The organism is Weizmannia acidilactici (assembly GCF_008974185.1).
Taxonomy (GTDB): Bacteria; Bacillota; Bacilli; order Bacillales; family Bacillaceae_C; genus Weizmannia; species Weizmannia acidilactici.
In genome coordinates, this window is sequence record NZ_BKZP01000005.1 from 1 (window position 1) to 115343 (window position 115343).

Consider the following 115343-nt stretch of genomic DNA (forward strand, 5'->3'; position numbering starts at 1 on the left):
AGTGCCAATCACGAATTCTGACCTTCCTTTTCCAACTCTTCCATTTCTTTGTGTGTGCAGGAAGCCGTTTGCTATCCATTCTGATCTACAAGTGGAATCAAGCTGTGTCAGCCCTTTTTCTTTCGGAACTTTATCCGCATCGACACTTTCAATTTGGTCTATCTTTGTGCTGTTTTTCATGTTTGTATCTTCAAGTGTTTCAGCATCTCTTATTGCATTTTGTTTTAAGTTCATTGCCAGTACTGTTTCCCCGGCAGAAAGCAGGGTTCCTGAAATGAGATTTATCGTCGATTTTTTCATCTTTGATATAGAGAAATAACTGCAATTCCCCTCCTATGTTTCAATATCTCCAAATTTGGACACACTAACATTAAAACTGCCCATACAAGGGAGGATTTATATGCGGAATGCGATTGTTTTGCTGGCAAAGTTTATTACATGTATTGTCGCCTTTGCTGTGGCGCTCGATTTGTTTTTCGACGCGACCATAACGGATATTCTTTCGTTCAGTCTGCTAGTAACGATTGTCTCCTATGTTGTCGGCGAGTTGATGCTTTTGCCGCGCATAGGCAATTGGAAAGCCGTTGCCGTAGATTTTTTGCTTGTTTATGCAAGCGTCTGGATTTTTGGCAATGTTGTGCTGGACAATTATATGCAGATTGCCTGGGGAAGCATCATTGCCGCCTTCATCATTTTAGTCGCGGAAATTTTTGTGCACCGTTATCTTCTGAACGATGCGGAAAGCAGGGGGAGAAAAGGCGTGCATGCGAATAGGCAAAGCTTTGCATACGGTACGGAAATGGCAGAAGAAGACAATATCCACGATCTCAATCCTAAAAAGAAATAAGCTAAAGCCGGAAACGGAAGCAGAATTTCTTTGCTTTCTGTGACCGGCTTTTTTCGTATTGGAGAATGGGCCCGAAAGATAAGATCGCGCGCAAAGCCTTTGCAAAAAAAAAGGTTCATGCTACACTATTGACGATAATAAAAAAGGCGGAATGGACAATGAAAAACGAAAAAAGCAATGTGGTGCCGTTTCCCCGGCTGAAAGAGCGCCTGCTTGAACGTGGGCTGGAATCCATCAGCCAAAAAGAGTATAAAGAGGCTGCTGCGCTGCTTCGCCAGGCCCGAACCCTTGACCGGGAAGATGCGGATGTCGGAACCGCCTTGATGATCGCCCTTTACCAATCAGGTGATTATGAAGGGGCAAAAGAACAGGGCAGGCAAATGCTGCACGAAGGGATCGGCAATTATTTTGAAGTCATGGATTTATTCCTGATGATTCTTGTGCAGCTCGGCGAACATGAAGAAACTGTACGTACGATCAGCGCCCTCCTTGAAGAAAAAGAGGCGCCTCTTGAGAAGCTGGACCATTATGAAAAGCTGCTGGCGTTTAGCGAAAAGCGGGTGCAGTTGCCCAAACCGGAACTTGATCCGGACCAAAAGGGGCAAAAACTCTTTGAATCGGATGATCTGCAGGAGCAGATTTTGCGGGTGTCCCGGCTTGTACATGAAAACATCCGCCCGTATATTGGGGAAATCCGCGGTTTTATCCGGAATCCGGACGAGCATCCGTTTATCCAGACGCTTCTCATTAACGTGTTAAAAGAACAGGGCATATCCGATACTTTTGAAATTCAAAAACTCAACCGGCACGATACGGTGAATCCCGCAGAACTTCTGCCGATATTTGAAACGCAGCTGTACAATCTTTTAATCACCCGCCTTTCAAGGGATGTCGAACAAAAAAATCCGACGTTGTATGCCCATATTAAGACAATGGTGGACCGGCATTTCTTTTTGCTGTATCCGTTTGAACCCGAGCCGCTTGATACGGGCCTATGGACGGCGGCTTACTACAGTATGGGCCTAAAGATTTACGGGCAGGATGAATGCAACGAAAAAATTGCCATGTATTACTCGGTTAATCCCGAAGAGCTTGCGGATGCCGTCCGCTATCTTGAAAGCCTCGAAGAAATTTCTTTGCCGAATCTGTAGCTCATTATTGAAAGACAAAAAACCTATGTTATAATTAAATGGTTGTATACTGTCTTTTTTCAAACGGAAGTTGGAAAAAAGCAATAGATCAGGAAACCTTTTACATGGCCTGTCTATTTATTATGTTTACATTATTATTTATAGATTGTTGGAGGGAAAGGTATGTCAGTAAAATGGGAAAAAACTGAAAGGAACCAGGGCATCCTTACAGTTGAAGTAGACGCTGCAGCTGTTGATGAAAGCCTGGACAAAGCCTTCAAAAAAATTGTAAAAAGAATCAATGTACCGGGTTTCCGTAAAGGGAAAGTGCCGCGTGCCATTTTTGAAAAACGTTTCGGCGTAGAATCCCTTTATCAGGACGCACTTGATATGCTTGTGCCAGCAGAATATGCAAAAGCTGTCGACGAAACGGGCATTGAACCGGTTGACACACCAAGCATTGACATCGAACAAATGGAAAAAGGAAAATCTCTCATTTTCAAAGCTACCGTTACTGTCAAACCGGAAGTGAAACTCGGCGAATATAAAGGCTTGGAAGTGGAAAAACCGGATACGGAAGTAACAGATGAAGACGTGGAAAACGAACTGAAAAAAATGCAGGAACGCCTTGCTGAACTTGTTGTCAAAGAAGACGGCGAATTGGAAATGGGCGATACGGTTGTCATCGACTTTGAAGGCTTTGTTGATGGCGAAGCATTTGAAGGCGGCTCTGCCGAAAATTATTCGCTTGAGCTCGGTTCCGGCAGCTTTATCCCTGGCTTTGAAGAGCAGTTGGTCGGCGCAAAGACAGGAGATGAAAAAGAAATCAATGTTACATTCCCTGAAGAATACCATGCGGCCGAACTTGCCGGGAAACCTGCAACTTTCAAAGTAAAAGTCCATGAAATTAAGGCAAAACACCTGCCTGAACTGAATGACGAGTTCGCGCAGGATGCCGACGATGAAGTGGAAACTTTGGATGCATTGAAAGAAAAGATCAAAAAAGACCTGAAGGAATCGAAAGAACATGCGGCGAAACATGCGGTGGAAGACGCGGTTGTAGAAAAAGCCGCCGAAAATGCGGAAATGGATATTCCTGAGGCAATGATCGAAACTGAAGTAAACCGTATGCTGCAGGAGTTTGAACAAAACTTGGCTGCACAGGGTTTGAATTTACAGCTTTATTACCAATTCTCCGGTCAGGACGAAGCAGCGCTGCGCGGGCAGATGAAAGAAGATGCCGAAAAACGAGTGCGCTACAATTTAACACTTGAAGCAATCGCCAATGCGGAAAACCTCGAGGCGTCCGACGAAGAAGTGGAAGAAGAATTGAAACGCATGTCCGAAATGTACGGCATGTCCGTTGAAGACATCAAACGCGCCCTTGGTTCTGTGGAAGGCATCAAAGCCGATCTGAAAGCGCGCAAAGCGATCGATTTTCTTGTACAAAACAGCAAAACTGTTGCATAATATAATATAGAAATGCAAGGCACGACGCAGGTTCGTGTCTTGTTTTCTAAACTTTGGGCAGGTCGCAGCCAAAAATCATACATAGAGAAGAATATTCATCAGGTTTTGGGGAAAATCTGGAGTAGGTAGGATTTTTACATAAGTATGAAAATGAGATAAGCAGTTTATTTCCTGCCGTCATGGTTTTGTGTTACAATCCTTATACATATTGATTGTGTGGGGTTAGCGTTATGGTGAGCGGGAGCATGAAGCGGAGCCCGTTATTCCGCGGGTGCTGTCAATTCATTTAGTTAAAACTAAGGGGTGAATGGAATGTTTAAATTCAGCGATGAAAAGCAGCAGTTAAAATGTTCTTTCTGTGGGAAATCGCAGGACCAAGTGCGCAAATTAGTCGCTGGTCCTGGCGTCTATATATGTGATGAGTGCATCGAGCTGTGCACGGAAATTGTCGAAGAGGAATTTGGTACGGAAGAAGAAGTTGAGTTCAAAGACATACCGAAACCGCAAGAAATCCGCGAAATTTTGGCGGAGTATGTCATCGGCCAGGAAGATGCGAAAAAAGCACTTGCCGTTGCCGTTTACAACCATTACAAACGGATCAATTCCAACAGTAAGATTGATGAAGTGGAACTGGCAAAAAGCAATATCTGCCTAATAGGGCCGACCGGAAGCGGAAAAACATTGCTTGCGCAAACGCTGGCACGGATTTTGAATGTCCCGTTTGCGATCGCTGATGCCACATCATTGACGGAAGCCGGCTATGTCGGGGAAGATGTGGAAAATATCTTGTTGAAACTGATCCAAGCAGCCGATTATGATGTGGAAAAAGCTGAGAAGGGCATTATCTACATTGATGAAATCGATAAAATCGCCCGCAAATCGGAAAATCCGTCGATTACGCGTGATGTTTCCGGTGAAGGCGTGCAGCAGGCGCTGCTCAAAATTCTTGAAGGCACTGTGGCAAGCGTGCCGCCTCAAGGAGGGCGCAAACACCCGCACCAGGAATTTATCCAAATTGATACAACCAATATCCTTTTCATTTGCGGCGGTGCGTTTGACGGAATCGACCAAATCATTAAACGCCGCCTTGGGAAAAAAGTAATCGGCTTCGGCACCGACTTGGAGCATGATGACTTGGATGAAAAAACGCTTTTGAAACACGTGCTGCCGGAAGACCTGCTCCAATTCGGGCTGATTCCGGAGTTTATCGGCCGCCTTCCTGTCATTGCAACTTTGGAACAATTGGACGAAGAAGCGTTGATCCGGATTTTGACCGAGCCGAAAAACGCATTGGTCAAGCAGTATAAAAAAATGCTCGAACTCGACCATGTGGAACTCGAGTTTGAACAGGATGCGCTCAAAGAAATCGCAAAAAAGGCAATCGAAAGGAAAACGGGCGCGCGCGGCCTGCGTTCCATTATCGAAGGCATCATGCTCGATGTGATGTTTGACCTGCCGTCCCGCGAAGATATTGTAAAATGCGTTGTCACAAAAGAATCCGTCTTAAATAAAGAGTTCCCGAGACTCATCATGAAAGACGGCACCGTGGTTGAAGGCAGCGACCAAACAAAGTCGGCTTAAATCCGAAAAGCGGAGACGGTGCTTGTTGGCGCACGGACTTTGAGGACCCCGAACGGGATAAAGGAAACACGATGAGCGGATGCCGCTTATCGGGGAAGAGGCCAAAAAGTTCGCTGGCAGATTGGACGCCCAGCTGGACAAGCTGGATAGCGTAGATGCAATGGACATTCGGCCAAATTCGAATTTTAAAAATGGGGGCAGCAATTTGCTTGCCTCTTTTTTTCTTCCTGTAAGTTCCCGATTTTTCAAAGCCACGTTTATTCCCTCCAGAGGCCGGGGATACTACAAGTATGGAAAATGGGCCGAATGACGGCTTTCGGCTGAAACGCTTGGAGGAAACAGGATGAGTTGGACCGGGATTGCTTTGCTGATCCAATTATTTTTTGGGGTGATTATCGGGTTATATTTTTTGAACTTGTTAAAAGGCCAAAAGACACAAAAAATTACAATTGACCGTGAGTCTAAAAAAGAGATGGAACAATTGCGGAAGTTAAGGGGAATTTCCCTGTCGGAGCCGCTGTCTGAACGCGTGCGCCCGACGCAGTTCAGCGATATTGTGGGCCAGGAAGACGGTATAAAAGCGCTTCGGGCTGCGCTTTGCGGGCCGAATCCGCAACATGTCATCATCTACGGGCCGCCCGGCGTCGGAAAAACGGCGGCAGCGCGTCTCGTTTTGGAAGAAGCGAAAAAAAACCCGAAATCCCCTTTTAAAAAAGATTCTGTTTTTGTCGAACTCGACGCGACAACGGCCCGCTTTGACGAAAGGGGAATTGCGGACCCGTTAATCGGTTCCGTCCATGACCCGATTTATCAGGGGGCTGGCGCCATGGGCCAGGCAGGCATCCCGCAGCCGAAACAGGGGGCGGTCACCCATGCGCATGGTGGTGTTTTATTTATTGATGAAATCGGGGAATTGCACCCGATCCAAATGAATAAATTATTGAAAGTATTGGAAGACAGGAAAGTTTATCTGGAAAGCGCGTATTACAGCTCTGAAAACCGTGATATTCCAAACCATATCCATGATATTTTCCAAAACGGGCTTCCTGCTGATTTCCGCCTGATCGGGGCAACGACAAGAACACCGAACGAAATCCCGCCTGCTATCCGTTCGCGCTGCATGGAAGTGTTTTTCCGCGAACTTGGCCGGGATGAAATCGCTCAAGTTGCCAAAAAAGCAGCCGATAAAATGAATATATCCATCAGCGAGTACGGCTTGGACATATTATCTCAATATGCCCGGAACGGAAGAGAAGCCGTCAACATGGTGCAAATTGCCGTCGGGCTTTCCATCCAGGCGGAACGGGACTTTATTCTGGACGAAGATTTGGAATGGGTGATCCGCTCCAGCCAGTTGTCGCCCCGCTATGAAAAAACGGTAGCCGACAAGCCGACAGTCGGGCTCGTAAACGGGCTGGCAGTGTCCGGGCCGAACACCGGCATGCTTTTGGAGATTGAAGTGGCGGCGATTCCGGCAAAGGAAAAAGGGACCATTAACATTACCGGGATTGTGGAAGAAGAAAGCATCGGCGGCGAGGGGAAGTCTGTACGCAGAAAAAGCATGGCAAGAGGTTCGGTTGAAAATGTTATTACCGTATTAAGGATGATGGGCGTTCCGGCCGACCAGTATGATATCCATGTCAATTTTCCGGGCGGCATTCCGGTTGACGGCCCTTCCGCCGGGATCGCGATGGCTTGCGGCATTTATTCCGCTATTTATAAAATTCCTGCCGACCATACAGTTGCCATGACGGGGGAAATCAGTATCCACGGCCATGTCAAACCGGTTGACGGCATTTTTGCGAAAGTGAAAGCGGCAAAACAGGCCGGGGCCAAAACCGTGATCATCCCTGCCGAAAACATGCAGGCATCCTTAAAGGAAATTGGCGGGATTTCCGTTGTTCCCGTTCATCAACTGGAAGAAGTACTGGGTATCGCGCTTATCAAACATTTTAATGACAACGCTCTGATAGGGGGATAAAAGGACCGGCCCCCCTGCAGAAAAAAGATAGGGGTGCTTTTATGAAAACACAATCCGAATACACGGTTCCTTTGCTTCCTTTAAGGGGCATACTGGTGTATCCGTCGATGGTTTTGCATTTGGACGTCGGAAGGGACTACTCTGTCCAGGCTCTCGAAAAAGCCATGATGAACAGCAGTGAAATTTTCATGACGACCCAAAAAGATGTTTCCATCGAAGAACCGAAGCAGGAAGACCTGTATCAAGTCGGAACGCTTACAAAAGTAAACCAAATGATGAAACTGCAGAACGGGACGATCCGTGTGCTTGTCGAAGGCATGCGACGCGCGAAGATTGTAAAGTTCCAAGATACCGGAACCTATTATTCCGTCTTTATTGAGACGTTTGATAAAAATTTTGAGCCTGACGCGGAAACGGAAGCGCTCATGCGGACGATGCTCGATCTTTTCAGCCAATATATTAACCAATCGAAAAAAATTTCGAACGAGACGTTCGCAACTGTTTCGGATATGGAAGATGGGGGCAAGGCCGCCGATATCATCGCTTCCCACCTGCCGCTCCGCCTCCCGCAAAAACAGGAAATTCTTGAAACCATTGATGTAAAACAAAGAATGCGGAAATTGATCGAGCTGATTAAAAATGAGCAGGAAATTCTGAGCCTTGAAAGAGCGATCAGCAAGCAGGTAAAAAAATCAATGGAAAGAACACAAAAAGAATATTACTTGCGCGAACAAATGAAAGCCATCCAAAAAGAACTGGGCGATAAGGAAGGTAAAACGGCGGAAGTGCATGAACTGCGCGAGAAAATATTAAATGCCAATATGCCCGAGCATGTGGCAAATATGGCTTTTAAAGAACTGGATCGTTACGAAAAAATATCGGCAACTTCTTCTGAAAGCGGAGTGATCCGCAATTATCTGGATTGGCTTATTTCCCTGCCATGGTCGAATGCCACGGTCGATGACCTTGATATAGCCAAGGCCGAGAAAATTTTGAATGAAGACCATTACGGCCTCGAAAAAGTGAAGGAACGCGTTTTGGAATATTTGGCGGTGCAGCAGATCACCCAGTCTATGAAAGGGCCGATCCTTTGTCTTGCAGGGCCTCCGGGGGTCGGGAAAACAAGCCTTGCGCGGTCGATTGCGAAGTCTTTAGGCCGGAAATTTGTCCGTGTTTCGCTCGGCGGCGTGAAGGATGAGTCGGAAATCCGCGGCCACCGCAGGACATATGTTGGCGCGATGCCGGGGCGGATGATCCAGGGGATGAAAAAAGCCGGCACCATCAATCCGGTTTTTTTGCTGGATGAAATCGATAAAATGTCCAGCGACTTCCGCGGCGACCCGTCGTCAGCATTGCTGGAGGTGCTCGACCCGGAGCAGAACCATTCATTCAGCGACCATTATATTGAAGAACCATATGATTTATCCAAAGTAATGTTTATCGCCACTGCCAATGATTTATCTACGATCCCGGGGCCGTTGCGCGACCGGATGGAAATCATTTCAATTTCGGGCTATACGGAAATGGAAAAAATCGAAATCGCGAAAAACCATCTGCTGCCGAAACAAATTAAGGAAAACGGCCTGAACCGCAACCAGTTGCGTGTAAATGCGGATGCGCTCCAGCTGATTGTGCGCCGCTATACACGCGAGGCGGGGGTCCGCAGTCTTGAACGGAAACTTGCGGCAATATGCAGGAAAACGGCGAAAATGATCGTGTCCGGCAAAAGAAAACGGGTGACGGTCACGGCCAAAAATTTGGAAGACTTCCTCGGCAAACCGATTTTCCATTATGGGCAGGCGGAAATGGAAGACCAGATCGGTGTGGCAACCGGGCTTGCGTACACAGCGGCTGGCGGGGATACGCTGCAGATCGAAGTTTCGCTTTCCCCGGGGAAAGGAAAGCTTATGCTGACCGGAAAACTCGGGGATGTCATGAAAGAATCGGCCCAGACTGCCTTCAGCTTTGTGCGTTCAAAAGCGGAGGAGCTCGGGCTTCCGGACGATTTCCATGAAAAATACGATATCCATATTCATGTCCCGGAAGGCGCAGTGCCGAAGGACGGGCCATCAGCCGGCATTACGATCGCGACAGCGCTGATTTCTGCGCTCACGAAACATGCCGTCCATAAAGAAGTCGGGATGACCGGGGAAATTACGCTGCGCGGACGGGTTTTGCCGATCGGCGGCCTGAAAGAAAAATCGCTCGGCGCGCACAGGGCGGGGCTGAAAAAAATTATTATCCCGAAAGAAAACGAAAAAGATTTGGATGACATTCCGGAAAGCGTGCGCGGGGAATTGGCGTTTTATCCCGTCACGCATATGGATGAAGTGATCAAAATCGCCATAGTGGGTGAGGAACAATGAAAGTAAACGAGGCAGAACTTGTCATCAGCGCGGTGCGGCAGGAACAGTATCCGGATGGACATTTGCCGGAATTCGCGCTTGCGGGCCGGTCAAATGTGGGAAAATCTTCTTTTATCAATAAAATGATCAACCGTAAAGCATTGGCCCGCACATCTTCAAAGCCGGGGAAGACGCAGACGCTCAATTTTTATAAAATCGAAAACAGCTTATATTTTGTTGATGTTCCGGGTTATGGATTTGCTAAAGTTTCGAAAAAAGAGCGGGAAAAATGGGGAAATATGATCGAAACGTATATCACGACAAGAAAGCAGCTCAAAGCGGTCATTTTAATTGTCGACCTCAGGCATCCCCCGACGAAAGCCGACCGCATGATGTACGATTTTTTAAAATATTACAAGGTGCCTTGCCTTGTTGTTGCGACGAAAGCCGATAAAATCCCGAAAGGAAAATGGGCAAGCCACTTAAAAACGGCCAGGGAAACATTGGAAATGGAAAAAGAGGACGAAATCATTTTATTTTCATCCGAAACAGGGGAAGGCAAAGACAAAGTCTGGGCTTCCTTAATGAAAAGAATGGACCGGCCCGAATAAAAGCCCGGCTCCGGATTTTTCCGGGCCGGGCTTTTTACACCATCCGCTGCATATATTTTTGTATAGGCTAGCGCCTGCCTCTTTTTTTCACAAACAAAAGGTAAATGCCGATCACAACAAGCACGGCGGGCCAAAAATTAACAAGCGAGGAAACATTGTTTTCCACTAGCCCGAACCAGCCCATCACTTTATTGGAAAACAACAGCACGATGGAAAGGGTAAGAAACAGCAGCCCGTAAAAAATGCCGTCGCCGGTTTTTTGGGAGCGCAGCAAAAAGCCGAGGGCGATTACCAAAATAAAGACGCCGATATTGTCCGGCCAGATGGAGATTTTTCCGGCCAGATGGAATTGGAGGCCGAACCCGACCAAAATGACGCCCGGCAAAATCGATTCGCCGTCACGGCCCCAGTACCCTTCGCCCAAAAAGGCAAGCCCGACAATGATCAGCAAAGTCGGCCATGTAAAAAAATCTTTCAATCCGCTAATATCAAAGCGTTGCAAATAAAAATACAAACCAAATCCGATCAAAATAATGGCGGGAAAAATTTTACGGCTCTTCAATGGACCACACTTCTTTCCTTAAATCTAGTTGCTTGATATCAAGGCTTATTTCTGATAATTTTACAAGTGGGCAGACGTTTTTCCTATGTAAAAAGGGAAAAAATCGTGTTTATCTTTTCTAATGATACCATAGACCGAACGTGAATCCTATGCATTTCGCTAGAATGAAATTGGGGGTGCCTAAGGGTAGAAATGAGAATACTTACAGTCGGCTTAAATTATAAATCAGCGCCTGTAGAAATCCGCGAACGCCTCTCTTTCTATGAAGCGGATCTGGCGGAGGCCATGCTCGCGCTGCAGAAGAAGAAAAGCATCTTGGAAAATGTCATCGTTTCAACCTGCAACCGTACGGAAATATACGCAGTAGCAGACCAGGCGCATACCGGCCGTTATTATATAAAAGATTTTCTTTCACAATGGTTCCAAATAGAAAAAGAAGAATTTGCACCTTATTTGTTTGTTTACGAAGACAATGAAGCCATCGAACATTTGTGCAAAGTGATCTGCGGGCTTGATTCGATGGTGCTCGGCGAAACGCAGATCCTCGGGCAGGTAAGGGACAGCTTTCTACTTGCTCAGCAGTCGAAAACAACGGGGACGATCTTTAACCGTTTATTTAAAGATGCGGTAACACTTGCAAAAAAAGCGCACACCGAAACCGAAATTGCTTCCAATGCCGTTTCGGTGAGCTATGCGGCTGTGGAGCTCGCAAAAAAAATTTTTGGCAGCATGTCCGATAAGCAGGTTTTGATCATCGGCGCAGGAAAAATGGGTGAACTTGCCGCTGAAAACATCCTTGGGAGCGGCGCAACCAATATTACGGTTATCAACCGCACGTACGAAAAAGCGGAAAAACTTGCCCAACGTTTCCACGGCAAAGCGTTTGGATTGTCCGCCCTCGATACGGAGCTTGTCTCTGCTGATATAGTCATTACGTCCACTTCGGCAAAAGATTATGTTCTTACCGCAGAAATGCTGAGAAGTGCGGAAATGAAACGGAACGGCCGCCCGCTCCTTTTGGTTGATATTGCCGTGCCGCGCGATATTGACCCGCAGGCAGGCCGGCTTGAATCGGTCTTTCTGTACGACATCGACGATTTGGAAGGCATTGTCGAGGAGAACTTAAAAGAACGGGAAAAAGCCGCCCGGCAGATTATGGGCATGATCTCAGATACTGTTGTAGCCTTTAATGAATGGGTGAATATGCTGGGTGTCGTGCCAATTATAACAGCGCTCCGCGAAAAAGCGCTCACCATCCAGGCGGAAACGATGAAAAGCATTGAACGGAAACTGCCGGATTTATCGGAGCGCGAACGGAAGTTGATCAGCAAACATACGAAGAGCATCATTAACCAAATGCTGAAAGACCCGATCCTGCAGGCGAAAGAAATGGCGGGTGGGCCTGATGCGGCACGGAACCTCGAACTGTTCAAAAAAATCTTTAACCTGGAAGAAAAGGAAACAGCGGATGCTTCGCCCGAAAAACCAATGCAGCAAGCTTTCCGCCCTTCCTTTTCTAATTAACCGGAGCAGCCTGCAATGTATGCCGTTTGGATGGCAAGGCTGCATGAAGGTATGATTCTGCTCTATGCAGCCAGCATTTTATTATATTTTTTGGATTTTCTCCATCAAAACCGGAAGGCCAATCACATCGCCTTCCGCTTCCTTTCGATTGTCTGGGCACTGCAAACCGTCTTTTTATGGTTGTACGTGGCCCACACCGGCCGGTTTCCGGTGTTGACATTGTCGGAAGGGCTTTATTTTTATGCATGGGTGCTGTTATCACTGTCACTGGCCTTGAACCGCCTGCTTCGCATCGATTTTACAGTATTTTTTACGAACGTGATCGGATTTTTTGTCATGACGGTCCATGCCTTTGCTCCTGAACAGGTGGCGTCGGGCACGGGGGAGAGGATGGTGTCGGAGCTTTTGTTGATGCATATTACGATGGCCATTATCTCCTATGTGCTTTTTTCCTTATCTTTTGTTTTTTCCGTGTTGTATTTATTACAATATAAGTGGCTGAAAGAAAAAAAGTGGGGGCACCGTTTATGGCGGCTGCAGGATCTTCCGAAACTGGAGAAACTGGCGAAAATGATGAATGCAATCGCGGTGCCGATGCTTTTGCTCGGGCTAATATTAGGGCTGCAATGGGCTTATTTAAAACTCCCGGGCATCCATTGGTTTGATCCGAAAATTGTCGGTTCATTTGCCGTACTGATCGTTTACAGTATTCTTTTGTACGCCGGGGAAAGCCGCCGCATTTTCGGGAAAAAGCTCGCTTACTGGAATACTGCGGCTTTTTTGGTCGTATTGATTAACTTTTTCCTCATCACGGGATTATCGGATTTTCATTTGTATTTTTAGGAGGCATCGCTGGATGAGAACAATTGTGGTAGGGTCACGCCGGAGTAAGCTTGCCCTGACGCAGACAAAATGGGTGGTGGCGCAGCTTGAGCGGCTCGGGCTCCCTTTCCGCTTCGAAATCAGAGAAATCGTGACAAAAGGCGATAAAGTGCTTGATGTCACGCTATCGAAAGTCGGTGGAAAGGGCCTTTTTGTCAAAGAAATTGAAGAAGCCATGCTGAAAAAAGAAATTGATATGGCTGTACATAGCATGAAAGATGTGCCGGCTGTGCTGCCGGACGGGCTTGTGGTCGGCTGTATACCGGAGCGCGAAGATTACCGGGACGCTTTTGTTTCAAAAAATGGTGTAAAATTTGCTGATCTGCCCAAAGGTGCGAAAGTGGGGACAAGCAGCCTGCGCCGCGGCGCCCAGCTGCTTGCTGCAAGAAACGACATTGAAATCAAATGGATCCGCGGCAACATCGACACAAGGCTTGAAAAATTAAAAAACGGAGATTATGATGCGATTATTCTTGCCGCAGCAGGCTTAAAACGGATGGGCTGGAGCAGTGATGTTGTCACTGAATTCCTTGAGCCGGAAACTTGCCTGCCTGCAATCGGGCAGGGGGCTTTGGCGGTGGAGTGCCGCGCCGATGACAAAGAGCTGCTTGATGCGCTGGCAAAATTGAACAGCGAAGAGACGGAAGAAACGGTTCGGGCCGAGCGTGTATTCCTTGATAAGATGGAAGGCGGATGCCAAGTGCCGATTGCGGGGCTGGCCAAGAAAACGGAAGGCGGCATTTCCCTTACTGCACTTGTTGCGTCCCCTGACGGAAAAACAGTTTACAAAGAGACTGTCACGGCCGGCGACCCGGTTACAGCCGGGGAGCAGGCGGCGGAAATTTTAAGCAGGCGGGGTGCAAAGGCATTAATTGAGCGTGTGAAAACGGAGCTTGAAGAATCATGAACACGAACGGCCCTTTGAGCGGAAAAAGGATTCTCATTACAAGGGGCGGAAAAGAAGGCGAAAGGCTGGCTGCACAAATTGAAGCGCTCGGGGGAAAAGCCTTTGTCGTCCCGATGATCGCTTTCCGCGCTTACGAAGACCCGAATGCGCACGAATATTTAAAGAAGCTGCCGGAATACGACTGGGCGGTGTTTACGAGCAAAAACGGCGTCCAATACTTTTTGGAGCAATGCAGCAAATCCGGCATTTCATGTGACCGCCTGTACATAAACTGGGCGGCTGTCGGGAAAAAGACAGCCGCTTATATGGACAAATGCGGATTGAAAGCATCTTTTACACCTTCAAAGTATACTGCGAAAGACTTTGCTGCCGCGTTTTTAAGCAGCGGGCATTCCTTAAAGCGCGTGCTGCTCCCAAAAGGAAATTTGGCAAGTTCCGAAATTGCAGATTCGCTCAAGAAAAGCGGTATAATAGTAGATGAATGGATCGTTTACGAGACTTATCTGCCGCCGGAAAGCAGGGAGAAGCTTCTTGAGGTGCTGAAGTGGGAAAATATTGATTTTGCGCTTTTTGCAAGCCCGTCCGCTTTCCGCCATTTTAAAGCGGTGATTGATGCTTCAGGCATTGACCACGCTGCCCAAAGGATCAAAATGGCTGCGATCGGGCCCGTGACGAAAAGCGCGGTCGAAGAAGCTGGTTTTACGGTGCAGGTCAGCCCGGATGAATATACGATGCCGGCGATGCTTTCTGCATTATGCCAATATGTTACGAGAGTTTAGGAGGAAAAAACATGTCAGATTTACAATTTGCACGCCACCGGAGGCTTCGCCAAAGTGCAAATATGCGGGCAATGGTGCGCGAAACAAATATTACGGTAAATGATTTGATTTATCCGATTTTTGCGGTGGAAGGCGAAAATATTAAAAATGAAATTTCATCGATGCCGGGCGCGTACCATTGGTCATTGGACCGCCTGCACGAAGTCATGGATGAAGTCGTGTCCCTCGGCATTAAGTCCGTTATTTTGTTCGGTGTTCCGGCTCATAAAGATGCTACCGGTTCGGAAGCTTACCATGACCACGGGATCGTCCAGGAAGCCATCCGTTTGATTAAGAAAAATTATCCGGATATCATTGTCATCGCAGATACATGTCTGTGCGAATACACTGACCACGGCCACTGCGGGGTCGTCGAAGGCGGAAAAATTTTAAACGATCCGAGCCTTGACCTCTTGGCAAAAACGGCGGTCAGCCAGGCAAAAGCCGGAGCCGATATCATCGCGCCGTCCAATATGATGGACGGGTTTGTCGCCGCGATCCGAAAAGGCCTGGATGAAGCAGGATATGAAGATGTGCCGATCATGAGCTATGCAGTCAAATATGCTTCCGCCTTTTACGGGCCGTTCCGTGAAGCTGCAGACAGCGCGCCTGCATTCGGGGACCGGAAAACGTACCAGATGGACCCGGCCAACCGCCTCGAAGCATTGCGCGAAGCCCAGTCCGATGTGGAAGAAGGCGCAGATTTCCTGATCGTGAAGCCGACCCTCTCCTATCTGGACATTGTCCGCGATGTCCGCAATGAATTCCGCCTGCCGGTCGTCGGGTATAATGTCAGCGGGGAATATTCCATGGTGAAAGGCGCCGCGCTGAACGGATGGATTGACGAAAAAGCGGTCGTCCTGGAAATGATCACAAGCATGAAACGTGCCGGCTGCGATCTCATTATTACTTATTTTGCATTGGACATTGCCCGCTGGCTGGCGGAATAAGCCGAATGATTGGAGGTTAAAGCATGCGCTCTTATGAAAAATCAATCGAAGCATATAAAGAAGCGGTCACAATGATGCCGGGCGGGGTCAATAGCCCTGTGCGCGCATTTAAAGCGGTTGGCATGAACCCGATTTTTATGGACTATGGCAAAGGCTCGAAAATTTACGATATTGACGGAAACGAATATATCGATTACGTTTTGTCGTGGGGGCCGCTCATCCTTGGCCATGCAAATGACCGGGTTGTGGATGCATTGAAAAAAACGGCTGAAAAAGGGACGAGTTTCGGTACGCCAACCCTGATGGAAAATAAGCTGGCAGCGCTTGTGAAGGAACGCGTGCCGTCTATTGAAATCGTCCGCATGGTGTCATCCGGTACGGAAGCGACGATGAGTGCGCTGCGTCTGGCAAGGGGATATACGGGGCGCAATAAAATTTTAAAATTCGAGGGCAGTTACCACGGCCACGGCGACTCGCTTTTGATCAAAGCGGGATCGGGTGTTGCGACATTGGGTCTGCCGGACAGCCCGGGCGTCCCGCTCGGCATCGCGCAAAATACGATTGCGGTCGCCTATAACGACCTGGAAGCTGTTCGGGCGGCATTCGAACAATACGGCGAAGACATCGCATGCGTCATTGTCGAGCCGGTTGCCGGCAATATGGGCGTTGTTCCGCCGAAAAAGGGCTTTTTGAAAGGTCTGCGTGAAGTAACAAAGGAATACGGCGCCCTTTTGATTTTTGATGAAGTGATGACCGGCTTCCGTGTGGATTACAACTGCGCGCAAGGGTATTTTGATGTCACGCCAGATTTGACATGCCTTGGAAAAGTCATCGGCGGCGGTCTCCCGGTCGGTGCGTTCGGCGGCAGGGCGGACATTATGGAAAAAATCGCCCCGACAGGTCCTGTTTACCAGGCTGGAACGCTTTCCGGGAACCCGCTTGCGATGACGGCGGGCTATGAAACATTGCGGCAATTGACGCCTGAAACCTATAAGGAATTCATCCGCAAGGCGGACCGGCTTGAAGCGGGTTTCCATGAGGCTGCATTGAAATATGAAATTCCGCATACATTCAATCGTGCAGGTTCCATGATCGGCGTCTTTTTTACAAATGAAGAAGTGTATAACTTTGAAACGGCAAGAACATCCGATCTTGATTTGTTTGCGAAATATTACCGCGGCATGGCAGAAAACGGCGTCTTTTTGCCGCCTTCCCAGTTTGAAGGGATCTTCCTTTCCGCGGCGCATTCGGATGAAGACATCGACCGCACTATTGAAGCGGTGGAAAAAACATTTAAGGCGATCCGCGGGTAGATCTCCGTTTCCAGAAACCGGCAAATCCAAAGTATTGGATTTGCCGGTTTTTTTACAATCATAATTTTCCTTTTTCTTTCATACAGTGTAAATGACATATTGCAAGACGGTTATGGAGGAATCGAAGGGAGGAGCCCAATTTGCCGCAAAATCAATCTTCGATACGATTTTCTTTAGAAGAATTGATTTGGTTTAAAAAAGGACAGGAAGTTGAAGAACTTTTATCGATATCATTGGATCCCCATATTACCATCCAGGAACGCGACCAGTTCGTCGTCATCAAAGGCAATCTGCATTTGTCGGGGGAGTATATCGGCAGCGGGAAAGAAGAGGGGGAAGATGTCCTATTCCGAAAATATGTGCAGACGGTGCAATACCGGGAAGAGGACGGGGTATTCGAATTTTACCAGTCGTTTCCGGTGGACATCACGGTCCCGATTGCAAGAATCGCCAGTTTAGATGTGCTTGATGTGAATATTGAGGGATTTGATTACCAATTTCACGGGACGGATTGTTTGAAAATTAATGCAGATTTGGCAATTGAAGGCATCCTTGAACGAGAAGAGGAAGATGAAGAGGAAACCGCTTCTTATCCTGCCCGTACTGAAGAGGGATTTGCTGATGGATTTGCAGAAAAAGAGGAGGATGTCTTCGCGCAGCCGGAATGGCAGTATTGGCAGGAAGAAGAGGAAAAGGAGAAAGAAAGTGAAATAACTTTTAAGCGTGAACCGGAAAACTTGCAGGAAGAAGAAAGCGCAGAAAGTTATGAAGTAGTCCCCGTAGAAGAGGCATCGGAAAGGGAGGAAGCAGAGGAAGACGGCGCCGCCGAATCGGATCTTTATGAACCTTTTATGATAGAGGCGCATATGGATTCGGAAGAAGAAACCGCCCCCGTTGTCCAGCAAGAGCCCGTTTTAAAGGAACTGAATTTGCTTGATCCGGTAGAGCTGCCGGAGAAAGAAGAAGTGGCAACGGGCCGGGAAGAACAGGAACTTGTACTAAGCCAGGCGGAATCGGCAGGGGAAGAACCGGCCCGGGAAGAATTATCTTCGTCTTCAGCTGAAACGGCAGAGGAAGAACTGATCCGGGGAGAATCATCTTCGTCTTCAACAGAATCGGAATCAGAAGAGGCAGCGCACTCAATGGAACCGGCAGCGGAAGAATCGTCTTCATCCGCCATTGAGCATGCGGAAGCAGAGGAAGAAGAATCGGAAGAAAAGGAGGAAGTGGCCAAAAAGAAAAAGAAGAAGAAATCAAAATACGAATCGATTTCACTCACCGACTTTTTCGCGCGCAAAGCGGAGGAAAAGCCGGCCAAGTTAAAAGTATGCATTGTGCAGAACGGAGAAACGCTGGATCAGCTTGCTCAAAAATATAATATCAATGTACAGCAAATTTTGCGGATGAACCATTTGGATATTAACCAGGATGTGTATGAAGGGCAGGTGTTATACGTTCCCGCCAATGCCCGTCCCGAAAAGAAAAACTAAAGCGGACTCCGGGGTTCTTCCAATTGCGGGGCAGAACGCTTCCGCTGTTTAAGAAGGTGAGATTGTTGGCTGACCTTTCGCAGCAGGATATGAAAAATATCATGCAGCTGTATGGGCTGAAGGCGAATTTCATGGAGCGGTACGGAAAAGCTTATAAAATTTATGCCGACCAGGGCGTTTTTGCCTTGAAAAAGATTCCTCCTCAAACCGGGATGGCGTTCATCCGCCATATCCAGTTCCTGTACCAGCGGGGGTACAACCGGATTATCCCGGTTTATCCGGCTTTGGACGGCCGCTATGGCGTGCTGTACAACGGAACGCTCTTTTATTTGATGCCGTGGCTCCCCAATGAAGAAAAGGAAGAACGCGGCGAAAAGCATAAAAAAATGTTCCGGGAATTGGCGCGCCTGCACGGCTTATCCGTTAAGGAAGTGGAAATTTCAAAAGACACGCGCCGAAAACATTATGAGGAAACGCTTGCTCGCTGGGAACAGCAGCAGGATTTTTTGGAGGAATTTCTGGAACGGTGTGAGGAACAAACCTATATGTCCCCGTTTGCATTGCTGTACTGCACGTTCTATAAAGAAATCAGCCAGGCGCTCAAATTTTCGGTACGGCAGCTGGAAGAATGGTATGACCAAACGAAAGAAGCGGCAAAGGCAAGGACGGTTACTGTACACGGGAAAATATCAACGGAGCATTTCCTTTACGACGAACGCGGTTTGGGCTATTTCGCCAACTTTGAACAGGCCGAAACGGCGGCGCCTTTTTATGATTTGCTCCCTTTTTTGTCGCGGACGCTCCATGCTTATCCGAAACGTTTTGACGAATGCGTCGAATGGGTAAAGACGTATTTCAGCTATTTTCCGCTGCGCGAAGACGAGAAATGTTTATTTTTCAGCTACCTTGCCCATCCCGCGCCGATCATCCAAATTGTCGAATCTTATTTTGCGGACGGGGCAAACCGCCATGAAGCAAAAACTGTCGCGAAACTGCAGGAAAAGTACTGGCTTTTGAAAAATACGGAATATGTCGTCATGCAGCTATCACAGGGGGCTGCCCCCGCTTAAAACTGTATCCAAAAGCGGGGCCGGCCATTAAAACCATTCATACTGAAAACCGAGATAAATGAGAATAAAAATGGCGAGGAGAAGGACATCAAACGTGGTCGGGAAAATGATTGTGCGGATGGCCTGGAAGACGGCAAACGGAAGAATCAGCTGTTTGCAGGCGTTTATGGCATTCCGTCCCCACGAGCGGAAAGTATATTTATTAAAATTCTTTTTCATCGGCTCACCACCTATCCTTCGATTATGGATAATGTATGAAAAACCGGCCGGATAGGTGAATACATATGAATCCTTGCCAACATGAATATTTTCCCTGAAATTGGGCAATTATATTGACGATTTCCAAAAAAATCGATACTATTAAATAAAGCCAATTTCTAAAACGGAAATACAAGGAATGGGAAGAGTATAACCGCGTTTCCATTTAGAGAGGGAAATCATTTGCTGAAAGATTTCCTATGTGCAAACCGGTTAGAAGGTCGCCCAAGAGTAGCTTTTGTGAACTTTGAGTAGCAAAAGCCGGCGAAGTGCCGTTATCGACCCCGAGTGCCGGGCGAATTTTTTTGCCCGTGAAAAAAGGTGGTACCGCGAAACTAGCTCCCTTCGTCCTTTTACGGCGAAGGGAGTTTTTGCTTTTCAGGGGGCTTATGCGGCCGCCGCAAAATGTCCGGGCTGCATGATGGGCGTGTGGGATGAATAAAGTCTTCCCTAACCAGACAAGAAAGGAATGATTTGAATGGGACAGCAGGAAATCAGCATGCCGACAAAATATGATCCGAAAGCTGTTGAAAAAGGACGTTATGAATGGTGGGTGAACGGGAAATTTTTTGAAGCGAAAGATGCTCCGGATAAGCAGCCGTACACAATCGTGATCCCGCCACCGAACGTGACCGGGAAACTCCATTTGGGCCACGCCTGGGACACGACTTTACAGGATATATTAACGAGAATGAAACGGATGCAGGGCTATGATGTGCTCTGGCTGCCGGGCATGGACCACGCCGGGATTGCCACGCAGGCGAAAGTTGAAGCGAAACTGCGCAGTGAAGGCAAGTCCCGATACGATCTTGGACGCGAAAAATTCGTGGAAGAAACGTGGAAATGGAAAGAAGAATACGCTGCTTTTATCCGCAAACAGTGGGCAAAGCTCGGCCTAGGCCTTGACTACTCGCGTGAACGATTCACCCTGGATGAAGGCTTATCCAAAGCTGTTAAGGAAGTGTTCGTTTCGCTTTACAAAAAAGGCTTGATTTACCGCGGCGAATACATTATCAACTGGGATCCGGAAACGAAAACGGCGTTATCCGATATTGAAGTGGTTTACAAAGATGTACCGGGCGCTTTTTACCATTTCGCTTACCCGTTAAGCGACGGTTCCGGCACTATTGAGATTGCGACAACACGGCCGGAAACGATGCTCGGCGATACTGCGGTGGCGGTTCACCCGAAAGATGAACGTTACCAGCATTTGATAGGCAAAACGATTACTCTGCCGATTGTCGGGCGCAAAATCCCGATCATTGCCGATGAATATGTCGATATGGAATTCGGGACCGGCGCGGTAAAAATTACGCCTGCCCATGACCCGAACGATTTCGAAGTCGGCAACCGCCATCATCTGCCGCGCATTCTTATCATGAACGAAGACGGCACGATGAACGAAAATGCCGGGAAATACGAAGGCATGGACCGTTTCGAATGCCGTAAACAGATTGTCCGGGATTTAAAAGAACTCGGCGTATTGGTTAAAATCGAAGACCATATGCATTCGGTCGGCCATTCCGAGCGGAGCGGCGCGGTAGTCGAACCGTATTTATCGACGCAATGGTTTGTCAAAATGCAGCCGCTCGCCGAAGCTGCCATTAAACTGCAGCAGTCGGAAGGCAAAGTGCATTTTGTGCCGGAACGATTCGAAAAAACATATTTGCACTGGATGGAAAATATCCGCGACTGGTGTATTTCGCGCCAGCTTTGGTGGGGTCACCGGATTCCGGCCTGGTACCATAAAGAAACCGGCGAAGTTTACGTAGATGTGGAACCACCGAAAGACATCGAAAACTGGGAACAGGATCCGGATGTTTTGGACACATGGTTCAGTTCCGCGCTCTGGCCGTTCTCGACGATGGGCTGGCCGGTTAAAAATGCGAAAGACTATCAGCGCTATTATCCGACGGACGCGCTTGTTACCGGCTATGACATCATTTTCTTCTGGGTATCGAGGATGATTTTCCAAGGGCTAGAATTCACCGGGAAACGCCCGTTCAAAGACGTGCTCATCCACGGACTCGTGCGCGACGAGCAGGGCCGGAAAATGAGCAAGTCGCTTGGCAACGGTGTTGACCCGATGGATGTCATCGACCAATACGGTGCTGACTCTTTGCGATACTTCCTTGCAACAGGCAGCTCCCCGGGGCAGGATTTGCGTTTCAGCTATGAAAAAGTCGAATCGGTTTGGAATTTTGCCAATAAAATTTGGAATGCATCCCGTTTTGCACTCATGAACATGAACGGGCTGAAATTTGAGGAAATTGATCTGTCTGGCGAAAAATCGGTGGCCGACAAATGGATTTTAACAAGGCTGAATGAAACGATCGAAACGGTTACGAAGCTTGCTGATAAATATGAATTTGGCGAAGTCGGAAGGGTGCTTTACAACTTCATTTGGGACGATTTCTGCGACTGGTACATTGAAATGGCGAAACTGCCGCTGTACGGCAATGAGGAAGCGGCGAAAAAAACGACTCGCTCAATCCTCGCTTATGTGCTTGACAATACGATGCGGCTCTTGCATCCGTTCATGCCGTTTATTACCGAGGAAATTTGGCAAAACCTGCCGCATGAAGGGGAATCGATCACAACGGCGGCCTGGCCGACCGTCAACGAAGCGCTAAGTGATCCGGAAGCGAGTGAGGAAATGAAGCTGCTTGTTGAAATCATCCGTTCGGTACGGAACATCCGTGCGGAAGTGAACACGCCGCTAAGCAAAAAAATCAAGCTGCATTTGAAAGCGAAAGATGAAAAAGTGCTGGCGGCGTTGGAACGGAATGAAGCGTACATTACCCGCTTCTGCAACCCGGATGAGCTGAAAATGGGGCTTGACCTTGAAGCGCCGGATAAAGCGATGACTGCGGTAGTTTCGGGGGTAGAACTGTTCCTGCCGCTTGAAGGCCTGATCAACTTTGAGGAAGAAATGGCACGGCTCAAAAAAGAGCTGGAGAAATGGAACAAAGAAGTCGAACGTGTGCAGAAAAAACTCAGCAATGAAGGATTCTTGAAAAAAGCGCCGGAAAAAATCATTGCTGAAGAAAGGGCAAAAGAAAAAGATTATCTCGAAAAACGGAGCGTTGTGGAAGCACGCATCAAAGAACTGCAAAACCAATAATGCCAGCGAATCAGGAAGGGCTGTTTTGAAGGCGAATCTCATCGTGGATTCGTCTTCCTTACATATCAGGAGGTTTGGACATCATGTTTGGAACATATGAAGAAGCGGTCAGCTGGATCGAATCCCGTTTGAAATTCGGAATGAAGCCGGGCCTTGAAAGGATGCAGTGGTTTATGGAACAAATGAATCACCCGGAGCGGAGAGTGAAAACCGTCCATGTCGCTGGCACGAACGGGAAAGGGTCAACGGTTACTTACCTGCGTAATATTTTGCAGCAGGCAGGCTTCAAAGTCGGGACGTTTACTTCCCCCTATATTGAACAGTTCAACGAAAGGATCAGCGTCAACGGCGCTCCGGTAGCGGATGCGGATCTCGTGCGGCTTGTCAACCATATCCGGCCGTTAACGGAGGAGCTGGAGAAAACGGAATTTGGTCCGCCGACAGAGTTTGAAGTGATTACGGCGATGTCGCTTTATTATTTTGCCGACATCCATCCGGTTGATATTGTGATATACGAAGTCGGGCTCGGCGGTAGGTTCGATTCGACAAATGTGATCACGCCGCTTGCCAGCCTGATTACAAATATCGGCCATGACCATATGAATGTACTCGGCAATACGATAGCAGAAATCGCATATGAAAAAGCTGGCATCATCAAGCCGGGGGTTCCGGTTGCCACAACAGCCGTGCTGCCGGAAGCACTGAAGGTGATTGAAGAAAAAGCGGAAAAAGAAGGGGCATCGCTGTTCCGAGCCGGGCAGGATTTCTCTTTTGCTTATACAGGTGGCGATGCGTCCGGCGAACATTTCAATTTTACTTCCCCGTACGGCTCGTACAAACACTTATCGATTTCGATGAAAGGGCGCCATCAAGTTTACAATGCGTCGCTTGCGGTGATGGGGGCCGAACTGTTAAAGCACGCCCATCAGTTCGCAATCGGGCAGTGTGATTTGGAAAAAGGATTAATGGAAAGCAAGTGGATCGGCCGTTTTGAGCAGCTGCTTTCCGATCCAATCGTGATCGTTGACGGCGCGCACAACCCGGAAGGCATTGACAGCTTAATTGAAACGATGGAAACACATTTGCGTGGGAAAAAAATCCGGATTATTTTTTCAGCGCTCGGCGATAAAGATCTGGAGCACATGATCCCGAAGCTTGACCATAAAGCCGACCAAATTTTATTTACAACTTTTGATTTTCCAAGGGCGATTCCGGCAAAAGCATTATATAATATAAGCCATCACCGGAATAAAACGTGTATGGAAGATTGGAAAGAGGCGATCTCGGGCACAATGGCGGAAATATGCGGCACGGATGAAGCTTTGGTCATTACCGGATCCTTGTATTTTATTTCACAGGTACGGAAATATATTCTTGAATATTACGCTTGAGCGTCCAGACAGCGGGAAGCGGGCAGGGCTAAATGGTTCTGTCCTGCTTTTTTGTTCTTTTTAGTGAATACTTTCTTTTGACTTTTTGGTAAAATGAGAATCATAGAGGCAGATTTTAGGACTTTTTACTTATCGGAGGTTGCCATGAAAACATCCCTTTTCCGAAATAAGCTTGGATTTACGCTTGTTGAAGTGCTGGCTTCCATCACGATCCTCGGCATCATTGGCATTACCGTCGGCTCGGTGCTGGCCAATAATGCAGGCATTACAAAAAAAGCCGGCGATTCATTGTCCGCCCTTCAAATTGCAAACGGTATGCTAAGAGCTTACCAGAAAAAAGATTTCACTGAAGTCCAGCAGCTTGAAGGTACTAGGCAGGCCGACATCCAGTCTGTTTTAGGATTGGATACCAGCGACGGGATTTCCCAGTATAACGCGTATGTGACCGTTTCGGAACCAACGGACTCCAGATTATCCGGGCGCCTGCTGCTTGTCAAAGTGAAGGTGGAAACGGACGGGAACCCCCGGCCGGTTGAAGTGGAAGGGTATGTGAAAAAATGAGGTTTCGGAGTGAAAAAGGGTTTACTTTAGTTGAACTATTGGCAGCCGTTACGATTTCCTTTTTGATCATTGGCGTTATTTATGCCGTATTTCAATCGGTCATTGCCCAGTCCAAAAATGATATGGCCCGCAAAAATTTCGTAAAAGAACAAACGGCCATTTTGCAGTCTATGAACAGGGCGATGGAAAATGTGGATTCCTTGGAGCCGGAGGACGAAAACGATGACGGGACATTCACGAGCTTTAATGCAGTTGACATTGAGACGGATGTAGGGGATAACGGGTCTTATCACGAAAATCAAACAAGCACATTGATTGCTGTTTCGGATGGCAATTTGTCGATTGGGGGAACAATTGCCAACAGCGACGGGATCTCCCTTACCGGAACAACTTTTTCAATTGCAAACGGCAGCCTGAAATGCAATTTTGTCATCAAAGATACGCAAAATAATTTGGAGAAAAAAATGTATGTGTCTTATAAACTGGGCGGGGAGGGAAACCAGTGATGAAAGTTTTAAAAGATGAAAAAGGCTACACGCTTGTGACCGTGCTGCTCATTTCGGCAGTTGTCGCCATCATCATCATTTCACTCTTTTCTGCTTCTATCGGCACATACAAAACCGTAAAAGTATCCGAATCCGGCACGCAGGATAGGTTAAAAGCCGAAATGGTTGCAGATGAAGCCACTGCGCTCATTGAAAACGAGGTGGACAGCATCAACAACACGATCGCAAGTGGCAATGTGCTGCCAAGCCAGCTGCTGGGCATGCTGCAAACGAAGCTTGCCGCCATTGCCGAGGAGAAAAAAAACGAGTGCTCGATCGATTATAAAACGTTGAAAGATGGAACTGGCGAAGACGGAATTGTCATGGAAAAGATCACGATTACCGTTCCGGCCGGCGATTCCGGAAAAGTTTTGACAAAAGTCATGACGCTTTCAACTGTATCGGAAGTGTTCCAATATACTGCGGTGACGCCGTCCAATATGTATTTGTACGGGGCATCTTATATCATTGGGGACGTAAATGTCGGCGGGAATATGTATGTTTCCGATTATGGGAATTACATTGAAGGGAACACGAAATATGTTCAAACATATTATCCGGCAATCAACGGGACATTAACCGTTAAAGGAAATTATTACGAAGCGGACCAGAGGCCGTCGAGCCCCCAGACGAGCTCTCCCGTAAATCAGAATTACAATTGGAAGGCATTTGATGTTTCCAACATCAATAAGTATTTTTCTGTTGCGCCAACACTAAAAAACCGTAATTTAACGGTCGATAAAATAGATGTAGCGGGAATCATCACAAGCAAGGCGCTGTCATGGCCAAGCGGTGTGAAAATAAATTCAAACAGCCCCTATTCCTCAGACAGCAGCGGCAATGGTTATGCCTATGATTTAACGGTTGGCCAGAACAGCAACCCAACCGTAAACGGTAATTTATATATACGCGACGACTTAACGGTAGGGCAAAACGGCAGCCTAACCGTAAACGGAAATTTATATGTATATGATGACTTGACGGTAAAAGGAAGTTTAACGGTCAAAGGCAATATATATGTAGGCGGCAGCGCAGATTTAAACGGGACGCTGTCGGTAACTGGAGCAGACAAGTATATTTATGTAGCCGGAAGTGCAACATTGAGTGATGTTTCCGCACTGAATTTAAACGGGGTGATGTACGTTAACGGTTCTGTTGCGAGTTCCGGGGATATCAACACGAACGGCAGCATTTATGTGCGCGGCGATGCCGATGTCAGGAATTTTTCAAACAGCGCAGGCACACTCATATTGCTTTGCGGCGGAAATATTGAACTGGCCAATAATAACCTGTACCAGGATAACCCGAAAGAAATTGATGCTTATCTTTATTCAAACAGCGACTTGTTTATTTACGGTATCGGCTCGAATCTGAAAATCAACGGTGGCATTTACGGGGACACCATCAGCTTGAGCGCTTCTAGAGGAACAACGAAACAAGTGCCGGTATATTTGCTGGGTTTTATCTTTGTCGGTTACGAACTGGATTTTCAAAATCCTCAGCCTACCGATCCGGCAAAGTCAAGATTAACAGTCGTCTTCAAAAAAGACCTGATTTTAAATCCTCCGAAAGGTATTCCGACAGTTGATAAAATGACATTGAAAGAAATCGACACTTCTTATAAATGAACATCGGGAAAAAGGCGCAGTACATTCTTCCCATTCGCGCCGATTTGTACTAAAATTACTTATAGTTTAATCGTTTCATTGTTTAACAATAGCGTTTTTTAGACCAATCGTGAAAGAGGTGGGGCCGGTGGATTTCCTCACTGCTGCTGTTGCCGTTATCTCGTTTTTATGCGTATTTGCCTTTTTTATTGTTTTTTCCTTCGGTTTTTCTAAAAAAGGCATTATCGTCCTGATTTCAACTGCTTTTCTGCTGGCGCTTTTCGGCATTTTGGCAAGCAGTGTTTTCCCTTTATGGGAAAGCTATTTGATCACCTTCCTGCTTGTGCTTTGCGTTTCCTATCTTTTTGAGAAAAGGCTGGCGTTTCTGTTTGTGGAAGGGGGCAATCATGCTGATGCCTTTCCGGGTTGGGGGGAGCAGGAGGCTTTTAACGGGAAACCGGGTGCAGCAGAATTGTCTGTTACATATCCCGAAAACATTGATGCAGCGCAAACTGCGGAAGATGCAGCTGAGCCGGAACGGGAACCTTCTTTAGCGGACCGGCAGGAAAAGGTTGGGTCTGCATGGGAAGAACTTGAAAATCCTGCAGCCGAAACTGTAGAAAGGCCGGCGAAAGTACCGGTCATTGAAACCGGCACAGGTGTTCAGGAAGTTTCCCAAGACGGGGATGATGAAGAAACGGATTTCCTCGAAAACCGCCTGGCAATGCTTGAACAGGGCACGGAGGAAAGCCCTGCCGAAACGGAAGATGCGCTGGAAATGTACCCGGTTGAAGACTGGATTACGGAATTGGAAAACCCGGATACTTCTTCCGGCACACATACTATTGACGAAGAAGCCGACCTGCAAGTCCCATTAATTGCTGATGCTGTTTCCGGTGTGGAAGAGGAAGAAAAAAGCGGTCAGGTTTCGCCGCCGGAAAATGTTCAATATTTTGAACAAGAAGAAATCCCGCTCCTCTCCCCCGATGAAGTTTTCGCAGAAAAGGAAGCTGAAGGAAACATTCCTGGGGCAGGCAGCGGGGAAGAGATCCAGCCGCTTGCTCTTGAAGAAACAGAAGTTCCGCCGCAGCTTGTTCAGGAAAGAAGCGAAGGGTGTGGCGAAAGCCCTGTGAAAGCTGAGCATGATGATCTTGAAGCGGTAACAGCCGGTGCGGAGGAGCACGTTGAAAAAGCTGAAGTAGAAGCCGCGGCGGTAAGCGAACCTTTTAGCCTGGATGAAAAAGAAATAGAACCAGTTGTTGAAACAAACACTGCTTCAGAGAAGGTAAATCTATTGCGGAAACAATTGCTGGATATTTTAATTGAACAGCTTCATCTGGCCCGCCTCACCCGTCCGGCTGAAGAGTATGAGCAGCTTGTCAAGGAACATTTGCAGCCAAGCCTGCCTAAGGAAGATTACTTTGCATTTGCGGGTCTTTTGATTGAACATTACATAGCGGAGCACGATTTTGATAAGCTGGGAGCCCTTCTCGAAGATTTGTCGGAAAAATACGCGCAGTACCCGGTGATCCGGGATGAAATCCTATTTTTAAAACATCAATACTGCCAATAGAAAAATTGAAGAAACAGGTGTGGTGAACAGGATGAAAAAGAGTACGCAAGTTTTGGGGCAGCCGATTATCAGCATTTCTGACGGTGCCGAAATCGGAAAAGTGAAATCGTTTGTGATTAATCCGGATAAAGGATCCGTTGATTTTTTAACAATAGAGCATGAAGACTGGCAAGTAAGCGTAAAAGCGATCCCGTTTAAAAAAGTCATCGGGATCGGGGAATATGCCGTCACGGTTGAAAGCGACAGGGCTGTCATAGATTTAAAAGAAATCCCGGTCGCGGACCAGCTTGTAAACAAAAAAATCAGGATCATTGCGGCGAAGGTGATGACCCGGAAAGGCGAGCTGCTCGGCGAAGTGAAAGAATTTTATGTCGATGAAGATACAGGCTGCATTCCGGGTATTGTTTTGCTGGCGGGCGAAACGGAAGAAATCCTTTCATCTGATTTTATCATGACGTACGGAAAGGATATCATCATCGTTAAAGAAGAAGCACCCGGCCATTTCCTCGACTCGGCCGACAAGCTTCTTCAGAAAATGGAAGCGGAAGAAACCGAAGAAATTTCAGCGGAAGGCGGGATGGATGTGTTGCGGACAAAACAGGTGGAGCTGTTAAAAGGGAAAAAAGCATCCAAAGACATCTACACGGGCAGCGGTGAACGCATCATTGCATCCGGTACGATCCTGTCGGAAGAAGATATCGTGCGCGCCCAGGAAGCCGGGCCGGGCGTTTTTGTTGAATTATCAATGAATGTTGAAGAGTAAGGAAAGGCAGGGTTGAAGTGTGGGAAACAAGCGGTTTTTAAAAGTTTTCATCATCTTGTTTACGAGTACGGCTTTTATTTTAGGTTTCTCACATTTCGGGGCTTTTGCCATAGAAAAAGGATTCGGCCATACCGAAAAATTTTCTGAAGGTACATCTGCCGGAGGTGTCGATCTGTCCGGGTTAACAAAAGACGAAGCACAGCAAAAACTGGAAAATGCCGTGCAAAAATGGAAGGCATCCCATCCTGTTACGCTTTTGTATTTAAACCAATCTATTAAACTTCCGGCTGCCGAGCTGCGATTTGATCTTGCGGAAAGCTTAAACCGGGCGCAGGATGGCAAGCCTGGGAAGCTATACGTAACGGTCAATAACAGCGGACTGGTCAAGATGATTTCGGAATCTTTTCCGGAAATCAGCCTCGAAGACTGGAATATCGGCCAATTAATTACTGCCATTTGCAATGCGGCATCCCGCCTTGAAACCGGTAATCTCACCTTTGATCTGGCTTCTTATGCAATTCAAGCGGACCAATCCGAAAAAACAGTCTCGAAAGCCGTATTAACGGCCATACCTGAAGCGGAGGCGTACGAGCTGGAAACATGGGCCAAGCAGTTTCCAAAACTGGACATCCCCGCGCAAAGTGCATTTTCTTTATTAAAAACAGCGGGGAAAACCGGCTCTGCTTTTTCGAATACTGCGCTGAGTATGATCGCAACAGCCATTTATGAAGCGGTTCTGCCGACGGATTTTGAAATCATTGAACGGTACACGAGCAATGAACTGCCGGGGTATGCCGCGCTCGGAAAAGAAGCAAGGGTTGTAAAAGGTAAGCTCGACTTTTCTTTCGTTAATCCGAACACAACCGCCTATAAGCTGCAGTTTGCTTATCGAAATGGCGCGTTTACTGTTTCCGTTACTGGCCGACCTTTTGCTGAAAAATATAAAATTGCCGAGAAAAATGCGAAAACGATCGAACCGAAAACGGCGGTGCGCTACACTTCTTCTTTAAAAGCCAACCAATCCGTTGTGCAGCAAACCGGAAAGGCAGGCCATTACGTAAAAATATACCGGAATATTTACAGTCAGGAAAATAGCCTGCTGAAATCAACCCTGCTGTCGGAAGATTTCTATCCGCCCGTCACGAAAATTGTTTCGAAAGGATATCCGGAAGAAGCAGAAGGCAGCACAAGCAATACAAGCGGTACCACAACAGGCGGAGGTACCTCTTCCTCGGCTGACCAGAAAAGCGCTGCGGAAACAGCCCAAACTTCTAAAGATGATCTAAACAGTTCGGCTCGTTCAGGCAATTCATCTTCAGATTCGGGGCAGACGGAAAAAAACAGTACTTCGGACAACAATCGCTCAGGCAGCACGAACAGCAAGAGCTAATGTCCCAAACGGAGACTGAAAATTTTCTTTTTGCTGCTTCTTAGGTTGATAGCCCTATGACATGAAAAAAAGCGGGGAATCGTGATGAAACAAGTACGGAAACGCCTTGGAGATTTGTTAATTGAATCAGGTTTAATCACAGAGGAGCAATTGGAACAGGCACTGAAGGAAAAAGGCGAAAACCAGAAACTCGGCGATGCGCTTCTCCAGCGCGGATACATCACTGAACAGCAGCTAATTGAAGTGCTGGAATTCCAACTGGGCATCCCTCATATCAGCCTTTTTCGCTATCCTTTCGACCAGAGCATTATGAATCTCGTACCGAAAGAAATAGCAAAACGGAATTTGCTCATTCCGCTTAAAAAAGACGGGGATAAATTATATGTCGCAATGGCGGACCCGATGGATTTCAATGCGATTGATGACCTGAGGCTGTCGACCGGGTTCCGGATTGAACCGGTTATTGCGTCTAAAGATGATATTTTGCGGGCCATCACCAAGTGTTATGAATTTGATGACGGCGTGGAAGAAATGCTGAGCGGCATAATCGAAAATGAAGAGTCGGCGGAAATCCAGGCCGGCGAAGAAGATTCACCGGTTGTCCAACTCGTGAACCAAATCCTTCAAAATGCCGTCCAGCAGCGGGCAAGCGATATCCATCTGGACCCGCAGGAAACGAAATTTATTGTCCGTTACCGTGTGGACGGAATCTTACGGACGGAAAGGGTTCTGCCAAAAACGATGCAGAACGTCTTGACGGCGCGCATTAAAATCATGGCGAATCTGGATATCACCGAACACCGCGTTCCACAGGACGGACGGATCAAGATCGATTTGGATTTCCATCCGGTTGATATTCGCGTATCCACCTTGCCGACCATATATGGTGAAAAAATCGTGCTGCGGATTTTGGACCTTTCCAGCGCGATCAATGATATCCGCCAACTCGACTTTAATAAGCTGAATTTTCAGCGCTTTTCGCAGCTTATTCAGCGCCCGAACGGTATCATTTTGATTACGGGCCCGACCGGATCAGGAAAATCATCCACGTTATATGCAGCCTTAAACCACCTGAACAATGAACAGGTCAATATCATCACGGTTGAAGACCCGGTGGAATACCAGATCGAAGGTGTGAACCAAATTCAGGTGAACACAGCGGTAGGAATGACATTTGGGAAAGGCTTACGGGCGATTTTGCGGCAGGATCCGAATATCATCATGGTCGGGGAAATCCGCGACAAAGAAACCGCAGAAATCGCCATCCGGGCATCACTTACAGGACACCTGGTCTTAAGCACCCTGCATACGAATGATGCGCTCGGCACGATTACAAGATTAATAGATATGGGAGTTGAGCCTTTTCTCGTCGCTACTTCGTTAAGTGGTGTCGTTTCACAGCGGCTTGTGCGCAGGGTGTGCCGCGACTGCGCGGAGGAACAGGCGCCAACCAAACGCGAAATCGAAATTTTTGCCAAGCGCGGCATTAAAATTGATAAAATCGTGCGCGGCCGCGGCTGCGGAAACTGTAACATGACCGGCTATAAAGGGCGGATGGCGATCCAGGAACTGCTCGTGGTCAATGAAAACATCAGGCGCGGCATTATGAACGGGGAACCGCTGTCCAAACTCAGGGAATATGCGATCCAGAATAAGACGATTTTTCTGCTTGATGACGGATTACTAAAGGTAAAACAGGGTTGGACGACGACGGAAGAAATTTTGCGCGTCGCCCTGCCGGAGTAGGTGAAGAAAATGAAGGAAAAAATTGAGTATTTGCTTCGCTCAGCTTTTGAGTTAAAAGCTTCGGATCTTCATTTGACCGTTGGTGTTCCGCCGATCATGCGCATAAACGGCCAATTAAAACGGTACGGCAAGGAGCCGATGACCCCGCAGCTGACGGAAGGAATGGCGAAAGCGATCATCTCCGATACGATGTGGCCGGTCTTTTTGGAACGCGGTGAGATTGATTTTTCATACGGGATCCCTGGCGTTTCCCGTTTTCGGATTAACGCGTACCGGCAGCGGAACTGTGTCTCTTTGGCGATCCGCGTGGTGCCGACAAAAATACCGACAGTCGAGGAACTGCATCTTCCGCCGGTTTTATATTCGTTCACGGAAAAGCCGAATGGGCTGGTGCTTGTGACCGGCCCGACCGGCAACGGAAAATCGACGACGCTTGCCGCGATGATCGACCATATGAACAAAACGTTGCATAAGCACATCATTACGCTCGAAGATCCAATTGAATATTTACATAAGCATCAAAACTGTATCATCGACCAGCGCGAAATCGGATTTGATACGCAAAATTTTGCGAACGGCCTGCGTGCGGCGCTGCGCCAGGATCCGGATGTCATTCTCGTCGGGGAAATGCGCGATTTGGAAACGATCCACACGGCGATTACGGCGGCTGAAACCGGGCATCTCGTGCTCGGGACGCTCCATACGTCAAGCGCGCCGTCTACGATCGACCGGATTATCGATGTGTTTCCGCCCTCCCAGCAGCCGCAAATCCGCATCCAGCTTGCCAACGTTTTGGTCGGCATCGTGGCGCAGCGGCTTTTCCCGACAGTGGATAACAAAGGGCGGAGGGCGGCGACGGAAATTTTGGTGAACAATGCGGCCATCGCCAATCTGATCCGCAATGAAAAAATCCACCAGATTGTCAATGTCCTGCAGACGAGCCGCGCGCTCGGCATGCACACGCTTGAAACCGATGTGAAGAAATTGCTCCAAAGCGGCGTCATTTCAAAGGAAGCGGCGGAACCTTATTTACAGGAGATCGGTCAAAATGCCACGATTTAAGTACCAGGGAAGAATGAAAACCGGGAAGAAAACCGGTACCATCACCGCAGACTCTAAAAGAGACGCGCTCTTGAAGCTGAGGGAGCAAGGCGTGCGGGTGGTTGAAATCAATGAATTGCCCGAAACGCTGTTGACAATGGAAATCAGCCTTGGCAACCGTGTGAAACTACAGGATTTTGTCATATTCCTCCGCCAGTTTTCCACGCTCCTGAAAGCAGGCGTCACGGTTGTGGATTCGACAAGAATACTGGCGAACCAGACGAGCAGCAAAACGCTGAAAAAGACGCTGTTGGAAGTCGAGGAAGACCTGCGCAGCGGAATTGCGTTGTCGCAGGCGGCCGCAAAACATAAAAAAGTGTTTACTCCGATGTTTATCAATATGGTGTATGCCGGTGAAGCGGGCGGAAGCCTTGACGATACATTGGACAGGCTCGCCACTTATTACGAAAAACAGCACCGTACCCAGCAAAAAGTGCGGTCGGCTCTGACGTACCCGATTTTTGTCGGTGTGATGGCGATTGTGGTCGTAATTTTTATGCTGGTTAAAATCGTCCCGACTTTTGTTTCTATTTTAAATGATTATAATGCGAAACTGCCGGCGGTAACCCGCTTTGTTTTGGCGATGAGTGGCTTTTTGCAGCAATTTTGGTGGCTGATCATACTGCTTGCTGTCGGGTTATATGTATTGTTGGTTTTTATGCGCCAAAATAAAGTGAGCAAATACTATCTCGATTATGCTTTGCTCAAAATTCCGGTATTCGGCAAGCTTGTCCAGAAATCAATCATTGCCCGTATGACAAGGACATTAAGTTCCCTATTCTCCAGCTCGGTGCCGATTTTACAGGCATTAACGATCGTTGAAAAAATCGTGGAAAATGAAGTGATGACAAATGTGATCCGCCAGTCCCGGGATGCTTTGGAAAGAGGGGAGTCGATGACCGATCCGATGCGGCGCCACTGGGTTTTTCCACCGCTTGTGACGCAGATGATCGCAATCGGGGAAGAAACGGGTGCGCTGGACGGGATGCTTGCGAAAGTTGCTGATTTTTACGAAGCTGAAGTCGAAGCTGCGACCGACCAGATGAAGGCGCTGATCGAACCGTTCATGATTGTCCTATTGGCAGGAGTAGTTGGAACGATTGTCGCATCAATTATGATTCCAATGTTTGAAATTTATAACAACGTTCAGTAAAGTGAACAAAAAATATATTCTTATTGTACAAAACTATGTATAATATAGGTAAAATGTTCTATCACCAAAGGAGGAAAAGCCATGTTGAGAAAGAAACGCAGGCTTTTAAAAAGCCAAAAAGGTTTTACTTTAATTGAATTGCTTGCTGTTATTGTTATTTTAGGGATCATTGCGGCAATCGCCATCCCGGCGATCGGAAATGTGATCAAAAACTCGAGGTTTAATGCGATTAAATCTGATGCGATCCAGGTTATTAGTGCAGCAAAACTTTATGCAGCAGATAATGATGTGAAATCAGGTGATACAATACAACAAACAGATTTGTCAAAATATCTCGACGACAAAGATAGTACATTAAAAGAATATTCGGTTACGTTAACAACAGATTCAGATGGAAAAATTGATTACGAAGTTAATGGTTCAGGCATTGATGGTGGTGTTAAAATAACATTTAAAAATGCTACTTTAAATGAAATTAATTCTGCGAAAAGAACCAGCGATAATGTTACAATAGGTCAATAATTCTATTTTGTTCAAGAAAGTTTTTTGTTAAGACTATCTACAAGCGGAGATATTCCGCTGTTTCTTTCTCTCCAAGGTCTGCTTCTTGTGCCAGGCCTTGGTTGCTAGTTTGCTAGGATTATTTGTTGAGGGGTTATCTCTATGGCATTTTCATTTTTTCCGGGTTCCAGGAAAATCGGCAATTTCATCATGAAGGACCATGTGATCCGCTATCTTGAATTGAAGCAGGCCAATCCCCCTATCGTGCAAATTTTCGGCGAGCATTATCTTCCGGAAGGGCTGATCCGCGACGGGAAAATCGTAGATGTTGAGACGCTTTCCATGATTGCCGAAGAATGCCTCGATGATTGGGGACTGAAGCGGGGAAAACACTTGATCCGGTTTACGGTTCCCGAGCATTTAGTTGTCGTGCGCAAAGTGGCTGTCCCGAAAGAAGTCGCCGTGGATGAAATCGAAGGCTATATTTACATCGAACTCGGCTCCACCATCCATCTGCCGTTTGAAGATCCGGTGTTTGATTATACGCTCCTTACCGAGGCCAATGAAGAAAAGCAAATCCTTTTATTTGCTTCGCCCAAAGACATTGTACAGGACTATGTGGACTTTTTTAACGGCATCCGCCTCAGCCCTGTCGCAGCCGATATCTCCCCTTTATGCGCCTACCGGTCTTTTTACCAGTTGAATCAGCTGAATCCGATGGACCACATTCTGCTTCTCCAGTTTGATTTATCCATGGTGAACGCCACCATTTTCCACCAGCACTTCCCTTTTCTCATGAGAGAGCTTGAGGTGGATATTCCGTTTTCAAAATGGGAAGTGGAAACCAATGCTTTCGGGGAAAAAAAGTATCACTGGCCGGAAGGTGATCCATTGCTGCAGTACCAGACCGAAAACATCTATAAAGAACTGGACAGGATCATGAATTATTACCAGTTTTCCATGAGGCAGGGCAAGGCGGCTGTCAATAAAATCCTGCTGAATGGCGATTACCCGTATTTGCAGGATATTACCGGGAAACTCTCGGAACAATTCGGCCTGCCGGTTGAGACGGCCCTTATAGAAAAAGTTTCATCCACTGCCGGCGCCCCGTTCCCCGCCCGTTTCGTTCCGTTGCTGGGGCTTGCGTTGAAAGAGGTGAAATAGATGCCGGTTGAGATTAATCTGCTGCCGAAAAAAGAACCGAAAAATATGGCTTTGCTTTTTTGGGGCGGCTTATTGGCTGCCGCATTCATCATTTTCCTGACCGTCTTCTTTTTCATGCTGCATCATGCAAAACAGGACCTCGGCGCCATAAACGAAAAAATCCACCAGGTGGAAGCGATGCAGGCTAGAGAACAGGCGAAGCAGAAAAACGATACAGACACGCAAGATTTGCGTAAACTAGCGTCCGCCGTAAAATGGGCAAAAGATTATCCCGTCAAAGCGGTGCCGATTTTGGACCAGCTCACAAAACTGCTTCCGAAATACGGCTACATTACGGATTTTTCCTGCACCGAAACGAGCGCGGACGTGACGGTTCAATTTGAATCGGGCGATGAAGTTGCTTATTACCTGAAACGGTTAAATGACAGCAAATATTTTAGCGGTGCCGTTCTGAACAACATCAAAACGGATAAAAAAGATACAGATATAGCAAGTTCCGCTTTAACGGCTGCTTCCACGTCCGGATCCGAGTCAACGTCGGGCAGCGGCAATTCCGGGTCTAACGCTAAAACGGACACGAAAAATACGGACACCTCAAATACGAAGGCGGCTTCTGGCACGAATGCCAATGCAGCGGGGGATACCGGGAGTACAGCTGCGGATACAAGCAGCGATCTACCTGTTTATTTGGCCAGTTATACGGTGCAATTAAACAAAAGTGCATTGAATGCAGCTGCGAAGAAGGAGGAAAAGCAATGAACCTCCGATTAAATAAAAGGCAATTTTCCTTGCTGATTATTCTCCTGGCCGTCTGCATTGCCGGGGCGGCAGCCTTGTACTGGTTTGTGCTGGAACCGGTAAAAGCGGAGATTGCCGTGAAAAAATCAACGTTAAAGTCGGAACAGCAGGTGCTTGACGCTTTGCATTCGAAACAGCAGATAAATCCGGAAGTGCAGCTGGGAACGGTTGTGGACCTTTTGCAGAAAGTGCCGACAAAACCGCTGACAGAACAATTTTTGCTTGATTTCCAAATGGCGGAGTCGCTCTCCGGCAGTCTGATTACTGAAATGGATTACAATCAGCAAAAGGATACAAGCAATTCAGCCTCCGCTGCGCAATCGTCTTCAACTGGTTCGAATGCTGCTTTGCCTTCCGGGATGAAAAAAATTACTTACACTTTAACCGTGGAGTCGCCGGATTATAAAAGCATGAAATCTTTTTTAAAAACAATTGAAAATTTATCGCGCATTACGATGATTGAATCGGTCGATTTTCAACAATCCAATCAAACCGCTGATTCCGCGGATCTGGAATATACGGTGACCGTTTCAACTTTTTATTATCCTGAATTGAGCCGGTATGCCGATTACTTGCCGGATATCGAAGTGCCGTCCCCAAGCCATAAAAGTGACCCGATTGCCGGGACAGCACAATAAGTTTTTAGCATGCATGGTAGTATAAACAAGCTGAATGTTAGAGGGATGGACCATGGATATAATCTGGATTGTTTATTTTGCGGTGATGGGAATGGTTTTCGGCTCATTTTACAATGTCGTCGGTTTGCGGGTGCCAAAACACGAATCCATCGCTTTTCCCGGTTCGCACTGCCCAAAATGCGGGCATCCATTAAAGTGGTATGAAAATATACCAGTGTTTTCCTATCTGGCCTTAAGGGGTAGATGCAAAAGCTGCAAGTCGCCGATTTCCGCCATTTATCCGGTTTTTGAAACGCTGACCGGACTGCTTTTTGCCTATTCATTTTCCCGGTTCGGCTGGAGCATGGAGCTTTTGTTAGCTTGCTTGTTCATTTCTCTACTTGTGATTATCACCGTTTCCGATTTGGTTTATATGCTTATTCCTGATATAGTGCTGCTGCCTTTTGCGGCCGCGATCGCCATCATACGGTTCCTCTCCCCGGCAGCGCCTTGGTGGTCCGCCTGGCTTGGGGCTGTGCTCGGATTCTGCCTTCTTTATTTGATTGCGCTTGTGACAAAGGGGGCCATGGGCGGCGGAGATATCAAACTGTATTTTGTCATCGGGCTTGTATTGGGTGTGGAGAAAATTTTTTTGTCCTTTTTTCTTGCCTGCCTGTTCGGCGCACTTTTTGGTATCGGCTTGATGGCGGCCGGCAGATTTAAAAAAAGGAAGCCGATCCCCTTTGGTCCGTTTATTGCCGCCGGTTCCCTTATTGCCTATTTTTTCGGAAACGATTTGATCGCTTTTTATTTACGAATGTACGGGCTCTCCTAGGCAGATTTTCACAAAAAATGCCGGAAATCGGCGAATTCCTTTTCAGACAAGGCGACAAAAGTCTTGTTCTTTTTTTTGCCGTTTGTGTTAGCATAAAGCAAATCGGGCAAAGAGGTGAAGGAATTGGACGAAGCGAAAAATCATGCGAAAATAACGGTCAAAATGAACGGAAAGGGCGGGCATTCGAAAGAAACAATCGAAGTCCACGACTGGAAAACAGCTGAACACGAGGTTGCCGCTGCTCATGACGGTGCAAATGAAGAGGAATCTTTTGAGTGGGTGCTGCCCGAACTGGATGCGGATAAAATTGAAGAATTCCGGCCGATCCATTATACACCCGTCCCCAAAAAGAAAAGTTTTTTCCAAAATAAACTGCCGAACAAAAAATCAATGCCGGCCATCATTTTTTCCATCGCGTCCGCCGTTGTCATCGGCGCATTATTGGGGCTTGTTGTACTGAAATTTATTGAATACGGGGACAGCCAAACGAAAAAGAGCGCCTCTGCCCCTGCAGCAGGATCCGCAGGCGGAGAAAAGCAGGCCCAGGCACAACAGCTGCCGGCATTAACGGTCGGTATCCTGCAGGCGGGGGTTTTCAGCACGAAAGAAGCCGCTGCCAAAGTTTCGGACGAGCTGGCTGCCAAAAGTGTGCCATCCATGCTGCTTACCATGGACGGCCAACATTATATTTTTGCTGGCGTCGCCGAAAGCCTGCTGGTGGTCAAAAACTTGAAAACCGTTTTTGCGGACAAAGGTGTCGAGTTGTATGCAAAAGAGATCAGTTTTTCAAGCAAAAAAATACAAACTGTGACAAACGATGATCAAATTTTCGCACAAAATACAGTTCCCCTTTTTGAAAAATTGGTGAAAGAAACTTCCAATTCGTTCCAGACCGGGACGGTTTCTGCGGACGGCATGCAGGCGATGAAAAGCAGCGCCGAAACAATCAGCAGGCTCGAAACGATAAAACAGGAAACGCTGCAACAGTTAAAGAAATACGAAACGGCCGCGTATGAATCACTGCTTTCCTATGAAAAAAGCGGAAACAAACAGGATTTGGCCAAAGCCGAGCAAAACCTGCTTGACTATGTGAAGGTGTACAGCGGGCACTGAGGCCGAACCCGCCAAAAGGGGGCTCCCTACATTACCGGGGGCCCTATTGTTTAACGGCGGTTTTTTTGGTACGATACAAGTGTATCTCCCATATTAAACCAGAAAAGAAAGTTTGGTGTATGATGGACCTCATATTGGCTTCAGGCTCCCCACGAAGAAAAGAACTCCTCCAGAAATTGCAAATTCCGTTTATTGTTGAAAAAAGCGATGAGGATGAACTAATCGATTTAACCGGTCCGCCCGAGGCAATTGTCAAGGAGCTGGCATGCAGAAAAGCGGAAAGTGTTGCCGCACATTTTCCTGAAGATGTGGTGGTCGGCGCCGATACAGTCGTGGCGCTTGAGGACCGCATCCTTGGAAAACCGGGCAGCCGCGATGAGGCGCGTAGGATGCTTCATCGTTTATCCGGCAAAACGCATACCGTCTATACCGGGGTTGCGGTTTGCTGCAAAGGGGAAACAGAAGTGTTTTTCGAAAAAACGGATGTCACTTTTTGGCATCTGTCCGAAAAAGAAATCGAACAGTACATGGACAGCGGCGAACCGTTTGACAAAGCCGGCGCATACGGCATCCAGGGATTAGGTGCGCTGTTTGTAAAGGGTGTCAGCGGCGATTACTATAATGTAGTGGGGCTGCCGGTTTCCCGTCTGTACCGTATGCTTTCCGGACCGAAATATGCCGGTCTGTCCGGCCCCTCCGCCTCCTGAACCGGAAAAGGAGGAATACAATTGGAAAAACTACTGATCAAAGACTTATCCGCAGAAGACCGCCCGCGTGAACGGTTAATCCACCACGGGGCGGAGAGCCTTTCCAACCAGGAACTTCTCGCCATTTTGCTTCGTACCGGTACAAAAGAAGAATCGGTCCTCCAGCTTGCCAACCGACTTTTGCACCATTTTGAGGGTCTCCGGCTTTTAAAAGGTGCCTCGCTTGAAGAAATGACGGCCATCAAAGGCATCGGCACGGCCAAAGCCGTCCAGATTTTGGCTGCGATCGAACTGGGGAGAAGAATCAACAATTTACAGCATGATGAACGCTTTGTGATCCGCACCCCGCAGGATGGGGCCAATTATGTCATGAACGACATGCGCTTTTTGGCCCAGGAACATTTCGTCTGCCTGTATTTGAACGTTAAAAACCAGGTGATCCACCGGCAAACCCTTTTTATCGGCAGCTTAAATGCTTCAATTGTCCACCCGCGGGAAGTTTTCAAAGAAGCATTAAGGCGTTCTGCCGCCTCCATTATTTGTTTCCATAACCACCCATCCGGAGACCCTTCCCCTTCAAAAGAAGATATCGAAGTTACCAAACGGCTTGCCGAATGTGGTAAAATAATGGGGATTGAAATTCTCGACCATTTGATTATCGGTGAGAAAAAATTCGTGAGCCTGAAGGAAAAAGGATATTTGTAAGGCTTTGAATTTTTTTATGGTTACGATATAATTAATCGTATGATTTTTACAGCTGGCTTTGTTGACCAAATTTGCCCAAACAACGGATGCGGCCAAAAAATGCATCTGCATATATAAGCAAAAGTATGACACAAATCGCGAAAATTAAAAGTGAAGAAAGGGAGATACATCCATGTTCGGAAGTAAAGATCTGGGGATTGATCTTGGGACAGCCAATACATTGGTTTTCATAAAAGGAAAGGGGATTGTCGTACGGGAGCCTTCCGTAGTGGCAATCCAGACAGATACAAAACAAATTGTGGCGGTTGGGGATGCCGCTAAAAAAATGATCGGAAGGACGCCGGGAAATATTGTGGCGACACGGCCGATGAAAGACGGCGTAATCGCGGATTATGAAACGACCGCTGCGATGATGAAATATTATATTCAGCAGGCCACAAATAAAAAAGGCTTTTTTTCAAAAAATCCGTATGTCATGGTCTGCGTTCCGTCCGGCATCACGGCGGTGGAAGAGCGCGCGGTGATTGATGCAACCCGCCAGGCCGGGGCAAGGGATGCTTTTACGATTGAAGAGCCTTTTGCAGCAGCGATCGGCGCCGGGTTGCCTGTCTGGGAGCCAACGGGAAGCATGGTAGTGGATATCGGCGGCGGGACGACGGAAGTGGCCATTATTTCGCTGGGCGGAATTGTGACAAGCCAGTCGATCCGCGTGGCAGGGGATGAAATGGACGAAGCGATCATCAGTTATATCCGCAAAAATTACAACCTTTTAATTGGGGACCGGACCGCAGAACAAATAAAAATGGAAATCGGTTCAGCAGGAGAGCCGGAGGGGATTGAACCAATGGATATCAGGGGCCGGGATTTGTTAACAGGTTTGCCGAAGACGATCACGATCACGGCGGAAGAAATTGCCGATGCGCTTCATGATACGGTTTATGCGATTGTTGATGCTGTGAAATACACGCTTGAACAGACGCCGCCTGAACTAGCGGCGGATATTATGGACCGCGGCATTGTGCTGACGGGCGGGGGCGCGCTTTTGCGCAATCTCGACCATGTCATCAGCAAGGAAACGGAAATGCCTGTCATCATTGCCGAAAATCCGCTTGACTGCGTCGCAATCGGAACAGGCAGCGCTTTGGAAAACATCGAACTGTTCAAAAACAAAGCAAAAGACAGTAAGTAAACAGAAAAGCGAAGGGCGTTTTCCCATCGGCGTATGAATTTCAATGCTCCCAAACTGGAAACAAGATGAGCCGAAAAGGCGAATCGATGTGGACTTATCGCAGGGTGGGGCATGAAGTTCACCAGCCGATAACGCCTGCAGCTGGACAATACGAAAAGCGGAGGCGCCTTGCTCATCAGCGTACGGATTTTTCTAGGCACTGTCTAAGATAAAGGAAACACGGCGAGGGACGAGCCGTGTGTTGGCTTATGCCAGAGGAAGGGGCTAAGAAGATTACCGGCCGGATAGGCGCTTCTGCGGGCAAAATTCTCCTGCCGGTATCATGCCGGCGGGAGAATGCATTCAAGTCGGCAATTACCGGAACAGAGTTTTTTTATAGGAGTGGATTCCATGCCACAGTTTTTTCTTAATAAACGATTGATTGTACTTCTCATCAGCGTAATCCTGCTCGTCGCCATGATCGGATTTTCCATAAGGGAGCGCGACCGCATTTCAAAACCCGAGCAATTTGTGCGTGATATTGTCGGCTTCGGCCAGACCATCATTGCAAAACCTGCAAATGCTATGGCCGTTTTTTTTGATAATATAAATGATTTGAAAAATACATATACCGAAAATAAAAAATTGAAATCTCATTTGGAACAGCTGACAAGCTTGGAAGCACAAAACCATGAATTGAAAAAAGAAAACGAAGAACTGAAATCCATTATTAAGGAAAAAAATAGTCTTGGAGATTCCGAGTCGATCCAGGCGCAGGTCATCGCACGCAATCCCGACAGCTGGTATGAACAAGTTGTCATCGATAAAGGCGAAGTGAACGGTGTTGAAAAAAATATGGCGGTGGTGACGAGTGGGGGATTTATCGGAAAAGTGACGCAAGTGGATAAATTTTATTCGACTGTTGAACTGCTGAGCTCGCCTGACGAAACAAACCGCATCTCTGCCAAGGTGCAAAGTGCGAAAAAAGATGCTTACGGTTTGATCGAAGGATACGACAAAAAAACAAAAATGCTGCTGTTGAAACAGCTTGATTTCAACATCAAAATCAAAAAAGGCGACCACGTGGTAACATCCGGCTTAAGCGGCATGTTCCCGAGCGGCCTGGTGATCGGGGATGTTGAAAAAATTGTTCCGGATGAAAACGGGCTGACGCAAACAGCTTATGTCAAACCGGAAGCCAATTTTTATGATGTGAGGGAAGTTTTGGTCATCAACCGGAAAGCGCAAAAACTAAACTCGAGTGTGCTGGGAGGGGGGCAGTGATGAAACGTGCGGTGCTCCCTCTCATTTTAAGTGTTTGCTATATCGCCGAGAGCTTATTTGCGCAGTTTTTCTCCGCCCAGAATTTTGGCGGAAAATATATTATCGTCCCCCATTTTTTACTGGTGATGCTGATATTAATGGGGATGTACTACCGGAAAAGGAGTGCCATCATTTACGCTTTTGTGTTTGGTATGCTCTTTGATGCCTTTTACACAGGGGTTTTGGGCATTTACCTGTTTTTTTATCCGTTTGCGGTTTACTTGACGATCAAACTGATGAGGATTCTCCAATCCAATATTTTTACCGGAACGGTTGTTGCAGCTTTTAATATGGCAGTCGTCGAGTTTTTGGTTTATGGCGTCAATTCGTTGATTAATTCGCAGTTAATGGGTTTCAGCGATTTTCTCAATTTAAGGTTATGGCCCACCCTTATTTTTAATGCCGCTTTTTTTATTTTGGCCTGGTATCCGATGCGCAATTTTCTCGTGCGGCGGGCGAGGGAAGAAGAGCAGGAGTAAACGCGGCACCGCAAAACTGTTAAAATGGGAAAAGAGGAATTTCATAACCTTTTGTCGAATATATCCGCATAGTTCAAGGTTTTACGATTCGTTCCCGCGAAAATCCACTTATCCCGCAGGTGTTTTACGATGTCGTTTAAAAACAGCTTCCCAAAAAAGCCCGCCCGGAAAAGAAAGCGCCGGCGGACGGGTGCTGTCCCATTTTTATCAGCCGTTGAGGTGAGCAGTTTGAAATGAAGAAAATGCAAAATGTAACGATTAAAGGTACAAAAGAAGGAATTGTCCTGCATTTAAACGACCAATGCTCCTACCATGCTTTAAAAGCGGAGTTAAAACATAAATTATTGGCGCATTCTTCCCTTGAAGATGAAGAGAGCCCGATTATTGCCGTAAAGATCCAGCTTGGAAACCGTTATTTGACACCCGAACAGGAGGAAGAAATCAAAAGCCTTGTCCGCGCCCAGCGGAATCTGGTTGTAGACGAAATCATCAGCAATGTGATAACGAAAGAAGCGGCAGCAAAGGCAAAACTGGAAAATGAAATTGTATCCGCCACAGTCATTGTCAGATCCGGGCAAGTATTGAAGGTGGAAGGCGACCTATTGCTTGTCGGGGATGTGAATCCGGGCGGTACCGTCATTGCAAACGGCAATATTTTTGTCATGGGGAATTTGCGTGGGATTGCGCATGCGGGCTACAATGGGAGAAGGGATGCGGTCGTCGTGGCTTCCAACATGGTTCCTTCTCAGATCCGGATTGCCGACTGCTTAAATCGGGCGCCGGACCATTATGCGAAACAAGACCGGCACGAAATGGAATGTGCTTACATAGATTCTTCCAACCATATTATCATTGATCGATTGCAAGTTTTAAAACATCTGCGGCCGAATATTACGAGATTACGAGGAGGGTTCTAACATGGGTGAAGCGATTGTCATTACATCCGGAAAAGGCGGAGTCGGCAAAACGACTACTTCGGCAAACCTCGGCACGGCGCTGGCGCTTCAAGGGAAAAAAGTCTGCCTTGTAGATACGGACATCGGGCTTCGAAATCTTGATGTGGTATTGGGGCTTGAAAACCGGATTATCTATGATTTGGTGGATGTCGTAGAAGGTCGCTGCAAAATGCATCAGGCAATCGTAAAAGATAAACGCTTCGACGATAAGCTTTTTTTGCTGCCGGCGGCGCAGACAAGCGACAAATCGGCTGTAACGCCTGAGCAAATGAAACAATTAATCCATGAATTAAAGCAAGATTATGACTATATCCTGATCGATTGCCCGGCCGGTATTGAACAGGGGTATAAAAATGCGGTGGCGGGCGCTGACCAGGCCATTGTCGTGACAACGCCTGAAATTTCCGCGGTGCGGGATGCGGACCGGATCATCGGGCTGCTTGAAAAAGAAGACCATATTGAGTCGCCGAAACTCATCATTAACCGGATCCGCAGCCATATGATGAAAAACGGGGACATGATGGATATTGATGAAGTGACAAGCCATTTATCGATCGACCTGATCGGGATCGTGGCGGATGATGAAGAAGTCATCCGCGCATCAAACCAGGGGGAGCCGATTGCCCTTCACCCGAATAACCGCGCATCGCTTGCATACCGCAATATAGCCCGCAGAATATTAGGCGAAACCGTGCCGCTCATGCCTTTGGAAGACCCGAAAACCGGCATGTTTGCAAGATTTAAAAGATTATTCAGTTCAAAAACATCTTGAGATGGGCCGGCCCGGAAAGCCTTATGGCTTTCGGACCGGATTATTTTGATTCGGGTTCTATCCCTGTTGGACAGGTCATACATTGATAACAAACGAAAGCCTGGACAAGAGGGGGAGTTTGTTTGGGAAACCGCGCAGACGAAATCAGAAAGCAAATGGCAAAGCGGAGAAAAGTGGTGAAACAAGCGCGCAGGCCAGGCAAAGACTTGATTTATTCCAGCCTGATCCGTGATGAAGGCACGCATGTTTATGAACCATCCGTGAGGCCCATCCATCCGCTATTTAAAAAAGAAGCCATCCTGTTTAAAATTTTGGCTTCCGCCTGCCTTGTGCTCGCCGTAGCCATCCTGTTCAAATCAGCAAATCCGGTGTTTGACAAACCAAAAACAGCCGTGGAACGGGTCATGGAAACCGAATTCCAATTTGCGAAAGCGGCCAAATGGTACGAAGACAATTTTGGAAAACCGATCGCGCTGTTTCCGGACAAAGCGTCAAATACAGAGACGGCGGCTTCGGACGGGGAGCAGCAGTATGCCATGCCGGTATCAGGAAAAATCCTGACCAATTTTTCAGCAGACGGAAGAGGGGTTATGATTGAAACAAAACCGGGCGCAAACGTGAAAGCGATGAGCAGCGGCACCGTTATTTTTGCCGGCAAGAAAAAATCGCTTGGTAATACCGTCATTATCCAGCATGTCGATTCAACAGAAACTTGGTATGCCAACCTCGGAAAAGTGAATGTCCGGGAGTACGACCGGATCAAAGCCGGCGAAAAAGTCGGCACTGCAGCCAATAGCGGCGAAAAAGGGGAATTTTACTTTGCGATCAAAAAAGGTGGCGATTTTATTGACCCGATTCAGGTGATAAAATTTGAGTGATCTGTTTCTTGTGCTGAAAAAAATCAAAATCCATCCCCTTTTTTGGATTGTTGCGGCGATCGCCGTTGCCACCGCACGCTTCCAGGAACTTGTTCTGCTGTTTGCCATCATCTTGATCCATGAAATGGGCCACGCGGGTGCGGCGCAATTTTTTTCGTGGCGGATCAAAAAAATTATGATTTTGCCGTTTGGCGGTGTTGCCGAAACGGAAGAGCACGGAAATCGGCCTTTAAAAGAAGAAATGGCCGTCACGCTTGCCGGGCCCGTCCAGCACGTCTGGATCGCCATTTGCGCGTACGCCCTGTTTTACTTTCACATTTTGCCGGAATCATTGTATATACAAGTCCAGGAATGGAACCGGGCCATTCTTTTTTTCAATTTGCTCCCGATCTGGCCGCTTGACGGCGGTAAAATCGCCAATATGGCGTTTTCAAGGTTTTTCCCGTTTTTGCGCGCTTTCCGCATAACGATTTTCAGTTCGCTCGCCGTTCTTCTCATCTTCCATGCAACGGCGCTTTTCAATACACCGGCGAATCTGAATATTTGGGCAGTTGCTGTTTATTTATATGCCTCGCTTTGGAAAGAATGGAAACAGCTGTATTTTGTTTTCATCCGTTTTCTGCTTGAACGGTATTACGGAAACAGGGATCCGCTTCATGATTTGGAAACGCTCCGTGTAGACGCAGGTGCTTATTTATATGAAGTATTGGAATCTTTTAAACGGGGCCGCAAACATCCGCTGATTGTCTTGCAAGGCGGGGTGGAAATCGGGAAACTGGATGAAAATGAACTGCTGCATGCCTTCTTTTCTGAAAAGCAAACGCATGCGAAAGTAAAAGATATCATGTATAGTTATTGATGGAAGCCGCGCTTTTGACTTCACGCGGCATCAGCAGAAAAAATTGTGTGGTGTATGCATGTTGTCCCAGTCGATTGTAATCAATTTTAAAACGAGGGAAAAACGGTATGCGGTCTTGGAAAACGGGGAAGTAGCCGCCATCCGGATCCGGCAGCCCGGTGATGTTACAAAAGTCGGGAATATTTATCTTGGAAAAGTGGCGGCCGTCAAACCCGGTATCAATGCTGCATTTATCGATATCGGCGGGGGCCGGCACGGATATTTGCACATCGGCCGGCTCCCCGCTTTTTTGCACGGAAACGATGAAATAAGAGAGCGCCCGATTTCGTCATTTTTGGCGGCCGGGCAGCCGATCATCGTCCAGGTCAAAAAAGACGGAACCGCATTGAAAGGGCCGCTTTTAACCGGTATCATCGAGCTTGCGGGTGAGCAAATTGTCTATCTCCCGGAGGGAAAATATACGGCCGTATCCAAGAAAGCGGATGAAGCCGAAAGAAAGCTGTGGCGGAGCAGGGTGCGTGCGCATCTCGAACCGCGTGAAGGGATCATCCTCCGAACGGCCGCCTTGACGGGGGACGGAAAATGGCTTGATGAGCTCAAGACAATGAGGAAGAAGTACCGGGCAATGGTTGACAAGGCCTCACGTGAAAAAGCCCCTGCGGTTTTATATGAAAAAAATAACGTCGAAACCGAGATTTACCGTGAACTTGTCCGTATGAAAAGTGGAACGGTCATTTCGGATGATCCGGAGATACTAAAGCGACTGAAAAAATTGCTGGAAAACCATCCGGAGCTGGACTGGTCGCTTGAGTTTTACAGCGGGCAGGTGAATATTTTTACATACTACAAGATTGATGGGGCACTTGAAGATGCATTGAAACGGATTGTCTGGCTGGAAAACGGCGCGTATATTGTGATCGATGAAACAGAGGCGTTGATCAGCATTGATGTCAATACCGGAAAATACACGGGCAGGCAGGACCAGGACGAAACCGTGCTGCAAACGAATATGCTTGCGGCAAAAGAAATCGCAAGGCAGTTGAAACTGCGTGATTACGGCGGGATGATCCTGATTGATTTCATTGACATGCAAGATGAAAAGGAGCGTGAAAAAGTCAGGCTGGCCCTGGAGAAAGAGCTGGCAAACGACGGTAAGCAAACAAGGATCACCGGTTTTACCGAGCTCGGCATTTTGCAAATGACGCGGAAAAAAACGCGCAAATCGCTGCCGGAAACATTGCTTAAAGTATGCCCGGTCTGCAAAGGGAAAGGAAAAATTGAAAGCCCGGAAACCGTTGCTTTCCGCTTGGAACGGGAACTGTTGGAAATGCCTTCCGGACTTCATGAGGCTGTGCTGATCGAATGTACAGAAGATGTAAAAGACTGTTTCTGCGGGGATAATCTTGTGCATCTTGGCAGGCTGGAGCATCTCCTCCACGTCAAACTTTTTTTCCGTATCATTAGGGATGCCCATCCGTATTATGCGATCCGCCAGTTTGGGACGGTGCGGGAACTCGGGGAGAAAAGCAGTTCTTCCCGTTGACAAAGCAGCAGTCCTGTGGTATGATCAATATGTTATGTTTGTAGCGCCTGTGCTACAACCGCTCAGGAACAGGCATGCAAGTTTTTACGTCATGTAAAACGCCTGTCTTTGGCGAGTCTTAGTCTTAAGGAGGTGCAGTGATGTACGCAATTATTGAAACCGGCGGAAAACAAATCAAGGTGGAAGAAGGCCAAGCCATTTACGTTGAAAAACTGAATGCTGCTGAAGGCGAAACCGTTACATTTGACCGCGTTCTTTTTGTCGGCGGCGATTCCGTGAAAGTCGGCAGCCCTGTTGTTGAAGGCGCTACGGTTACGGGAAAAGTTGAAAAACACGGCCGTGCGAAAAAAATCGTTGTGTTCAAATATAAAGCGAAGAAAAACTACCACAAAAAACAAGGCCACCGTCAGCCATATACGAAAGTGGTCATTGAAAAAATCAATGCGTAAGGCGGCCGCGATATGATCGAGGTCTGTATCAAGCGCACGGAAGACGGAAGAATTTCGTCTTTTCAAATGAAGGGCCATGCGAACTTTGCGGAATACGGACAGGACATTGTCTGCGCCGGCGCATCGGCTGTTTCTTTCGGGACAGTGAACGCGATGATGGAAGTGGCTGGGGTTGAACCCGAAATCCGCCAATCCAAAAGCGGCTTGCTGCAATGCAAAATTCCCGCGGGTCTCCCTGAAGAGGCAAGCGAAAAAGCACAGATTCTGCTTGAGGGCATGGTTGTATCCCTGCAGACCATTGAACGGGAATACGGGGAATTTATCCATATTACCTTTCAATAGGAGGTGAAACTCATGTTAAAATTAGATCTTCAGTTTTTCGCATCCAAAAAAGGTGTTGGTTCCACGAAAAACGGCCGTGACTCGATCGCAAAACGCCTTGGCGCAAAACGCGCGGACGGCCAATTCGTAACCGGCGGATCGATCCTCTACCGCCAACGCGGAACGAAAATCTTTCCGGGTGAGAATGTCGGCCGCGGCGGCGACGACACTTTGTTTGCGAAAGTTGACGGCATCGTGCGTTTCGAACGTTTCGGCCGCGACAAGAAAAAAGTGAGCGTATATCCGGTGGCAAAAGAAGCCTAAGCTTAAACGAGCCCCGGCCGTATGAAGCGGCCCGGGGCTTTTTTTACATATTGCCGGTGGAGCTTTTCGTTTAAAGAACGGTGCATATGGCAAAGATTTTTGTTATACTTAAAACTAACATATTTCTGCAAATGGGAGCTATTTAAGATGGAAAATTGGACGACTGTTGAAGTGCTCCGCCATGCAAGGCACGATTGGCTGAACAAACTTCAATTAATTAATGGGTATGCCAGTTTAAATAATATGGAAAAAGTCAAAGACATCGTAGAGGATATCATCCTGGAAGCACAGCAGGAGTCGAAACTGTCTAATTTGCATCTGCCGAAATTTGCCGAGTTATTGCTTACATATAATTGGGAAGGGCACCCTTTCCGGCTGGAGTACGAAATTTTGGACGCCGATAAGCGTTTACTGCCGGAAGACGGACGGCTTTATGGCTGGATGAAAAGCTTTTTGGCGTGCGTGGAGGAAATGGCGGATCCGTACGGCGACAATCTTTTATCATTAACGTTTGGCACTCCCCAATCAGCCGCCCGTTTCTTTTTTGAATTTAGCGGTACAATAAAAACGCCGGGGCTTTTAACAGGTTGGCTCGAAGCGGAATGCCGGGGGCGTCATGTTGTGCACGCACAATCAGAAACCGTTTTCTCAGTCGAAGTTGTATTTCCGGAAGTTCCGGCCGGAGGAAAGCTTTTATCATAAAACTTAAGCAACAAATGTTGTAAAGGTGGTTCTATATTTTATGTTTGTCGACCAAGTAAAAATTTATGTGAAAGGCGGGGACGGCGGCAACGGCATGGTCGCATTCCGCCGTGAAAAATATGTGCCGATGGGCGGGCCTGCCGGCGGCGACGGCGGTCGCGGCGGCGATGTTATCTTTGAAGTGGACGAAGGATTGAGAACGCTGATGGATTTCCGTTACAAGCGGCATTTCAAGGCAAACCGTGGCGAAAACGGCATGAGCAAAGGGAAACACGGCCGCGGGGCGGAAGATTTGGTCGTAAAGGTACCGCCGGGAACGGTTGTCATTGATGATGACACGAAGCAGGTGATTGCCGATTTGACGCGCCATGGCGAACGGGCGGTGATCGCAAAAGGTGGTCGCGGCGGAAGGGGCAATATCCGTTTTGCCACGCCGGCCAATCCGGCGCCGGAAATCGCCGAAAACGGGGAACCGGGCCAGGAACGCTATATTGTCCTTGAATTAAAACTGCTTGCCGATGTCGGCCTTGTCGGGTTTCCGAGCGTAGGGAAATCGACACTGCTTTCCGTAGTTTCTTCGGCGCGCCCGAAAATTGCGGAATATCATTTTACGACGCTCGTGCCAAATTTAGGCATGGTCGAGACGGATGACGGAAGAAGTTTTGTCATGGCCGATCTGCCGGGGCTGATTGAAGGCGCCCACGAAGGCGTCGGACTCGGACACCAGTTTTTGCGTCACATCGAGCGGACAAGGGTCATCGTCCATGTCATTGATATGGCGGCAGTGGAAGGACGTGACCCGTACGGGGATTACTTAACCATTAACGAAGAATTGAAGGCCTATAACCTGCACCTTACCGAACGCCCGCAAATCATTGTTGCGAATAAAATGGATATGCCGGGCGCGGAAGAGAATTTAGCGCACTTCAAAGAACAGATTGGAAGCGGCACGCCGATTTTCCCGATTTCTGCGCTGACGCGGAAAGGCTTAAGAGATTTGCTTTTTGCCATCGCCGATCTGCTTGACAAAACGCCCGCTTTTTCGCTGTATATGGACGAAGAAATGGGTGCTGGGTCAAGCCGGGTCGTGTATAAGCACGAAAAAGAAAAAGCGGATTTTACGATTACAAGGGATCCGGATGGTAGTTTTGTGATACACGGGGAAAAAGTCGAGAAGCTGTTTAAAATGACGAATTTTAACCATGATGAGTCGGTCAGGCGGTTTGCCCGCCAGCTCCGCGGGATGGGCATTGATGATGCGCTCCGTGAACGCGGGGCGAAAAACGGCGACACGGTCCGCCTCTTGGATTATGAATTTGAATTTGTAGACTAGCCGTGTGGGACGGGAGAGAAGGAAAACCGGCCCCGGCACGGATACGGTGAATCTAGTGGAGGAAGGGCACTTTGGAAAAGAAAGCAGAACATAAATTTATATTGGTCCGTGAAGATGTTTTGCCGGAAGCGATGAAAAAGACGCTTCAGGCGAAAGAACTGCTCGAAAGGGGAAGTGCGGTGTCGGTCGGGGATGCGGCGCAAAAAGTCGACCTCAGCCGCAGCGCCTTTTATAAATACCGTGATACCGTATTTCCGTTCCATTCGGTTGTAAAAGAAAAAATCGTGACGTTGTTTTTTTATCTTGAAGACCGGTCCGGGACATTATCCGAAATTTTAAGGATCATCGCCTCATATTCGTGCAATATTTTAACGATCCACCAGACAATCCCGATCCAGGGGCGGGCGAACGTGACCATTTCCTTGAATGTTTCGGATATCCGGGCGAGTTTAAATGATCTGTTGGAAGAACTGAATGCATTTGAGTTTGTCAACAAAGTAGAAATATTGGGGTCCGGAGCGTAATACTCCGGCTGTCGGGAGAGGAAACGAATGAGAGCAGCATTTTTTGGCCCGGAAGCAACCTTTACCGATATTGCGGTTCAGTCGGTTTTTCCCGATGCCCGCCGGATTGCTTACCGGACGATTCCGGAATGCCTGGAAGCCGTCAAGGAAAAACAGGTGGATATGGCGGTTGTCCCTTTGGAAAACGCCCTTGAAGGCTCTGTCAATTTAACTGTCGATTATTTATATCATGAGGATCTTCCGCCGATCCGGGCAGAAATCGTTGTACCGATCGAGCAGCATTTTATGGTCCATCCGGAGAATGTTGCCGAATGGCGGAAAACCGAGAAAATTGTGTCGCATTCGCATGCATTGGCGCAATGCCACAAGTTTTTGCACCGGGAATTTAAACATGCGGCCGTGGAGCAAATGGGTTCCACCGCCGCCGCTGCGAAATACGTGAGCGAGCATCCGGAGCTGAAATGGGCGGCGATCGCCAACGAAATGGCGGCGGAACTGTACGGTTTGGAAATTGTAAAACGGAGTATCCATGACTATCCTTTCAACCATACAAGGTTTATTGTCCTGGCTTATAACAAACTGGAAATCCAAAAAGCGCCGTCGTTCCAAAAATCGACGATCATGATCACGCTGCCTACGGACAAGGCCGGGTCGCTGCATCAGGTGCTTTCCGCTTTTGCATGGCGCGAAATTAACTTGAGCAAACTGGAGTCGCGCCCGTTAAAGACGGGGCTCGGAAACTACTTTTTTATGATTGATTTGAACCATTCCCTAGATGAGAAACTTGTCCGCTTTTCGTTGGAGGAAATCCGCGCCCTCGGCTGCACGGTTAAGGAGCTTGGGAGCTACTGCAGGTATATGGCGGAATAGGATTGGGAAAAGGCTGAACCTAAAGCTTAAGCTGTTGCTTTTGGTTCAGCCTTTTTTAATGCATGAAAGACACTTCAGACATTTTTTCGCCATGAAATGTCTTTCAAAGGAGGGATAAACGACACTTTCGCAATTTTCATCCCCGAATTGCCCTTCAAAAGCGGCATGGGGCACTTTAAGCCATAACGTTCTCAAAAATGTCCTTCATAAACCGGCTGCTCAAACACATTCAGGGCAGCTCTTTTTCATTTTCAGTAAACAGAATCCCTAATGCTTTCAATGCGCGTTCTGCGGCTTTCAACTGCTGGTGGTTTGCGGCTTCAACCGTATGCAGGTGGATGCCGCCCGTCAATTCAGACAAGTAGCTGGCATTCGTTTCTTTAATGCGGCGGATAAACTGCGCCACTTCTTCACGGGTTGACACCATGATGGATGCGGTTAAGTCGCCGTATACAGGATGTTCCACCTTTACGTCCTTTACGGTCACGCCGTTATCGACCAGCACGTTCAGTTCTTCTTCCACCTGACCGGGGGTATGGGAGCATGCGATCGTTTTTTCAACGGTTGTTTCCGGACGGACGGGGTGCATATATAAATAACCTTGGCTTGTGGCAAGGATCGGTTCGTTTTTTGCCTTCAGTAGCGTAATGTCATTCACGATAATCTGGCGGCTCACATTCGCCCTTTTTGCCAGTTCCCCGCCTGTAATCGGGGACCGGCTTGCCTGCAGCCACTTCACGATCAATTTCCGCCTTTCATCCCCGGGAATTTTCTTCTTTACTGCCAACATCGTTTCCTCCATTCGTTTCTGCCTATTTCGGATTTTACCATACGGGGGCGGCCAAATGAAAGAAACGCGCCTGCCGGAAATGGCATAATGCGGAGCTGAAGGTCATAAATTTTTATGTAAATCGTTCGCATTTTGCCCAAAACAACATAGAATGTATGGACTTATGCTTGAGGAGGGAAAATGTGTGAAAATCCATATCGTTCAAAAAGGCGATACGCTCTGGAAAATTGCCAAAAAATACGGCGTCGATTTTGACGAATTGAAAAAAATGAACGCGCAATTATCCAATCCGGAAATGATCATGCCCGGAATGAAAATTAAAATTCCGACAACAGGGGGCACGGTAAAAAAAGAGATGCATACGGGTATGAAGGAAGCACCGATTGCAGTACACCCGTACCAGCAAATACCGCAGCCGAAATTGCCGGTGCAGAAAGAAATGCCGATCCAAAAAGAAGCGCCGAAAGCGGTACCGCACAAAGAAATGCCGGTAAAAGAGAAAGTGGTAGAAAAAAAGGAAACCATCTATAAGCCTATCATGCCGCAGCCTGTTGTACCGGAAATTGATATCCATAATTATTATGTGACGAATATGGCTGAAATTGAAACCCATACGCAGGCGCCGCCACAGCCGCAGCCGGTGTATCACCATCATGAAAGCGAATCTTCGTCTTCAAGCGGACATTATACCATGCCGGTACAAGAGGAGTGTTACGAAATGTATGCACCAATTTATCCTTGCCCGATGCCGATTCAGGATTGCGGTTGCGGGGGGCCGGTGATGCAACATGGGTTTGCCCCTTATCCGTACAGTTATGCCGCGCCTTTCCAGGGGGTTCCGTACCAAATGCCGGTGATGGCCCCGATGCCGGGATACCCAACACAGCAGGCACCGGTTTGGCAGCAGCCGCAAACACTTGCGCCGAGCCATGAATGGGAGGAAGAATCTTCATCGTCATCTTATCCATACGGCCACCATATGCAGGGCAGTACGATGCAAAATCCTTCCGCCCAGCCGTATTGGGGCATGCAGGGTCCTGTATACGTCGCAAATCCTGAAAGCTCGGCATATATGCCGCAGTATGCGCCGCAGCCACAAAACTTCCCGGGATATGCGCAGTATCCGTATCAGCCTTATGCGATGCCGCAGCCGTACAGCTACGGCATGCCGGCGCCGCAGCAGTACGACCGGAATCCGGATGCTTCCGGTGAAGAGGATTAAATGGGCGGGGGCTGGGACAAAGAAGGGGACGGCAACAAGCGTCTCCTTCTTTATGCTGAAAAACGGCTGGGAGAACCGGTTCAAAAGATTACAAAGCTCCGCGGAAAAGTATGGCTCGTAGAAACAAAAACGAAGAAATGGATTTTGAAAGAATATCCCGGCATTGAGCGGCTGAAACGGCAAATGTTGCTGACCACAACGCTTTTGGAATCTGGATTTTCGCATATTTGCCGGTTTTTGCCGGCCGATGATGATGGTGATTGCATATTTGAACAAACATGTTTCGGAATCATGGAATATATTGAACCGCATCCGGATGCTTTTGCCTATCATACCGAACAAGACATTTTATCTGCTTTCCGCCTGTTAAAAGCATACCACCGAGCAACCGGGCGGTTTCCACTTTCTGCTAAAATTGAATTTCCCCGTTTTTTCCAGCTGCGAAAATGGCGGAATCGTTACCGTGAATTTTTGGAAAACAAAGGTGAAATTATGCATTATATGCCCGCGTTTTATTTTAAAACTTACGAGTCCTGGGCTCATGCGTCGTTAAAAAGGCTCGGGGAAAAGGAGCCCATTTTTACCAGGCCCCCATACTGCATTACCCATGGCGATGTCGCCCACCATAATTTTTTGCGTGGAAAAGACGGAAAGCTGTATTTGATCGATTTTGACCTCGCCCGTCTTGCCCCTGCCTGGACGGACGACCTGCAGTTTTGCAACCGCATTTTGCCTTCCATCTCCTGGTCGCTTTCTAAACTGTGCAATTTGGGGATAATGATGGATGCGCCCGACCGCGAAACAATTCTTGAAGCGCTCCTTTACCCGGCGGATGTGCTGCGGGAATGGAACCAATTTATCACGTGCGGAGAAAATGAAAAAGAACAGCTCTGGCCCCATTTGTCTTCCATCACATTCGGGCAATTTGAGGAAAGAGGTCGGTTTGTGTTAGAGGTTGAGAAACAATTAAGGGCATAGTGTGGCGCGGCTGTTCTTTTTGCATCCCCCTTTCTTCCGGATATGGTATAGTAATATAGGACTGTATCAGCGCGAATGAAAGGAGAGATTGATCATGTCTGGCCATTCCAAGTGGAAAAATATCCAAGGCAGAAAAAGCGCGCAAGATGCAAAGCGCGGAAAAATATTTCAAAAACTGGCAAAAGAGATTTATGTTGCGGCAAAGAATGGTCCTGACCCAGATGCAAATTCAGCCCTCCGCCTAGTCATAGAAAAGGCAAAGGCTGCCAATATGCCAAATGATAATATTAAGCGTGCCATCGATAAAGCGAGCGGCAACCAAAATGCCGAACATTACGAAGAAATGATTTATGAAGGGTACGGCCCGGGCGGTGTCGCGGTCATGGTAACGGCGTTAACGGATAACAAAAACCGGACCGCTTCGAACGTCCGCGTTGCTTTTTCGCGGAACGGAGGGAACCTCGGCGAAAATGGCTGCGTTTCATTCCTCTTTGACCGGAAAGGGTATCTTGCCATTGAGCGTGAAGGGCTTGATATTGATGAAGACGAAATGCTGCTTCAGGTCATTGAAGCTGGGGCAGAGGAAATGGAAACAAGTGATGAAGTGTTTGAGATTTATACGGATCCCGAGCAATTTATGGATGTAAAGAAAAACCTGGAGGAGAACGGGTTTACGTTTGCACAGGCTGAGATCACGATGGTGCCGCAAAATACGATTGCTTTGGATGAAGAGCAAAAAGCAAAGATGGAAAGATTGCTGGACAGGCTGGAAGACGATGACGACGTCCAGGAAATCTATCATAATGCTGAATTGTAATCAGTATGAAGCACTTTCCGGACCGGAATTATCCGGTCTGGAAAGTGCTTTTTTTGCGGAAGGACGGGATATGCGTGCAAAAACTGGCTACACTATCAGTAACGTTTTAAATCTGGGCGGGAGGTGATCAATATGTATACCTTGGTGATGCGCGCCGTGCCCATTGCCGCGTTTTTATTGGCGGGTGCGGGATTTCCCGACGTTTTGCAAAGCAAGGATGTGTTGGCTGCTGGAAAGAAAACGGCAGTGATTTTGGAACGCGTTTACCTGGACGGGGAAGTCAGTGAGGAATTCATCCGTACGGACAAAACGCCATGTGAGGTTGTACGGAGCTATCCGGGCTGGCAAATCGCCGATATAGGCGGATCCCGGATTGTTTTGCAGAAACATATTCACGATATCTCCCCGCTTTTAAAAGCAAACGGTTATTTCAGCATCACTTTCCAAAGCGGATCGGGGAAAAAAGGCATTGTCCAGCCCTTTTTCCAGTTGTATTTGAAAAAATTGGAGAGCCGGCGGCAGGAAAAAATGGAAAACGGAAATGCTGCGTCATACGCTGAATCCTTATTCGGGTGGGCAAATTGAATGTGCAAACCGCAGTTCCCAAAATCAGAGCTATCTATGGTACAATGGTTGATAGCAAGTTTTTGAGGAGTGTGTGGGAAGTTTGTACGAATATATAAAAGGGATCATCGACTCCGTCAGTCCGGACTATGTTGTCGTGGACAACGGGGGGATCGGATACCAATTGATCACACCGAACCCGTATATCTTTTCGAAAAGTATCGGGGAAGAGCGGAAAATTTATACTTACCAGCATGTGCGCGAAGATATGATCGCATTGTACGGTTTTGAAGCCGCAGAAGAACGGGAGCTGTTTAAAAAGCTGCTCAATGTGTCGGGCATCGGTCCGAAGGGGGCGCTGGCCATTCTGGCGTACGGGCAGCCGTCTCAGGTGGTCGAAGCGATTGAAAATGAAAACGAATCGTTTCTCGTCAAATTCCCCGGCGTCGGAAAAAAAACGGCAAGGCAGATGATCCTCGATTTAAAAGGAAAACTTTTGGACATCGCGCCGGATATGCCGAATTTATTTAACCAGGAAAAAACGATCCAAAAGTCCGCAGCCAGCCGCAATCTGGAAGAAGCCGTACTGGCATTGCAGGCGCTTGGCTACTCGGAAAAAGAAATCCATAAAGTGGTCCCACAGCTTCCGGAGGAGGACCTGTCCACGGATGAGTATATTAAACTAGCTTTAAAAGCGATGGTAAAATAATGGGAACCAGGAGGGGAGAGCATGGAGGATCGCATTGTTTCCGGCGAGGCGGACGAACAGGAAATTTCCTTTGAAATGAGCCTGCGCCCGCAAACTTTGGCGCAGTATATCGGGCAGGAAAAAGTAAAGCACAATTTAGCTGTTTTTATCCAGGCGGCGAAGCAACGGCATGAAACACTGGACCATGTGCTGCTGTACGGGCCGCCTGGACTCGGAAAAACGACATTGGCAATGGTCATTGCAAACGAAATGGGCGTAAAAATCCGGACAACTTCGGGCCCTGCGATCGAACGGCCGGGCGACCTGGCTGCGGTGCTGACCTCGCTTGAACCGGGGGAAGTACTGTTTATTGATGAGATCCATCGCCTGCCGAAAGCAATCGAAGAAGTGCTGTATCCGGCAATGGAAGATTATTGCCTGGATATCGTCATCGGCAAAGGAACGGGAGCCCGGTCGATTCGGCTTGACCTGCCCCCGTTTACGTTAATCGGGGCGACGACTAGGGCAGGGTCGGTTTCGGCTCCATTGCGCGACAGGTTCGGCGTCATCAGCAGGCTCGAATATTATGATGAAAATCAGCTGGCAGAGATTGTATTGCGGACGGCTGATATTTTGCAGACGGAAATTGAACCGGAGGGTGCCAGGGAAATTGCAAGGCGCTCGCGTGGCACACCGAGGATTGCCAATCGGCTGCTCAGACGGGTGCGGGATTTTGCCCAAGTAAAAGGCGACGGCAAGGTTACACTTGAAGTTGCCAATTATGCGCTTGAACTGCTGCAGGTCGATAAACTTGGGCTTGACCATATTGACCATAAGCTGTTAAAAGGGATCATTGAACGCTTTAAAGGCGGGCCTGTCGGGTTGGATACGATTGCCGCGAGCATCGGGGAAGAAGCGGAAACGATTGAAGACGTGTATGAGCCGTATTTGCTGCAAATCGGCTTTTTGCAGCGGACGCCGCGGGGCAGGGTCGCAACCCCGCTTGTTTACGAGCATTTTCAAATGGAGGTGCCGAAGTGAGCGGTTTCGGAAAAGTATTAATGACGATTGCGGTGATTCTTTTTGTTATCGGTCTTTCGATGCAGTTAACAAAAATTGGCCGTCTGCCCGGGGATATCCTCATCAGAAAAGGCAATACGACTTTTTACTTCCCAATTGCTACCTCTATTATTTTAAGCATTGTCCTGAGTGTGTTATTATATATAATCGGGCGGTTTAAATAGAAAAGCGGAAGCGCCTTGCTCAGCGGCGTACGGACTTCCTAGCGGAGGGCGTTATCATTTGCCGCCCTAAAGTGCATCTTATGTTTCAACTATACAAAACGAAGGGGAACCATAAATGAAACTTGATTTATTTGATTTTGACCTGCCGGAAGAATTGATTGCCCAAACGCCGTTAAAAAACCGTTCAGACAGCCGGCTAATGGTACTTGATAAAAAAACAGGGGCAATCGAACATACGGTATTTAAAAACATTACGCACTATTTGCGCCCGGGCGACTGCCTTGTGTTGAACGATACGAAAGTGCTGCCGGCAAGGCTGTTCGGTATTAAAGACGAAACCGGCGCCAAAATAGAAGTGCTGCTGTTGAAACAGCTGGAAGGGGACCAGTGGGAAACGCTTGTCAAACCGGCAAAGCGCGTCAAAGCCGGGACTACCGTGCATTTTGGCGACGGGAAGCTGAAAGCAACGTGCGTGAAGGAGCTTGACCACGGCGGCCGTATCATGGAATTCCAATACAATGGCATTTTTTATGAAGTGCTCAACGAACTCGGTAAAATGCCGCTGCCACCGTACATAAAAGAACAACTGGAAGACCAGGACCGCTACCAGACGGTATATGCAAAAGAACCGGGATCGGCTGCCGCACCGACTGCCGGGCTCCATTTTACAAAGGAGCTCCTGAAAGAAATTGAAAACATGGGTGTCAAGATTGTGTTCATCACGCTCCATGTCGGGCTTGGAACATTCCGCCCGGTGGATGTGGAAGATATTGAAAATCACGATATGCACGCGGAATTTTACCAGGTCTCTGAAGAAGCGGCGAAAACGATTATGGACGTCAAAAACAGTGGCGGCCGCGTGATTTCCGTCGGCACCACTTCAACCAGGACGCTTGAAACGATTGCCGCCGCCCATGGCGGAAAGATTGCCGCTGAAAGCGGCTGGACGGATATCTTCATTTATCCGGGTTTCGAATATAAGGCGATTGACGCTTTGATTACGAATTTCCACCTGCCAAAGTCAACGCTCATTATGCTTGTGAGTGCGCTGGCAGGCAGGGAAAATGTGCTGCATGCCTATGAAACGGCAGTAAAAGAAAAATACCGTTTCTTCAGTTTCGGGGATGCGATGTTCATTAAATAGTGGAAGGAGCAACGTTTTTTGGCTGCAATTACTTATGAATTGATCAAGACGGACAAACAGACAGGCGCCCGCCTTGGCAAACTCCATACGCCGCACGGGACGTACGATACCCCGATGTTTATGCCGGTCGGGACGCTTGCTACGGTAAAGACGATGTCCCCTGAAGAATTAAAAAGCATGGGGGCCGGCACGATCCTAAGTAATACATATCATTTGTGGCTGCGGCCCGGGCATAATATTGTTAAAGAAGCCGGGGGACTGCATCAGTTTATGAACTGGGACCAAGCCATTCTGACCGATTCGGGCGGGTTCCAGGTATTCAGCCTGAGCAAAATGCGTGACATTACGGAAGAAGGCGTCCATTTCCGGAACCATTTAAACGGAGACAAACTGTTTTTGTCCCCGGAAAAATCGATGGAAATCCAAAATGCGCTCGGTTCCGATATTATGATGGCGTTTGATGAATGTCCCCCTTATCCTGCTACCTATGAATATATGAAGGAATCGGTCGAAAGGACATCACGGTGGGCAGAGCGCTGCCTGCATGCGCACAAGCGACCTGATGTGCAAGGGCTATTCGGTATTGTCCAAGGTGGTGCTTATGAAGATTTGCGGCGCCAAAGCGCAAACGATCTTGTTTCACTTGATTTTCCGGGTTATGCGGTCGGCGGCCTGTCCGTCGGTGAGCCGAAGGAAGTCATGAACCGGATGCTTGAGTTTACGACGCCGCTGCTTCCAAGCGATAAGCCGCGTTATTTAATGGGGGTCGGTTCGCCGGATTCTTTGATTGACGGGGCAATCAGAGGCATTGACATGTTTGACTGCGTGCTGCCGACCCGGATAGCGAGAAACGGCACCGTCATGACAAGCAAAGGGCGGCTTGTTGTGAAAAATGCCCAGTATGCCCGAGATTTCAGACCGCTTGATGAACATTGCGACTGCTACACCTGCCGCAATTATTCACGCGCGTATATTCGGCATTTGATAAAATGTGACGAAACTTTCGGAATTCGTTTAACTACTTACCATAATTTATATTTTTTGTTAAAATTAATGGAAAATATAAGGCAGGCGATTCGCGAAGACCGCCTTCTTGATTTCAGGGAAGAATTTTTTGAGCAATACGGATTTAACCGTCCGGATGCGAAAAATTTCTAATATAGAACTTGTCAAGAAAGGAGGATACAAATGCAAGCGTTAGCCCAATTATTGCCCCTTATTATTTTATTCGTCCTGTTCTACTTTTTGTTGATCAGGCCGCAGCAAAAGAGGCAGAAAAACATCCAAATGATGCAGAACAATTTGGCGAAAGGTGACAAAATTGTCACGATTGGCGGGCTGCATGCGATTGTGGATTCTATTGATGAAAACAAAGTCGTGCTAAAATGCGGCGACGGTTCCAGGTTGACATTCGACCGCTCGGCGATCCGCGAAGTGGTGGAATCCGCCTCGGCGAAAAAAGCAGAAGCCGCAAGCAAGAAAGAAAACAAAAAAGCGGCAGAAAAAAATGCTGCAGAAGAATCCAAAACAAAATAAAATAAGCGCCGCTAGACGCGGCGCTTATTTTTAAGTTTCCCGGGACCGCCCTGAGAACAAGTTAACCCCCAAAATGCCCCCCATTGCGGCTGCCAGGATATAGCAAATATGGTAAACCATCTGCTTAAGGGTAAACAGTTCATCGTAGCCCAAATACTGAACGAGAAAGACAATCCCCGTATATATCATCCCTGTCATGCTGCCGAGTAGCCAACCTTTCTTTTTTCCTTTCCCTCCTCCGATCAGCCCGCCGATAAACAGGCTGAAAAATGAAATCATCGTCACAACTGTATGCAAAGATTGTTCCGTCAGATCGGAAAACCGCAGGATGAGCGAAATCACCAGGCTTGATACGGCAAGTAGTACAAAAATGGCGCCCAGCCCGTATAAAAGGCTGATGCTTAATCTTTGCGCTTCGATTTTCAGTCCCTCCTTTGTCCAATCCTTTTTCCCACAGTACAAGCATATTCACGGAAAATCGAATATAGAATCGCATATGGATTTTTCAAGCAGGATTTTTTCTCCGATTGCGCATACTAAGTGGGTACCCAAACATAGAAGGAACAGGGGGATCGGTATTGGAGAATCTTCTTATTATTTTTTTTCGTACATTGCTGCTATATGTTGTGATTATGGTGATTTTCCGCTTAATGGGGAAAAGGGAGATCGGGGAACTGAATGTCCTTGATTTGGTCGTCTTTATTATGATTGGGGAAATGGCAGTTGTCGCCATTGAAAACCACCGTGACCCGATTCTTAATTCATTGCTGCCAATGGCCGTTTTGCTCGGCATTCAAATTGGGCTGGCGCTGATTTCGCTCCGCAGCAGCCACTTCCGCAAAATGATTGACGGCAAGCCGAGCATCATCATCAATAAAGGGAAAATCGACGAAAAAGAGATGCGCAGGCAACGCTATAATTTTGACGACCTCTTAATGCAGCTGCGTACCAAAGACATTGACAACATTGCCGATGTGGAATTTGCAATTCTGGAGACATCGGGGGAATTGTCGGTTGTGAAAAAAAGCAAAAAGAAAAATAAACCTGCAACCTATACCGAACCGTTCATAGTTGGCGGACAAATCCAAAAAAATAATTTGAAAAAGAGCAATAAAACCGAAGAGTGGCTGCGAAGAGAACTGGAAAAAAGGGGATACGGGGATATTGGCCAAATCTCTTTTTGCAGCTACCAGGACGGCGAGTTTTATATTGATCTGGATGATGAAAAATAAGCCCCGCTGTTTGCAGCCGGGCTTTTTCATGCTCTGATTTACCTGCGCGAAATGATCCCGCTTTCCAAACATGCCGCGAGCCTGTTTCCGCAGGAGCCCCAAAAATCTCGCGCTTATTCAATGCAGTCATCTAACAAAAGTTACGCGCTTTTTTAAAGCAGTTTTTTCAGAAGCGGAATATGCATGAGATCCGAACGGCGGATGAGTTTCGTCAGCAAAAGCAGCAGCAAATAAACTGCGGCTGTCAAAGAAATCCCGGCAAGCAGGCGGAAGGGGGACTCCACCTCTTCCAGAAAACGGGAAAGCCATTGTTGCCCGAAAGCACCGGAAACAACGGAAACCGCCAAAAGTTTCGCCCACTCATGAATATAAAGCGTAAACTGGATTTTTTTCAGCAAGGTTGCAAAATGCAGGAACGTGACAAGCACGGTGCCTGCCATAATGCCGATTGCGGCGCCGTTTATGCCGAACTCGGGGCGGGAAGCCAGTACAAAAATGACGCACAATTTGAGGGCGGCCCCGATGATGCTGTTGATCATGGCGGCTTTAGCAAGATCCAGTGCCTGCAGGGCTGCCTGGAGCGGTGCCTGACATGCCTGGAATATAAAAAACGGCGCCATGATTTTGATAAACTGTGATCCGTTTCCGGTCCCGTACATCAGCTGCATCAACGGTTCAGCAAACACATAAAGGATTACGACCGAGACGCCACCGGTCAAAAGCGAAAAACGCAAAGCCTGTTGGAGCCGGTGTTCAACAAGCCTGTAATTTTTCCGTGAATTCGCTTCACTGATGGCAGGCACAAGCGCGGTCGAAAGTGAAACCGTCACGAAGGATGGCAGCATCAAAAGCGGCATGGCGAATCCGGTTAAAGAGCCGTACTGTTGTGTGGCAATATGGGATGCAACACCGGCGATGGCCAGGCAGTGGGAAACGACAATCGGTTCAAGAAACCACGAGAGGTTGCCGATCAAACGGCTCCAGGTTGTCGGAATGGCAACGCGCATTAATTCATAGAACGTATCTTTCCCGGCTTTAGCCGCTTTAAAAAAATTTTTCCTCACCCGTATTTGCTTTTTCAGCTTGAACATCGTAAACATATAAAGAAGGGATGCAAACTCGCCCAAAATGGATGCAAACATGACGCCGGCAGCAGCATATTCGACCCCGTACGGCAAAAGCCAGTTTGCAAAGACGGCAATCAGCATGATGCGCACACTCTGTTCAATGACTTGTGAAATGGCAAACGGCTTCATATTTTGCTTGCCCTGGAAATAGCCGCGCAATACGGCGGAAATGGCGACAATCGGGATGATCGGCGTAATCGCAACAAGCGGATAATATACGCGTGCATCCGTAAACAGTTTCTCGGCCAGGAACGGAGCCAGAAAAATTAGCCCCGGTGTAAAGATAGCTGACAGGGAAATGGTAACAGTTAAAGAAATGACAAGGATTTTTTTGATTTTCACCTTATCCCCGACCGCATCCGCCTCGGCAATGCATTTTGAAATGGCGACCGGCAGGCCGAGCTGCGTGACCGTAATGACGAGCATTAAGGTAGGAAAAGCCATTTGGTGGAGGCCGACGCCCGTTTCGCCAAGCGACCGGGCAATGACAACCCGGTTAATGAATCCAAGCACCCGTGTAACAAACCCTGCTGCAAGCAAAATGATCGTTCCCCTCAAAAACTTGGACATCTGATTTACCTACCTTCTCAAATCCGCGAATTTCCTATACAATGATGTATATGCACAAAAAGGGACAAGAAGTACATCTATCGAATGAAAGGAGAAAAACCTGTGGAGGGCCGTCATCCTTACGAAAAGTATTATGAGGAACTCGAACCTGTCATAAAAAGCAAGGCGGAAGAGTTTACCGTCATCGGGTATGGGGCGGTTGAAATGAAAGATTTGTGGAATTATTTAATGAAGAAAAAATGGAAAAATGCAAAACCGGACGATGTGCATATGTATTCGCTTGTTTCCGATATTTTATCGGTCAAGCCCGGTGATTTTATGAGTTTTATGGCAGTGGAAGCTTACCGTTCCCCGGACTGGTTTGCCGACCTCGACGAAGCCGAGCTCGACGAGTTGCTGAATCCGGATAAAGCGAAATAATGAAGAAAAATTGACACGCTTTTTTCGCTGTTTCATAATAGTAATGATATTGCCAACCGGGTTTGCACTCTTTTGTACGTAAACGTTTGATTTGCTAGGAGGCTATACATAATGGTGAAAAGAAGCCGTATCGTTGCTTTCTTTCTTATTATCCTGTTGTTTGCGGGATTAATAGGGGGAACGACGGATAAAATTGTCAAAAAAATCAATCTCGGCCTTGATTTGCGGGGCGGGTTTGAAGTCCTATATAAAGTGGAGCCGGTGAAAAAAGGGCAGAAAATTGACAAAGCAGCGCTTGCCGACACTGCACAGGCGCTTGACCGCCGCATTAACGCGCTCGGCGTGAGCGAGCCGCAGATCCAGGTGGAAGGGAATAACCGGATCCGCGTCCAGCTTGCCGGGGTAAAAGACCAGAATGAAGCGCGGAAAATGCTGTCCACGACGGCGAACTTAACTTTCCGTGACGTGAATGACAAAGTGATGATGGACGGGACGGACCTTGTGCAGGGGAAAGCGAAACAGTCGTTTGACCAAAACGGCAAACCGGATGTTGTCCTGCAGTTAAAGAGCCGTCAAAAGTTTGCAAAAGTGACGAAAAAAATTCTCAGCATGGCACCTAACAACCAGCTCGTAATTTGGATGGATTTCCAGGAAGGCAAAGATTCGTATAAAAAAGAAGTCACCAAGAGAAACCCGAAATTTTTGTCCAATCCGAATGTCAATTCCGTCTTGAATACGGACTCGGTTGAAATTACCGGCAATTTTACGGTGAAAGAAGCGCAAAACCTTGCCGCGCTTTTGAATGCGGGTGCGCTGCCGGTGAAACTGCATGAAATTTATTCGACTTCTGTCGGCGCATCTTTCGGCCAGGAAGCGCTGCATGATACAATTCTTGCCGGAATCATTGGTGTAGCGGCCATCTTTATTTTTATGATCAGCTACTACCGCTTCCCGGGATTCATTGCGTCGATTACGCTTGCAGTCTATATCTTCCTGATTCTTCTCATATACAGATTAATCGGCGCGGTCCTGACCTTGCCGGGGATTGCTGCGCTTGTGCTTGGGGTTGGGATGGCGGTTGACGCCAATATCATTACGTACGAGCGTATTAAAGAAGAGCTGCGCGTCGGAAAAAGCGTGAAATCTGCATTCAAAGCAGGGAATAAATCATCGTTTATCGCTATTTTCGACTCCAACTTAACAACCATTTTGGCGGCTGTTATATTGTTCTATTTCGGGACAAGTTCGATCAGAGGTTTTGCAACGACATTGATCATCAGTATTTTATTGAGTTTTCTGACGGCAGTTTACGGCTCTAGGTGGCTGCTCGGTCTCTGGGTGAACAGCAACTTCCTGAAAAAACGGCCGCATTGGTTTGGCGTGAAAAAATCGGCAATCCACGATATTGCGGAAAATGTTGATACGCATGACTTGAAAACAAAATTCGACTGGTACGATTTTGTTAAACACCGCAACATCTTTTTCGTATTGTCCGCTGTATTGATTATTTCGGGCTTTATCATTCTCGGCCTTTTCAAGCTGAACCTCAGCATTGACTTTTCGAGCGGAACACGGATCGAAATCAGTTCAAACCATGCGCTCACGCAGCAGGAAATCGAGAGCGACCTTAACCATTTAAATTTGAAATCCGAAGATATTGTGATGGAAGGGGCCAGCCATCATAAAGCGGTTGTACGGGTCAAAGGGGCGTTCAGCGATAAAGACAAGAGTACGCAAATCATTTCGTATTTCACGGATAAATACGGAAAAACCCCAAGCATCAGCTCTGTTTCGCCGACAGTCGGAAAAGAACTGGCGAAGAGCGCCGTATATTCCCTTATTCTTGCAGCGATCGGCATCATCATTTACGTTGCCTTCCGGTTTGAATGGGCGATGGGAGTTGCCTCCATTGTTGCGCTCTTCCATGATGCATTTTTCATGATTGCCTTTTTCAGCATCACAAGGCTTGAAGTGGACGTAACCTTTATTGCAGCGGTGCTGACGATTGTCGGATATTCGATCAATGACTCGATCGTGACGTTCGACCGCATCCGCGATAATTTGAAACGCCGTCGAAAAATTAAAAGCGAAAAAGAAATCCATGACATTGTCAACGCCGGGATCCAGCAAACACTGGGACGCTCGGTCAATACGGTGTTGACCGTGCTCATGACTGCCGTTTCGCTTGCCATATTCGGAAGCGAATCGATCCGGAATTTCTCGATCGCGCTAATTGTCGGTTTGATTACCGGCACATATTCGTCGATCTTTATTGCTGCGCAATTTTGGTTTGTGTTGAAAAAGCGCCAGCTCAAAAAGCACGGATCCATTTTGATCAAAAAAGCACAGCGCCCCCGTGTAAACGAGCCGCAAGTATAATGTTCAAGGCGCAGGCGAAATGCCTGTGCTTTTTCGCCATTTTTTGTAATGACAGCTGTCCGCCGAAAGGCTATAATAAAGTATTGTGAAAGAGGTGGAGACATGCTGCAGCCCAAAACAAGATGGCTGGTGCCGGACGGAGATCCGGAAGCCGCCAAAAAGCTTTCGCATCAATTGAATATTTCGCCACTTATTTCAAAATTATTGGTAAACCGCGGCATTACGGATATAGAAGAAGCGCGGTCTTTTTTATTCCATGACGGTGCGGGATACCATGATCCGCTGTTGATGCACGATATGGAAAAAGCTGTCAGACGTATTAAAAAAGCAATTGAACGGGAAGAACCGATTCTCGTTTTCGGAGACTATGACGCGGACGGTGTGACGAGTACCGCCGTCATGATGACAGTTTTAAAGGAACTTGGTGCAAAGGCACAGTTCTATATTCCGGATCGGTTCAAAGAAGGTTACGGGCCGAATGAAGCTGCTTTCCGCCGGGCGGCTGCCGAAGGGTTCCAAGTCATCATTACGGTGGATACCGGGATAGCCGCCGTCCATGAAGCGGCAGTCGCCCAGGAGCTCGGGATCACGCTCATTATTACGGACCACCATGAACCCGGGCCGGTTTTGCCGGAAGCGTATGCGATCGTCCATCCGAAGCATCCGAAAAGTACATACCCGTTCAGAGAATTGTCAGGGGCAGGTGTTGCTTTCAAAGTTGCCCATGCTTTATACGGAAAAGTGCCGGAACATCTTGAGGAACTGGCGTGTATCGGGACAATTGCCGATTTGGTGCCGCTGTTGGGAGAAAACCGTTTGATTGCGGTGAAAGGCATAAAACGGCTCAGAACAACAAAACGTCCGGGGCTTGCGGCTATATGCCGATGCGCGGATATTAACCAGGCGCAAATCAATGAAGAAACAATCGCCTTTGCTCTGGCGCCGCGGTTAAATGTGGCCGGGCGCCTTGAACATGCCGCCCTGTCAGCAGATCTTTTGCTAACGGAAGACAAAAAAGAAGCTGAAACGCTCGCTTCCGCCATCGACGGGCTCAATAAAGAACGCCAAAAAATCGTAAATGACATCACGAAAGAAGCCATTGAAATGGTCGGTCAGGAAGCGGAGGCGGGGGCGCGCGTCCTCGTAGCTGGCAAAGAAGGATGGAATGCGGGCGTAATCGGAATCGTCGCATCCCGCCTCGTGGAGCGATTTTACAGGCCAGCAATCGTTTTAAGCTTTGACTCGGAAAAAGGGTTGGCGAAGGGATCGGCTCGAAGCATCGACGGGTTCCATATGTTTAACGAATTGTCGAAGTGCTGCGATATTTTGCCGCATTTTGGCGGGCATCCGATGGCGGCTGGGATGACACTTTCCATTTCCGATGTGGGTGAACTGCGGAAGCGGCTGAATCAACAGGCTGAAGCATTGCCGGAAGAAATCTTTGTGCCGGTGACAAAAATCGGGGCTGAAATTTCTGCCGGTGAAGCAGGGCTGGAAGCGATCAGGGAATTGGCGCTGCTTTCACCTTTTGGCACGGCCAACCCGAAGCCGCTTTTTTTGCTGGACGGGGTGGAATGCCCGCAAACCCGCCAAATCGGCGCGGATGGGAAACATTTAAAACTGCTTTTTTCCGACGGCAAGAATACGCTTGACGGAGTCGGCTTCGGTCTCGGGGATCTCGCCCCCCATATTTCCCCCGGCGCAAAAACTTCCGTTGTCGGGGAATTGTCGATTAACGAGTGGAACAATATCCGCAAACCGCAAATCATTGTGAAGGATGTAAAAATTGACAGCTGGCAATTGTTTGACATCAGGGGACGTAAGCCTTTGAAACAATGGGTGCGGCATGTGCCGGAAGAAGGCCAGGCTTTTATTGTGTTCCAGAAAGAAACGCTGCAAAAATTGCCGCTCGGCGATTACCCGGTCCGCCTTGTGCCAATATCAACTATGGAAGAGGCAAAAGCGTTCGATGCAGGGAATAAAAATATTGTTTTTCTCGATCTTCCCCCCGATGCCGGGATGATGGAAGCCCTGCTCAATGGCGGTGTTCCAAGCAGAATTTATGCGTATTTTTACCATGTACAGGACCATTTTTTCAGCACGTTTCCAACGCGCGACCATTTTAAATGGTTTTACGCTTTTTTGGCAAAAAGGAAAACTTTCAATCTGAAACGGTACGGGGATGAACTGGCGGCCTACCGCGGATGGTCAAGAAATACAATAGATTTCATTTCTCAGGTGTTTTTTGAACTTGATTTTGTTACAATAAATGATGGGCTTATTTCTTTAAAAGCTGTGAATCAAAAACGCGATTTGCAGGAATCTTTTACTTACCAAAGGAAACAAGCACAATATCAAATGGAAAAGGATCTGCTGTACTCATCTTTCCATGAACTGAAGATGTGGTTTGACCATCTAATCAAACCGGCTGTACAGTATGAGGAGGAAACAGCACAATGGATTTAAAACAGTATATTGCCATCGTCCCAAACTGGCCGAAAGATGGCGTTATCTTTAAAGATGTCACGCCTTTGATGAATGACGGCGCGGCATTTAAATACGCGACAGACCAAATTGTCCAATATGCGAAAAACAAAAATATTGATCTGGTGGTCGGCCCGGAAGCGCGCGGATTTATTATCGGGTGCCCTGTTGCATACGAACTCGGCGTCGGATTTGCCCCGGTCCGCAAAGAAGGGAAACTGCCGCGTGAAACGATCCGTGCAGAATATGATTTGGAATACGGGAAAGCGGTGCTTACGATCCACAAAGATGCGATCAAACCGGGCCAGCGCGTGCTTATTACGGATGACCTGCTTGCAACAGGTGGGACGATGCAGGCAACGATCAAACTCGTTGAAGAACTGGGCGGTGTCGTAGCCGGGCTTGCATTTTTAATTGAGCTCAATTATTTGCACGGGCGCGAAAAACTGCAGGGTTATGATATACTTACCCTGATGAAATACGAGAATGAATAATCGCAAGGAAATCGGCAATTTTGTCGATTTCTTTATTTATATGGCTCTATTACATTTTATTGTTGATTATTGCTAATTTCTAAGACTCCTGCGGGAATTGCGGGCAAGAAGAGATCCTCGTGCTGAGGTATCGGGCGAAGAAGCTCGCGACGGTGCGGAAAGCGGGCGGATTTCGCGATGATCAACTTTGATCACAAACATAACCTTTTTTATAAGCCGGTTTAAAATGCCTGAATAGTAAAAAATATGAAAGACTGTTTCATACAAATTTGGATAAAATTCGGCATTTTCCTCTATTTTTTATCTTTATGGATCATTTACTTTACAATCTTTTCATTTTTCATGATAATAATTACAATATGATTTTGCGATAAATCAATTCATATATACATTCCATTTCTATAAAGGTGATTTTTGTATGGCGAATGATCGGATTTTGACCGCCGAAGATGTGATTGAACGGACGAAAAAATACTTAAATGATGAGCATGTGGAATTGGTGCGGCATGCTTACGAGTTCGCCAGAGAAGCGCATATTGCCCAGAAGCGCAAATCGGGTGAGCCTTATATTATTCATCCGATCCAGGTGGCCGGGATACTGGCGGATTTGGAGATGGATCCTTCAACCGTTGCAGCCGGTTTTTTGCATGACGTAGTGGAAGATACGGATGTGACGCTTGACCAGCTGAGGGAAGAATTTAATGATGAAGTCGCGATGCTCGTCGACGGGGTGACAAAACTCGGGAAAATCAAATATAAATCGCACGAAGAGCAACAGGCGGAAAACCACCGGAAAATGTTTGTCGCGATGGCGCAGGACATCCGCGTTATTTTAATCAAACTGGCTGACCGCCTGCATAATATGCGCACGTTAAAACATCTTCCCCCTGAGAAGCAGCGGAGAATCGCGAATGAAACCCTTGAAATTTTTGCGCCGCTTGCCCACCGTCTCGGCATTTCTACCATCAAATGGGAACTGGAAGACACCGCGCTCCGTTATTTAAATCCCCAGCAATATTACAGGATTGTCAATTTAATGAAAAGGAAACGTGCCGAGCGCGAACAATATTTGCAAAATGTGATTGAAGAAGTAAAAGAGCGGCTGCAGGATATCAATATCAAAGCTGAAATTTCCGGCAGGCCGAAACATATTTACTCGATTTACCGGAAAATGGTGCAGCAGCATAAGCAGTTCAACGAAATTTACGATCTGCTCGCGGTCAGGATTATTGTCAACAGCATAAAAGACTGTTACGCGGTGCTTGGAATCATCCATACATGCTGGAAGCCGATGCCGGGAAGGTTTAAAGATTATATTGCAATGCCGAAACCGAACATGTACCAATCGCTTCATACGACCGTGATCGGCCCGAAAGGCGAACCGCTTGAAGTGCAGATCCGGACATTCGAAATGCACCGCATCGCTGAGTACGGGGTGGCTGCGCATTGGGCGTATAAAGAAGGCAAAACGGTCAATGAAAAAACGTCTTTTGAGAAAAAATTGTCATGGTTCCGCGAAATTTTGGAGTTTCAAAACGAGTCGGCCAATGCCGAGGAATTTATGGAATCGCTGAAAATCGACTTGTTCTCGGATATGGTGTTTGTGTTTACGCCAAAAGGGGACGTGATTGAACTGCCTTCAGGGTCTGTTCCGATTGATTTCGCTTACCGGATCCACTCGGAAATCGGGAATAAAACGATCGGCGCGAAGGTCAACGGCAAGATGGTGACGCTCGATTATCAGCTGAAAACAGGGGATATTGTCGAAATTTTAACATCGAAGCATTCTTACGGGCCGAGCCTTGACTGGATTAATTTAGCGCAAACTTCCCAGGCGAAAAATAAGATCCGCCAGTTTTTCAAACGGCAGCGGAAAGAAGAAAATATTGAAAAAGGCCGGGAAATGGTCGAAAAAGAAATTCGGGCGCTGGAATTTGATGTAAAAGAAGTGCTTACGTCGGAAAATATAAAACGGGTCGCGGAAAAATTCAATTTTGCGAACGAAGACGATATGTATGCCGCCGTCGGGTACAATGGGATTACTGCAAGCCAAATTGCCAACCGGCTTACGGAAAAATGGCGTAAGCAGCGCGATTCCGAAGAGGCGATTAAAGAAATTGTATCCGAACAAAAGCAGCCTGTAAAACACCGGAAAAGGGATACGGGCGTAACAGTTAAGGGGATCGACAATTTGCTGATCCGCCTTTCCAAATGCTGCAATCCGGTGCCGGGCGACGAAATTGTCGGGTTTATTACAAAAGGGCGCGGTGTTTCCGTCCACCGCGCAGACTGCCCGAATGTGCAGAACGAAGAGGCGCGGAACCGGCTGATCCCGGTGGAGTGGGAAACGGATGCGTCCGACCGCAAAGAGTACAATGTCGATATTGAAATTACCGGTTATGACCGCCGCGGCCTGTTGAATGAGGTGCTCCAGGCCGTTAATGAGACGAAAACGAATATTTCGGCGGTCAGCGGGCGGTCGGACCGCAACAAAATGGCAACCATTATTATGTCGATTTCCATTCAAAACATCAGCCATCTTCACCGAGTGGTGGAAAGGATTAAACATATTCCGGATATTTATTCTGTCAGAAGGATCATGAGTTAAAGGAGTTTAGAAGATGAGGGTTGTACTGCAGCGCAGCAAAGAAGCGCGCGTAACCGTAAACGGGGAAATTGCAGGCAGGATCGAAAATGGTTTTGTCTTGCTCGTCGGAGTTACCCATGAAGATACGGAAAAAGACGCGGCATATTTGGCTGAAAAAATTGTCCATTTGCGTGTATTTGAAGATTGCCAGGGAAAAATGAACTTGTCGCTGCTTGACACGGGTGGAGAGATTCTTTCGGTTTCCCAGTTTACGCTGTACGGGGATTGCCGGAAAGGGCGGCGCCCGAATTTTATGGAAGCGGCCAAGCCTGGTCATGCAGAAAAGATATATAACGAGTTTAACCGGCTGCTCGCGGAAAAAGGCGTCCATGTCGAAACCGGCAGATTCGGGGAAATGATGGATGTCCGGCTGACGAATGACGGGCCGGTCACACTCATTTTGGAAAGCAAATAAACGTTTATACAGAAACTCCGGCAAAGCCGGGGTTTTTTATGCAAGAAGGAAATGTTATATTCGTAATTGATTTTCATAAAATTTCCGGTTATCCAGCGGGGGAAACTGCCCTGGCAGCAGATGAAGAAGTAAAATCGTTTACAACTTATTTTTTAACAAAAATAAGTTGACAACTATCATTCAAATATGCGAAGATAGATTTCGTTAATAATTCGTATGCGAATTATTTTGTACCAAACAATTTATATGCCAAAGGAAGGGGGATACATGGATCTCTGTACGAATGAATTGTTGAGGTCTCTTGCCAAGCTGAATAAAGCCATTCTCCGCGTAGCCACAAAAGATGCGGAACAGCATGGCTTAACAGTAATGCAAATGTTTGCCTTAAATGCCATCAAGTTTCACCCAAACATGCGGTTAAACGAACTGGCTGAAAGTATTCGCTTAACGAACAGTACAGTAAGCGGCATCGTCGACCGGCTGGTTCACCATGGGCTTGTGAACAGAATTCCGTCTGTGAATGACCGGAGGGCCATTGTCCTCTGTTTGACCGATAAGGGGGAACACAAGCTTGATGAGCTTATGAATGGCAACTCTTTATTGAAAAAAAAAATGGATGCAATCGAAAAAGCATATGGGGCGGAATTGAAAAATATGTTGAAGCTCCATGAAGATATGCTGAAGATATTAACATCTGAGGAGGAATAAAGAATACTATGAGCGCAAGACGCATGATTTTATTAAACATCATTATTCTCGTCATTTTGGTTGGCGGCGGTTTTACCGGCTACTACTTCTACAACCGCTCGGTCAGTTATGTGACAACCGATAATGCGTATATTGACGGCCAGCAAGTTACGATTGCCTCCCCTGCAACAGGCAAACTCGTATCATGGAACGGGCAGGAAGGCAAGGAGTTCTCAAAAAATGAAAAAATCGGTACGATCCAGGTCCAAAACGGTACTTCTACTGTAAAAATGGACGTGAAAGCGCCGGCTGACGGCACGATCGTGAAAAACTCCGCAGTGACGAATACGTATGTTTCAGCGGGAACCACGCTTGCGCAAAGCTATAACTTGGATGCTTTATATGTAACGGCTGAAGTAAAAGAAACGGATATCAACGATGTTAAAACCGGCCAGGATGTTGATGTGTATGTGGATGCCTATCCAAATACAAAAATTACCGGAACTGTAGATTCAATTGGAAAAGCGGCTGCCAGCACGTTCTCCCTGATGCCGACGGACAGAAGTTCCGGCAACTACACGAAAGAAACGCAGGTAATTCCTGTGAAAGTGAAGCTTGACAGCTACGGCGGATTGGATTTGGTTCCAGGCATGAATGTGACTGTGCGTATCCATAAGTAGGTGAATCCGATGGAAAAATTTATCGCAGGTTATGTTCTTTTGTCTATTATTTTACTTGTTATTGTTAATTTAGCCATAAGGAACAGGGGCAGGAAGAAAGCAACGGACGTTGCGGAAGCACAGTTTGCCGCACGCCCGCAGCAAATGGCGGAAACGCAGGTTGAGCCGGTTGAAAAAGCCGAAAACGATGTGCCGGCCGTAACAGTTGAAAAGGCTGAAACAAGCGGGCCGGAAAAAAATGGGCCGGATCATTTATTAAATGATGCGGCCCCGGCTGCGCAGGCTTCCATGCCGGCTTCTGCCGCAAGCCGTGCGGAATTGGAAGAAGGGCACGGCAGGGGAAAAATTATCTTTGCCATGATGCTTGGCGCGTTTGTGGCGATATTGAACCAAACGCTTTTAAATGTGGCGATCCCGCACATTATGAATGATTTGAATGTGACGGCGAACACGGTGCAATGGCTGTCGACCGGTTATATGCTTGTAAACGGAATTCTCGTTCCGGTTACTGCATTTATGATCAGCAAATGGGGCACGCGGAAAATGCTGATTACGGCAATTTCTTTATTTACAATCGGCTCCGTTTTGTGTGCAATTTCGACGAATTTTTCGATATTGATGCTCGGCCGTATTGTGCAGGCTGCAGGTGCCGGAATCATCATGCCGCTTATGATGACCGTATTTTTGACCATCTTCCCGCCTGAAAAACGCGGCACCGCGATGGGGATGATGGGGGTAGCTATGATTTTCGCACCGGCAATCGGGCCGACATTATCAGGTTGGTTGATCGGACACTACGATTGGCATATCCTGTTCTGGATCGTTATTCCGTTCGGGGCGATTGATATACTCGTCTCCTTGATCTGGATGAAAGATGTCATGAAAACGACAAACCCGAAAATCGATATTCCGGGCATTATTTTCTCAACACTCGGTTTCGGTTTTCTGCTGTACGGCTTCAGTGAAGCAGGGAATGACAGCTGGGACAGCAAAAAAGTCGTCATTTCCCTGATCATTGCTGCCATCTCGCTCATTTTATTCGTTTGGCGTGAGTTGACGACAGACAAACCAATGCTCGATTTACGCGTATTTAAATATGATATTTTCGCGCTTACGACGGTTGTCAGCATGGTCGTCAATATGGCAATGTTTGCAGGGATGATCTTGCTGCCGATTTATTTGCAAAATATCCGCGGCTTTACGGCGCTTGATTCCGGTTTGCTGATGCTGCCGGGTGCGATTGTGATGGGGATTATGTCCCCGATTTCGGGTTGGCTGTTTGATAAAATGGGTGCCAGGCCGCTCGCTGTTGTTGGTCTGATCATTACGGTCTGGACGACTTACGAATTTACGAAGTTATCGATGACGACTACCTATACCCACATGTTGATGTTGTATGTGCTGCGGAGTTTTGGCATGTCCTTCATCATGATGACGATCATGACGGAAGGGATGAACCAGCTGCCGATCCATTTAACAAGCCACGGGACGGCTGCAGCCAATACCGCCCGTACGGTTGCCGGAAGCCTCGGGACGGCATTTCTTGTCACGGTAATGTCGACACGGTCCGATTTCCATACGGCCAATTATGTCAATGCTTTTTCAAGCATCAATCCATATGTGTCGGCTAAAATCTCTGCGATTGGGCAGGGCTTTGCCCATGCGGCAGGCCTGCCGGCGCAGTACGGCCAAGTGCTCGGGACATACGCCCTTTATAAAAAAGCGGTTGTCAATGCGACGATCAGCGGCATTAATGATGCATTCTTTGTGGCAACTGGAATTGCGGTGTTTGCTTTAATTTTGTCACTTTTTATCAAACGTGCGATGCCCGATCCGACAATCAAGAAATAAAGTTGGTATTAAAAAAGCCGAAGGGGCCCTTTACTTTTTGCCCTTCGGCTTTTTCCTTACTGGAAATACTGCTGCAGCCCGTCATAGATCCCGGTTACCGCCTTCGTTTGGAATGATTTACCCAAAATGAGCTTTTCTTCTTTCGGGTTGCTTAAATACCCGAGCTCAAGCAAGATTGCCGGCTGTTCATTTTCCCGGATCACGTGGAAATCCCCAAACTTTACCCCTCTGTCATTTGTGCCGATCAGCCTGCTTATATTTTTGCTTACAATACTTGCAAGAGTGAAGTCGCGCGGATGGTAGTAATAAGTCGTGTGCCCGGAAATGGATTCATCTTCGGAACTGTCGAAATGGATGCTGACAAAAGCATCAGCATGGTTTGCGTTTGATACGGCCACCCTTTGCGGTAATGATACATAAGTATCGCTGTCACGGGTTAAAATGACTTTGGCGCCCGCGTTTACGAGCTTTTTATACAGGGCATTGGCGGTTTTAAGCGTAACGAGCTTTTCAAGGGTGCCGCCTGCGCCTGTTGTTCCGTTATCAAACCCGCCGTGCCCGGGATCAATTACAATCGTTTTCCCCTTTAATCCCGGGCGGTTTTTCCCTGCCGGCCTGCTTGTTTGGACAACCCAGGAAGCCACATATGCGGTAGCGCCGCTGTTCAGCCGGATTTCATACCAGTCCCCAGCCTGTTTGATCACGGGGTAACTTTCCCCGGCATTGCCGCGGGCGACGGCTGGAGCACTGGATAAAGGCTGGCTGCGCAGGTTTGTGTGATCGTAAAGAAGCTTCACTTTCTCCACGTTTTCTGCTTTTTCTACCTGGTTTTCGTGTTCCACATAATAGCCTGCGACCCATCCGTGCGTGCCATTATCCAGTACGACTTCGTACCAACCGTGGTCGGCGCCGGTAATTTGCAGCCTTGTTCCATAGCTAGCTGTTGCAACAGTTTCGCCATGGAGTGAAGGGGATTTTCGGATGTTCAACTTAGATGCAGCAACGATTGCTGCGCTTAGCCCACCTTCCGCTGCTTCCCCGGTATTTTTGTTTTTGCCGGTGTGCACATACTGGCTGCTTGTCCACCCCGATACAGAGCCACTTTCAATATGCGCCCAGCCGTTATGCATTTCGGTGACAGTTACTTCAATGTTTTTCGCAAGCGAACTCACAACCGGTGCGGTAAGATCCGGACTTTCCCTGACGCGTAAAATATCGGCGGTGACCACCCCCATTTTGGCGGATTGTGTTGTTTTATTGCTGCTTTCTTCCACCAGCCAACCGGCAATCCATCCCGCGTCCCCCGACGGCATGCGGATTTGGCGCCAGTCCCCGTCTTTTTGCAGGACGGCAAATGTTTCATTTTGAAGCGCTTCACCGATGATCGGGTAAGATAACCCTGGGCCGCTCCGGATATACACGATTTCATGGGTGACGGTAACAGTTTCGTTTGCCTTTGCTGATACGGTCCTAAGAGCCGCCGGTGCAACAAGAAAAATAAGCATTACGAAAAGCGCCATCGCCATGATTTTTTTCTTCACATATCCACCCCTCGTCCCTGTTTGAATTGACGGTAATATTTGTGCACTATTCATTATTCGTGGTCCGTAAAAAAACTCCTTTTTTCGGGTAAGAAAAAAATGAAAATAGGGAAAAATAACCTGGAGAAACGGATTTAGACATGCAAAGGAGTGACCAGCAATGAGAGCAGCGGATAAAAATGCGGCAGCAAACAATGCGGTCAACCAATTTTACGGTGTCAATTTCCGTGATGCGGCAAGCGCGGAAATTGAAGCGCTCGATCTTGAATTGGCATCGGAATCTGGATTATCTAGAAGCGGCGTGAAATTGCTGAAAAAAAAGCTGGGCCGGTCGTAACCTAAAAGATGGGGGAATTTTGCCGGTAGCCTTGACAATGGAGGAACCTGCGCGTATCATAATAAAAATAGATGACAAAATTGCAAAAACCGATGACAAAGCAAAGTAATTAAGATACGGGTGAAAAGAGAGGAAATGTCCCAGGCTGAAAACATTTCCGCACCGCGGCTTAATGAACGAACACTTTGTAGGTTCCGTCCTGAACGGGCAACGCTCCAGTAGGGCCGGACGTTACAGGCGTTAACTGTAAAAGTGGAAGCACAATGCTTCAATTAGGGTGGCACCACGGGAAATAAGCTCTCGTCCCTTGTTTCGAACAAGGGACGGGAGTTTTTTATTATACATACATAAGCTCAAGAAGGAGGACGCGATATGGCCATTCAGATTCCGCGGGGTACGCAGGACATCCTGCCGGGTGAAGTGGAAAAATGGAATTATATTGAAAATACGGCAAAAAAAATATGCGAAAATTACCAGTACCGGGAAATTCGGACACCGATTTTCGAATATACGGAGCTTTTCCAAAAAGGGGTCGGCGATACGACGGATATCGTCCAGAAAGAAATGTACACGTTCCGGGACAGGGGGGATCGCAGCCTGACCTTGAGGCCGGAAGGGACGGCGCCGGTCGTGCGTTCATTTATTGAACATAAAATGTTCGGAAACGCTGTCCAGCCGGTCAAATTGTATTACAACGGCCCGATGTTTCGTTACGAACGGCCGCAGGCGGGGCGCTTCCGACAGTTCGTCCAGTTCGGGGTCGAAGCGTTAGGGAGTGAAGACCCGGCCATTGACGCGGAAGTGATTTCGATGGCGATGGAAATCTATCAACAACTGGGCTTGAAAAACTTAAAACTTGTGATCAACAGCCTCGGGGATAAAGAGAGCAGGATGAAGCACCGGGAAGCGCTAATCAGCCATTTTAAACCGCATATCGGCGAATTTTGCACTGACTGCCAAAATCGGCTTGAAAAAAACCCGCTGCGCATTCTTGACTGTAAAAAAGACCATGACCATCCGCTTATGAAAACAGCGCCGTCCATTTTAGATTATCTGAATGAACATTCAAAAGCGTATTTTGATCAGGTGCTGGATTATTTAAACGCGCTCGGCATTGCGTATGAAGTGGATTCGACATTGGTGCGTGGGCTGGATTATTATTACCATACCTGCTTTGAAATTATGAGCAATGCGGAAGGCTTCGGCGCGATTACAACGCTTTGCGGCGGCGGACGTTACAACGGCCTTGTACAGGAAATGGGCGGGCCGGAAACGCCGGGAATCGGCTTTGCGCTCAGCATCGAGCGGCTGCTTGCTGCGCTCGCGGCGGAAGGAATCGAACTGCCGGTTGCCCGCAGCCTGGATTGTTATGTCGTGGCGATCGGCGATGAAACGAAAACGGCCGCTTTTAAACTGCTGCATGCTTTAAGAAGCGAAGGTTTCTCTGCTGACAAAGACTATATGGGGCGCAAAGTAAAAGCGCAATTTAAAGCAGCCGACCGGGTGCAGGCAAAATTCGTTGCGGTTATCGGCGAAGATGAGTTAAAGGAAAATAAAGTCAATGTCAGAAATATGGCGACAGGCGAGCAGAAAGAATTGCCGATTGACGGGTTTATTTCCGAATTTAAAAAAATGGCAAACATGGGGGAAGAATAATGGAAGGACGTTCATATTACTGCGGCGATGTAACAGAACAGCATATAGGAGAAAAAGTGATATTGAAAGGCTGGGTACAGAGAAGGCGCGATTTGGGCGGCCTGATTTTTATCGATTTGCGCGACCGGGCCGGCGTTGTCCAAATCGTATTTAATACGGCCGTATCAAAAGAAGCGTTTGAACTGGCCGAAAAAGTCCGGAATGAATATGTTTTGGAAGTACGGGGGGAAGTCGTTGCACGTTCTGAAAACACGGTCAATCCGAACTTAAAAACCGGCAAAATTGAAATCCAGGCGGAACAGCTTGTGATCATCAACAGCGCGAAAAACCCGCCGTTTATGATTGAAAACCAGACGGATGTTGCGGAAGATGTGCGCCTGAAATACCGTTATCTTGACTTGCGGCGCCCGGTAATGTTTGAAACATTCAAAATGCGCCATGCCATCACAAAGTCGGTACGGAACTTTTTGGATGAAGAAGGGTTTATCGATGTCGAAACCCCGATTTTAACGAAAAGCACCCCGGAAGGCGCGCGCGACTACCTGGTGCCGAGCCGGGTGCATCCAGGGGAATTCTATGCGCTGCCGCAGTCACCGCAATTGTTTAAGCAATTGCTGATGATATCCGGCTTCGACCGCTACTACCAAATTGCCCGCTGCTTCCGCGATGAAGACTTGCGCGCGGACCGGCAGCCGGAATTCACGCAGATCGATATCGAAACGAGTTTCATGAGCCAGGAAGATATTTTGGCGATGACGGAAAGAATGATCAAACGCCTCATGAAAGAAGTGAAAAATATTGATATCGAAACGCCGCTGCAGAGGCTGACGTACGAAGAAGCGATGAACCGTTACGGCACTGATAAACCGGATACGCGCTTCGGGATGGAGCTGGTTGATCTTTCGGAAACCGTCAAAAATTCCAAATTTAAAGTGTTTGCCTCTGCTGTAAGCGCGGGCGGCCAGGTGAAAGCCATCAATGCAAAAGGAGCGGCAGGCAAGTATTCCAGAAAAGACATCGATGCACTCGCGGAATTCGCTGGCCGTTACGGCGCAAAAGGCTTGGCGTGGCTGAAAATGGAAGAAGAAGGCCTTAAAGGTCCAGTCGCTAAATTTTTTACGGAAGAAGAACAGGCGCAGATTGCTGCCATTACAGAAGCCAAAGCAGGAGACCTCCTGCTGTTTGTAGCAGACAAAAAATCAGTTGTCGCGAACGCGCTCGGGGCGCTGCGGAACAAACTCGGCAAAGAACTTGACCTGATTGACGAGTCAAAATTTAACTTCCTGTGGGTAACGGACTGGCCACTTCTTGAGTACGACGAAGAAGAAGGGCGCTATACGGCGGCTCACCATCCGTTCACAATGCCGTTCCGTGAAGATATCGATAAGCTTGAAACCGATCCGGCAAGCGTCAAAGCGCAAGCCTATGACATTGTGTTAAACGGGTATGAACTTGGCGGCGGATCGCTCAGAATTTACGAGCGTGACGTACAGGAAAAAATGTTCAAGGCGCTTGGCTTCTCAAAAGAACAGGCCCAGGCCCAGTTCGGCTTTTTGCTTGATGCATTTGACTACGGCACACCGCCGCACGGGGGCATTGCATTGGGCCTGGACCGGATCGTTATGTTGCTCGCCGGCCGCTCCAACTTACGCGATACAATTGCATTTCCGAAGACGGCCAGCGCAAGCTGCCTGCTGACGGATGCGCCGGGTCCGGTCAGCGATTTGCAGCTGGATGCATTGCAATTGGAATTAAATTTGAAAAAATGAAACAAAAGTCCGGTGACGGTGAAAACAATTCCATTTGAAAACCGGCGGGAAAAATGATAATATATATACAAGTTGAATGGGTCCTGATGTGTTCGTATATGAGCCTTATCGTTTTGACCGAACACTTCATTTCAGGGAGCCCGGAGTCTTCAGGCGGCGTACATGCCTTTTCCCGGGGACGTATAAAACCTGAAGCAGGGCACCCACCTGCTTGAGAGCGGGATCAAAACCAAGGATTGCAACAACGGCACATTCGGGACTCATTCCGCTTTTACCCTTCTTGAAAGAAGAGGGTTTTTTATTTTATTTCAGGAAAAACCGCTGGTGGTCGCAAAATTGACGGGGCTTACCCGGGAAGCGGATTTCGCGTCCAGCAACAATGTGAGACCATATAGCAGGAAAAGAAGGAAATTTCGTGGAACTTACAATTTTTGACCGTGCCAACCGCTTTCTCGGCAAAATGATGCCGGTTTTCATACCCGGAAGCCTGATCATCGGGATGGTTTTCGGGTATCGCATCACAGGCTTCCTGTTTTTGGTGCCGTGGCTGTTTGCCTTTATGACATTTACCGGCAGCATCGGTTCGACGTTTAAGCAGCTTGGGGCCGTTGTCCGCCGTCCGTTTCCGATCGTGCTCGCATTGGCGGTGCTGCACGTGCTTATGCCCCTTTATGCATACGGTGTGGGCCATTTGTTTTTTCAACATCATCCATTAACCATTACCGGTTTTTTACTCTCGGTAGCAATTCCGACCGGCGTGACAAGCTTTGTGTGGGCCATGATGCAAAGAGGGAATATCCCGCTTGTTTTAACGGTGATTTTATTGGATACACTGCTCTCTCCGCTCATTGTGCCGCTGACTTTGCTGCTGTTTGTCGGTAAAAGCGTGCATATTGATGCCTGGCCGCTGATGCAGGATCTTTTTACAATGATTGTTATTCCATCCCTGCTCGGTATTCTGCTCAGCCAGTGGACATCGATGGAAACACAGCGAAAGGCTGCTTCAATCCTTTCCCCGTTTTCCAAAATTGGGATGTTTCTTGTTGTCATGATCAACGGCGGTGTTGTATCGCCGTATCTCAAGCACTTGAATGCCCATGTACTGTTTATAATCTTAACGGTCTTGTTCATCTCGGCATCCGGCTATTTTTTAAGCTGGATCACCGGGGCCGTTTTCCATCTGGATCGGGATATGATCGTGACGCTGACTTACAGCGGCGGGATGCGCAATATCAGCGCAGGCTCGGTTATTGCTGTTTCGTTTTTTCCGGCCCAGGTTGTACTGCCGGTCATCTCGGGCATGCTGTTTCAGCAGGTGCTCGCTTCCTTTTATGGCCAGCTGCTTACCCGGTTTTACAGCAACCGTCGTGAAGGCGAAAACAAAACGTTGGAACGTGAGACTTTACCGTAAAATATTGCATTCCTGCCCTTTTTTGGATAATCTATGGAAGAAGTAAGTATGTTTGGAGATGATGAAGATGCTGAACCAGTTTTCACGGAATGAACTGGCGATCGGGCAGGAAGGATTGCGAAAGCTGAAAAACAGCACCGTCGCCGTTCTCGGGGTCGGGGGCGTGGGATCGTTTGCGGTTGAAGCCCTTGCCAGATCGGCGATAGGAAAACTGATCCTTGTTGATAAAGACGATGTCGATATCACAAATATCAACCGCCAAATCCCGTCGCTGCTTTCTACCATCGGCCAGCCGAAAGCCGATCTGATGAAAAAACGCATTGCCGATATTAACCCGGAGTGCGAAGTCATTTCTTTAAAAATGTTTTATACGGAAGAAACGTATGAACAGTTTTTTGCATACAACCCCGATTATGTCGTGGATGCTTCTGATACGATTATTTACAAAGTGCATTTAATGAAGGAATGCCTGAAACGGAACATAAAAATCATTTCCAGCATGGGGGCGGCCAATAAAATGGATCCGACGCGGCTCAGGATTGCCGATATTTCCGAAACGCACACTGATCCGATTGCCCGAGTTGTGCGGCTGAAACTGCGGAAAGAAGGCATCCGGAAAGGAATTCCTGTCGTGTTTTCCGATGAAAGCCCGATTGTAATCCGCGAAGATGTCCGCAAAGTGGTCGGGAATGACAATGCGGAGATCCGGAAAGCGCAAATGCCGCCTTCGTCAAACGCATTTGTCCCGTCAACAGCCGGCCTTTTTATGGCAAGCTATGTCGTCCGTGATATTCTGAAAGACATTCCGATCAAACGGGTGAAAGACGAAAAGTAAACGTAAAAACCGCTTTCCATGGCGGTTTTGTTGAAAAGGTTCTGTTAAATTTAATAGGTCCCGTTAGCAATCTTACATTGACGCGCTATTCTTGGGATTTCTGCGGGAAAAGCGGGTTAATAGAGGCACCTCGGTAAAACAATAATATGTAAGCCTGTTAAATTCCGACGATAATAAAATTTATGTATGGGGAAGCACTCATTTGCTTCCCCTTTGTTGGTTTAATCATTCCTGCGGTAACGTACAGACCACATGCTTCCGTTTTTCCACTGTTCTTCTACCATCTGGTAACGGTCGCAACTGCTGCGTTTCCCGGAAGTGTGGCGTTTTCTGCTTGAAGTATGACATTTTCTAGAAGTATGACATTTTCTAGAAGTATTGCGTTTTCTAGAAGTATTGCGTTTTCTGGAAGTATTGCGTTTTCTGGAAGTATTGTGTTTTCTGGAAGTGCAGCGTTTTCTAGAAGTATTGCGTTTTCTGGAAGTATTGCGTTTTCTAGAAGTATTGCGTTTTCTGGAAGTATTGCGTTTTCTAGAAGTATTGTGTTTTCTGCTAGAAGTATGACGCTTTCTGGAAGTATTGCAGCTCCTATTGCGAGAGGTATTCCTGTTCCTGGAAGTGCTCCTGTTGCGTGAAGTATTGCGGTGATGGCTGCTGCATTCACATTCGCAGGTGCATTTGCAGCGTTTCCGTTTCCTGTCCCTTCCCGGATCCTGATACATATACTCGTCGAGACCATTTTGTGTCACTTCGTCTACCCCTGCCTGAATATCTTCACGTGAATAGCGGCTCATAGATTTCCCTCCTTTTCATTAGAGCCAAATCCATTAAAACTTGACTCTTTTCTTTACTATCTTACGTGAAATTCTTAACAGTGCGATATGACAAATATGTAAATTGAAAAAAATAGATAAATACCTTCATCGTTATTGGAGGAGCGGAAAGAACTGTTTTTACCCGAAAGCCCATGCCAATTATTGTCTATCCCTCATAAAATTTAACGGGGGGAGATCAATGAAAGCTATTAAAATACCTGTTTATCAAATTTACATCCATCCAATGGATTTACGGGAATTAAAAAAGGATGTTTGGAATGACGAAACGCTTCCGGCAAAACTGACGGTTGGAAAAAAACGGTACGATATCGATATAGCGTACCGTGGATCCCATATCCGTGATTTTCCGAAAAAATCTTATTATGTTTCTTTTTACGGCAGAAAAACTTTCCGGGGGGCGAAAGAAATCCATCTGAATGGGGAATACAAAGATCCTTCATTAATTAGAAATAAACTGTCCCTCGATTTTTTTTCGGATATTGGCGTTCTTTCCCCGCGTTCACGGCATGTTTTTTTAAAAGTAAATGGCAAAACAGAAGGAATTTATCTGGAACTGGAATCTGTCGATGAAAATTTTTTGGCAAAAAGGGGACTTCCAAACGGTCCCATTTATTACGCGATTGATGGTGATGCGAATTTCTCGCTGATGAGCGATCTTGATAAAGATGTAAAATCTTCCCTTTTATCCGGTTATGAAAGGAAGACGGGAACGGCAGAAGACAGCAACCACCTCGAAACATTTATTTATAAGATTAACACAATGCTGGAACTGGAGTTTGAGAAGGAAATCGGAAAATATTTAAATATAGACCGGTATCTCCGCTGGCTTGCGGGTGTTATTTTCACCCAAAACTACGACGGTTTTGTGCACAATTATGCATTCTATCAAAATCGTGATACAGGCCTTTTCGAGATGATCCCGTGGGATTACGATGCAACTTGGGGTCGTGATGTGAATGGAAAACGGATGGAAGAAGATTATGTCCCGCTGGAGGGTTATAATACCTTAACGGCCCGTATTCTGAATGTAACGGCTTTTCAGAAACAGTACCGTGACATATTATCCGAGATTTTACAGCACCAGTTTACCATTGATTTTATCAAGCCAAAAGTAGACGGCATGTACAAAGATCTGTACAGCTGTATCGCGCTTGATCCGTATAAAGACAAAACGGAATGGCTAGGGGAGCCGGAACTGATTTATCAATATATTGCGGCAAGGAGTGCGTATATACGCGAACAGCTTGCCAAGCTCGGCTGGTAAAACAGTAGGTAACTGCTGATTTTGGAGAAACTAGGGAGAATGCCAATGCAAAAAAGAGCCGTGCCACGTATGATTATGATGTATCTACCTTCCAAGGATAAACATTCCGGAGGATAATCTATCTATTAAGGGGGAACATCATGAGCAAAGACTTCATTCCATCATCTTTGTTGGGGAGGACCGTAACAATCTACAGGGGAGGGCCTGAATCGAAAACAGGCGTGTTGCTTGATATCCAGGACGATTATGTAACGCTCGCTACCGAAAAAGACATCATCTATTATCAAACCCGACATATCCAAAGCATCAGCGAAAATTCAAAAAGAAACGCAGGGCAAATGAATACGGAGCGGGATAGCGAAAAGGAGTGCAGGTGTGCGCAGGACTTTTTTTCGCTTCTCGAAACGATGGTAAACCAGGCGATCCAAGTGAATCAGGGCGGCCCAGAGTCGAGGCTAGGCATATTGCTTGCTGTCGGCGAAGATTATATTGTGCTGTGGACAAAGGAAGACGGCACCGTATACTACAATCTGGAACATATTAAAAGCGTAGCGGAACGGGAAATGACGAAATATTTGGAAAATGGGAAGGTAGATTTCGTCCTGGCGCCGCACTTTTCTTCTTTGTTTAAAATTTTTAACCACCAGTGGGTATCGATTAACCGGAACGGGCCTGAGGCGATTGAAGGAATTTTAACTGAAAATTCCAGCGGCTTGTATACCCTTGTCCACAATGAAGAATTATTTCGGATTCATCCGTTCCATGTGAAAAGCATCAGCGTCGGTGCGAAGGGAGCTGGTAAGCAGGAACAAAACAAAGAAAATGAGAGCAGTTCCGGCACCAAGGATGATGATGAATCCTCTTCATCCAGTTCGTCCAGTTCATCGAGTTCATCCAGTTCATCCGTCTCCTATTACGGGGATACAGAATCAAGTGGCGACCGTAATAGCGTTAGCAGCGATGACTATTATGAGGATACAGAATCAAGCGGCTCCTACAGCGAATCATCATCCTCTTCATCCTCATCAGACTGGGAATCTTCTGCTTATTCAAATAACCTTTCCCATATCCGGGAAACTGTTGTACAATCGAAAAACTATGTATGGAAAACAAAATAACGGCAAATTCGAAGAAAAAGGAGGTGGCAAATGGGAATAGAACAGCATCTTGGCAGTGAAATCGAGATCCTTTTATCCGGCAACTTAATACTGTCCGGGAACCTTATCGATGTCGGAGCGGATCTTCTGATTTTGTATGACGGAAACGAATACCTATATATTCCTTTTGTCCATATTCATAAACTGAAAGAAAAAACAGAAAAAAATATCTTCGGAGAAACAACGCCTTCAGAACAGGAACTGGGGAAAAATGAACCTGTTTCCTACCGCAAAATTTTGATGAACGCAAAAGGGATGTTTGTCAAACTTATTTTATCCGAAAATCAAATCTTATATGGCTATATTGCCAGTGTCCTGAATGATTATTTTGTTTTTTACTCGCCGGTTTATAAAACGATTTTGGTATCGATGCAGCATGTAAAATGGCTCACGCCGTATCCGGCTAGACAAACTCCATACAGCCTGTCCGATGAAGATTTGCCGGTGAAGCCGATTAATCAGCCTTTTGCACGGTCATTTGAAGAACAGTTGAAAAAATATGAGGGCTCGCTGGTTATATTTGACCTCGATACCTCGTCCGACAAAACGGGTGTACTGAAAAAACTGGACCAAAATATCGCAGAGCTGGCGAATGCTTATGGGGAAACCGTTTATTTAAAACTCGCACATATCAAATGCGCTTATGCAGCCAACTCCGGAACGTGACCGGAAAAACCCGGCGCTTGTCGAATAAGCGCCGGGCCGGTTTTTTAATAGAACAGGCGCAGCCATCCGTATAATAAGAACAAGGTAGCCAAAACAGTGGGCAGAATGGTGACAAAAGTGATGCGGATATACTCTCTCCAGTGGAATTTGATATGATTAATTTTCAGAATATGCAGCCAGATTAAAGTAGCCAGTGTCCCGATAGGCAGAATCAGCGAGCCAATATCGCTGCCAATTATACTTGCCATATAGGCTGTCTGCAGGTGAGCCGGTTGAAGGTCCATATGGGTAATCGTAAGGGTACTGACCATTAAGGCAGGATGGTTATTGAATAAGTTTGATAGCACCGTCACAAGCGCCCCCATCGCTATCGTACTGTGCATCATGTTTTCGCTAAGCAACGGTTGTAAGCCTGTTGCAAGCAGTCGCGTCAGCCCGGCATGATGGAGGCCGTAGATCATCATATACATGCTGAATGCAAAGACGAAGATATGCCATGGTGTTTTTTTCAGTACATCAAGCGGGGATTTTTTTAACACCAGGTAGCGCCATGTTAAAATGGCTGCTGAACCGGTGGCGGCTACAATCCATATTGGAATGCCCCAAAACGAAGCGGCGAACAGCCCGATCCTGAGCACGAGGACAAATAGAAGCACGCTGATCATCATGCGCTGCCGTTTCTGTTCCGGCGGCATTTTTTTGGTTCATGATGCCTGTCCCGGAGCGGATGGGCACGATAATGCAAAGGAGATTTTGCATGCGGGTCCGGCAATGTTTTCGGGATTCTTTTATAAAGCACTGCATACAATAAAAGCGCTAGGAAAATCAAGCCTGCCAGGCACGGTATGAGCATCATTTCTGTCTGTGCGTATAAATCGAGGCCGATCATTTGCAGCGCGATCAAATTGACGACATTGCTGACGCCGATCGGGGCGCTTGATGCGGTTGCGATAATGGCACCGCTGATCAAATAAGGAATTTGCTCGTGTTTTTTTAAGCCGATTTTTTTGAATAGCAGAATGAGAATCGGGGTGGTGATTAAGATACTGCCGTCGTTGTTGAAAAAGAGCGTCATCAGGAAGCAAAGGAAATTAATCAGCCAAAACAGCCGGATGCCTGATCCTTTTGCATAGCTTTGCAGTTTATCCGTTATCCAGTGGAAAAAGCCGAAACTTTGCAGAGCGATGGCCATGACCATGGTTGCAATGATCGTAATCGCAGCGCCCGATACGTGTTCGGCGATATCCGCCAGGTCGGACAGATTGACGCTTCCGATAGCAAACATGAGCAAGCCGCCGATCAATGCAGGGACCGCTTCATTTAAACCGTTCGGCCGCCAAAGTATAAACGCCATCGCTGCTAAAAAAGTAAATACTGTGGCAAGAGCAGTGAAAAGATCCATCTTTTCACCCCATTTCTGTCGTCCATTCTTTTCGGTATACTACTCCAGCAGTATTCGTCTTTGTTATATGATACGTTCCGGGGGAGATTTGAACTGGTCTTTTTACCAGTAACTACTAAAAATCCACTTCTATCTTTGGGGGAAAACAGCCCTTTGGTAGAGCCGTTGATGCACGGCAACCGGGCAGGCAAGAATTGAGGAATAAAAAAGCCGGCCCGCTCAAGTGAAAAGCGGGTCAGCTGCCTTTTTTGCTCTTTTCGATTTTTTCGTAAACAGCTGCGAGCGCACTTTCAAATTTTCCGGTTTTTTTCGGTTCGTAATAATGGGCGTTTTTGATCGTGTCCGGTAAATACTGCTGTTTTACCCAGCCGTTTTCAAAATCATGCGGGTATTTGTAGCCGACGCCCCGCCCCAAAAGTTTGGCGCTTTTGTAATGGGCGTCTTTTAAATGGGCGGGCACTTCCCCGCTTTTTCCGGCGCGGATGTCAGCCAGCGCGGCGTCAATTGCCATGATCGCGGAATTGGATTTTGGCGACAGGCATAATTCGATCACGGCGGCCGCGAGCGGAATGCGTGCTTCCGGGAATCCGAGTTTCTCCGCAGCCTGTACGGCGGCAAGCGTGCGAGCGCCTGCCTGCGGGCTCGCGAGGCCGATATCTTCGTAGGCTATCACAAGCAGCCTTCTCGCAATGCTTGGCAGGTCGCCTGCTTCAATGAGTCTGCCCAAATAATGGAGGGCGGCATTGGCGTCGCTGCCGCGGATCGATTTTTGAAAAGCGCTCAGCACATCATAATGCGCATCGCCGTCTTTATCATGGGCGAGGCTTTTTTTCTGCATGCATTCTTCGGCAATATCCAATGTGATATGGATTGCGCCGCTATCGCCGGGCTCACTGGAGAACACCGCCAGTTCAAGTGCGTTTAAAGCACTGCGCACGTCTCCGTTGCTCGCTTGTGCAAAATGGTCGAATGCATCGTCATCAATTTTTACATTGTATTTTCCAAGACCCCTGTCGGCATCATCCAACGCGCGCTTTAAGGCCAGCTTCATTTCATCAAGCGAAAGCGGATAAAGTTCAAAAATCTGGCAGCGGCTGCGGATCGCCGGGTTAATGGCATGGTAAGGGTTGCTTGTGGTTGCCCCGATTAGGACGATCATGCCGGACTCTAAATAAGGGAGCAAAAAATCCTGCTTCGCTTTATCCAAACGGTGCACTTCGTCCAAAAGCAGGATGACTTTCCCGCTCATTTTCGCCTCGGCCGCAACGATTTCCATATCTTTTTTATTGTTCGTTACCGCATTTAACGTGCGGAAAGCGTATTTTGTGCTGCCGGCAATGGCGCTTGCAATCGAGGTTTTGCCGGTTCCGGGCGGACCGTACAAAATCATGGAAGAAAGCTGCCTTGCTTTCACCATCCGGTAAATGATTTTGTTTTTGCCGACCAAGTGCTGCTGCCCGATCACTTCTTCGATCGTCCTCGGCCGCATCCGGTAAGCAAGTGGCTGGTCTTTCATAGCGATCTCTCCAAACTGTCTCTTGTACCATTATCTTACCAGATTTTGCGGGCGTGCGAAAAGCAATGCCGCTTGGGGGATTGTAATGCTGATTGCGAAGATCTCACCCGGCATAAGTTTTTTCCGACCGCGATGATAAAATGTGCAGCAATAAGCAAATCTTTTTTTTTGCGAATATTGCGCATGGCTTGGTCATTTACGCTTTTTCTAGTAAATTAAACATGTACTTTGTTGTTTTTTGCTATAATGGTTGTGAGGCTGTATCGTGAACGGTTTTACATAAGGAATTTAGAAGGATTCCGGCAAAGATAGTACTTCATTGTGATCAGCCTGTTTATGGCTCTTAGAAAAGATGGAAGTATTGGAAGGTGAGTTCGATGTTACTGGAAAATAAAGTTGCCGTCATTACAGGCGGCGCTTCCGGGATCGGTGAGGCGACCGCCAAGCTTTTTGCCAATGAAGGTGCAAAAGTGGTGATTGGGGATGTTGCGGAATCAAAAATCACGGTTGCGGATAAAATTAAGGAAGCCGGAGGGGAAGCAATTTTTGTCCATTGTGACGTGTCCGATAAATACAGCGTGAGGCATCTGATGGAAAGGGCGACGGATGCATACGGAAAACTTGACATCTTGGTAGCGTGTGCCGGCATTCCTGAAAAGCACGGGCCTGTCCATGAGCTGGATCAGGACTACTGGCAAAAAGTGCTGGATATTAACTTAACCGGCGTGATGCTTTCCAATAAATATGCCATTCCGTATATGCTGAAAAACGGCTCGGGCGCGATTGTCAATATGGGTTCGTTTATGGCCCACGTCGGCATCACCAACAGTGCGGCTTATTCCGCCGCAAAAGCTGCGGTTGTCAACTTGACGCGTGCAGAAGCGGTTACTTACGCAAAACGGGGAATCCGCGTGAACAGTGTCTCTCCGGGTACGACAGATTCGCCGGCACTAAAATATTTCACAAAAGAACAAATTCAGGAAGTGATTGATCATAATCCGATGGGCAGGCTTGGCAGGCCGGAAGAAATCGCCAACGCCGTCCTGTTTCTTGTAAGTGATCACGCATCTTTTATTACCGGCACAGATCTCCATGTGGACGGCGGATATACAGCCCAATAAAAAGCGGAACACCATTCGATTTTCCGGATGGTGTTTTTGTTTGGTGAAGCGGGGGTACGGCAGCGTATCAATGTCGGGAAACCGCGGGCAGCCTTATTTCGGGTTTCGCCTGTTTCACATTATCCTGATTACTATGCTATAATATGTTAAGCTGAGAACGAGTGTGTGTGTGAATAAAACGTGAATCGCAAAGGGAATGTTGACAATTATTGGGCAATTTTTATGGTTGCTTGCTCGTTTATTGATCGTATCCGTTTTGGGTGCGGGCGCTTCGTACTGCGCCTCATGACGGACGGTGTGAACATTTCACCCCGCCCAACGCTACGTTGCCGGATTTGCCCTACCGGAGTGCGGTGGCTTATGGGAAATTGGATGAAAAAGTAATAAGCGGAAAGAGGTGTGCATGATGAAAATTTCAACAAAAGGCCGCTACGGGTTAACAATTATGATTGAACTGGCGAAAAGATACGGCGAAGGGCCGACATCTTTAAAATCGATTGCCCATAGCCAGGATTTATCCGAGCATTATTTGGAGCAACTGATTTCGCCACTCCGCAATGCCGGGTTTGTAAAAAGTATCCGCGGCGCTTACGGCGGCTATGTTTTAACGAAAAAACCTTCCCAAATCACAGCCGGCGATGTGATCCGCGTCCTTGAGGGCCCGATCACGCCTGTAGAAGGCATAGAAGATGAAGAACCGGTCAAACGCCAGCTTTGGATCCGGATCCGGGATGCGGTCAAAGACGTCCTGGACAGTACAACGATTGAAGATTTGGCAAAATACCGGGAAGATACCGAACCAGATGCTTACATGTATTATATTTAATTATTTGGGGTGTAAAGAGTGGAAAAAATCTATTTGGACCATGCGGCTACTTCCCCTGTCCATCCGCAGGCTGCGGAAAAAATGATGCAGGTGCTCACCACTTCGTTTGGGAATGCATCAAGCATCCACGCTTTCGGCAGGGAAGCGCGCCGCATATTGGATGAAGCGCGCCAAACGATTGCAGATAGCATCGGCGCGCAATTTAGTGAAATTATTTTTACAAGCGGCGGGACGGAAGCGGACAACTATGCGATTCTCGGCACGGCGGAAGCAGCTGCGGATAAAGGCAGGCATATTATTTCCACAGCAATCGAGCACCATGCAGTTTTGCATACAATGGAATATTTGGAGTCAAAAGGATACGACGTGACATATTTGCAGCCGGATGAAACAGGAAGGATCCGGGCAAAAGACGTGCAAAAAGCGCTCAGGGATGATACAATTCTCGTCAGCGTCATGTATGGAAATAATGAAGTGGGGACGATCCAGCCGATAGCGGAAATCGGCGAAATGTTGAGAAACCACCAGGCTTATTTCCACACCGATGCGGTCCAAGCATACGGGTTGGTAAAATTAGACGTAAATGCCCTGAACGTGGACATGTTGTCGGTCTCGGCGCATAAAATCGGCGGGCCGAAGGGAATCGGATTTTTATATGTGCGGAACGGCACGAAACTGAAAAACCGAAATTTCGGCGGCGAACAGGAACTGAAACGGCGCCCGGGGACGGAAAATATTGCGTCAATTGCCGGATTCGCCGAAGCGGTAAAAATTGTGCAGCGTTCGCTTCCTGAAAAGCAGCAGCAATATAACGCTTTTAAATTTAAATTTATGGAAATTTTACGGCAGGAAAAGGTTGAATTTCTCCTGAATGGCAATGCGGAGGAGGCATTGCCGCACGTGCTCAATCTTAGTTTTCCGAAGACGGATGTTGAGTCGATGCTTGTGAGTCTCGATATGGCGGGGATCGCTGCCTCGAGCGGTTCGGCCTGTACAGCCGGATCGATTGAACCATCGCATGTGCTCGTTGCAATGTTCGGGAAAAATTCGGAACGTCTCCACAATTCGATCCGCTTCAGCTTCGGAATCGCAAACACGATGGAGCTGGTGGAAACGGCCGCCCGCAAAACTGCGGAAATTGTACGTAGGTTCCAGCAAAAATAGAAAAGAGGAGGCATTATGAAAAAAGCACCTAAAGATACAAGGGTTGTTGTCGGCATGTCGGGCGGCGTTGACTCATCCGTTGCCGCTTACCTGCTCAAGCAGCAGGGCTATGATGTGATCGGCATTTTTATGAAAAACTGGGACGATACCGATGAAAACGGCGTCTGCACAGCGACGGAAGACTATAATGATGTCATCCGCGTCTGCAACCAGATCGGCATCCCTTATTATGCAGTGAATTTTGAAAAACAATATTGGGATAAAGTTTTTACGTATTTCCTTGATGAATATAGGGCAGGGCGAACGCCGAACCCGGATGTGATGTGCAATAAAGAAATTAAGTTTAAGGCATTTCTTGAACACGCCCTGAACCTTGGCGCAGATTTTCTGGCGACCGGGCATTACGCACGCGTCGCTTACCGGGACGGCGAATATAAAATGTTGCGCGGCGTGGACGGGAATAAAGACCAGACATACTTCTTGAACCAACTACAGCAGCACCAATTGGAACGTGTCATGTTCCCGATCGGGGACCTTGAAAAGCCGCGCGTACGCGAAATTGCGAAAGAAGCCGGTCTGGCCACGGCAAACAAAAAAGACAGCACCGGCATCTGTTTTATTGGTGAACGCAATTTCAAAGAATTTTTAAGCAACTACCTACCAGCACAAAAAGGCTTGATGAAAACGCTGGGCGGCAAAGTGATGGGCGAGCATGAAGGATTGATGTACTATACGATCGGCCAGCGCCACGGCCTCGGCATCGGCGGGTCCGGAGAGCCTTGGTTTGTTGTCGGCAAAAACCTCAAAGAAAATGTCCTTTACGTGGAACAGGGCTTCCATCATCCTTCCCTTTATTCCGATTATATGATCGGTGTAAATGCCAGCTGGGTGTCGGATACTAAGCTCCCTGCCGAATTCAAGTGCACGGCGAAGTTCCGTTACCGCCAACCGGACCAGAAAGTAACGGTCCAAGTGCTCGGCGGCAATAAAGTCAAGGTCATTTACGACGAACCGGTGCGCGCCGTCACCCCCGGCCAGGCCGTTGTTTTCTACAATGGCGACGAATGCCTTGGAGGTGCCACAATCGACAAAGTTTATAAAAACAAAGAACAGCTGGAATATGTTGGCTGAACACACAATGCACACAGAATTTTTGGATTCTGTGTGCATTGTTTTTTGGGGGAGGAAAATGGTATGGGTACCCGTTTTGAGGAGGGCATAAATGCCAAAGGGATTAAAAAGAAGAGTCTTTTGGTCCGTATGAGATTTGTATAGACCGCTTTAATGCCGCTTACGGGATATGGCCTTTAGATCCTTTTAGCAATATTGAAATCGGTAACCGCTCCATTTCTCATACATACACAGGTTTTTGCTTTTTTATGCTATAATGCAAGTATCATCAAACAGGAGTGTACCCAAATATGGACAAGCATCAACTTGGCATGAAAGCATTGCAGGAAAAGAAACTCGAAGCAGCGCTCAAATGGTTTAATGAAGCAATTGAAGAAAACCCGGATGATCCGCTCGGCTACATCCATTTCGGCGATGTGCTGCTCGCGGCCGGTGAATGGGAAAAAGCGCAAATTTTTTACCATAAAGCACTCGAATTAAAAGAAATGCCAGCACCATTCTACAGCCTCGGCACAATCCATTACCAGCAGGGGCATTACGAAGAGGCAGCCGGATATTTTGAAAAAGCGCTCAGGAACGGCCTACAAGACAAAGATACCCACTTTATGCTCGGCATGTGTTTTATGATGCTGGACAACCCGCGCTTCGCGATACCGTACCTGCAAAGGAGCGTTGAACTGGATGGAGACGACACGGAAGCAAGGTTCCAGTACGCGCTTTCCCTTGTAAAATCCAACCTTGCCGGCGAAGCGCTGGAACAATTCCAAAAGGTTCTCGAGGCAGAGCCTGAGCATACGGATGCTTTATACAATGCCGGTGCCATTTATATGCAATTTTACGGGCAGCTGGATGAAGCGCTCCGCTATTTCCAAAAAGCGGTGGACATTCAACCGGACCATCTGCTGGCCGGTTACGGCATCAAAATGGCGGCCAAATTAAAGGAAATTGGTGCGCAGTAAGGTGGTTGAATTGGAAAAACAGCATGCGATGGATTTATTCCAGGACCAGGAAAAATTTATAAAAGGGAAGCATCTCGTCACCATATTCCACAACGAGCAAAATTTGTATTCGGTCATTCGCGTGCGGATTGAAGAGACAAACGTTGAACTGGAAGAAAAGGAAACGGTGATTACCGGTTATTTTCCGCGCATCCACGAGCAGGAGACATACACGTTCTTCGGAAAAATGCAGGAACACCCGAAATTCGGCCTTCAGTTCCATGCGGACCGCTTCCAAAAAGAAATCCCTAATACAAAGCAGGGCGTTGTCGAGTACCTTTCAAGCGATTTGTTTAATGGTATCGGCAAGAAAACGGCGGAACGGATTGTCGAGGCGCTCGGGGAAAATGCGATCAGCAAAATTCTGGAAGATCCGTCCGTCCTCGATCAAGTTCCAAAACTCGCTGCGGACAAAGCGCAGCTGATCCATGATACATTAGTCGAAAACCAGGGGCTTGAGCGTGTTATGATCGGGCTGGCGCAGTACGGCTTCGGCCCGCAAATCGCGATGCGCATCTATCAGGTTTACCAGGATCAGGCGCTTGAGATCATTGCACAAAATCCGTACCGGCTTGTAGATGATATCGATGGTATCGGGTTCGGGCGCGCCGATGAACTCGGCAGGCAGATTGGTATCAGCGGAACGCATCCGCACCGCATCCAGGCCGGCTGCCGCTATACGCTTGAAATGGAAAGCATGCAAAACGGGCATGTGTACGTCAATAAAGAAGAACTGGCACGGGATGTAAAAGCGCTTTTGGAAGAATATCAAAATGTTGAGATCCCCCTTGACTCCGTTGAGACTGAACTCTTAAAACTCGAGGAGGAAAGCAAGGTCGTCATTGAAGGCGATAAAGTGTACCTTCCGTCGCTTTATTTCTCAGAAAAAGGCATTGCCTCCAATATTGAGCGCATCATGTCACAAACAGAGTACGAAGATCAATTTCCGGAATCCGAATTTCTGCTTGCCCTCGGCGAGCTGGAAGAACGGATCGGCGTCGAATATGCGCCGTCACAAAAAGAAGCGATCCAAAAAGCGCTGATGAGCCCGATGATGATTTTAACCGGCGGGCCGGGCACCGGGAAAACGACGGTCATTAAAGGCATTGTTGAGCTGTACGGGGAACTCCACGGTATTTCGCTCGACCCGAAAACGTACAAAAAAGACGAGGTTTTCCCGATTTTGCTCGCGGCACCGACGGGAAGGGCCGCCAAAAGGATGTCGGAGTCGACCGGGCTGCCAGCAATGACGATCCACCGTTTGCTCGGCATGACCGGCCAGGAGGATATGGATGATCGGGAAGAACGGCAAGTGGAAGGGAAACTCTTGATCATCGATGAAATGTCGATGGTTGATACATGGCTTGCGAACCAGCTGTTAAAAGCGCTGCCTGACCAGATCCAGGTGATTATGGTTGGGGATGAAGACCAGCTCCCGTCTGTCGGGCCGGGACAGGTGCTGAAAGATCTGTTAATATCGGGCGTCATCCCGACGGTGCGGCTTACGAACATTTACCGGCAAAAAGACGGCTCATCCATTATTGAACTTGCCCACCATGTCAAAAATGGCCGAATGCCGGAGAATGTCATGCAAATGCAGCCGGACCGCTCGTTTATCCGCTGCTCGTCCGGCCAGATTCCGGAAGCGGTTGAAAAAGTGGTGCAAAGCGCGAAACGGAAAGGCTACACGGCGAAAGACATCCAGGTGCTCGCCCCAATGTACAGGGGGCCGGCCGGGATCGACCGTTTGAACGGCCTTTTACAAAATATTTTTAACCCGAATGAAAATGGCGCCCGTAAAGAACTGAAGTATGGCGATGTCGTATACCGGATCGGCGATAAAGTGCTGCAGCTTGTGAACAAGCCTGAGCATCAGGTGTACAACGGCGACATCGGTGAAATTGTTTCAATTTTTACGGCAAAAGAAAATACCGAGAAACAGGACATGGTGATTGTCTCTTTTGATGGCATTGAAGTGACATATACAAGGCCGGATCTCAACCAGATCACGCTTGCCTACTGTTGTTCCATCCATAAATCACAGGGGAGCGAGTTTCCGGTCGTGATTTTGCCGGTTGTGCGCAGTTATTACCGGATGCTGCGCAGAAATCTGCTCTATACCGCGATTACGAGAAGCAAAAAGATTTTGATTTTGCTTGGAGAGGAATCGGCTTTCCGGATGGGCGTGGAAAGGGAGGACGACCAAAAGCGGAAGACAACGCTGTGCGAAAAACTGGGTACAATCAAACAGGCAGTAACAAATCCAGAAGCGGCGGGGGAAATCCTTTACTTAACGGAGGAGAACTGGGGCAAAGTGGACCCGATGATCGGTATGGAAGGCATTACCCCTTACGTGTTGGCTGCTGAAGGCGGGACAGAACCGGAGACAGCTGAATAGAAAAAGTGGCGGGATTATCTGTTCAACGGTTCCCGCTGCTTTTATGTGAACATGTAAAACGGCTTTCATCATCCCTGTTGTTTTTATCTCTTTTTCCGCATTTCCGGGCTGATTTCTTCCGAGCTTTCCATCCCGTACTGGAGATTTGCCGTTCCGCTCCTTCGTGGCGTTCGTTTAACAAGCACATAGTCGGCCAAATATTGGTGGTAAAAATGCTCAAAGACACTGATGACAACAGCGGCAGCGATGGAAACGGCCAGGCCGGGCAGACTGTTATGGGCAAAAAACCGGCTCAGCCCCCAAATGACAGAAAAAGCAAGGCCGAAGTCGCTAAGAAGTGTAAACCATTCATTGGTTTGCGGAAGCAGGCCCAAGTCGGCCAGAAAATAGGAAATCAAACCAAGAATGAGCGCGGTGCACAGTACGCCGGCAAAGGAAATGCTGAATGCAAGGCCGAGCACCAAATATAAAAGGATAAAATGTCCGGCGATTTTAATGGCAAGTGGTTTTGCATTTTTCATGTATTTCACTTCCTGCTTTTGTTTCTTCTATTTTTTGTGCGGCCGGAAAAGATATGCATACTAAAACAGATGGAAATTGTTTTCCCGCATGTTTAAAGGCAGAACAAGCAAACTATAAATGCCGTGACAATCGGCATGTATGTTTTTTGGAAAAAATGGGCATATTGGTAGGCAAAAAGGGCGGATTAAAGCCGCCATGGAAAAAGCGAGGTGCTTACCATGAAATGCCCGAATTGCCAAAGCAAAGACATCGGAAAGATCGGCATCAACCAGTATTATTGCTGGAACTGCTTTATAGAGTTATCGGTTGCGAAAAACATGATTCATACCCATCAGGTGGAAGAAGACGGCACTTTGAGTTCTTTGGACGATTTGTTTGACGATGAAACGCGCAAGCTAAGCTGAACAGAAGGGGTGTGGAAAGATTGAACAGAATGATGATGACTGTACTCGGGTTTGGCGCAGGCATAGCCACCGCTTCGATGGCCAAAAGAGGCATGATGAACGGCAGGCAAATGCGGAAAATAGCAAGAAGGATGCGCAAGGCTTTCCGCTAAAATTTTGGGCCGCCGGCTGATCAACCGGCGGCCTTTTCCTGAAAAAGCGTTCATAAACTTCCCGCTTTCGCAAAAACTAGAAAGAGGGAGGTTTTTTTATGCACCGGATCCGCAGGGAATGGCTTTATAAATTGTTGTGGCTGTTATTGATCTTGATCATTTTGTATGTACTGCTTTTGCTCAAGCCTTTCTGGGCGCCCGTATTGCATGTGGCCGCGACCGTATGCGTGCCGTTATTGATCGGCAGTTTTATCGCCTACATCCTCCATCCGCTCGTCGAATTTCTGCATCAAAACGGGTTGCCAAGAGGGTTGGCGATTTTGATCATTTATCTGCTTTTTTTCGGCGGCATCGCTTACGGCGTCTACAGGGGGCTGCCGCTTGTCATCGCGCAAATGAACGACCTGTCCGAACATATCCCACAGTTTGCCGACCAGTACAGGGACGGGGTCGCTTACTTGCAAACTTCGATGAAACACTGGCCGGACGGGCTCCAGGACCAGATCGACGAACGGATCGAGCGGTTTGAATTATGGCTTACGGAAAACGTCTCCAACGCCATCAATGTGCTGATGAAACTGTTGAATTATGCGATCGCGCTTGCGGTGATCCCTTTTATTTCCTTTTATCTGCTGAAAGATTTTGAACATGTGAAAAAAGCGGCGTTGGCCTTGACGCCGAAAAAATGGCGGCAATCCGCCCTCAGCTTTCTTCGCGATGTCGACCGGTCGATCGGCGGCTATATCCGCGGGCAGCTGCTTGACTGCCTGATCATCGGCTTTCTTTCTTTTGTGGCCTTTGCCATCCTTGGGATTAAGTATCCGATTTTACTCGGCATCATCATCGGAGTTACAAATGTGATTCCGTACTTCGGGCCGATTTTAGGCGCCATCCCCGTTTCAGTGATCGCAGCGACCATTTCACTGAAATATGTGGTCTATGTGCTGGTAATCGTATTTGTCCTTCAATTTATTGAAAGCAATATTTTGTCGCCTTTTATCGTCGGAAAATCGCTGCACCTCCATCCGCTTTTTATCATTATTGCTTTAATCGTCGGCGAAGAAATTGGCGGGATAGCCGGCCTGATCCTTGCGGTGCCGGCGCTTGCGATCATGAAAGTGGCCGTCATCCACGCCCGCAAACATTTGCTTATGGTCGAAAGCGCAAACGAAGTTGACAAATTGGAATGATCTTTTTTATAATGCGGATATAGCTGAATATCGAAAATCGAAGAAAGATCGAGTATGTTATAGTCCATTTTAAACCGCTATTTGCGGCCCAGAGAGGAATTTCCGCGGCTGAAAGAAATTCCAAATGAAGGATAACAGAAGGCTAATCTGGAGTGCAGCCAAACTCTGCCGTTTTGCCCCGTTACCGGCACCCAAAGAGAAAGGCGTTTATTGCCTTTAATCAGGGTGGTACCGCGAGCAAGCCTCTCGTCCCTGTCCGGGATGGGGGCTTTTTTGCGTCCGGGCGGTTTTCGGTTTTCATCATTGTAAGGAGGTTTTTGCATGAAAAAAAGATCAAGTGCTGAAATCCGCAGCATGTTTTTGGAGTTTTTTAAAGGAAAAGGGCATAAAGTGGAACCAAGCGCTTCCCTGATCCCTGTCAATGACCCGTCACTGCTTTGGATCAACAGCGGCGTGGCGACCTTAAAAAAATATTTTGACGGGACGATCATCCCGGAAAATCCACGTATTGTGAACGCGCAAAAAGCAATCCGCACAAACGATATTGAAAATGTCGGGAAAACGGCGCGCCACCATACGTTTTTTGAAATGCTCGGGAATTTTTCGATCGGGGATTATTTCCGAGAAGAAGCCATTACCTGGGCGTGGGAACTTTTAACCTCGGAAAAATGGTTTGGTATGCCGAAAGAAAAGCTGTATGTGACCGTATATCCGGACGACAAGGATTCGTATGACTGCTGGATCAAAGTTGGGGTATCTCCGGACCATATTATTCCGTTGGAAGGAAATTTCTGGGAAATCGGCGAAGGCCCATCCGGACCGGACACGGAAATTTTCTTCGACCGCGGGGAAAAATACGATCCTGAAAACGTAGGCATCAGGTTGCTGCAGGAAGACATAGAGAATGACCGGTATATCGAAATTTGGAATATCGTGCTTTCCCAGTTCAATGCAATTCCTGGGATTCCGCGCAGCGAGTATCCTGAACTGCCGAAGAAAAACATTGATACCGGTATGGGGCTTGAGCGTATGGCTTGCGTGCTTCAGGGTGTCGACACGAACTATGACAGTGACTTGTTTATGCCGATTATCGAAAAAGTCGAAAAAATTTCAGGCAAAAAATACCGGGCCGGCAACAAGCAGGACGATACGGCCTTTAAAGTGATCGCCGACCATATCCGCACGGTTGCGTTTGCGGTTGCGGACGGGGCGCTGCCGTCGAATGAAGGCCGCGGGTATGTGTTGCGAAGGCTTTTGCGCCGGGCGGTCCGTTATGCTATCCAATTGGATATCCACGGGGCATTTATGTACAAGCTTGTGCCGACGGTCGGCCGCATCATGAACTCCTATTATCCGGAAGTCGAGAAAAACGCCGACTTTGTGCAAAAGGTGGTCCGCTCCGAAGAAGAACGCTTCCAGGAAACGCTGAACGAAGGCCTGGCTATTTTAGAAGAACGCCTTGCGGAAGCGAAGAAAAACGGCTTAAAACAACTTCCGGGCGAAGACATTTTCCGCCTGTACGACACATATGGATTCCCGGTTGAGCTGACAGAAGAATATGCGCAGGATCAGGGCCTTGAAGTCGACCATGAAGGTTTTGAAAGAGAAATGGAACGGCAACGCGAACGTGCACGAAATGCCCGCTCACAAGCAGAGTCGATGTCCGTGCAGGGAGGCGTGCTCGGCGATATAAAGGTAGAAAGCGAATTTATCGGTTACGGCCAATTGCAGGGAACGGCGCATGTGGCTGTGCTCCTGAAAGGCGGAGAAATCGTTGAATCTGCACAGGCAGGCGATGAAATCCAGTTTATTTTGGACAAAACGCCGTTTTATGCCGAAAGCGGGGGCCAGATTGCGGATGAAGGAATTTTAACGGCTGAAGACTTGAAAGTCCAAGTTAAAAATGTGCAAAAAGCTCCGAACGGGCAAAATCTGCACCAAGGTGTTGTCATCTCCGGAACGATCACAGCCGGCCAGGAAGTATTTGCGCAAGTAAATGAAGCGGAACGGCGCAATACGGAAAAGAACCATTCCGCAACGCACCTTTTGCACCAGGCATTAAAAGATGTGCTCGGCAAGCATGTCAACCAGGCCGGATCGCTCGTTGAACCGGGGCGCCTGCGTTTTGACTTCTCACATTTCGGCCAGGTGACGGAAGAAGAACTGGAAAAAATCGAAACAATCGTGAATGAAAAAATTTGGGCAAGCCTGCCGGTGACAACTGAATTGAAAAAGCTGGACGAAGCAAAGGCAATGGGCGCAATGGCATTGTTCGGCGAGAAATACGGCGATATTGTCCGCGTTGTTGCGATGGGCGGCTACAGCCTTGAACTTTGCGGCGGCTGCCACGTTTCCAACACAGCCCAAATCGGGTTGTTCAAAATCGTGTCCGAATCCGGGATCGGCGCCGGCACAAGGCGGATTGAAGCGGTCACCGGGAAGGCTGCATACGAGCTGATGCAGGGCCAGATCCATCTTTTAAAAGAAGTAAGCGGTAAATTGAAAGTAAAACCGGCTGAGCTGGGCGGACGCATTGATACGCTCCTGCATGAACTGAAAGAACTGCAGCGTGAAAATGAATCTCTGTCCACAAAACTCGCCAACATTGAAGCGGGTTCGCTGGTGGATCGCGCGAAAGAAGTGGACGGAGTCAAAGTGCTGGCTGCGAAAGTCCAGGCTGGGGATATGAACCAATTGCGGAACATGGCCGATGATTTGAAACAGAAGCTGGGAAGCGGCATTATCGTTCTCGCTGCCGCCCACGAAGGCAAAGTGAATATCATTGCGGGCGTGACAAAAGATCTCGTAGAGAAAGGTTACCATGCCGGGAAACTTGTCAAAGAAATGGCATCGCGTTGCGGCGGGGGCGGCGGCGGCCGTCCGGATATGGCGCAAGCGGGCGGAAAACAGCCGGAAAAAATCGATGCTGCATTACAATTTGTAGACGAATGGGTAAAATCCGTTTGATTCGCGCGAAAAGTAGTGTACAATGGAAAAAAGCCTGTTGTTTACACGAAAAAAGTTTTTGGACGGAAAACGGAAATGCACCTTCGAAACTAGTGTAAACCGCATTTTTTCATGCAAACAAAGCCAAGCTCTATAAGAGAGGTGCTGCTTGATGAGCTCATTCGATAAAACGATGAGATTTAATTTCCCGGAAGAACCGATGGAACATGAGGTAAAGGAAGTTTTGCTGCATGTATACAACGCATTGCAGGAAAAAGGCTACAACCCGATCAACCAGATTGTCGGCTACTTATTGTCAGGCGATCCGGCTTATATCCCGCGCCATCAGGATGCCCGCAATATGATCCGTAAACTGGAGCGGGACGAAATTATTGAGGAATTGGTGAAATCTTATTTGAAACAGCATCGCGGGGGATCGAATTGAAAATCATGGGCCTTGACGTTGGTTCCAAAACTGTCGGTGTGGCGGTCAGCGATGAACTGGGATGGACGGCCCAGGGCATTGAAACGATCACCATTGACGAAGAAAAAGGGAAGTTTGGTTTCGACAGGGTTGCGGAACTGGCCAACATCCACGGCGTTGAAAAAATTGTCGTCGGATTCCCGAAAAATATGAACAATACGATCGGCCCGAGGGCAGAGGCGTCAAAAGCATATGCCGAAGAATTAAAAAAGCGGCTGAACCTGCCTGTTATTTTGTGGGACGAACGTTTAAGCACAATGGCGGCGGAAAGAATATTACTGGAAGCCGATGTCAGTAGAAAGAAAAGGAAAAAAGTAATCGATAAAATGGCAGCAAGCGTAATTCTGCAAGGATTCCTTGACAGCCAAAATATAATGAGGTGACGAAATGGCGCATAACCATGAACATGATCATGAAGGACATCAGCATATTACGGTTGTAGATGATGACGGCAATGAGCAATTGTACGAGGTACTTTTCACATTTGAATCCGAAGAGTTCGGAAAATCTTACGTCCTGTATTATCCAGTCGGGGCGGAAGAAGATGAGGACGAAAGCATCGAGATCCACGCATCTGCTTATGTTGAAAGGGAAGACGGCACGGAAGGCGACCTCCAGCCAATCGAAACCGAAGAAGAATGGGATATGATCGAGGAAATGCTTAATACTTTCCTCGCCGAAGAAGAGGAAGAATAATATTTGGATTGAAAAATGGGGGTGTCCCAAAAGTCGGTAGATTGACCAGGGGGCACCCCCTTTTTTTATGTAAGGTAATGTTATCCCGTTATCCAAGAATGTTGATGATCGAAAAATTCACTCGCTTTCCGCACGCGTCGCGAGCCTCCTCGCTCGTCCCTCAAGCACACTGGGTCTCTTCTTGCTCGCTTTTCCCGCAGGAGTCTCGTGAATTTCGCGATCATCAACGAGTCATATACAGAGAAAATGCAAAAAAACCGCCTTTTCCATTATAATGCACTGTGCATTTTTTGGTTTGTAATGGGTGAACCCGTGCAGTTGGAAACGGCCATTTGAAAAGAAAATGAAATAAAACTTGACGAAAAATGTAGTATAATGGACAAGAAAAAAGTCGAAAATGACTACCTAAACTTCAGATTTTTCTTTATGAGAGGAAGGTTCTGTTTTGGACGGAAACAAAAATCCGTTTCAATGGCTGATCCAAAAGATCAGGCAAAAACCGAAAATATCCATTACAGCAGGTATTGTGCTGATTGCCGTTCTTTTGTTCGGCGGGACGGGCCTTTATTACCAGTCAGCTTTGAAACCGGCAGATCCCCAAAACCATAAAACAAAGCTGGTTACCATCCCGCCGGGCTCTAACGTAAAAGATATCGGGCAAATCTTAAAAAAACACGGCATTATTCAAAACGGCTATGTGTTCGCGATATATGCCAAATCCCATAATCAGTCCGGTTTCAAGGCGGGCACATACAAAATGGCCCCGTCGATGGGGATGGATGAAATTATCCGCAGCCTGCAAAAAGGCGGGATCGCTGCAATCCGGTTTACAGTGCCAGAGGGGGCCAACCTGAACCAGATTGCCGGCATCATCAGCAAACATAGTTCTTTCAGTTCCAAAACCGTTTTACAAAAAGCGGATGACCCGAAATTTATCCAGAGATTGATGAAAAAATATCCGGGTCTTTTGACAAAGGATATTTTAAACAAGCAAATCAAACATCCGCTTGAAGGGTATTTTTTTCCGGCAACCTATTCTTTTTATAATGAAGATGTGACACTTGACGCGGTATTGGAAAGCATGGTGGCGAAAACGAATGAAGTTCTTGCCAAGTACGCGGAACAAACGGCAAAAAAGCATTTAACCCCGCACAGGCTTCTTACCATGGCATCACTCATCGAGGAAGAAGCGACCGAAAAAGCGGACAGGGAGAAAATTTCAAGCGTTTTTTACAACCGATTAAAGAAAAACATGCCGCTTCAGACGGATCCGACTGTGTTGTATGCGCTCAACCGGCATAAAGAAAAAGTTACGTATAAAGATTTGCGGGTAAATTCACCATATAACACTTACAGGCATAAAGGGCTGCCGCCAGGCCCTATTGCAAGCCCCGGGGAACAATCGATTAAAGCTGCGTTGAATCCTGAAAAAACCGATTACCTCTATTTCTTGGCAAATATCAAAACAGGAAAGGTCTATTTTGCAAAAACGCTCAAAGAACATAATGCTTTGAAAGAAAAATATATTGCGAAGGCAAAACCATAAAAGGTTCGCTTTCCCAGGGAAAATATGCTACGATAATAAGCGGAATTTTGCATGGCAGTTAGGAGAACGATATGGAAGGAACGAATTTTTTCCGGGGGTTCAAGGGATGAACAGCCCGGTCGAAGCATACATTCAATCGCTTTTTCGTAAAAAAAATGCACTCTTTGAAGAAATGGAACGATTCGCGAAAGAACAGCATATTCCGATTATGGAGCCGCTTGGCATCGAAACGCTTTGCCAAGTGTTAAGAATCCAGCAGCCGCGAAAAATCCTTGAAATCGGAACGGCGATCGGATATTCGGCACTCAGGATGGCGGATGCGCTGCCGGATGCGGAAATCATTACGATTGAACGGGAGAAAGGGCGGTATGATCAAGCTTCTGATTATTTTTCCCGTACGCCTTTATCCGGGCGAATCCGCCTATTAAATGGGGATGCGCTTGACGGGGAGATCATTGAACAAGTCCGGGCGCTCGGTCCGTATGGCGCCATTTTTATTGATGCGGCCAAAGGGCAGTACCGGAAATTTTTTGATACGTACACCCCGTTCTTACGCGAAAACGGATGTGTTTACACCGATAATGTGCTTTTTAAGGGCCTCGTTGCGGAAACGTTCATCGAAAAGAAACAGGTTAACAATCTTGTCCGGAAAATCAGGCAGTACAACGAATGGTTAATGCAACATGAACAATTTATCACCACGATTTTCCCCGTTGGAGATGGATTGGCAGTCAGTGTAAAGAGGTGAAGGAAGCATGGAACGCAAACCGGCCGTGATCGGTGTTGCCGGGGGCTCCGGTTCGGGAAAGACGAGCGTCACCCGCGCGATTTACGAAAGCTTAAAAGAACATTCGATCTTGGTGCTTGAACAGGATTATTACTACAAGGACCAAAGCCATCTCCCGTTCGAAGAAAGATTGAAAACGAATTATGACCATCCGTTTGCGTTCGACAATGACTTGTTGATCGAACATTTGCATAAGCTGCTCCGCTACGAGCCGATCGAAAAACCTGTTTATGATTATTCGAGGCACACGCGTTCAAACCGCACGATCCATGTCGAACCAAAAGATGTCATCATTTTGGAAGGCATTTTGGTATTGGAAGACGAAAGATTGCGCAACTTAATGGATATCAAATTGTATGTCGATACCGACGCCGATTTGCGGATTATCCGGCGGCTGCAGCGCGATATCGAAGAGCGGGGGCGGACGCTGCAATCTGTTATTGAGCAGTATATCACCGTTGTCAGGCCGATGCACAACCAGTTCATCGAGCCGACAAAAAGGTATGCGGATGTCATCATCCCGGAAGGCGGACAGAACCGCGTCGCAATCGATTTGGTGGTGACAAAATTGCAATCCATTCTTGAACAAAAGTCTTTTTTGTAATACGATGATTTAGAATACAAGTTTAGCGCGCCGGAATGGTTTCGGCGCGCTAAACCACATGGAAAAGGACGGGGCTTTGTGCGAATCGCCGCGTGCATACACATATTGATAAATAAGACATATAGGAGTGAAGGGATTTGGCTCAGGAAAAAGTTTATCCAATGACACAGGCTGGGAAAGAAAAATTAGAGCAGGAATTGGAATATTTGAAAACGGTAAAACGGAAAGAAGTCGTGGAGCGGATTAAAATTGCAAGAAGTTTCGGAGACCTTTCTGAAAACTCTGAGTACGATTCCGCAAAAGAAGAACAGGCTTTTGTGGAAGGCCGTATCACGACGATCGAAAATATGATCCGCAACGCAAAAATTATTGAAGATGACGGCACAGACACCGTATCTCTCGGAAAATCTGTCACATTTGTGGAACTGCCGGACGGGGAAGAGGAAACGTATACGATTGTCGGGAGCGCGGAAGCCGACCCGTTTGAAGGAAAAATTTCAAATGATTCCCCAATTGCGAAAAGCTTAATCGGGAAAAGCGTCGGGGAAGAAGTCACCGTCCAGACGCCCGGCGGGGATATGAGAGTAAAAATCATTTCCATTAAATAAAGGATTTTTATGCGGCGGGGCATTGCTTCGCCGTTTTTCAATAGGTGAATCTTTTCGATTCCAAAAAGACATGGTATGATAAGGTCATGAAATGGAGGGATGACTTTGCCTGAATATTACAGCCGTGAAGAACGGAAACTTGCCATGCAAAAGTCAAAGCGGCGCAAAACCAATATGATTTTAAACACATTAATTGTGATCGTGATCGCGCTGATTTGTATTGTCGCCTACTCCATTTTTTTCGCCGGGAGCGACAACAGCAAACCGGCAAACGATCAAAAAAAGGCGGCCACAACGAATGCTGCTTCGGCTCATAAACAAACATCATCAACTGATTCTTCCAAGAAAAAAACAGCGGAAAAATCAGATAAAAAACAGTCAACCCGGAAAGTGGTAAAAAGCAGTGAACCGAATGTAAAAGAAGTCATTACCGATTCAAGCTGGAAACCGGTCGGGACGGAACAAACGGGCGGGCATGTTTATTCAAGCAGCTCGTCTTCGATTGATTGGAAAGAAAAATTAAAGGCATTGTCTTACGCAACCGGTATTCCGGAAGATAATATGACGGTCTGGTTTTTGGAACACGGGGCGACAACGGATGAAGCGATCGGGACTGTTTCCGCGAAAAACAGCCCGACTACCTACCGCGTTTATTTAACATGGGTGGACGGCAAAGGCTGGAAACCGGTAAAAATATATGAACTGATTGAGAATGATAAAAAATAAGCGGGATCTGTCACCGCTTATTTTTTCAGCGCAAAATGGACAACGGCCGAATAATGGGGCCTGCCGTTCGCATCGAACTGCATTTGGTGCGAGGCGGATGATACGCGCAGCATCAAAGCTTTATTGGCTTCGATTTTTTCATTTACTTTTTTCTCCAGGTCCCGGAGGCTGTCCGATTCGAAAAATTCTATTTTATCCTCAATGATATCAAGTTGGAATTCCATATTCAATACACTCCTTTCACCAAATCCATCGTACCAGAACGAAATTTTTTAGCAACCCGTATTAACATCCCTATGTGTCAAGCTTTTCTCGACATCGTTTAAAAATCAGTAATTTCCAGACACACTCGTATAATAAGTTTCGATCCTATTAAATGAGTCAATTTCCAATTGAATGATTGTTCTTTGACAAGTGAATCTTTGATGTTTTCGGGGCGAGCCCCGAAAACATCAATTTGGGACTTGGGCGTTTCGTGATGTTCCTAGATAATGGTCTTAGGATCATTTGGTTTAACGTTGAGAACACTCTGTAGCTTTGACTACTTAAAAAGTCTGCGTCCTCAGGTTTTTGCCCGACCTTCTAACCCGTAGGCTGTTCCTCCGGTGAACACTTTTTGTACGCTTTTGGCTACCGCACTTTGCTTGTTTCCCTGGATAAGGGCAATCCAAAAAGCCTTTAAACCGGGCATATGGGGTACCCCTTTTTGATGATCGCGAAATTTACTCGCTTTCCGCAAGCGTCGCGAGCCTCCTTGCTCGTCCCTCAAGCACACTGGGTCTCTTCTTGCTCGCTTTTCCCGCAGGAGTCTCAGAAATTAGCGATCATTATATATCCTCAGCTTTTTATAGGATGTTAGGACTGCCCCTTATCCAGGTGAAGATATGACAACCTAAAAATTTTGCTTAAATTCCCTATTGTTGATTGAATGCTCATATACAGGCTTATAGATCCCTGTTTTGCCCCGATTGATGGGCGTGTTGGCTGTTTTAATAGTTGGGCGTATCTTACAGTTTGTTTCATTTCACGCTGCTTTCTTGTTTGGTGTTTCAGATAAGCATTTCTTAATGTCCGGTTGAGCATTCCTTGTTTAATTTTTACCATGGCTTCTCCGCCTACTTTGCTCCAATGCATCCCCCGTTTTTTCATCCGGAATGAGATGTGCCTTTGGTTGGATTCTATCGCCCCCAGCCCTCTGGCACCGACCGGCACATTTTCCACTTTCTCTCTCCAGTCAAAAATGCGGTCCCAGTTCTTTGGGATATAAGTACGGAACTCCTTGACTTTTTTGAGATGCTTCTCATCCACCAATGTGCTTTCATAGGTGTCTAAATACAGTGTGAACTTCTCTAAATCGTGGTCTTTTATATTTCACTTTTTCCGCCCCTGAATGTCCTCACTAAGGCTTGTGCGACATGGTATGCATCCAGTTGGTTGAGTACCGGAAACTCCGACTGTGAAAAGCTGTTTGGAACCTCTCTGCTGTATACCCTGTTAATATTTTCCATGGAAAGGCCTGTCTCTAGATGTACTCGCCTACCAGCGTACATTTCAATGATAAAGTGTTTCCCTATTTTTTCCCACACTTTAATCCCCGAGAAAAATTTTACACATACAAACATCCCGATTTTTGCTTTATAATGGGAAGTGAAAATTTTTGCGAAAGAGGTAGGCATATGAAGATTGGGATTATCGGGGCAATGGAAGAAGAAGTGGCGCTTTTAAGGGGGCAGATTAAAGGGCGCCACGCCGAAACCATCGCCGGCTATGAATATACAACAGGGAAAATGAAAGGAAAAGATGTCGTCCTGCTCCGCTCAGGAATCGGAAAAGTGAATGCCGCGCTGTCCACCGGCATCCTGCTGCAAAAGTATGCGCCGGATGTGGTGATTAACACGGGCTCTGCGGGCGGTTCCAACCCTTCCCTGCGTGTCGGAGATGTCGTCATTTCGACGGAAGTGCGCCACCATGATGTGGATGCGACCGTTTTCGGGTATGAATACGGGCAGGTGCCGCAAATGCCGCCTGCATTTTTGGCAGACAGGAATTTGGTAAAGGTTGCGGAAGCGTGTGCGGAGAAACTTTCCGGCATTCAAGTCGTAACAGGGCTAATCGCAACAGGCGATTCGTTTATGGATGACCCGGAAAAAGTCGCAGCTGTCAAAAAAGCTTTTCCAGACGTGCAGGCGGTTGAGATGGAAGCCGTTGCGGTCGGGCAGGTTGCCTATCAATTTAATACGCCTTTTGTTATCATCCGTTCACTTTCTGATATTGCCGGACAGGAGTCCAATATTTCTTTTGAAGAATATCTTGAAACCGCGGCTGTGAACTCGGCAAACCTTGTCATGGGCATTGTGGAGAAACTGTAATTATCCATGTTTTTTCTTCCCTTCCTTCAATTACTTGTCTTTTTTAAGTTTAATCTGTGATAAAGTAGGTATAGCAGATTAATAGAAAGGATGAAGACGAGTGGAGAAAGCGAAGGCCTTGTACGGAAAAATGGTGGATTTTAAGTTGTTTGGGATTATTCTGCTTGCTGTGACAGGCTTTTTATATTTGGGCGCCGTGATGCCGATCGAAGGGAAATCCGAACTCGGGACAAAAATTTTATTGGTCGCATCCGCCGCTCTCGTTGCCATCTCTGCATTGTTTTTCACCATCTCGCGCATGTATTACCAGCGCCTGATGAAAAGCGAAGAAGGCATGCAACTACTCCATCGGAAATACAACCGCAAATAAGTTGGAGAAGGCCGTGCCTTTGTATTTGGACGGATATTGTCGGTACGTACACTGTGTACAAGAGCAACTTTTTCACCGTACATCCCCTCCTAGTTTTCTTCTATTTACCCTCATTATAAGTGAAAAATCGCACATTGCCGTCCTGTATACAAGGGTTTCAGCCTTTTTTATTTTATTGCAAATATACGGTTTACAAACCGGCAGGAATTGGATATACTTTCCTATGTAAGCAAATTCATTTCTTAAGGAGGTTGTAGAACATGATTTATCCAGTGCTGATGTCTTATTTTACAGCTGAACATGTTCAACATTCGCTCCTTAACGGTTTAGGTTTGCACATGATTTGAATCTCGGCCGCGTAACCGCAGGAAGCAATGTTGACGATTCCTGCGGCTTTTTGCTTTTTTCGGAAAACCGCAGGCGCGTTTCTTCCTGCGGTTTTTTTGCGCCTTAAAGGAGGTGGGGAAATTGACGTTGAATTTAATATTTGTCACTGTCACGATCAAGCGGATAAAAAAGACTCGGGAACAAAGGCAACATGATGAAGAAGTTTTCAGGCTGTACGAGGAAATAAGTGCAAAACGCGCCGAATTTCAAATCAGGAATTTCTAATGGATGGAAAAACTTCCACAAGAAAGGAGAAAGATCCTATGATTCCAGCAATCATGCCCTGGTATACAAAACGCTTGCACTTTATCTTGATGGAGAAAGACTCCACCTAGCTAAATCTATTTGCAGGGGGTGGCGGAATGTTTTTGCACATTTTCATCTTCACCGCCGTTTTCCACTGGCGGAAAAAGAAAAGCTGATGGCCTTGGCCATCAGCTTTTTCTAAATATGCAGGGAAAAGCCGTATTGTATTTAAAGCATACAAAAAAAGGGAGCGTTTCAAGGGTGGTGGAAAGAATGTCTCTGATCGGTGTCGAAGAATCTCTAACAAATGCAATGGATGAGCTCTACGAAAAAGGTTATGACGAGAAAGCATTTCAGAATGAGGAAAATGCGCAAGGTGTGACTGTTATGTCGGAACCGGCGGAAACGACAATGTAGTGGGAATAGAAAATGCGTCTGAACCCTGTCCAATCATTGATGCAGAAAGTTTTTCAGCGGATGGATTCATCAAAAAAGTTGTAAGCAAATTGCAGCAGCCTTGAAGGATTTGGGGAAATTACCGGGCCTCTTTTTTATAGGGAAGGATCCCGATAGTTGCAATGATTGCGGAAAAAGCAAATACATGATGGTTTATCAATTGAAAAATATTTTCAATTGGAGAATGATAGACAAGCGGTCATTTTTCCAGAATTTCAATTACCAGGCTTATTTTTCAATTCAACAGAGTAGACGTCAGCAAAAATGCCCAAAATGCAATATTACAAATATAAAAATCGTTGGTTTATGACTATTTCAGCCGGATTCCGGAAACGATAAAATTGCTCAAGAGAAAACCGGGTGTTATTGCTTGACAAAAAATTAATTCCATATAATAATTTATATAGAATTAAAATGATTATTGTTTGCTTAGAAACTTTTATGTGAATACTAAGCAAGCAAATCATATATCAAAACATTAATAGGAGGAATGAAACATGTCTCTTATCGGAAAACAAGTTGAACCATTCACAGCACAAGCATTTCATAACGGTGAGTTTGTAGAAGTTACCGAACAAAACTTTAAAGGTAAATGGAGCATCGTATGCTTCTATCCTGCAGACTTCTCATTTGTTTGCCCAACCGAACTTGAAGACCTCCAAGAACAATATCCGGCTCTGAAAGACCTTGGTGTTGAAGTATATTCTGTTTCAACAGATACTCATTATGTACACAAAGCATGGCATGACCATTCAGAAGCAGTCGGTAAAATTGAATACTTTATGATCGGCGACCCTTCGCAAAAAATTTGCCGCATTTTCGATATATTAAATGAAGAAGCCGGCCTTGCCGACCGCGGTACTTTCCTCATCGATCCGGACGGCGTTGTTCAAGCGGTTGAAATTAATGCTGACGGTATCGGCCGCGATGCCAGCACATGGATCAATAAAGTGAAAGCGGCACAATATGTCCGTCAACATCCTGGCGAAGTTTGCCCGGCAAAATGGCAGGAAGGTGCTGAAACACTGAAACCAAGCCTTGATCTTGTTGGCAAGATTTGAGGAGCTTGATCATATGATATTAGATGAAGAAATTAAAGCACAATTAGCCCAGTACCTGCAAATGATGGAGGGCGATGTCCTGCTCAAAGTGAGCGCCGGCTCCGATGAAGCATCCCGCAACATGCTGGATCTGGTGAATGAATTGGCTGCAATGTCGC

At 47.3% G+C, this 115343-nt stretch carries 114 protein-coding genes, 1 other RNA gene, 4 pseudogenes and 3 other annotated features (1 of these 122 running past the window's edge); of the genes and pseudogenes, 105 read left to right on the forward strand and 14 right to left on the reverse strand.

Annotated elements, in window-relative coordinates:
* Positions 1-234: pseudogene (locus BpJC4_RS03155) on the reverse strand (hypothetical protein); the annotation flags it as partial.
* A 166-nt stretch (positions 235-400) separates the two neighbouring features.
* Here BpJC4_RS03155 and BpJC4_RS03160 point away from each other — a divergent pair.
* The 7 genes from BpJC4_RS03160 to yihA all read left to right on the forward strand — a co-directional run bounded on the left by BpJC4_RS03160 (position 401) and on the right by yihA (position 9965).
* Positions 401-847, forward strand: coding sequence for a YndM family protein (locus BpJC4_RS03160; RefSeq protein WP_151679241.1), 447 nt, complete (start codon positions 401-403; stop codon positions 845-847).
* 158 nt (positions 848-1005) lie between these two features.
* A complete protein-coding gene (locus tag BpJC4_RS03165) occupies positions 1006-1998 on the forward strand; it encodes a tetratricopeptide repeat protein (RefSeq protein ID WP_151697515.1) in 993 nt (330 codons plus the stop codon).
* 162 nt (positions 1999-2160) lie between these two features.
* The gene (gene tig, locus BpJC4_RS03170; RefSeq protein WP_151697516.1) at positions 2161-3447 is read left to right on the forward strand and encodes a trigger factor; all 1287 of its coding nucleotides are present in this window, start codon (positions 2161-2163) and stop codon (positions 3445-3447) included.
* Between the two features lie 312 nt (positions 3448-3759).
* Positions 3760-5028 (forward strand): ATP-dependent protease ATP-binding subunit ClpX, encoded by a 1269-nt coding sequence (gene clpX, locus BpJC4_RS03175; protein ID WP_151679244.1) that lies wholly within the window; start codon positions 3760-3762, stop codon positions 5026-5028.
* Between the two features lie 343 nt (positions 5029-5371).
* Entirely contained in the window at positions 5372-7009 is a 1638-nt protein-coding gene (gene lonB / locus BpJC4_RS03180) for an ATP-dependent protease LonB (protein WP_151679245.1), read from the forward strand.
* A 41-nt stretch (positions 7010-7050) separates the two neighbouring features.
* Positions 7051-9375, forward strand: a complete 2325-nt coding sequence (gene lon, locus BpJC4_RS03185; protein WP_151679246.1) for an endopeptidase La — start codon at positions 7051-7053, stop codon at positions 9373-9375.
* Positions 9372-9965, forward strand: a complete 594-nt coding sequence (gene yihA, locus BpJC4_RS03190; RefSeq protein WP_151679247.1) for a ribosome biogenesis GTP-binding protein YihA/YsxC — start codon at positions 9372-9374, stop codon at positions 9963-9965. Before lon ends, yihA begins: the two co-directional genes overlap by 4 nt.
* A 67-nt stretch (positions 9966-10032) precedes the next feature.
* Here the strand turns inward: yihA and BpJC4_RS03195 are convergent, their stop codons facing one another.
* The gene (locus BpJC4_RS03195; RefSeq protein WP_151679248.1) at positions 10033-10527 is read right to left on the reverse strand and encodes a LiaI-LiaF-like domain-containing protein; all 495 of its coding nucleotides are present in this window, start codon (positions 10525-10527) and stop codon (positions 10033-10035) included.
* A 192-nt stretch (positions 10528-10719) separates the two neighbouring features.
* Here BpJC4_RS03195 and hemA point away from each other — a divergent pair, with 192 nt between their 5' ends.
* The 8 genes from hemA to ysxE all read left to right on the forward strand — a co-directional run bounded on the left by hemA (position 10720) and on the right by ysxE (position 19481).
* The gene (gene hemA / locus BpJC4_RS03200; RefSeq protein WP_151697517.1) at positions 10720-12051 is read left to right on the forward strand and encodes a glutamyl-tRNA reductase; all 1332 of its coding nucleotides are present in this window, start codon (positions 10720-10722) and stop codon (positions 12049-12051) included.
* A 15-nt stretch (positions 12052-12066) separates the two neighbouring features.
* Complete coding sequence (locus BpJC4_RS03205) at positions 12067-12894, forward strand: cytochrome c biogenesis protein (RefSeq protein ID WP_151697518.1); 828 nt, start codon at positions 12067-12069, stop codon at positions 12892-12894.
* Positions 12895-12907: 13 nt separating this feature from the next.
* Positions 12908-13840 carry a hydroxymethylbilane synthase gene (gene hemC, locus BpJC4_RS03210; RefSeq protein WP_151679251.1) on the forward strand — a complete coding sequence of 311 codons (933 nt, stop codon included), beginning with the start codon at positions 12908-12910 and terminating at the stop codon, positions 13838-13840.
* A complete protein-coding gene (locus BpJC4_RS03215) occupies positions 13837-14619 on the forward strand; it encodes a uroporphyrinogen-III synthase (RefSeq protein ID WP_151679252.1) in 783 nt (260 codons plus the stop codon). The genes hemC and BpJC4_RS03215 overlap by 4 nt, the downstream gene beginning before the upstream one ends.
* An 11-nt stretch (positions 14620-14630) precedes the next feature.
* Entirely contained in the window at positions 14631-15608 is a 978-nt protein-coding gene (hemB, locus tag BpJC4_RS03220; protein WP_151679253.1) for a porphobilinogen synthase, read from the forward strand.
* Positions 15609-15631: 23 nt separating this feature from the next.
* On the forward strand, positions 15632-16921 hold the full coding sequence (gene hemL / locus BpJC4_RS03225; RefSeq protein WP_151697519.1) for a glutamate-1-semialdehyde 2,1-aminomutase: 1290 nt from the start codon (positions 15632-15634) through the stop codon (positions 16919-16921).
* A 140-nt stretch (positions 16922-17061) separates the two neighbouring features.
* Positions 17062-18411 (forward strand): LysM peptidoglycan-binding domain-containing protein, encoded by a 1350-nt coding sequence (locus BpJC4_RS03230; RefSeq protein ID WP_151697520.1) that lies wholly within the window; start codon positions 17062-17064, stop codon positions 18409-18411.
* A gap of 56 nt (positions 18412-18467) precedes the next feature.
* On the forward strand, positions 18468-19481 hold the full coding sequence (ysxE, locus tag BpJC4_RS03235) for a spore coat protein YsxE (RefSeq protein WP_253724284.1): 1014 nt from the start codon (positions 18468-18470) through the stop codon (positions 19479-19481).
* A 27-nt stretch (positions 19482-19508) separates the two neighbouring features.
* Here the strand turns inward: ysxE and BpJC4_RS03240 are convergent, their stop codons facing one another.
* Positions 19509-19700 carry a YszA family small membrane protein gene (locus tag BpJC4_RS03240; RefSeq protein WP_151679256.1) on the reverse strand — a complete coding sequence of 64 codons (192 nt, stop codon included), beginning with the start codon at positions 19698-19700 and terminating at the stop codon, positions 19509-19511.
* 165 nt (positions 19701-19865) lie between these two features.
* Positions 19866-20095, forward strand: a binding site (T-box leader).
* A gap of 122 nt (positions 20096-20217) precedes the next feature.
* On the opposite strand from BpJC4_RS03240, the gene BpJC4_RS03245 reads away from it, so the two are divergent.
* From BpJC4_RS03245 to pheA, 34 genes are all read left to right on the forward strand, one after another.
* On the forward strand, positions 20218-22863 hold the full coding sequence (locus BpJC4_RS03245) for a valine--tRNA ligase (protein WP_151697521.1): 2646 nt from the start codon (positions 20218-20220) through the stop codon (positions 22861-22863).
* An 83-nt stretch (positions 22864-22946) separates the two neighbouring features.
* Complete coding sequence (locus BpJC4_RS03250; protein WP_151679258.1) at positions 22947-24254, forward strand: bifunctional folylpolyglutamate synthase/dihydrofolate synthase; 1308 nt, start codon at positions 22947-22949, stop codon at positions 24252-24254.
* A 144-nt stretch (positions 24255-24398) separates the two neighbouring features.
* A complete protein-coding gene (locus tag BpJC4_RS03255; protein WP_151679259.1) occupies positions 24399-24815 on the forward strand; it encodes a prepilin-type N-terminal cleavage/methylation domain-containing protein in 417 nt (138 codons plus the stop codon).
* Positions 24812-25321 carry a prepilin-type N-terminal cleavage/methylation domain-containing protein gene (locus tag BpJC4_RS03260; RefSeq protein ID WP_151679260.1) on the forward strand — a complete coding sequence of 170 codons (510 nt, stop codon included), beginning with the start codon at positions 24812-24814 and terminating at the stop codon, positions 25319-25321. Before BpJC4_RS03255 ends, BpJC4_RS03260 begins: the two co-directional genes overlap by 4 nt.
* Positions 25321-26988, forward strand: coding sequence for a polymer-forming cytoskeletal protein (locus BpJC4_RS03265; protein ID WP_151679354.1), 1668 nt, complete (start codon positions 25321-25323; stop codon positions 26986-26988). Before BpJC4_RS03260 ends, BpJC4_RS03265 begins: the two co-directional genes overlap by 1 nt.
* 127 nt (positions 26989-27115) lie before the next feature.
* Positions 27116-28540 carry an MARVEL domain-containing protein gene (locus BpJC4_RS03270; protein ID WP_151697522.1) on the forward strand — a complete coding sequence of 475 codons (1425 nt, stop codon included), beginning with the start codon at positions 27116-27118 and terminating at the stop codon, positions 28538-28540.
* Positions 28541-28571: 31 nt separating this feature from the next.
* A complete protein-coding gene (locus BpJC4_RS03275; RefSeq protein WP_151697523.1) occupies positions 28572-29303 on the forward strand; it encodes a PRC-barrel domain-containing protein in 732 nt (243 codons plus the stop codon).
* A 19-nt stretch (positions 29304-29322) separates the two neighbouring features.
* Positions 29323-30693, forward strand: coding sequence for a VanW family protein (locus BpJC4_RS03280; protein ID WP_151697524.1), 1371 nt, complete (start codon positions 29323-29325; stop codon positions 30691-30693).
* Positions 30694-30777: 84 nt separating this feature from the next.
* Positions 30778-32439, forward strand: coding sequence for a GspE/PulE family protein (locus BpJC4_RS03285; RefSeq protein ID WP_151679264.1), 1662 nt, complete (start codon positions 30778-30780; stop codon positions 32437-32439).
* Between the two features lie 9 nt (positions 32440-32448).
* On the forward strand, positions 32449-33501 hold the full coding sequence (locus BpJC4_RS03290; protein ID WP_151697525.1) for a type IV pilus twitching motility protein PilT: 1053 nt from the start codon (positions 32449-32451) through the stop codon (positions 33499-33501).
* On the forward strand, positions 33488-34693 hold the full coding sequence (locus BpJC4_RS03295; RefSeq protein ID WP_151697526.1) for a type II secretion system F family protein: 1206 nt from the start codon (positions 33488-33490) through the stop codon (positions 34691-34693). Before BpJC4_RS03290 ends, BpJC4_RS03295 begins: the two co-directional genes overlap by 14 nt.
* Before the next feature lie 81 nt (positions 34694-34774).
* On the forward strand, positions 34775-35215 hold the full coding sequence (locus tag BpJC4_RS03300; RefSeq protein WP_151697527.1) for a type II secretion system protein: 441 nt from the start codon (positions 34775-34777) through the stop codon (positions 35213-35215).
* A gap of 141 nt (positions 35216-35356) precedes the next feature.
* A complete protein-coding gene (gene pilM / locus BpJC4_RS03305; RefSeq protein WP_151679268.1) occupies positions 35357-36358 on the forward strand; it encodes a type IV pilus biogenesis protein PilM in 1002 nt (333 codons plus the stop codon).
* Positions 36359-37117 carry a PilN domain-containing protein gene (locus tag BpJC4_RS03310; RefSeq protein WP_151679269.1) on the forward strand — a complete coding sequence of 253 codons (759 nt, stop codon included), beginning with the start codon at positions 36359-36361 and terminating at the stop codon, positions 37115-37117.
* A complete protein-coding gene (pilO, locus tag BpJC4_RS03315) occupies positions 37114-37794 on the forward strand; it encodes a type 4a pilus biogenesis protein PilO (protein WP_151679270.1) in 681 nt (226 codons plus the stop codon). Before BpJC4_RS03310 ends, pilO begins: the two co-directional genes overlap by 4 nt.
* 52 nt (positions 37795-37846) lie before the next feature.
* Positions 37847-38608: a prepilin peptidase gene (locus tag BpJC4_RS03320; RefSeq protein WP_151679271.1), complete on the forward strand. Its 762-nt coding sequence runs from the start codon at positions 37847-37849 to the stop codon at positions 38606-38608.
* A gap of 114 nt (positions 38609-38722) precedes the next feature.
* Complete coding sequence (locus BpJC4_RS03325) at positions 38723-39721, forward strand: hypothetical protein (RefSeq protein ID WP_253693301.1); 999 nt, start codon at positions 38723-38725, stop codon at positions 39719-39721.
* Positions 39722-39840: 119 nt separating this feature from the next.
* Positions 39841-40428 carry a Maf family protein gene (locus BpJC4_RS03330; protein ID WP_151697528.1) on the forward strand — a complete coding sequence of 196 codons (588 nt, stop codon included), beginning with the start codon at positions 39841-39843 and terminating at the stop codon, positions 40426-40428.
* A gap of 21 nt (positions 40429-40449) precedes the next feature.
* Positions 40450-41133, forward strand: a complete 684-nt coding sequence (gene radC / locus BpJC4_RS03335; RefSeq protein ID WP_151679274.1) for a RadC family protein — start codon at positions 40450-40452, stop codon at positions 41131-41133.
* Positions 41134-41305: 172 nt separating this feature from the next.
* A complete protein-coding gene (locus BpJC4_RS03340; protein ID WP_151679275.1) occupies positions 41306-42322 on the forward strand; it encodes a rod shape-determining protein in 1017 nt (338 codons plus the stop codon).
* 390 nt (positions 42323-42712) lie between these two features.
* Positions 42713-43585: a rod shape-determining protein MreC gene (gene mreC / locus BpJC4_RS03345; protein ID WP_151679276.1), complete on the forward strand. Its 873-nt coding sequence runs from the start codon at positions 42713-42715 to the stop codon at positions 43583-43585.
* Positions 43585-44103 (forward strand): rod shape-determining protein MreD, encoded by a 519-nt coding sequence (gene mreD, locus BpJC4_RS03350; RefSeq protein ID WP_151697529.1) that lies wholly within the window; start codon positions 43585-43587, stop codon positions 44101-44103. The genes mreC and mreD overlap by 1 nt, the downstream gene beginning before the upstream one ends.
* A 233-nt stretch (positions 44104-44336) precedes the next feature.
* Positions 44337-45020, forward strand: coding sequence for a septum site-determining protein MinC (minC, locus tag BpJC4_RS03355; RefSeq protein ID WP_151679278.1), 684 nt, complete (start codon positions 44337-44339; stop codon positions 45018-45020).
* A gap of 1 nt (position 45021) precedes the next feature.
* On the forward strand, positions 45022-45831 hold the full coding sequence (gene minD, locus BpJC4_RS03360; RefSeq protein WP_151679279.1) for a septum site-determining protein MinD: 810 nt from the start codon (positions 45022-45024) through the stop codon (positions 45829-45831).
* A gap of 122 nt (positions 45832-45953) precedes the next feature.
* Positions 45954-46709, forward strand: coding sequence for a M23 family metallopeptidase (locus tag BpJC4_RS03365; protein ID WP_151679280.1), 756 nt, complete (start codon positions 45954-45956; stop codon positions 46707-46709).
* Entirely contained in the window at positions 46702-47568 is an 867-nt protein-coding gene (locus tag BpJC4_RS03370) for a M50 family metallopeptidase (protein WP_151679281.1), read from the forward strand. The genes BpJC4_RS03365 and BpJC4_RS03370 overlap by 8 nt, the downstream gene beginning before the upstream one ends.
* Positions 47569-47629: 61 nt before the next feature.
* A complete protein-coding gene (locus tag BpJC4_RS03375; RefSeq protein WP_151697530.1) occupies positions 47630-49111 on the forward strand; it encodes an Rne/Rng family ribonuclease in 1482 nt (493 codons plus the stop codon).
* 46 nt (positions 49112-49157) lie between these two features.
* Positions 49158-49240 (forward strand) — a sequence feature (ribosomal protein L21 leader region).
* Positions 49241-49251: 11 nt separating this feature from the next.
* The gene (gene rplU / locus BpJC4_RS03380; protein WP_151679283.1) at positions 49252-49560 is read left to right on the forward strand and encodes a 50S ribosomal protein L21; all 309 of its coding nucleotides are present in this window, start codon (positions 49252-49254) and stop codon (positions 49558-49560) included.
* Positions 49561-49572: 12 nt separating this feature from the next.
* Positions 49573-49902: a ribosomal-processing cysteine protease Prp gene (locus tag BpJC4_RS03385; protein WP_151679284.1), complete on the forward strand. Its 330-nt coding sequence runs from the start codon at positions 49573-49575 to the stop codon at positions 49900-49902.
* Positions 49903-49914: 12 nt separating this feature from the next.
* Positions 49915-50205, forward strand: a complete 291-nt coding sequence (rpmA, locus tag BpJC4_RS03390) for a 50S ribosomal protein L27 (protein WP_151679285.1) — start codon at positions 49915-49917, stop codon at positions 50203-50205.
* Positions 50206-50352: 147 nt separating this feature from the next.
* On the forward strand, positions 50353-50907 hold the full coding sequence (locus tag BpJC4_RS03395) for a Spo0B C-terminal domain-containing protein (RefSeq protein ID WP_151679286.1): 555 nt from the start codon (positions 50353-50355) through the stop codon (positions 50905-50907).
* 40 nt (positions 50908-50947) lie between these two features.
* Positions 50948-52240, forward strand: a complete 1293-nt coding sequence (gene obgE, locus BpJC4_RS03400; RefSeq protein ID WP_151697531.1) for a GTPase ObgE — start codon at positions 50948-50950, stop codon at positions 52238-52240.
* 71 nt (positions 52241-52311) lie between these two features.
* The gene (gene thrR / locus BpJC4_RS03405) at positions 52312-52764 is read left to right on the forward strand and encodes a transcriptional regulator ThrR (protein WP_151679288.1); all 453 of its coding nucleotides are present in this window, start codon (positions 52312-52314) and stop codon (positions 52762-52764) included.
* A 27-nt stretch (positions 52765-52791) separates the two neighbouring features.
* On the forward strand, positions 52792-53634 hold the full coding sequence (gene pheA, locus BpJC4_RS03410) for a prephenate dehydratase (protein ID WP_151679289.1): 843 nt from the start codon (positions 52792-52794) through the stop codon (positions 53632-53634).
* Positions 53635-53863: 229 nt separating this feature from the next.
* On the opposite strand, the gene BpJC4_RS03415 is transcribed toward pheA, so the two are convergent.
* Positions 53864-54421: a transcription repressor NadR gene (locus tag BpJC4_RS03415; RefSeq protein WP_151697532.1), complete on the reverse strand. Its 558-nt coding sequence runs from the start codon at positions 54419-54421 to the stop codon at positions 53864-53866.
* 187 nt (positions 54422-54608) lie between these two features.
* On the opposite strand from BpJC4_RS03415, the gene safA reads away from it, so the two are divergent.
* The 10 genes from safA (at position 54609) to yajC (ending at position 62617) form a co-directional block, all read left to right on the forward strand.
* Positions 54609-55646, forward strand: coding sequence for a SafA/ExsA family spore coat assembly protein (gene safA / locus BpJC4_RS16885; protein ID WP_151697533.1), 1038 nt, complete (start codon positions 54609-54611; stop codon positions 55644-55646).
* Positions 55647-56624: a phosphotransferase gene (locus BpJC4_RS03425; protein ID WP_151697534.1), complete on the forward strand. Its 978-nt coding sequence runs from the start codon at positions 55647-55649 to the stop codon at positions 56622-56624. It begins immediately after the preceding gene.
* 94 nt (positions 56625-56718) lie between these two features.
* Positions 56719-57441, forward strand: a complete 723-nt coding sequence (locus BpJC4_RS03430) for a YebC/PmpR family DNA-binding transcriptional regulator (protein WP_151679293.1) — start codon at positions 56719-56721, stop codon at positions 57439-57441.
* A 132-nt stretch (positions 57442-57573) separates the two neighbouring features.
* Positions 57574-58026 (forward strand): BofC C-terminal domain-containing protein, encoded by a 453-nt coding sequence (locus tag BpJC4_RS03435; protein ID WP_151679294.1) that lies wholly within the window; start codon positions 57574-57576, stop codon positions 58024-58026.
* Positions 58027-58108: 82 nt separating this feature from the next.
* Complete coding sequence (gene ruvA, locus BpJC4_RS03440) at positions 58109-58714, forward strand: Holliday junction branch migration protein RuvA (protein ID WP_151679295.1); 606 nt, start codon at positions 58109-58111, stop codon at positions 58712-58714.
* Between the two features lie 21 nt (positions 58715-58735).
* Entirely contained in the window at positions 58736-59734 is a 999-nt protein-coding gene (ruvB, locus tag BpJC4_RS03445) for a Holliday junction branch migration DNA helicase RuvB (RefSeq protein WP_151679296.1), read from the forward strand.
* Positions 59731-59937, forward strand: a complete 207-nt coding sequence (locus tag BpJC4_RS03450) for a DUF2905 domain-containing protein (RefSeq protein WP_151679297.1) — start codon at positions 59731-59733, stop codon at positions 59935-59937. Before ruvB ends, BpJC4_RS03450 begins: the two co-directional genes overlap by 4 nt.
* A gap of 115 nt (positions 59938-60052) precedes the next feature.
* Entirely contained in the window at positions 60053-61081 is a 1029-nt protein-coding gene (gene queA / locus BpJC4_RS03455; RefSeq protein WP_151697535.1) for a tRNA preQ1(34) S-adenosylmethionine ribosyltransferase-isomerase QueA, read from the forward strand.
* Positions 61082-61099: 18 nt separating this feature from the next.
* Complete coding sequence (gene tgt, locus BpJC4_RS03460; RefSeq protein WP_151697536.1) at positions 61100-62239, forward strand: tRNA guanosine(34) transglycosylase Tgt; 1140 nt, start codon at positions 61100-61102, stop codon at positions 62237-62239.
* 30 nt (positions 62240-62269) lie between these two features.
* Positions 62270-62617, forward strand: coding sequence for a preprotein translocase subunit YajC (yajC, locus tag BpJC4_RS03465; protein WP_151697537.1), 348 nt, complete (start codon positions 62270-62272; stop codon positions 62615-62617).
* A gap of 30 nt (positions 62618-62647) precedes the next feature.
* Here the strand turns inward: yajC and BpJC4_RS03470 are convergent, their stop codons facing one another.
* Positions 62648-63043, reverse strand: coding sequence for a TIGR04086 family membrane protein (locus tag BpJC4_RS03470; protein ID WP_151697549.1), 396 nt, complete (start codon positions 63041-63043; stop codon positions 62648-62650).
* A 152-nt stretch (positions 63044-63195) separates the two neighbouring features.
* Here BpJC4_RS03470 and BpJC4_RS03475 point away from each other — a divergent pair, with 152 nt between their 5' ends.
* Complete coding sequence (locus BpJC4_RS03475) at positions 63196-63849, forward strand: DUF421 domain-containing protein (RefSeq protein WP_151679301.1); 654 nt, start codon at positions 63196-63198, stop codon at positions 63847-63849.
* Between the two features lie 152 nt (positions 63850-64001).
* Here BpJC4_RS03475 and spoVB read toward each other — a convergent pair whose 3' ends face one another.
* The gene (spoVB, locus tag BpJC4_RS03480; RefSeq protein ID WP_151697538.1) at positions 64002-65546 is read right to left on the reverse strand and encodes a stage V sporulation protein B; all 1545 of its coding nucleotides are present in this window, start codon (positions 65544-65546) and stop codon (positions 64002-64004) included.
* A gap of 84 nt (positions 65547-65630) precedes the next feature.
* Here spoVB and BpJC4_RS03485 point away from each other — a divergent pair, with 84 nt between their 5' ends.
* The 10 genes from BpJC4_RS03485 (at position 65631) to BpJC4_RS03525 (ending at position 77603) form a co-directional block, all read left to right on the forward strand.
* The gene (locus BpJC4_RS03485) at positions 65631-65966 is read left to right on the forward strand and encodes a post-transcriptional regulator (protein ID WP_253693303.1); all 336 of its coding nucleotides are present in this window, start codon (positions 65631-65633) and stop codon (positions 65964-65966) included.
* Positions 65967-66077: 111 nt separating this feature from the next.
* Entirely contained in the window at positions 66078-68345 is a 2268-nt protein-coding gene (gene secDF / locus BpJC4_RS03490) for a protein translocase subunit SecDF (RefSeq protein WP_151679303.1), read from the forward strand.
* A 102-nt stretch (positions 68346-68447) separates the two neighbouring features.
* Positions 68448-70811 carry a single-stranded-DNA-specific exonuclease RecJ gene (gene recJ / locus BpJC4_RS03495; RefSeq protein ID WP_151697539.1) on the forward strand — a complete coding sequence of 788 codons (2364 nt, stop codon included), beginning with the start codon at positions 68448-68450 and terminating at the stop codon, positions 70809-70811.
* Complete coding sequence (locus BpJC4_RS03500) at positions 70802-71323, forward strand: adenine phosphoribosyltransferase (RefSeq protein WP_151679305.1); 522 nt, start codon at positions 70802-70804, stop codon at positions 71321-71323. Before recJ ends, BpJC4_RS03500 begins: the two co-directional genes overlap by 10 nt.
* A gap of 418 nt (positions 71324-71741) precedes the next feature.
* The gene (locus BpJC4_RS03505) at positions 71742-73931 is read left to right on the forward strand and encodes a RelA/SpoT family protein (RefSeq protein WP_151697540.1); all 2190 of its coding nucleotides are present in this window, start codon (positions 71742-71744) and stop codon (positions 73929-73931) included.
* 13 nt (positions 73932-73944) lie between these two features.
* Positions 73945-74385 (forward strand): D-aminoacyl-tRNA deacylase, encoded by a 441-nt coding sequence (gene dtd, locus BpJC4_RS03510; RefSeq protein ID WP_151679307.1) that lies wholly within the window; start codon positions 73945-73947, stop codon positions 74383-74385.
* A 38-nt stretch (positions 74386-74423) separates the two neighbouring features.
* A complete protein-coding gene (locus tag BpJC4_RS16810; RefSeq protein WP_259370044.1) occupies positions 74424-74555 on the forward strand; it encodes a hypothetical protein in 132 nt (43 codons plus the stop codon).
* 97 nt (positions 74556-74652) lie between these two features.
* Positions 74653-75093 (forward strand): MarR family winged helix-turn-helix transcriptional regulator, encoded by a 441-nt coding sequence (locus BpJC4_RS03515; protein WP_151679308.1) that lies wholly within the window; start codon positions 74653-74655, stop codon positions 75091-75093.
* An 8-nt stretch (positions 75094-75101) separates the two neighbouring features.
* Entirely contained in the window at positions 75102-75752 is a 651-nt protein-coding gene (locus tag BpJC4_RS03520) for a beta-barrel domain-containing protein (RefSeq protein WP_151679309.1), read from the forward strand.
* A 9-nt stretch (positions 75753-75761) separates the two neighbouring features.
* Positions 75762-77603: a DHA2 family efflux MFS transporter permease subunit gene (locus BpJC4_RS03525; RefSeq protein WP_151679310.1), complete on the forward strand. Its 1842-nt coding sequence runs from the start codon at positions 75762-75764 to the stop codon at positions 77601-77603.
* A gap of 56 nt (positions 77604-77659) precedes the next feature.
* Here BpJC4_RS03525 and BpJC4_RS03530 read toward each other — a convergent pair whose 3' ends face one another.
* Complete coding sequence (locus BpJC4_RS03530) at positions 77660-79144, reverse strand: N-acetylmuramoyl-L-alanine amidase family protein (RefSeq protein ID WP_253693308.1); 1485 nt, start codon at positions 79142-79144, stop codon at positions 77660-77662.
* 160 nt (positions 79145-79304) lie between these two features.
* Between BpJC4_RS03530 and BpJC4_RS16020 the strand changes: the two genes are divergently transcribed.
* The 6 genes from BpJC4_RS16020 (at position 79305) to BpJC4_RS03555 (ending at position 85152) form a co-directional block, all read left to right on the forward strand.
* Positions 79305-79481, forward strand: a complete 177-nt coding sequence (locus BpJC4_RS16020; RefSeq protein ID WP_172967432.1) for a hypothetical protein — start codon at positions 79305-79307, stop codon at positions 79479-79481.
* Between the two features lie 83 nt (positions 79482-79564).
* Positions 79565-79792: a binding site (T-box leader), on the forward strand.
* A gap of 61 nt (positions 79793-79853) precedes the next feature.
* A complete protein-coding gene (gene hisS, locus BpJC4_RS03535) occupies positions 79854-81137 on the forward strand; it encodes a histidine--tRNA ligase (RefSeq protein ID WP_151679311.1) in 1284 nt (427 codons plus the stop codon).
* On the forward strand, positions 81137-82906 hold the full coding sequence (gene aspS, locus BpJC4_RS03540) for an aspartate--tRNA ligase (RefSeq protein WP_151679312.1): 1770 nt from the start codon (positions 81137-81139) through the stop codon (positions 82904-82906). Before hisS ends, aspS begins: the two co-directional genes overlap by 1 nt.
* Before the next feature lie 77 nt (positions 82907-82983).
* Positions 82984-83170: non-coding RNA, 6S RNA (gene ssrS, locus BpJC4_RS03545), on the forward strand.
* A 196-nt stretch (positions 83171-83366) separates the two neighbouring features.
* Positions 83367-84317, forward strand: coding sequence for a bile acid:sodium symporter family protein (locus BpJC4_RS03550; protein ID WP_172967434.1), 951 nt, complete (start codon positions 83367-83369; stop codon positions 84315-84317).
* A 67-nt stretch (positions 84318-84384) separates the two neighbouring features.
* A complete protein-coding gene (locus BpJC4_RS03555) occupies positions 84385-85152 on the forward strand; it encodes a tRNA threonylcarbamoyladenosine dehydratase (RefSeq protein WP_151679358.1) in 768 nt (255 codons plus the stop codon).
* Positions 85153-85429: 277 nt separating this feature from the next.
* Here BpJC4_RS03555 and BpJC4_RS03560 read toward each other — a convergent pair whose 3' ends face one another.
* Entirely contained in the window at positions 85430-85891 is a 462-nt protein-coding gene (locus BpJC4_RS03560) for a hypothetical protein (RefSeq protein ID WP_151697541.1), read from the reverse strand.
* Between the two features lie 4 nt (positions 85892-85895).
* Positions 85896-85946: pseudogene (locus tag BpJC4_RS17055) on the reverse strand (hypothetical protein); the annotation flags it as partial.
* Between the two features lie 220 nt (positions 85947-86166).
* Between BpJC4_RS17055 and BpJC4_RS03565 the strand changes: the two are divergent.
* The 3 genes from BpJC4_RS03565 (at position 86167) to BpJC4_RS03575 (ending at position 89075) form a co-directional block, all read left to right on the forward strand.
* The gene (locus tag BpJC4_RS03565) at positions 86167-87252 is read left to right on the forward strand and encodes a CotH kinase family protein (protein WP_151679315.1); all 1086 of its coding nucleotides are present in this window, start codon (positions 86167-86169) and stop codon (positions 87250-87252) included.
* Positions 87253-87392: 140 nt separating this feature from the next.
* Positions 87393-88370, forward strand: coding sequence for a spore coat protein (locus BpJC4_RS03570; protein WP_151697542.1), 978 nt, complete (start codon positions 87393-87395; stop codon positions 88368-88370).
* Between the two features lie 30 nt (positions 88371-88400).
* Positions 88401-89075, forward strand: coding sequence for a YwrJ family protein (locus BpJC4_RS03575; RefSeq protein ID WP_151679317.1), 675 nt, complete (start codon positions 88401-88403; stop codon positions 89073-89075).
* 44 nt (positions 89076-89119) lie between these two features.
* Here BpJC4_RS03575 and BpJC4_RS03580 read toward each other — a convergent pair.
* Together BpJC4_RS03580 and BpJC4_RS03585 are read right to left on the reverse strand one after the other, a co-directional pair.
* Positions 89120-90477: pseudogene (locus tag BpJC4_RS03580) on the reverse strand (arsenic transporter).
* Between the two features lie 235 nt (positions 90478-90712).
* Positions 90713-91993, reverse strand: a complete 1281-nt coding sequence (locus BpJC4_RS03585; RefSeq protein ID WP_151697543.1) for a replication-associated recombination protein A — start codon at positions 91991-91993, stop codon at positions 90713-90715.
* A 377-nt stretch (positions 91994-92370) separates the two neighbouring features.
* On the opposite strand from BpJC4_RS03585, the gene BpJC4_RS03590 reads away from it, so the two are divergent.
* From BpJC4_RS03590 to recD2, 6 genes are all read left to right on the forward strand, one after another.
* On the forward strand, positions 92371-93114 hold the full coding sequence (locus BpJC4_RS03590) for an SDR family NAD(P)-dependent oxidoreductase (RefSeq protein WP_151679320.1): 744 nt from the start codon (positions 92371-92373) through the stop codon (positions 93112-93114).
* A 406-nt stretch (positions 93115-93520) separates the two neighbouring features.
* The gene (gene cymR / locus BpJC4_RS03595) at positions 93521-93940 is read left to right on the forward strand and encodes a cysteine metabolism transcriptional regulator CymR (RefSeq protein WP_151679321.1); all 420 of its coding nucleotides are present in this window, start codon (positions 93521-93523) and stop codon (positions 93938-93940) included.
* A gap of 18 nt (positions 93941-93958) precedes the next feature.
* The gene (locus BpJC4_RS03600; RefSeq protein ID WP_151679322.1) at positions 93959-95104 is read left to right on the forward strand and encodes a cysteine desulfurase family protein; all 1146 of its coding nucleotides are present in this window, start codon (positions 93959-93961) and stop codon (positions 95102-95104) included.
* A gap of 15 nt (positions 95105-95119) precedes the next feature.
* Positions 95120-96235: a tRNA 2-thiouridine(34) synthase MnmA gene (gene mnmA / locus BpJC4_RS03605; protein ID WP_151679323.1), complete on the forward strand. Its 1116-nt coding sequence runs from the start codon at positions 95120-95122 to the stop codon at positions 96233-96235.
* A gap of 290 nt (positions 96236-96525) precedes the next feature.
* Positions 96526-97194, forward strand: a complete 669-nt coding sequence (locus tag BpJC4_RS03610) for a tetratricopeptide repeat protein (protein WP_151679324.1) — start codon at positions 96526-96528, stop codon at positions 97192-97194.
* Positions 97195-97204: 10 nt separating this feature from the next.
* On the forward strand, positions 97205-99631 hold the full coding sequence (recD2, locus tag BpJC4_RS03615) for an SF1B family DNA helicase RecD2 (RefSeq protein WP_151697550.1): 2427 nt from the start codon (positions 97205-97207) through the stop codon (positions 99629-99631).
* 83 nt (positions 99632-99714) lie between these two features.
* On the opposite strand, the gene BpJC4_RS03620 is transcribed toward recD2, so the two are convergent.
* Positions 99715-100152, reverse strand: coding sequence for a YndM family protein (locus BpJC4_RS03620; protein WP_151679326.1), 438 nt, complete (start codon positions 100150-100152; stop codon positions 99715-99717).
* Positions 100153-100371: 219 nt separating this feature from the next.
* Here BpJC4_RS03620 and BpJC4_RS03625 point away from each other — a divergent pair, with 219 nt between their 5' ends.
* From BpJC4_RS03625 to BpJC4_RS03680, 12 genes are all read left to right on the forward strand, one after another.
* Entirely contained in the window at positions 100372-100557 is a 186-nt protein-coding gene (locus BpJC4_RS03625; protein ID WP_151679327.1) for a YrzR-like zinc ribbon domain, read from the forward strand.
* 29 nt (positions 100558-100586) lie between these two features.
* Positions 100587-100709 carry a DUF3918 family protein gene (locus BpJC4_RS03630; protein WP_172967433.1) on the forward strand — a complete coding sequence of 41 codons (123 nt, stop codon included), beginning with the start codon at positions 100587-100589 and terminating at the stop codon, positions 100707-100709.
* A 98-nt stretch (positions 100710-100807) separates the two neighbouring features.
* A complete protein-coding gene (locus tag BpJC4_RS03635; protein WP_151679329.1) occupies positions 100808-101899 on the forward strand; it encodes an AI-2E family transporter in 1092 nt (363 codons plus the stop codon).
* 321 nt (positions 101900-102220) lie between these two features.
* On the forward strand, positions 102221-104866 hold the full coding sequence (gene alaS, locus BpJC4_RS03640; RefSeq protein ID WP_151697544.1) for an alanine--tRNA ligase: 2646 nt from the start codon (positions 102221-102223) through the stop codon (positions 104864-104866).
* A gap of 151 nt (positions 104867-105017) precedes the next feature.
* Positions 105018-105290: an IreB family regulatory phosphoprotein gene (locus tag BpJC4_RS03645; RefSeq protein WP_151679331.1), complete on the forward strand. Its 273-nt coding sequence runs from the start codon at positions 105018-105020 to the stop codon at positions 105288-105290.
* Entirely contained in the window at positions 105287-105712 is a 426-nt protein-coding gene (ruvX, locus tag BpJC4_RS03650; RefSeq protein WP_151679332.1) for a Holliday junction resolvase RuvX, read from the forward strand. The genes BpJC4_RS03645 and ruvX overlap by 4 nt, the downstream gene beginning before the upstream one ends.
* Positions 105713-105716: 4 nt before the next feature.
* Complete coding sequence (locus BpJC4_RS03655; protein WP_151679333.1) at positions 105717-106025, forward strand: DUF1292 domain-containing protein; 309 nt, start codon at positions 105717-105719, stop codon at positions 106023-106025.
* Positions 106026-106470: 445 nt separating this feature from the next.
* Positions 106471-107571 (forward strand): endolytic transglycosylase MltG, encoded by a 1101-nt coding sequence (gene mltG, locus BpJC4_RS03660; RefSeq protein ID WP_151697545.1) that lies wholly within the window; start codon positions 106471-106473, stop codon positions 107569-107571.
* A gap of 106 nt (positions 107572-107677) precedes the next feature.
* Complete coding sequence (locus BpJC4_RS03665) at positions 107678-108319, forward strand: O-methyltransferase (protein ID WP_151679334.1); 642 nt, start codon at positions 107678-107680, stop codon at positions 108317-108319.
* A 7-nt stretch (positions 108320-108326) separates the two neighbouring features.
* On the forward strand, positions 108327-108962 hold the full coding sequence (gene udk / locus BpJC4_RS03670) for a uridine kinase (RefSeq protein ID WP_151679335.1): 636 nt from the start codon (positions 108327-108329) through the stop codon (positions 108960-108962).
* A 137-nt stretch (positions 108963-109099) separates the two neighbouring features.
* The gene (gene greA, locus BpJC4_RS03675) at positions 109100-109570 is read left to right on the forward strand and encodes a transcription elongation factor GreA (protein WP_151679336.1); all 471 of its coding nucleotides are present in this window, start codon (positions 109100-109102) and stop codon (positions 109568-109570) included.
* 99 nt (positions 109571-109669) lie between these two features.
* Positions 109670-110296, forward strand: coding sequence for a DUF1510 family protein (locus BpJC4_RS03680; RefSeq protein ID WP_253693311.1), 627 nt, complete (start codon positions 109670-109672; stop codon positions 110294-110296).
* 17 nt (positions 110297-110313) lie between these two features.
* Here the strand turns inward: BpJC4_RS03680 and BpJC4_RS03685 are convergent, their stop codons facing one another.
* On the reverse strand, positions 110314-110520 hold the full coding sequence (locus BpJC4_RS03685) for a YrzA family protein (RefSeq protein WP_151679338.1): 207 nt from the start codon (positions 110518-110520) through the stop codon (positions 110314-110316).
* A gap of 631 nt (positions 110521-111151) precedes the next feature.
* Positions 111152-111788, reverse strand: a pseudogene (locus tag BpJC4_RS03690) (UPF0236 family transposase-like protein); the annotation flags it as partial.
* Between the two features lie 184 nt (positions 111789-111972).
* Here BpJC4_RS03690 and mtnN point away from each other — a divergent pair.
* From mtnN to ahpF, 8 genes are all read left to right on the forward strand, one after another.
* Positions 111973-112665 carry a 5'-methylthioadenosine/S-adenosylhomocysteine nucleosidase gene (mtnN, locus tag BpJC4_RS03695; protein WP_151679339.1) on the forward strand — a complete coding sequence of 231 codons (693 nt, stop codon included), beginning with the start codon at positions 111973-111975 and terminating at the stop codon, positions 112663-112665.
* A 100-nt stretch (positions 112666-112765) separates the two neighbouring features.
* Positions 112766-113035, forward strand: coding sequence for a YrhC family protein (locus BpJC4_RS03700; protein ID WP_151679340.1), 270 nt, complete (start codon positions 112766-112768; stop codon positions 113033-113035).
* A 459-nt stretch (positions 113036-113494) separates the two neighbouring features.
* Positions 113495-113647: a YrzI family small protein gene (locus tag BpJC4_RS03705; protein WP_253693314.1), complete on the forward strand. Its 153-nt coding sequence runs from the start codon at positions 113495-113497 to the stop codon at positions 113645-113647.
* On the forward strand, positions 113610-113870 hold the full coding sequence (locus tag BpJC4_RS16025; RefSeq protein WP_172967431.1) for a hypothetical protein: 261 nt from the start codon (positions 113610-113612) through the stop codon (positions 113868-113870). Before BpJC4_RS03705 ends, BpJC4_RS16025 begins: the two co-directional genes overlap by 38 nt.
* Before the next feature lie 71 nt (positions 113871-113941).
* A complete protein-coding gene (locus BpJC4_RS16030) occupies positions 113942-114085 on the forward strand; it encodes a hypothetical protein (protein WP_172967430.1) in 144 nt (47 codons plus the stop codon).
* The gene (locus BpJC4_RS17060) at positions 114085-114189 is read left to right on the forward strand and encodes a hypothetical protein (RefSeq protein WP_151705813.1); all 105 of its coding nucleotides are present in this window, start codon (positions 114085-114087) and stop codon (positions 114187-114189) included. The genes BpJC4_RS16030 and BpJC4_RS17060 overlap by 1 nt, the downstream gene beginning before the upstream one ends.
* A 432-nt stretch (positions 114190-114621) precedes the next feature.
* Entirely contained in the window at positions 114622-115185 is a 564-nt protein-coding gene (gene ahpC, locus BpJC4_RS03715) for an alkyl hydroperoxide reductase subunit C (RefSeq protein WP_151679343.1), read from the forward strand.
* Between the two features lie 13 nt (positions 115186-115198).
* A protein-coding gene (gene ahpF, locus BpJC4_RS03720) for an alkyl hydroperoxide reductase subunit F (RefSeq protein WP_151679344.1) crosses the window boundary here: on the forward strand, positions 115199-115343 show its 5' end (the start). The gene runs 1412 nt beyond the window's last position; only the first 145 of its 1557 coding nucleotides appear in the window; it begins with the start codon at positions 115199-115201; its stop codon lies off the right edge, out of view.

Excerpts from the sequence above, each read along its gene's own strand:
- BpJC4_RS03160 (WP_151679241.1), top strand. The coding sequence starts at position 401 with ATGCGGAATGCGATTGTTTTGCTGGCAAAGTTTATTACATGTATTGTC.
- BpJC4_RS03165 (WP_151697515.1), top strand. The coding sequence starts at position 1,006 with ATGAAAAACGAAAAAAGCAATGTGGTGCCGTTTCCCCGGCTGAAAGAG.
- tig (WP_151697516.1), top strand. The coding sequence starts at position 2,161 with ATGTCAGTAAAATGGGAAAAAACTGAAAGGAACCAGGGCATCCTTACA.
- clpX (WP_151679244.1), top strand. The coding sequence starts at position 3,760 with ATGTTTAAATTCAGCGATGAAAAGCAGCAGTTAAAATGTTCTTTCTGT.
- lonB (WP_151679245.1), top strand. The coding sequence starts at position 5,372 with ATGAGTTGGACCGGGATTGCTTTGCTGATCCAATTATTTTTTGGGGTG.
- lon (WP_151679246.1), top strand. The coding sequence starts at position 7,051 with ATGAAAACACAATCCGAATACACGGTTCCTTTGCTTCCTTTAAGGGGC.
- yihA (WP_151679247.1), top strand. The coding sequence starts at position 9,372 with ATGAAAGTAAACGAGGCAGAACTTGTCATCAGCGCGGTGCGGCAGGAA.
- hemA (WP_151697517.1), top strand. The coding sequence starts at position 10,720 with ATGAGAATACTTACAGTCGGCTTAAATTATAAATCAGCGCCTGTAGAA.
- BpJC4_RS03205 (WP_151697518.1), top strand. The coding sequence starts at position 12,067 with ATGTATGCCGTTTGGATGGCAAGGCTGCATGAAGGTATGATTCTGCTC.
- hemC (WP_151679251.1), top strand. The coding sequence starts at position 12,908 with ATGAGAACAATTGTGGTAGGGTCACGCCGGAGTAAGCTTGCCCTGACG.
- BpJC4_RS03215 (WP_151679252.1), top strand. The coding sequence starts at position 13,837 with ATGAACACGAACGGCCCTTTGAGCGGAAAAAGGATTCTCATTACAAGG.
- hemB (WP_151679253.1), top strand. The coding sequence starts at position 14,631 with ATGTCAGATTTACAATTTGCACGCCACCGGAGGCTTCGCCAAAGTGCA.
- hemL (WP_151697519.1), top strand. The coding sequence starts at position 15,632 with ATGCGCTCTTATGAAAAATCAATCGAAGCATATAAAGAAGCGGTCACA.
- BpJC4_RS03240 (WP_151679256.1), bottom strand. The coding sequence starts at position 19,700 with ATGAAAAAGAATTTTAATAAATATACTTTCCGCTCGTGGGGACGGAAT.
- BpJC4_RS03245 (WP_151697521.1), top strand. The coding sequence starts at position 20,218 with ATGGGACAGCAGGAAATCAGCATGCCGACAAAATATGATCCGAAAGCT.
- BpJC4_RS03250 (WP_151679258.1), top strand. The coding sequence starts at position 22,947 with ATGTTTGGAACATATGAAGAAGCGGTCAGCTGGATCGAATCCCGTTTG.
- BpJC4_RS03255 (WP_151679259.1), top strand. The coding sequence starts at position 24,399 with ATGAAAACATCCCTTTTCCGAAATAAGCTTGGATTTACGCTTGTTGAA.
- BpJC4_RS03260 (WP_151679260.1), top strand. The coding sequence starts at position 24,812 with ATGAGGTTTCGGAGTGAAAAAGGGTTTACTTTAGTTGAACTATTGGCA.
- BpJC4_RS03265 (WP_151679354.1), top strand. The coding sequence starts at position 25,321 with ATGAAAGTTTTAAAAGATGAAAAAGGCTACACGCTTGTGACCGTGCTG.
- BpJC4_RS03275 (WP_151697523.1), top strand. The coding sequence starts at position 28,572 with ATGAAAAAGAGTACGCAAGTTTTGGGGCAGCCGATTATCAGCATTTCT.
- BpJC4_RS03285 (WP_151679264.1), top strand. The coding sequence starts at position 30,778 with ATGAAACAAGTACGGAAACGCCTTGGAGATTTGTTAATTGAATCAGGT.
- BpJC4_RS03290 (WP_151697525.1), top strand. The coding sequence starts at position 32,449 with ATGAAGGAAAAAATTGAGTATTTGCTTCGCTCAGCTTTTGAGTTAAAA.
- BpJC4_RS03295 (WP_151697526.1), top strand. The coding sequence starts at position 33,488 with ATGCCACGATTTAAGTACCAGGGAAGAATGAAAACCGGGAAGAAAACC.
- BpJC4_RS03300 (WP_151697527.1), top strand. The coding sequence starts at position 34,775 with ATGTTGAGAAAGAAACGCAGGCTTTTAAAAAGCCAAAAAGGTTTTACT.
- pilM (WP_151679268.1), top strand. The coding sequence starts at position 35,357 with ATGGCATTTTCATTTTTTCCGGGTTCCAGGAAAATCGGCAATTTCATC.
- BpJC4_RS03310 (WP_151679269.1), top strand. The coding sequence starts at position 36,359 with ATGCCGGTTGAGATTAATCTGCTGCCGAAAAAAGAACCGAAAAATATG.
- pilO (WP_151679270.1), top strand. The coding sequence starts at position 37,114 with ATGAACCTCCGATTAAATAAAAGGCAATTTTCCTTGCTGATTATTCTC.
- BpJC4_RS03320 (WP_151679271.1), top strand. The coding sequence starts at position 37,847 with ATGGATATAATCTGGATTGTTTATTTTGCGGTGATGGGAATGGTTTTC.
- BpJC4_RS03330 (WP_151697528.1), top strand. The coding sequence starts at position 39,841 with ATGATGGACCTCATATTGGCTTCAGGCTCCCCACGAAGAAAAGAACTC.
- BpJC4_RS03340 (WP_151679275.1), top strand. The coding sequence starts at position 41,306 with ATGTTCGGAAGTAAAGATCTGGGGATTGATCTTGGGACAGCCAATACA.
- mreC (WP_151679276.1), top strand. The coding sequence starts at position 42,713 with ATGCCACAGTTTTTTCTTAATAAACGATTGATTGTACTTCTCATCAGC.
- mreD (WP_151697529.1), top strand. The coding sequence starts at position 43,585 with ATGAAACGTGCGGTGCTCCCTCTCATTTTAAGTGTTTGCTATATCGCC.
- minC (WP_151679278.1), top strand. The coding sequence starts at position 44,337 with ATGAAGAAAATGCAAAATGTAACGATTAAAGGTACAAAAGAAGGAATT.
- minD (WP_151679279.1), top strand. The coding sequence starts at position 45,022 with ATGGGTGAAGCGATTGTCATTACATCCGGAAAAGGCGGAGTCGGCAAA.
- rplU (WP_151679283.1), top strand. The coding sequence starts at position 49,252 with ATGTACGCAATTATTGAAACCGGCGGAAAACAAATCAAGGTGGAAGAA.
- BpJC4_RS03385 (WP_151679284.1), top strand. The coding sequence starts at position 49,573 with ATGATCGAGGTCTGTATCAAGCGCACGGAAGACGGAAGAATTTCGTCT.
- rpmA (WP_151679285.1), top strand. The coding sequence starts at position 49,915 with ATGTTAAAATTAGATCTTCAGTTTTTCGCATCCAAAAAAGGTGTTGGT.
- BpJC4_RS03395 (WP_151679286.1), top strand. The coding sequence starts at position 50,353 with ATGGAAAATTGGACGACTGTTGAAGTGCTCCGCCATGCAAGGCACGAT.
- obgE (WP_151697531.1), top strand. The coding sequence starts at position 50,948 with ATGTTTGTCGACCAAGTAAAAATTTATGTGAAAGGCGGGGACGGCGGC.
- pheA (WP_151679289.1), top strand. The coding sequence starts at position 52,792 with ATGAGAGCAGCATTTTTTGGCCCGGAAGCAACCTTTACCGATATTGCG.
- BpJC4_RS03425 (WP_151697534.1), top strand. The coding sequence starts at position 55,647 with ATGGGCGGGGGCTGGGACAAAGAAGGGGACGGCAACAAGCGTCTCCTT.
- BpJC4_RS03430 (WP_151679293.1), top strand. The coding sequence starts at position 56,719 with ATGTCTGGCCATTCCAAGTGGAAAAATATCCAAGGCAGAAAAAGCGCG.
- BpJC4_RS03435 (WP_151679294.1), top strand. The coding sequence starts at position 57,574 with ATGTATACCTTGGTGATGCGCGCCGTGCCCATTGCCGCGTTTTTATTG.
- ruvB (WP_151679296.1), top strand. The coding sequence starts at position 58,736 with ATGGAGGATCGCATTGTTTCCGGCGAGGCGGACGAACAGGAAATTTCC.
- queA (WP_151697535.1), top strand. The coding sequence starts at position 60,053 with ATGAAACTTGATTTATTTGATTTTGACCTGCCGGAAGAATTGATTGCC.
- yajC (WP_151697537.1), top strand. The coding sequence starts at position 62,270 with ATGCAAGCGTTAGCCCAATTATTGCCCCTTATTATTTTATTCGTCCTG.
- spoVB (WP_151697538.1), bottom strand. The coding sequence starts at position 65,546 with ATGTCCAAGTTTTTGAGGGGAACGATCATTTTGCTTGCAGCAGGGTTT.
- BpJC4_RS03485 (WP_253693303.1), top strand. The coding sequence starts at position 65,631 with ATGAAAGGAGAAAAACCTGTGGAGGGCCGTCATCCTTACGAAAAGTAT.
- secDF (WP_151679303.1), top strand. The coding sequence starts at position 66,078 with ATGGTGAAAAGAAGCCGTATCGTTGCTTTCTTTCTTATTATCCTGTTG.
- recJ (WP_151697539.1), top strand. The coding sequence starts at position 68,448 with ATGCTGCAGCCCAAAACAAGATGGCTGGTGCCGGACGGAGATCCGGAA.
- BpJC4_RS03500 (WP_151679305.1), top strand. The coding sequence starts at position 70,802 with ATGGATTTAAAACAGTATATTGCCATCGTCCCAAACTGGCCGAAAGAT.
- BpJC4_RS03505 (WP_151697540.1), top strand. The coding sequence starts at position 71,742 with ATGGCGAATGATCGGATTTTGACCGCCGAAGATGTGATTGAACGGACG.
- dtd (WP_151679307.1), top strand. The coding sequence starts at position 73,945 with ATGAGGGTTGTACTGCAGCGCAGCAAAGAAGCGCGCGTAACCGTAAAC.
- BpJC4_RS16810 (WP_259370044.1), top strand. The coding sequence starts at position 74,424 with ATGCAAGAAGGAAATGTTATATTCGTAATTGATTTTCATAAAATTTCC.
- BpJC4_RS03515 (WP_151679308.1), top strand. The coding sequence starts at position 74,653 with ATGGATCTCTGTACGAATGAATTGTTGAGGTCTCTTGCCAAGCTGAAT.
- BpJC4_RS03520 (WP_151679309.1), top strand. The coding sequence starts at position 75,102 with ATGAGCGCAAGACGCATGATTTTATTAAACATCATTATTCTCGTCATT.
- BpJC4_RS03525 (WP_151679310.1), top strand. The coding sequence starts at position 75,762 with ATGGAAAAATTTATCGCAGGTTATGTTCTTTTGTCTATTATTTTACTT.
- BpJC4_RS16020 (WP_172967432.1), top strand. The coding sequence starts at position 79,305 with ATGAGAGCAGCGGATAAAAATGCGGCAGCAAACAATGCGGTCAACCAA.
- hisS (WP_151679311.1), top strand. The coding sequence starts at position 79,854 with ATGGCCATTCAGATTCCGCGGGGTACGCAGGACATCCTGCCGGGTGAA.
- aspS (WP_151679312.1), top strand. The coding sequence starts at position 81,137 with ATGGAAGGACGTTCATATTACTGCGGCGATGTAACAGAACAGCATATA.
- BpJC4_RS03550 (WP_172967434.1), top strand. The coding sequence starts at position 83,367 with ATGATGCCGGTTTTCATACCCGGAAGCCTGATCATCGGGATGGTTTTC.
- BpJC4_RS03555 (WP_151679358.1), top strand. The coding sequence starts at position 84,385 with ATGCTGAACCAGTTTTCACGGAATGAACTGGCGATCGGGCAGGAAGGA.
- BpJC4_RS03560 (WP_151697541.1), bottom strand. The coding sequence starts at position 85,891 with ATGGTCTCGACGAGTATATGTATCAGGATCCGGGAAGGGACAGGAAAC.
- BpJC4_RS03565 (WP_151679315.1), top strand. The coding sequence starts at position 86,167 with ATGAAAGCTATTAAAATACCTGTTTATCAAATTTACATCCATCCAATG.
- BpJC4_RS03570 (WP_151697542.1), top strand. The coding sequence starts at position 87,393 with ATGAGCAAAGACTTCATTCCATCATCTTTGTTGGGGAGGACCGTAACA.
- BpJC4_RS03575 (WP_151679317.1), top strand. The coding sequence starts at position 88,401 with ATGGGAATAGAACAGCATCTTGGCAGTGAAATCGAGATCCTTTTATCC.
- BpJC4_RS03585 (WP_151697543.1), bottom strand. The coding sequence starts at position 91,993 with ATGAAAGACCAGCCACTTGCTTACCGGATGCGGCCGAGGACGATCGAA.
- BpJC4_RS03590 (WP_151679320.1), top strand. The coding sequence starts at position 92,371 with ATGTTACTGGAAAATAAAGTTGCCGTCATTACAGGCGGCGCTTCCGGG.
- cymR (WP_151679321.1), top strand. The coding sequence starts at position 93,521 with ATGAAAATTTCAACAAAAGGCCGCTACGGGTTAACAATTATGATTGAA.
- mnmA (WP_151679323.1), top strand. The coding sequence starts at position 95,120 with ATGAAAAAAGCACCTAAAGATACAAGGGTTGTTGTCGGCATGTCGGGC.
- BpJC4_RS03610 (WP_151679324.1), top strand. The coding sequence starts at position 96,526 with ATGGACAAGCATCAACTTGGCATGAAAGCATTGCAGGAAAAGAAACTC.
- BpJC4_RS03620 (WP_151679326.1), bottom strand. The coding sequence starts at position 100,152 with ATGAAAAATGCAAAACCACTTGCCATTAAAATCGCCGGACATTTTATC.
- BpJC4_RS03625 (WP_151679327.1), top strand. The coding sequence starts at position 100,372 with ATGAAATGCCCGAATTGCCAAAGCAAAGACATCGGAAAGATCGGCATC.
- BpJC4_RS03630 (WP_172967433.1), top strand. The coding sequence starts at position 100,587 with ATGATGATGACTGTACTCGGGTTTGGCGCAGGCATAGCCACCGCTTCG.
- BpJC4_RS03635 (WP_151679329.1), top strand. The coding sequence starts at position 100,808 with ATGCACCGGATCCGCAGGGAATGGCTTTATAAATTGTTGTGGCTGTTA.
- alaS (WP_151697544.1), top strand. The coding sequence starts at position 102,221 with ATGAAAAAAAGATCAAGTGCTGAAATCCGCAGCATGTTTTTGGAGTTT.
- BpJC4_RS03645 (WP_151679331.1), top strand. The coding sequence starts at position 105,018 with ATGAGCTCATTCGATAAAACGATGAGATTTAATTTCCCGGAAGAACCG.
- BpJC4_RS03655 (WP_151679333.1), top strand. The coding sequence starts at position 105,717 with ATGGCGCATAACCATGAACATGATCATGAAGGACATCAGCATATTACG.
- BpJC4_RS03665 (WP_151679334.1), top strand. The coding sequence starts at position 107,678 with ATGAACAGCCCGGTCGAAGCATACATTCAATCGCTTTTTCGTAAAAAA.
- udk (WP_151679335.1), top strand. The coding sequence starts at position 108,327 with ATGGAACGCAAACCGGCCGTGATCGGTGTTGCCGGGGGCTCCGGTTCG.
- BpJC4_RS03680 (WP_253693311.1), top strand. The coding sequence starts at position 109,670 with ATGACTTTGCCTGAATATTACAGCCGTGAAGAACGGAAACTTGCCATG.
- BpJC4_RS03685 (WP_151679338.1), bottom strand. The coding sequence starts at position 110,520 with ATGGAATTCCAACTTGATATCATTGAGGATAAAATAGAATTTTTCGAA.
- mtnN (WP_151679339.1), top strand. The coding sequence starts at position 111,973 with ATGAAGATTGGGATTATCGGGGCAATGGAAGAAGAAGTGGCGCTTTTA.
- BpJC4_RS16030 (WP_172967430.1), top strand. The coding sequence starts at position 113,942 with ATGTCTCTGATCGGTGTCGAAGAATCTCTAACAAATGCAATGGATGAG.
- ahpC (WP_151679343.1), top strand. The coding sequence starts at position 114,622 with ATGTCTCTTATCGGAAAACAAGTTGAACCATTCACAGCACAAGCATTT.